Source organism: Arthrobacter sp. StoSoilB19 (assembly GCF_019977275.1).
Lineage (GTDB): Bacteria > Actinomycetota > Actinomycetes > Actinomycetales > Micrococcaceae > Arthrobacter.
In genome coordinates, this window is the sequence record NZ_AP024650.1 from 3,765,524 (window position 1) to 3,879,822 (window position 114,299).

A 114,299-nucleotide genomic window follows, 5' to 3' on the forward strand; every position below is an offset into this window, starting at 1 on the left:
GCTGTGGCAGCTTCGATCCGGGCCACCACCGCCAGGCCGTCCAGGCAGGACTCGGAAAGTTCCCGCAGAGGATCATGGCCAGCCAGGCCGTCACCACGAGCCGACGCTTCCGAGGAACGGGCAAGGACTCCGGCCATCTCGTTCACCAGTCCGGCCAGGGAGGTGACGGCAGCCGGCAACCCGGCCCTGCGTCCCGCGTCCACAACCGCTCCGGTTTCCATACCCAAATGCTGTCACTGGGGTCTGACAATTCGAGTTCCGATTCAACCTGTCCACCGTGCTGAGGCAAGCGATTGTGTTCATCAGGACATCGGCGCCCACATCTCCAGCCATGGTTCTTCGGGGCCCATGCGCTGAACGGGGCGGCCAGGACTGTGCATCCGCGCCACCTGGCCTTGCCATCATCGGGAGGCAGACATGGGAGGTATCCGTCAGTTGCCCGGGAGCAAACACTTGGGAAACTGCAGGCGAACTCCCGGACGGAAAGCCCAATCCGCTACTGGCGAGTAGGAATACTCGAATTATGAACACTTACACTCGTCGTCAAATGCTAAGGTCCGCAGCGGTGGTTGCGGCAGCGGGTGGCAGTGGCTCGCTTTGGGCCGGGACCGCCGCGGCCAGCGCGGCCGCAGCTGGTACGGGAATTTTCGCCTACGGTGTTGCCTCGGGCGACCCGTTTCCTGACAGCGTGCTGCTCTGGACACGGGTCACGCCGTCACCTGAGGCCCTGCCCGGGAGCGGGCTGGGCCCGGAGGTCACGGTGGGGTGGGAAGTCGCGGCTGATGCAGACTTTAGAAAAATAGTTGCCCGCGGCATCGCCAACGCCAGCCCGGCCAGGGACCACACGGTCAAGGTTGTTGCGCCCCGGCTCTCCCCAGGCACCAGTTACTGGTTCAGGTTTACCTTGGGGCAATCAGTTTCCCCCGTGGGCAGGACCCGAACAGCACCCGCCGCCGGTACCCCCGTGGACCGGCTGAAGTTTGGCGTGGTGTCATGCGCCAACCTGCAGGCCGGCTATTTTTCCTCTTACCGCCACCTCGCCGCCCGCGGAGACCTCGACGCCGTGCTTCACCTCGGCGATTACCTCTACGAATACGGGCCTGGCGAATACCAGGCACGTGACGTGGTGGTCCGTCCCCACGAGCCTGCCCACGAAATGACGCAGTTGGCCCACTACCGCCGCCGGCACGCACAATATAAGACCGACCCGGACCTGCAGTCGCTGCACGCCGCCGCGCCGTTCATCGTGACCTGGGACGACCACGAATCGGCCAACGACGCCTGGAAGGGCGGCGCGGAAAACCACACTGAGGGAGCCGAGGGAGCGTGGGATGAGCGTTTTGCCGCGGCACATCAGGCCTACGCCGAATGGATGCCAGTGCGGTACGAACCTGGCGGCCAACTTTACCGGCGGTTGGACTTCGGTTCCCTGGCCAGCTTGTCCATGCTGGATTTGCGCTCCTACCGCGATCATCAGGCCGCCAACGCAGCCGACCCCACAGTCGACAGCCCTGACCGCAGCATCACTGGCGCCGCACAGATGGACTGGCTCCTTGGCAACCTGAAGTCCACTGGCCCGCAATGGAAGCTGGTCGGCAACCCGGTCATGATCACGCCAGTGCGCGTCCCGTCATCGCTGAGCACGGCCGAACTGGGCGGGGTGCAGAAACTTATGGGCGGCACCACCATCGACGGGGCGCAGATCAACGTCGACCAGTGGGACGGCTACGAGGCGGACCAGCACCGCGTCATCAGCCACCTGCGGGACAACGCGGTCAAGGACACTGTGTTCCTGACCGGCGACATCCACTCCGGCTGGGCATGCGACATCCCGGCCGATCCCGCCACCTACCCCGTCACGGGCGATTCCGTGGCGGCCGAACTTGTCTGTACTTCGGTGACGAGTGACAACCTGGACGACATCCTCAACGTGCCACCCCGTACGGTCTCCGTCGGCGTCGAGAGCGCCATCAAGGGGGCAAACCCGCACGTGAAGTACCTCGATTTCGACTCGCACGGCTATTCCGTCCTGGACGTCACGCCCGGCGGAGTGCGGATGGATTGGTATGTCCTCGCCGAGCGAACTTCCGCCGGCTCAGGATCCACCCTGTCCACCTCGTTTAATATCGCAGCCAACACCGGCAAAGTAACGCCGGCACAAGGAGGCCTCTCTTGAGCTCATCAACCCATCAGAACCCAGGACGCCGGCAGTTCCTGAAACTCGCCGCCGCAGGAGGTTCCGCCGTCGTGCTTTCCGCCGCCCATGGGGCGGCATGGGCAGCACCCGCCGCCGAACGTGTGCGAAGCTACGTGCTGGTGGTGGACGGCTGCCGCCCAGACGAAATCTCCACCACGCTGACCCCACGGCTGGCCGCGCTCCGGGCCGCTGGCACCAACTTCCCGGCAGCCCGGTCGCTCCCCGTCATGGAGACCATTCCAAACCACGTGATGATGATGACGGGTGTCCGTCCGGACCGCTCCGGGGTCCCTGCCAACTCCATCTTCGACAGCACGGAAAGTGTGGTCCGCGACCTCGACCGGCCCACCGACCTGCACTTTCCAACTATTTTGGAGCGTTTGCAGGAGCGCGGACTTACCACGGGGTCTGTACTCAGCAAGAAGTACCTTTACGGCATTTTCGGAACCCGAGCCAGCTACCGCTGGGAACCCCAGCCGCTTCTCCCGGTAACCGGCCACGCACCCGATCTGGCCACGATGGACGCCTTGCTGGCCATGGTCAGCGGGCCGGACCCCGACTTCGTGTTCACCAACCTGGGCGACATCGACCGGGTGGGGCACTCCGACCTCACCGGCACCACGCTGCGGGCGGCACGCGAGGCCGCGCTGATGAACACTGACCAGCAGGTGGGACGTTTCGTCGATCACCTCAAGGGCACGGGCAAATGGGAGTCGAGCGTGATCATGGTGCTTGCTGACCACTCCATGGACTGGTCCATTCCCACCAATGTGGTTTCCGTCGACCTGATCCTGCAGGCACGCCCTGACCTCCAGGCCAACATCAGGATCGCCCAAAATGGCGGGGCGGACCTGCTGTACTGGACCGGTTCCGAAGCGGACCGCCTTGCGGGATTGGCCGCCGTCGAACAGCTTGTGGACGCGCATGAGGGAGTGCTGTCAGTACATAAGCCCGGCGAACTCCGGCTCGGGGCCGAGGCGGGAGACCTGGTGGCCTATTGCCGGGCGGGCTGGCGCTTCTCCGACCCGTACGTGATCTCAAATCCGATTCCCGGTAATCACGGACATCCCGCCACGGAACCTATCCCCTTCTTCATTACCGGCGGCAGCCCCAAGGTAGTCGCGGGGGTTTCTTCGGATCCGGCCAGGACGGCCGACGTGGCGCCGACCATTGGCGCGATCTACGGACTCAACCCACCGGCCGGCGGCTATGACGGGGCTTCCCGGGCAGGAGCACTTGGGCTTTAAGCGGCCGGCATGGCACGCGGCCGCACAGCCGCGTGCCATGCCGTCACTCCTGCCGGAACGCCGGGATGCCCGTGATCCGCTGACCCAGGATTAGGGTATGGACCTCGTCCGTACCTTCATACGTTCGCACTGATTCAAGGTTGTTAGCGTGCCGCAGCGGCGAGTAGTCCAGGGTAATTCCGTTTCCCCCAAGGATGGTGCGGGCTTCGCGGCAGATGGCAATGGCCTCCCTGACGTTGTTCAGCTTTCCCACGGAGATCTGAACTGGCTCCAGCGTCCCGGAGTCCTTCAGGCGTCCGGTATGAAGCGCCAGCAGGGTCCCCTTTTGGATTTCCAGCAGCATATTGACCAGTTTTTCCTGCGTAAGCTGGTAGCCGGCGAGGGGCTTGCCAAACTGGAGGCGGTCGCTGGAATACGCCAAGGCCGTTTCGTAGGAGTCCCGCGCGGCACCCATAGCCCCCCAAATGATTCCGTAACGGGCCTCATTAAGGCAGGAAAACGGGCCGCTGAGCCCGCGGGCACCGGGCAGGAGCGCAGTGGACGGCAGCCGTACTTCATCGAGGCTGATGTCACATTGAATGGAGGCCCGCATGGACAGCTTCGAGTTGATGGGCGTCGCAGTGAAGCCGGGGGTGTCCGTCGGGACGATGAACCCGCGGATACCTTCGGTAGTGTTAGCCCAGATGACCGCAATCTGGGCGACTGAGGCGAGCCCGATCCAGCGCTTTGCGCCGTTGATGACCCAACCGCCGTCTCCGTCGGGTGCCGCGAAAGTTGCCATGCTGGAAGGATCGGAGCCGGCCGTGGGCTCGGTGAGTCCGAAGCAGCCGATCTTCTCGCCCCGCGCCATCGCCGGCAGGTGCTCGTTCCGCTGCTCCTCGGACCCCCACTTGTGGATGGCACTCATGGCCAGGGAACCCTGGACGCTGACGAAGGTCCGAAGCCCGGAGTCGCCGGCTTCCAACTCCATGGCGGCGAGGCCATACTCGACGGCGCTGCGGCCCGGGCATCCGTAGCCCTTGAGGTGCATCCCGAGGACCCCCAACTCCCCAAGCTCGGGAACAAGCTCGAGCGGGAAGTGGGCGTCCTCATACCACTCGGCGATGTTGGGCCGGATCCGTTCATCCACAAAGGCACGGACAGTGCTGCGCAGCTCCAGTTCCCTGGAGGTCAGGAGGGTGTCAAGGTTTAGCACGTCGTCGAAGACCAGGGCAGGTGCGGTTACGGTCACGGTGATTCTCCTGGCAGGTCAAGGGAAGGGTTGGCGTCACCACGGGCGTACTTGCACCCGGTGACCCGAACCACTGTGCCAGCCTGATTGCCGTCAGATCCAATACCTAATAGTGATTCCGGTTATGCCCCATGCGCATCAATGGACGGTTCAGTCCGGCGATGGAAGGACCTCTTCCGACACCCGAAGGACCTCGCGCAGCGCCGGGCTGGTGTTGTCCTTCCGCCAGACCAGCCGCAGTTGGATGGGGTCAACCGGATCATCAAGGGGAATGAACACGACACCCGGGTGGCTGAAGTTTTCCGGCACGGAGGACACTGTCAGGGCGACACCGATCTCGGCTGCCACCAGCGCCATAAGAGTCTGGGAATCCGGCGCCACCTGGGCAATCTCCACGACGTAACCTGCGGCACTGGAGAGCCTTCGAAGGTGGTCATGGAGGATGGCGCCCGGGTGCTCCGGCAACGTGACGAAAGGCTGCCCCGCGAGGTCTGCCATACGCAGCGAAGCCTGTCCGCCCAGGGGGTGGCTTTCATACAGGGCAACGACGAGCCGCTCGTTGGCCACGATCCGCGAGTCAAGGACAGCAGGAATGAAATTCCAGCGGCCCAGGCCGACTTCCATGGACCCGCTCATAACCTTGTCCATGGCCGGAAGGGCGAAATTGGAGCTGGACAGCTCAAAGTCGATTCCCGGGTGCACCTCCCGGACACGCTTGGCGAGCTTGCCAACCATGACATGCGAGGAAACCCCGGCAAAGGCGACCCGCACGCGCCCGGTTTCGCCGCGGCCCACCGAGGCGACCGCGAGGCGGCCCCGCCGGCACCCCTCGAGTATCTCGCGTGCCGGGCCGAGAAAGGCCTCACCCGCGGCGGTCAGCTGCACCGTGCGCGTGCTGCGGATAAACAGCGGCGCCTTCAGTTCGTGCTCAAGCCGCTGGATGGACCGGCTCAGCGGCGGCTGGGCCATATGGAGCCGACGCGCGGCCCGGCCGAAGTGCAGTTCCTCTGCCACGGCGAGAAAGGCCCGGATCTGGTGTATCTCCACTTCCGCTCAGCTCCTGACCAGGTAAACGTCGTTGTTCATACGCCCAACATACCGAAGGCAGACCCAGCTGACATTGATGGCGCTGAGGTATCAGTCCGGCACCCAATGTGTATTGGACGCGAATCAGTCCGCTTGGGAAGGTAGGTGATGCACACCACAAAGCGGAGGAAGCAGATGACACAACCGATCAAAAAACCGGTTTCCAGCGGACATAGTCGTCCCCCTGGCAGTGACGACAATCCTGAAGGTGACGTCCTGGGCCGGGCCAGCGCGGGTCCCCTCGCCGGCGTTGTGGTGGCAGATTTCAGCAGGGTGCTGGCAGGCCCGTACGCCACCATGCTCCTGGCTGACATGGGCGCCACGGTGATCAAGGTGGAGGGACCTGAGGGTGACGACACCCGCACGTATATGCCCCCCGTACGGGACGGCGAGGCCACGTTCTTCCTCGCGGTTAACCGCAACAAACATTCCATTGCCCTGGACCTGAAAGACCCGGAGGACCTCAACGTTGCGCGTTCCCTGATCGCCAGCGCTGATGTCATGATCGAGAATTTCAAGCCCGGCAACATGGCGCGGCTGGGCTTGGATTACGCGTCCGCGGCCGAACTGAACCCGAACATTATCTATGCTTCCATCACTGGGTTCGGTACTGGAGCGGGCGCACATATTCCGGGGTATGACCTGTTGGTACAGGCCGCATCGGGGATGATGAGCCTTACCGGGGACCAGGACTCCCAACCGTACCGGGCAGGCATCGCGCTGTTCGATGTCATCACGGGCCTGCACGCTGCCATCGGCATCCTGGGGGCACTACACCACAAGGACCGGACCGGCGAGGGTCAGCTGGTGGAACTGAACCTGCTGACCTCGGCCCTGTCCGGAATGGTGAACCAGTCTGCGGCCTATGTAACGGGCGGTGTGGTACCGACCAGGATGGGGAACGAACACCCCAGCATGTATCCATACGCTCCGATGCAGACCGGGGACGGCACTATCATCATCGCGACGGGAAATGATGCCCAGTTCGTCCGGCTGTGCGAGGCGCTGGGGATTCCCGGAGTCGCCCGTGATCCAAAGTTCGTCACAACTCTGCAGCGCAACGCCAACCGTAACGAGCTGCGCGGCATCCTCCACGCCCAACTGGCCAGCCAGTCAGCCGACGAATGGTTCCGTGAGCTCTCCTCGGCAGGGCTGCCCTGCGCTCCGATCCAGGATGTCCGCGGCGGTGTGGAGCTCGCTGAACAGCTGGGGCTGAACCCGGTAGTGATGGCTGGCGACGGGCCCCGGAAGATACCCACGGTCCGCCATCCTGTCGAGTATTCCCTTACGCCGGTGGACTATTCGCTCGCACCCCCGGGATTGAACGAAAGCTCCCGCTTGGTGCGGGAATGGCTACTCCATCGGAAAGCCCTGGTCGATGCCTGAAACCTACCGGACCCGAGTCTGCCCACGATGGTCCGACCAGGACCTCAACGGGCACGTCAACCACGCCGCCGTCGTCACGCTCCTGGAGGAGTCAAGAATCAAATGGCGGTCTTCGATGCCGGGCATACGCCGAGCCGAAGCGACCCCCACGGTGGTAGCCAGCCTCGAAGTGAACTATCGGCGGCCAGTCCACCACGGCGAAGACCTGGAGGTTGAACTCGCGGTGACCAGGATCGGCACGAGTTCGTTCAGCCTGGAATTCAGGGGCAGCCAATTCGGGGCGGTCGCCGTAGACGGCCGTACCGTGCTGGTTTCAGTCCAGCCGGACACTGGCAAGTCCCGGCCCCTGGCGGAACACGAGCGCCACTGGCTCACCCTTTTCCAGCCTTCACATCGAACTGCAGACCCGCAGGGCAAATGGGTCCCCGATCACACACCACTGGAGCTCACTCAATGAAACGCGAAACGGCCGCGAACGGCACCGATTTTTACCTCATGGACGATTTCCTCAGCGCTGAGGACCGGGCGCTCCGGCTGAAAGTCCGCGCCTTCGTCGACAAAGACCTGCTGCCGGTCATCAACGGCTATTGGGAACGTGCCGAGTTCCCCTTCGAACTTGTACCCAAACTTGCCGGGCTCGGCATCGTCGGAACAACCATTCAGGGCTACGGATGCCCTGGGCTAAGCCGGCTTGCCGCGGGGATTGTCGCCGCCGAGGTCTCCCGCGGCGACGGTTCCGTCAACACCTTCCTCGGCGTCCAGTCCGGACTGGCGATGGGAACCATCAACATGCTCGGCAGCGAGGAGCAAAAGCAGCGCTGGCTCCCTGCCATGGCCGCCCTCGGCAAGATCGGCGCCTTCGCCCTGACCGAACCCGAGCACGGGTCTGACTCCGTGGCGCTCGAAACCAGCGCACGGCGCGAGGGGGACAGCTACATCATCAACGGGCGCAAACGCTGGATCGGCAACGCCAGCATGGCCGACGTCGTCATCATCTTTGCCCGCGACGAAGCGGATGCCAAGGTCAAGGCGTTCGTGATGGAGCGTAACGAGGACGGCAGCTTTCCAGAGGGGTATACCACCGAAGTCATCACCGGCAAGATTGGCAAGCGGGCGATCCTCCAACCGGACATCACCCTTGAGAACCTCCGGGTCCCGGCGGCCAACCGGCTCACGGAATGCCATTCGTTCAAGGACGTCACCAAGGTACTCACTTCCACACGCAGCGGCGCCTCCTGGGAGTCCTACGGCCACGCAATGGCCGCTTACGAGATCGCAGTGGACTATGCCAAGACCCGCCAGCAGTTCGGCAAACCAATCGGCAGTTTCCAGCTGGTGCAAAACAAGCTGGCCAACATGCTTGCAGAACTGACAGCCATGCAGCTGATCTGCTTTCGCCTTGCCGTGCTGGCCGAGGACGGCCGGATGACCGGGCCCATGGCCTCCATGGCCAAGATGCACACGGCCCGGAAAGCCCGCTGGATCTGTTCAGAGGCACGGGACATGCTCGGCGGCAACGGAATGCTGCTGGAGAACCACGTGGCGAGGCACATGACCGACATGGAGGTCGTCTCCACCTATGAGGGCACGGACTCGATCCAATCCCTTCTCGTTGGCCGCGAGATCACCGGCCTCTCCGCCTTCAGCTAGCTCCCGGGCGGGCCCGACCCGGGCTTGCCAAAGCACGCTCCAAACACCAGCAAAGGAAATGTCATGAGCAATTTCACCAACCGGGTGGCAGTAGTCACTGGAGGGGCGCAGGGAATCGGCGCAGCCACCGCGCTGAAACTGGCCAATGGCGGCGCCACTGTCGCCGTCCTGGACCTCAACGAGGACCGCGCCAAGGACACCGCGCAGCGTATCTCGGACCACCCGGACGTCGTGGCGGCGGGCGGAAAGGCCCTTGCCGCCTGCTGCGACGTCACGGATGAGGCAGCAGTAGACCGGGTATTCGATGACATCCACCGGGAGTTCGGCCGGCTGGACATCCTGGTAAACAACGCCGGGATCACCCGCGACAACATGTTCTTCAAGATGGAGCGGCAGGATTGGGATTCGGTCCTGGCCACGAACCTCACCAGCGCCTACCTCTGCACGCGCGCTGCCCAGCGCTACATGGTTCCGGCCAAGTACGGCAAGATCGTCTCGCTCAGCAGCCGCAGCGCGCTGGGCAACCGCGGCCAGGCAAACTACGCGGCTGCAAAGGCCGGTATCCAGGGCCTGACCGCGACGCTCGCCATCGAACTTGGTCCGTTCAACATCACGGTCAATGCGGTGGCGCCGGGTTACATCGCCACCTCAATGACTGCCGCAACGGCAGAGCGGGTGGGGGCCAGCCCGGCCGAGCACCAGCAGGCGGTGGCGGAGCGAACCCCACTGGGACGTGTAGGCCAGCCGGAGGAAGTGGCAGCGGCCGTGGCTTTCTTCGCCGGTGACGACTCCTCTTACATCTCCGGCCAGACCCTTTACATCAACGGCGGGGCCCGCTGATGCCCGAGGCATTCCTCGTCGGGGGCGTCCGTACCCCGGTGGGCCGTCACGGCGGCGTGCTCGCCACTGTCCGTCCCGACGACATGGCCGCGCTTGTGCTCCAGGCCGCAGTAGACAGGGCCGGCGTCGATCCTGCCACCGTTGACGAGGTCATCTTTGGCTGTGTTAATCAGGCCGGTGAGGACAACCGTAACGTTGCCCGGATGGCCGCACTGCTGGCCGGGTTCCCGCACGCCGTACCGGCCGTGACCGTCAACCGGCTCTGTGCCTCCGGGCTAACAGCCATCAGCATGGCGGCGCAGTCGGTGCGCAACGGTGACGCCGACCTTGTGGTGGCCGGCGGCGTAGAGTCCATGACCCGCGCGCCGTGGGTGATGGCAAAGCCGGAGAAGCCCTACTCCAAACCGGGTGAACTCGCGGACACCTCAATCGGTGCGCGGTTTGTTAACCCGCGGATGGAGTCGGGGGCACTGTTTTCCATGCCCGAAACGGCAGAAGAGGTAGCGAAGCGGGAGGGGATTTCCCGTGCCGACGCGGACAGCTTTGCACTGCGCTCCCACAACCTGGCAGTGGCGGCGATCGACGCCGGCCGCTTCAGCGACGAGATAGTCCCTGTTCCGGTCACGGGCAGGCGGGGGGAAGTCTCGCTGGTAGTCACCGATGAGGGACCCAGACGCGGGTCAACCGCTGATGCCCTGGCCGCCCTCCGGCCGATCGTGGCGCCCCGCGGAGTGGTCACCGCTGGCAACTCCAGTTCCCTCAACGACGGCGCATCAGCTGTATTGGTCGCCAGCGGCGAGGCCGTGGAGCGCTACGGGCTCACGCCCCGGGCCCGCATCGTGACCAGCCAAGCGGCCGGTGTGGCGCCGGATGTAATGGGCATCGGCCCGGTGCCTGCGACACAAAAGGCCCTGGCCAAGGCGCGCTGGGACCTGGCCGAGGTGGGGGCCGTCGAACTCAACGAGGCGTTCGCAGCGCAGGCTCTGGCCTGCATTCGGCTGCTCGGAATGGATAAGGGAACCGTCAACAACGACGGCGGTGCGATCGCCCTGGGCCATCCCCTGGGATCCTCCGGATCACGGATCGTCGTCACGCTACTGGGCCGGATGGAACGCGAAGACGCAAACCGCGGCCTGGCCACCATGTGCGTGGGCCTGGGCCAGGGCGTCGCCATGCTGCTGGAGAGGGTCTAAATGAAACTGTTCAAGGACGCCGCCGAGCTCGCCACCATGGCTGGCCAGGAAATCGGGGTGAGTGGATGGCATACCCTGGACCAATCCCAGATCCAGGCTTTCGCCGATGCCACCCTGGACCAACAGTGGATACACACGGACCCGGAGCGGGCAGCAGGCGGGCCCTTCGGGGCCACTGTCGCCCACGGCTACCTCAGCTTGTCGCTGCTGCCATACCTGGCCGGCCAGGTATACCGGGTCGACGGGGCCGCGATGATCATCAACTACGGCCTGAATAAGGTAAGGTTCCCGGCGCCGGCCAGGGTCAACTCACGCATCAGGGACCGGCTGACGCTGGCATCGGTGAGCGAGACGGCCAATGGGCGGCAGCTGCAGTTCAATCACCTGATCGAACTGGAAGGCTCACAAAAGCCTGCCTGCATAGCGGAGACTGTCTCCCTGCTCCCGAACTGAACTGCCCTTGAAGACCTTGCACCACCATCCGAACAATGACGTTTGCCTCCGGGCCTGCCGACAGGCTCTACACAAGGGAGAAACCCCATGGTCACAGAAAACCCAAACCTGAAATATGCCGCCGCTGAGCCGCAGGGCCTGGTATCGGAGCTGGAGGTGGCGCCGGCTGAACTGCGCCGCACCTCCATTTCGTCGTTCCTTGGTTCCGCCTTGGAATACATGGACTTTACGCTCTACACCCTGGCGGCAGCGCTGGTCTTCGGGCCGCTCTTCTTCCCCAACACGGACCCGGCGATGGCATTGATGGCGAGCTTTGCCGCCTTCGGTTCAGGGTTTCTCGTCCGGCCCCTGGGCGGGATCTACTTTGGCTACCTTGGCGACAAGTATGGGCGGAAATCCGTCCTGGTCATCACCGTGGGGATGATGGGTATCGCCACCTTGGGAATGGGTCTGTTGCCCACATTTGCCCAGATCGGGGTCGCGGCCCCAATCCTCCTTGTGCTCCTGCGGCTTATCCAGGGCTTCGGCGCGGGCGCGGAGCTATCCGGGGCCTCGCTGCTGCTGGTGGAATCCGCTCCTTCCGGTAAGCGCGGCTTTTACGGCGCCGTGGTGGCACTTGGAACTGCGACCGGTGTGCTGTTGGCCAGCGGACTGTGGCTGCTGCTCTCGCAGATGCCCAAGGACGATTTCCTTGCCTGGGGATGGCGTATTCCCTTCCTGCTCAGCGTCGGTACCACCCTAGTGGCGCTCTACCTTCGTCGCAGCGTGAGCGAATCACCGGTCTTCGAGGCGGTCAAGGCGCGGCGTGCCGCAGCACGTCTGGAAGCCAGGCAGCAAAGCATCTGGCGTGACGCCGCGGATGCCAAAAAGGCCTTCCTCGTCTCACTGGGTATCAAACTCGGCGAAAACGGTTCGGTCTACCTCGTCAAGGGCTTCCTTATCGGCTGGACGGTATCGGTGTTGAAAATGGACGCAAACCTCGTCACCACCGGTGTAACACTCGGCTCCGTCCTGGGCGTGGCCACAGTCTTGCTGACCGGGAAGCTCACTGACCGATTCGGCCGCCGCAGGGTCTGGCTCTGGCTCTCCGGATTCCAGTTTGCCTTTACGATTCCCGCGATGCTGATGATCGAAACGCGTAACCCTGTGCTGGTGGCCCTGGTCTTCGTCATCTTCGTTGGCGGTCCACTGCCGAATCTGTACGGCGTGGAGTCAACCTGGCTGGTGGAAATGTTCGGGTCCAAACGCCGCTTTTCCTTCATGACCACGGTCAAGGAAATCGGCGCCGTCCTGTCCGGCGGTCTCGGCCCCATCATTGCAGCCAGCGTCGTTGCTGCGACCGGGCCGGGGTGGATCCCGGTAGCCGGAATCCTCATGGCCTACGCTGCGATCGGTATTGTGGCAGGGTTTTTTGCGCCGGAAACCAAGGGCCGGGACCTCAATGCGGAGGCCGACGCTTTCTAATCCCACGGAGCGTACGACGGCGGGTGGACACCCGGCGTCGTACGCTTTCGTTTGCAGGGGGACGGGGGTTCGATTCCGCCGTCTTGTCGTTCGGTCTTCGTTGCGAATGAATGCAACATGACGTCAGCTACTACCTGGTTGCGTGAGAATGTCGCTCCCCGGATGTAAGTTTTGCAGCAGCAGCTTTGAAATTTGCTGACGGGCACGTGGTGGCGTCCGGCTACAGGAAACTTACTGGGGGTAGGACATGGAATTCGCGGAGAAGCTTTCAGCTTTGGCGGCAAAGGTGCGTCAGCAGCGGGATGTGATCCAGACAGAAGAGGCAACTAAGAATGCCTTCGTGATGCCGTTCATTTCGACAATTCTCGGCTACGACGTGTTCAATCCTCTGGAGGTTGTCCCGGAATTCATCGCCGACGTGGGGCTCAAGAAGGGTGAGAAGATCGACTACGCCATCGTCAAGGACGGCGAAGTGCAGATCCTGATTGAGTGCAAGAAATCCACGGAGCCCGTGAAGATCGAGCATGCATCACAGCTCTTCCGCTACTTTGCCGTCACCAACGCGCGGATCGCCATCCTTACCAATGGCGAGGTGTACCAGTTCTTTACGGACCTCGACGCACCAAATCGTATGGATGCCAAGCCTTTCCTAGTGCTGGATTTGAACGACATCGACCAGTCACTTATCCCAGAACTGCAGAAGCTTTCCAAGGACGTTTTCGACCTCGACTCGATCATCAGCGCCGCGGGTGAACTGAAATACATCGGCGAACTGAAGCGGACCCTGGCTGCACAGTTCAAGGAGCCTGAAGATGAATGGGTCAAGTTCCTCACAGCCAGGGTCTATTCGGGACCGTACACGCAAAAAGTGCGGGAGCAGTTCACAACGCTGGTGGGGAAGGCCACCAAGCAATTCCTTAATGACCAGGTGAACGAGCGGCTGAAGAAGGCCCTCGGCAACCCTGGATTCCCGCAAACTGAGGACACAGCCGCCCCCTTGGCGGTCACCAGCGCCCCAGTAGCCGAAGCCGATCTCGCTGAAGCCGATGGGCTGGAGACGACGCTTGAGGAAATTGAGGGCTACCAGATCGTGCGTGCAATTGTCTGCAGCGAGGTCAAACCGGCACGCGTGGCTCAGCGTGATGCAAAGTCCTATTTCGCGGTGCTCCTCGACGACAACAACCGTAAGCCCATTGCGCGGCTGCACTTTAACCGAACCCAGAAATACATCGGCATCTTCGACGACAGCAAGGAAGAGACTCGGGTTCCCATCAACTCCCTTGAGGAGATCTACGAGCACACGGAAGCACTGCGGGCGACCGTAAAAAGCTACCTCTGATCTTTTGGGGGCCACCAGGCGCCGTACCCACCAGCGCCAAAGCCTTCATCGCCTCAGGACATAAGTGGCCATTGGGCTCATTCGCCGTGCCATTCAGTACTGAAATTGGCAGTTTGGAACTCGATTCCAGCTGGCAGCCAGGTCCTAAACCTCCGCAACCGGCGCAGCGAACTGGGCCTCGTACAGCCGTGCGTAAGCCCCGCCGGCGGCCAGCAGTGATGAGTGGGTCCCCTGCTCCACGATCCGGCCGGCCTCCATCACCAGGATGAGGTCGGCGTCGCGGATCGTGGACAGGCGGTGCGCGATCACAAAGGACGTCCGGTCTGACCGCAGGGCGCTCATGGCCTTCTGCACCAGCACCTCGGTCCGGGTGTCCACCGAAGACGTCGCCTCGTCCAGGATCAAAACAGAGGGCCGCGCCAGGAAGGCCCGCGCGATGGTCAGCAGCTGCTTCTCACCCGCTGACACGTTGGAGCCTTCGTCGTCCAGCACGGTGTCGTACCCTTCGGGCAGCGACTTCACGAACCGGTCCACATACGTCGCCCGCGCCGCCTCCAGAATTTCGTCCGAAGACGCAGCGGGCCGGCCGTAGGCAATGTTGTCCCGGATGGTCCCGCCGAACAGCCACGTGTCCTGCAGCACCATCCCCATCCGCGAGCGCAGGTCGTTCCGGGTCATGGTGGTGATGTCCACGCCGTCCAACGTGATCCGGCCGGCATCCAGCTCGTAGAACCGCATCATCAGGTTCACCAGCGTGGTCTTGCCCGCCCCCGTCGGCCCCACAATGGCCACCGTCTGCCCCGGCTCCGCCACCAAAGACAACCCGGAAATCAGAGGCTTGTCCGGCGAATACGAGAAGGACACGTCCTCGAACACCAGCCGCCCGCGCCCGGCACCATCAGGACTCTGCAAAGAAGCACCCACAGGATCGGCAGACTGTTCCTCCGTATCCAACAACTCGAACACCCGCTCAGCCGACGCAACGCCGGACTGCAGCAGGTTGGCCATCGAGCCGAGCTGCGCCAGAGGCTGGGTGAACTGCCGCGAGTACTGGATGAACGCCTGCACGTCACCCAACTGCATGGCCCCGGACGCAACCTGCAGGCCGCCCACCACGGCGATCCCCACGTACACCAGGTTCCCGATGAACGTCATGGCCGGCATGATCAGCCCGGAAATGAACTGCGCCCCGAAACTCGCCTCATACAGCTCCACGTTTTTCTGCCGGAACCGCTCCCCCACCTCGCGCTGCCGGCCGAACACCTTTACCAGTGCATGCCCGGTGTAGGTCTCCTCAATCTGCCCATTCAGCTCACCGGTGTTCTTCCACTGCTGCACAAACAGCTTCTGCGAGCGCTTGGCAATCAGCGCCGTGATCCCCAGCGTCAGCGGAATGGTCACCAGCGCGATCAGCGCCAGCGTCGGGGACAGGATGAACATCATCACCAACACGCCCACCACCGTCAGCAACGACGTCACCGCCTGGCTGATGGACTGCTGCAGGCTCTGCGAAATGTTGTCCACGTCGTTGGTCACCCGGCTGAGCAGCTCACCGCGCTGGATCGAGTCGAAATACCGCAGCGGCAGCCGGTTGATCTTCGCCTCGATCTTCTCGCGCAGCCCAAACACCGTCCGCTGCACCACGCCGTTCAGAACATACGCCTGCCCCCACATGAACGCCGACCCCAGCACGTACAGCACCAGCGCCCACGTCAGCACGCTGGCCAGCGCCGCAAAGTCGATCCCCGCACCCGGCGTCAGCGTCATGGCGCCCAGCATGTCCGCCTTCTGGTTCTCCCCCGCCGCCCGCAGCTGCGCAATCAGTTGCGCCTGCGTCATCCCCGGCGGCAGCTGCTTGGACACCACACCGGCGAAAATCAGGTTGGTGCCCTCGCCGAGCAGCCGCGGCCCAATCACCTGCAGCACTACGCCCGCCACGGCCATTACCAGCACCAGCACCAGCCAGAGCCGTTCCGGCCGCAGGGTGCCCAGCAGCCGTTTGGCCGAACCGCCGAAGTTCATCGCCTTCTCTGTCGGGACGTTCATCCCGGCAAACGGTCCGCCGTGCCCTGGGCCGCCGCGCGGCCGGGGAATGCGTACGACGTCGGCCTGGCCGGCTCCGGAGCCGGGCCCGGTTTTGGTGCCGCGAGCGGGACGGGTCCCCGGGTGTTGGGTGCTCATACCGTTTCCTCCGCTGCCAGCTGGGACGAAACAATCTCACGGTACGTCTCGGATGTCTCCAGCAACTCATGGTGCGTGCCGTGCGCAACGATCCTGCCGTCGTCGAGCACCATAATCTGGTCCGCGTCAACGATGCTGGACACGCGCTGGGCGATGATGACCATGGTGGCACCGGCAGTGCTGCGCTTGAGCGCCTGGCGCAGCCGGGCGTCGGTGCCGGTGTCCAGGGACGAGAACGAGTCGTCAAAGATGTAGAGCTCGGGCCGCTTCACCAGGGCCCGGGCGATGGCCAGCCGCTGCCGCTGCCCGCCGGAGACGTTGGTGCCGCCCTGCGAGATCGCCGCGTCCAGCCCATCCTCCATCTGCTCCACGAAGTCCCGGGCCTGGGCGATCTCCAGCGCGGTCCACAGCTCGTCCTCGGTGGCGTCCGGGTTGCCGTACAGGAGGTTGCTGCGCACGGTGCCGGAAAACAGGTAGGGCCGCTGTGGCACCAGGCCGATGTGCCCCCAGAGCAGGTCCGGGTCCAGGTCCCTGACGTCCACTCCGTCCATCAGCACCGCGCCGGAGGTGACGTCGAAGAGCCGTGGCATCAGGTTCACCAGCGTGGTCTTGCCGGAGCCGGTGCTGCCGATGATCGCGGTCGTCTGCCCAGCGCGGGCAGTGAAGCTGATGCCTGACAGAACCGGCTGGTCGGCACCCGGGTAGGCGAATCCGACGTCGCGCATCTCCAGCTCGCCGCGCCGCTGCCTGCCGGCGAACGCCGCGCTGGTGACCGGGTTCTCCGGCGGCAGGACGCTGGAGCTGGTGCCCAGCACCTCGCCGATACGGTCCGCGGACACCGACGCGCGCGGGATCATCACCGCCATGAAGGTAGCCATCATGACGGACATGAGGATCTGCATCAGGTAGCTCAAGAACGCGATCAGGGTGCCCACCTGCATGGACTGGTCCTCGATCCGGAAGGCGCCGAACCAGATAACCGCCACGCTGGATACGTTCAGGATCAGCATGACGGTGGGGAACATCAGCGCCATCAGGCGTCCGGCGCGGAGGGCAACGTCCGTGACGTCCGTGTTGGCCTGGGCGAACCGCGCCGTTTCCATGTCCTCCCGCACGAATGCCCGCACCACGCGGATGCCCGCGAGCTGTTCGCGCAGCACGCGGTTCACGGTGTCGATCCGGGCCTGCATCTTGCGGAACAGCGGCACCATCCGCGTGACAATGAGCCCGACGGCGATCAGCAGCACCGGGACACACACGGCAATGAGCCAGGACAGCTGGGCGTCCTGCCGGATGGCCATGATCACGCCGCCGATGCTGAGCATGGGCGCGGCCACCATAAGCGTGGCGGACATCAGCACCAGCTGCTGGACCTGCTGGACGTCATTGGTGGACCTGGTGATCAGGCTCGGGGCGCCGAAGCGGGTGACCTCCTGCTCGGAAAACTCGCTCACGCGGTCAAAGATGGCGCCGCGCAGGTCCCGGCCCAGGCCCATCGCGGCCTTGGCACCGAAGTACACGGCCACCACGGCGCAGGCGATCTGCGCGAGGGTGATGAGCAGCATGACGCTGCCCGTGGACATGATGTAGGCGGTGTCGCCGCGGGCCACACCCTGGTCAATGATGTCCGCGTTCAGCGTTGGCAGGTACAGCGACGCGATGGACTGCGCCAGCTGGAAAACCACGACGGCGACCAGCAGCGGCCGGTGCGGCCGCAGGTATTCGACAAGCAACTTCCAGAGCATACGTACAAGCCCTCACCTGACGGAGTGTCCACAAACGTGGTGCGAAGGTCAGTGTACGTCCGGAGGCTGGGACTTAACCGGGGGTTTGAGCCAGAACTTTCAGGGTTCACTGACGGCGTACGCGGGCCCTCCGATCAGCTCTTTTGGCCTCCTTGATCAGGGAATCAGGCTATCGGCGCGGTAGCGGTCGAACAGGGCCGTGAAGGAATCCAGCGTCCGCCGGTATCCCATGAAGCCGGCGTCCCGGCTCTTGCCCATGTCCGTCACCACCTCGATGCCGCGTCCCAGGTCGCCGTCCGTGTGCCACCAGGATGCCACCCGGTCCAGCTCCGGCTCGCTGAGGTTGTGGTGGGCGGCGAGCTGCCGCCACTGGTCCCCGCGCCCCGCCATGGACTGCTCCAGGGGACGGGGCTCTCCCTGATACCCCTCCCACTCCACGCCGAAGTAGGCGGCGAGTTTCGGCCACATCCACCGCCAGCGGAACACGTCACCGTTGACGATATTGAAAGCCTGGTTCGCGGCTTCCGGGGTGGTGGAGGCCCAGAGCATGTGCTCGGCCAGCAGGCCAGCATCCGTCATGTCAGTGAGGCCGTTCCATTGCGTCTCGGATCCCGGGAACACGAACGGCTCCCCGCTGTCCCGGCACAGGGTGGCCTGCGCAGCAAGCGTAAGGCCCATGTTCATCGCGTTGCCCACCGCGTGGCCAATCACGGTGTGTGCGCGGTGCACGGACCAGGTAAAGCCCTGCCCAGCCGCTGCCGCCCAGAGTTCATCCTCCCTGGGCGTAGTAGAAGTTGGGTACTGGAAGGCGCGGCTCCTCCTCATGGAAGGGCGTGTCCGGCATCTCCCCGGCCGCGTACGCCTCGAACGGTCCCAGGTAGTGCTTAAGGCCTGTCATCAGGGCGACGTGGGACACGTCCTTGCCCTGCAGTGCTCCGAGGAGATCACGCACCATGCCGGCATTGACGGCGATGTTCTCTTCCTCGGTGGCCCGGCGCGACCACGCGGTGAAGTAGACATGGGAGGGGTTCTCCGGACCAAGCACAGCCGCCAGGGAGGAAGCTGAGGTCAGGTCCGCCGAGAGCCACCGGACGCCAGGGCGCTCAGCTCCGGGCCTGCGGGACAAGGCAAGGACCGCCCAGCCTTCGCCAACCAAAGTATCCACCAGCGCGGACCCCGCGATGCCGGTGGCACCCACCACCAGGGCAGTCCGCCCGTTGCCCGCTGCTGATCCTGAACCCGCTGCTGTTCCTGAACCGATGGTCATAGTGCTCCTTCTGCTGCAGGGTTGTCCGACGACGCCCCCTTGCGACAAGCCCCAGCGTCAGGCAGATATTCCGCCGCTATGTCGAGGTGGAGGCGGAGGGGGCTAGAAGGTGCCCTCCGTGTCAGGCTCAATCGCCCACGCAAGGCGGTGCAGCACACTTGCCGTCCGGCCCCGCAGGATTGACCAGGGTGACAGGCCGGGCTTCTTTACCCGAACCCTCTTCGGCGCACGCGGCAGCGCGCTGGTGGCAGTGTCGTCGCTCCTCGCAAGGAAGAGGGCTACAAGGCTTGAACCGTCCATGAAGTTGTTTCCTGAAATTTCGAAAGTCCCACGCAAAAGGGTGGGAAGAAATGGAGAGTGCGGACTGACTGAGAGAGGACCCGCACTTTGATTATGGCTGGGGGCAGCGGCAGCCTCCCAACCGGTTGACCAACTGTTACGTTCCCTCACTTGGAGAACGGATCCCTCCTGGAAAAGAGGGGTTTCCCTCCCCCGCGTCTATGTTCCAATAGGAGGGTTGCACCGGCTGCCCGAGTCCAACCGCGGCCTCGGCCCAACGGAAGGAAGAAGCACATGACCGAACCCCAAGACCATCCCCCGGTCCCCACGCCCGGGAGCGCACAGGGCCTGGACCAGAAGGTTGAGGGTGGGTGCCCCGTAGCCCATGGCAGCGCCACGGCCCAGGGCAGCGAAAGTGAAAACCCGGCGATTGACACGCCGCAGCCCAAGGGGCACCGGCCACGGACCAACCAGGACTGGTGGCCCAACCAGCTGGACCTTTCCGTGCTTCATGCGCACAGCCAGGCGAGCAACCCGCTGGGCCCGTCATTCAGCTACCGCGAGGAATTCCAGAAGCTGGACGTGGAGGCACTCAGGCGTGACATCACCGAGGTCCTGACCACCTCGCAGGATTGGTGGCCGGCGGACTTCGGCCACTACGGCGGCCTCATGATTCGGCTGAGCTGGCACGCCGCAGGCACCTACCGCGTCCAGGACGGCCGCGGCGGAGCAGGTGACGGCAGCCAGCGGTTTGCCCCGCTGAACAGCTGGCCGGACAACGCCAACCTGGACAAGGCCCGGCGCCTGCTGTGGCCGGTCAAGCAGAAGTACGGCCAGAAGCTCTCCTGGGCCGACCTGCTGGTCCTGGCCGGAAACGTTGCCCTGGAATCGATGGGCTTCAAGACCTTCGGCTTTGCCTTTGGCCGGGAGGACGTGTGGGAGCCCGAGCAGATCTTCTGGGGCCCGGAGGATGCCTGGCTCGGCGACGAGCGCTACGTCGGCGAAGGGCAGATGTCCGAAGAGGTCGGCTCCACCGAAATGGGCCTGATTTACGTCAACCCCGAAGGCCCCAAGGGCAACCCGGACCCGGTGGCCGCTGCCGCGTTCATCCGCGAGACCTTCAAGCGGATGGCAATGAACGACGAAGAAACCTTCGCGCTGATCGCCGGCGGCCACACCTTCGGCAAGACCCATGGCGCCGGCCCCGCCGATGCTCATGTGGGTCCCGAACCGGAAGCCGCCAACCTTGAGGCACAGGGCCTGGGCTGGCTCAGCACCTACGGCAGCGGCAAGGGTGGCGACACCATCACCTCGGGCCTTGAGGTCACCTGGACGGACAGGCCTACGCAATGGAGCAACCGCTTCCTGGAGATCCTGTTCGAGTACGAGTGGGAACTGGTCAAGAGCCCGGGTGGCGCCCACCAGTGGGTGGCCAAGGACGCCCCCGAGATCATCCCGGACGCCCACGATCCCGCTAAGAAGCACCGGCCCACCATGCTGACAACGGACCTGTCGCTGCGCTTCGACCCCGTCTATGAGGCGATCGGACGGCGCTTCCTCAAGAACCCGGACGAGTTCGCCCTGGCGTTCGCCAAGGCCTGGTACAAGCTGCTGCACCGCGACATGGGCCCGGTGGGGCCCCACATGCTGGGCCCGTGGGTCCCGGAGCCGCAACTGTGGCAGGACCCTGTTCCCGCCGTCGACCATGAACTGATTGACGACCAGGACGTCGCCTCCCTGAAGGCCAAGCTGCTGGATTCCGGCCTGACCATCCCGCAACTGGCCGGCACGGCCTGGGCCTCGGCTGCCACCTACCGCAAGACGGACCGCCGTGGCGGCGCCAACGGTGCCCGGATCCGGCTGGAGCCGCAGCGCAGCTGGGACGTCTCCGAACCGGAGCAGCTGTCCACCGTGCTCCAGGCCCTTGAGCGTGTCCAGGATGAGTTCAATTCAGCCCAGGCAGGCGGCAAGAAGGTGTCCCTCGCCGACCTGATCGTCCTGGGCGGCGCGGCTGCGGTGGAAAAGGCCGCTGCCGACGCAGGGTTCCCCGTGACTGTGCCGTTCCGGCCCGGCCGCACGGACGCCACCCAGGAGCAGACCGACGTCGAATCATTCCAGTACCTGCAGCCGCGGGCTGACGGGTTCCGCAACTACCTGCGGGCCGGCCTGAAGCTCCAGCCAGAGACCCTCCTGCTGGACAAGGCCTACATGCTGGACCTCTCCGCGCCGGAAATGACGGCGCTGGTGGGCGGCATGCGTGCCCTGGGCACCAACGTGGGCGGCGCCGGCCACGGCGTGCTTACGGACAGGCCGCAGGTCCTGACGAACGATTTCTTCGTCAACCTTCTCTCACCAGGCACCAAATGGAAGGCGTCCGAGTCGGAGGAAAATGTCTACGAAATTACCGATGCCGCCACCGGTGAGCTGAAGTGGACGGCCACCCCCGTGGACCTGGTCTTCGGCTCCAACTCGCAACTGCGCGCCCTCACCGAGGTCTACGCCAGCGACGACGCCCGGGAGAAGTTCGTCAACGACTTCGTGGCCGCCTGGACCAAGGTCATGGAGCTGGACCGCTTCGACCTGAACTAGACCCCTAAGTCAGGGCCGGCTGCATACCGCAGCCGGCCCTGACTCCTTTGAAGCGATTGTCAGGGTCCGGCGGGAAAGCTGATCACCGCGGTGGTGCCGCCGCCCGGCGTCTCTTTCAGGCTCAGCTCTCCACCGTGGGCTTCCACAACGCGCCGGGCGATTGCCAGGCCCAGACCCGAGCCGTGTCCGTCACCGTCCCTGTGGAGCCGGACGAGGGGTTCCAGGACGCGCTGCCGGTCCTCCGGGGCGATCCCCTTGCCGTTGTCCGCCACAAACACCGTGGTTCCGTGGTAGTTGGAAATACCGCTGATGCGGACCTTGAGGTCCCGGTCCGGGCTCCGGTAATTCACTGCGTTGGCCACCAGGTTCTGCAGGAGCGTGCGCAGCTGGCCGGGATCCACATGGAGCTTCATAGCCTCGGCGTCCAGGACGGCGCCACTGCCGAAGGACAGGCCCAGATCCTTGGCGACCTCTGCTGCCACCGTCTGGAGGGAGACCCGTTGCCGCTGGAGGGCACCGCCCATCCGGGAGTAGGTCAGGACGTCTTCAAGCATGGCGAGCATCCGGTGCCCGCTGGCATCGATGATCTGCAGGTACTCGGCCGCAGGGTGGTCGCCGTCCACCTCGTCCCCGGCCATCTCCACGTAGCCCAGCATGGTGGTGAGGGGTCCGCGCAGGTCGTGGCTGACACGTCCCGCGAACTCCGCCAGTTTGGCATTGCTTTCGCGCACCTCGCTGAGGGCGCTGTTCAGCTGGAGGGTTCGCCGCTGGAGTTCCAGGAGCTGGACGGCCTGGCGGGCCAGGATCTCCAGCATGCCCAGGTGGTCCTTCCCAGGGGTGCCCGGGGTATTGGCGAAGACGCAGAGGGAGCCCAGCACGAACCCGGACGCGGTCTCCAGGGGCACCGACGCGTAGTACCGCACGGAGGCGATCTCCCCTGTCACAAACGGATTCGATGCGAGGCGGGGGTCCAGGGATGCGTCGGGGACAACGGTCGGCTTCCCCGAAAGGAAGACTTGTGAACACATGGAATCTTCGCGGGCGCAGACGGCGGCCTCAAAGCCGACGGCCGCCACCTGCTGTTGCTGATCGGAGGTGACAACATTGATCACGCCGAAGGGGACGCCGCAAAGTTTGGCGGCCAACTGAACCAGGTTCTTCAGGGGTTCCGTAGACAGCTCGTCAGGGGCGTGCGTGGATCCTTCGTCAGCGGCAAAGGCGAACCCGTATTCCTGCAGCAGTTCGTCCCGCCCGGCCGGATCCGCGGGAGCTGCAGTTACCGTCTGAGTGCGCGCCATGAATTGTCCCCTTTCAGACCGCAAATTTGGGTCCGGGGCCGATAGTACAGGCCAGCAGCGATTTCCCGGGAACGCGCTCACCGTGCACGGCCGGAACGCAGGCACATCCGCAGCATAGGATCTTCTCATGGCCCAGCTCATCGCACCAGACATCAGCCTCCACTCATCCTGGCTTGAGGCAGCGGCAGAGTTTGCCGGTGCCCGGCAGGACGGTGCGGGCGCAGACAGCTGGTCCCCGGACGATCTCATCGGTGCACAGGCGTTCAGCCGGTTCGTTGACGTCCTCATCAAAGACGCCAGGCCGGAAACGGTGCGGAAGCCCGGCTACGTGCCCTGCACCTACCTGTGGATTGTCGACGGCGGCACGTTCCTCGGCTCGCTGGCCATCAGGCACAGCTTGAACGACTACCTCCTCAACGAAGGCGGGCACATCGGCTACAGCGTCAGGCCCTCCGCGAGGCGGCGCGGCCATGCAGCGAAAGCGTTGGCAGACGCGCTTCCCGTGGCGCGGGCGCTGGGGATCGAACGGGTGCTCCTGACCTGCGACGAGGCCAATGCCGGCTCGAGGGCCACCATTGAAAAGAATGGCGGGCAGTACGAAGACACGCGCAACGGCAAGCGCCGCTATTGGATAGAGAACGCCTAGCCCATGGGGGGAAGCCCCCGCGCGAGTCTAGCTCCAGCGCAGGGGCCTCCAATGCTTCCTGCCGGGGAACTGACGTGGAAGCAGTTAAGAAATTACCGGTCGGTAGCCTGCCTACATGTCCAAAACCGGCACCTTCGGCCAATCTTGAGCCAACCTTGAGCGGAGCTCACTGCGCGATCTCATCGGAACTCAGTCCGTTGGCCCCGCCGCGGCATCCGGATCCTCTTCCGGTTCAAAGGTGTTGGGCTCGGCGCCGTCGGAAATCCCGACGCCGTCCTTACCACCGGGGATCCCGCCGTCGGCATTGCCTTTGCCGGCCGCCGAGCCTTCCTGCGGCTCATCCCCGGGCAGTGAATCAGGTGAATTGATGGACATCGATCCTCCTTCTGTGGCTGGGCCTCCACGCTAACAGCCCCCGACCCAAAAGGCGCCGGAAGGCGGCCATCTCCTGAAGTCAGCTGCCCAGTTCCGCGGCCCGCTGCTGCCTCAGGATGTAGCGCTGCAGCTTGCCCGACGGCGTCTTTGGCAGGTCCTCAACGAAGTGGATGCGGCGCGGGTAGGCGTGTGCGGCGAACTGCGTCTTGACCATGGTCTGCAGTTCGGCCACCAGGGCATCACTGCCGGTGGTCCCTTCCGCCAGGACTATATAAGCCTCCAGGACTTCTCCGCGCAGTTCGTCGGGAGCGCCCACCACGGCAGTTTCCAGGACCGCCGGATGGGTGGCCAGGACGCTCTCCACATCGAAAGGGCCAATCCGGTAGCCGGCCATGATGATCACGTCGTCATCACGGGAGGAGAAGAAATAGTAGCCGTCCGCGTCCACCGTGCCCGCGTCGCCGGTCAGGTACCACTTGGCGTCCGCGCTGAATCTTTCCGCCGTCTTTTCCGGTGCGTCCTGGTACCCCTTGAACCACATCATGGGGCTGTCTGCCACATTGACGGCAACCCGGCCCAGTTCACCCGGCGCGGCCGGCTCGTCGGCGTTGTCCTTGAGGACCGCACAGCTCCACCCCGGCAGGGGCCGGCCCATGGAACCCGGCCTGAGTTCCGTCCGCACGTCGTCATGCCAGGCATTGATGATCATCATCCCGTGTTCGGTCTGTCCGTAATGGTCCCGTACCGGAACCCCCAGCACCTCCCGGGCCCAGCTGATCACCTCCGGGGTCAGCGGTTCGCCGGCGGACGAGGCGCGCCGAAGGTGGAAAGGACTGATTCCGGCGCCGGCTTTCGCGCGCATGGTGCGGTACACGGTGGGGGCAGCCGCGAAGTTGGTGACGGAAAACGCCTCCAGCACTTTGAAGCTGAGTTCCGGCGAGAAACCCGGGCGCAGCAGGAGGTTCCGCCGCCCTGCCGCCATGGGACCGAGGATCCCGTAGTACAGGCCGTAGGCCCAGCCGGGATCTGCGGCATTCCAAAAAACATCCTCGTCACTGACGTCCAGGCCCAGCTCGACGTACTGGCGGAACGCGGCCAACGCCCGGACGGGCACCGGTACGCCCTTGGGTGCACCGGTGGTTCCGGACGTGAAGATCAGCACCAAATCACCGTCACCTCCCACAGCTTCGGCCGCGATCCCCGGTTGCGTCCTGGCAAGGAGCGGCGTGAGCGCCAGGTCCGGCAGGGATGCTTCTGCGCCGGCAACCACGACGGCGGCATCGGTTTCGTGGATCTTCGCCCGCTGGTCGGCGTCGGTTATCACAGCCTTTGCGCCGGAGGCTGTGAGGCGAAGCTCGATGGCCGGCCACGCGAAGGCGGTGAACAGCGGCACGTGGACGGCGCCGCGGCGCCAAATAGCCAGGAGCATGACCACCAGGTCCGCCGACTTTCCCATCAGGGTGGCCACCGCATCTCCCGGACCTATTCCCAACTCCGCCAAGGCGGCGGCTCCCCGTTCCGAGCGTTCCCGGAGCTCGCCGTAGGTGATGTCCTCGGCGGAGAGGTCGGCAGCAACCACCGTAAAGGCAACGGCGTTGGGATCGTGGCTGTCACACAGGAGTTCGGCCGCGCAGGCGTCGGCCGCACCGTAGGTGGAAAGAAGGGCATCAACGGCTGGGACCGGACGGGACATTCATTCTCCTTTGAACAATGTGACCTGGAACAGCGGCACCTGGAAACAGCGGCCTCTGTAACGCAGTGGAATAAACGTACTGCAGGTCAGCCCCTGGCGCCCGGCGGCCTGATGATGCGCCGCTGGGCAGCGGCCGCGATGGCGGCAGTGCGGTTGTCCACGCCGAGCTTGCCGTAGATGTGCACCAGGTGGGTCTTCACCGTCGCCTCGGAAATGAAGACCTGCCTGGCGATGGCGCGGTTGGACAGGCCCGTGGCCAGCAGCTCCAACAGCTGCACCTCCCGGGGGGTCAGCGAAGTGCCGGGGTTGCTGATCCGGTCCATCAGCAGCGCAGCCGCCCGCGGCGCCAGGGCCGTCCCGCCAGCAGCCGCCTGCAAAACCGCCTGCCGGAGCTGGTCCGGCGGCGCGTCCTTCAGCATGTACCCGCTGGCTCCCGCCTCGACGGCCGCCAGGATGTCCGCGTCGGTGTCGTACGTGGTGAGGATGAGTACCGGCGGAGCGGCGTGAAGTTTGCGGATCTCGGCAGTGGCCGTGACACCGTCCATCCCCTCGCCCATTTGCAGGTCCATGAGGACCACATCCGGCGCCTCGCCCAGCGCCGTCAGCCGGGCCAGTTCCTTCAGCGCAGCGGCCCCGTCAGCGGCCTCGGCGGCGATGGAGATGCCCTCGATTCCGGTGAGCATGGCACGCAGCCCGGCACGGACCACGGGGTGGTCGTCCACCAGCAGGACGTGCACCTCACCCACGGGGACCGCCGTCCAGCGGCAGCCGGATGGCCACCACGGTGCCCTCGCCGGGCGCGGCCTCCAGTGCCAGCGTCCCGTTCAATCCGGCGACCCGCTCCCGCAGCGAGCGCAGCCCGAACCCGCTGCCGTCCGCTGGGTCCGCGGCACCGGCCGCAGCGGCGGGATCAAAGCCCGTGCCGTCGTCGTAAATGTCCATGGTCACCTCGGTGCCCAGGAAGGCAAGGGTGACGACGGCGTTCGCTGCCCGGGAGTGTTCGCGGACATTCGCTAGGCTCGCCTGAGCCGCCCGCAGCAGGGTCACGCGGACCGGCTGGGGCAGATCCTGCGGCTCACCGTCCACCTCCAGCCGGCACCGCAACGCCACCCCAGCGGCCGCGGCGCCTGCCTCCGTCTTGCCGCACAACCGGCGCAGGGCCTCCACCAAAGTGGTCCCCTCCAGCTGTGGCGAGGACAGGCCGCGGACGAAGCTGCGCGCCTCCGCCAGGTTGTCGGCGGCGGTCTGCTGCACCAGCGCCAGCCGTGAGGATGCGGTCGCGGCATCACCGTCGGCGAGGGACTGCTCCGCCGCCCGTCCCAGGAGCACGATGCTGGACAGGCCCTGGGCCAGGGTGTCGTGGATTTCCCGGGCCAGCCGCTCCCGCTCCGCCAGCATCCCGGCGTCGTGCTGGGACCTGGCCAGCTCCTGCCGCGTCCGGCGCAGTTCGTCGGCCGCACGCCGCTGGTTTTCGGCCTCGCGGTACAGGGCCGCGTACGCCAGCCCGGTGATTACCGAGAAGACCGCACCCAGCACAGGTCCCACCACGGCCGCGGCATGCGGCACCGGGGCGCCGCTGGCAGCCCACTGGGAGGCAACTACCGCCACCGTCATCAGCGCGATGGTCGGCAGCGCAGCCCGCCGGGGCAGCAGGTGCAGGTGCAGGAAGAAGATGGGGAACGCCAGCCACGCAAAGTCCGCACTCCCGGCAAGCAGCAACGCCCACAAGCCCGTGACCAGGGCCAGCCAGAGCAGGCCGTAACGGCGGGGGTTGAAGCCGATCCGGGCTTCCGCGTGGCGCTTTTCGAGGACCGTTCCGGCCAGGTACACAGCAGCGAGGACCACGGCGGCGCCCGCCCACAGCCAGCGCAGGGAACCACCGGACATCAGTATCCGGACCAGGGCCACGGCCAGCAGCACCGCGAACCCCGTGTGCAGGGTGACCCGCAGGACCCGAAGGATTGCCGCCGACGATGCATTTTCCAGCGCATTCAACGGCCCCGTCGCGGGGATGCCGCCGGCCTTTTCCGGTGGTTGCGGCGGGGGCATGGCGGGCATTTCCCCAGCTTATGCCGGGACCGCCTGCAGGGGATCAACCGAACGGTTGACTCCCGGCTCAACCCTTCCATCCCGGAGGATCAACCGTCCCCGCGATGCCGCCGGGGGCAGCCCCCGGGAGAGTGGAAGGACACAAGAATCCACCCCTGCTGAGAGAAGAAACAACGTGTTCCTGGCAATCCGCGATATCCGCTTCGCCAAAGGCCGGTTCGCCATGATGGGCGGCGTCGTAGCCCTGATCACCCTCCTGCTGGTCATGCTGTCAGGCCTGACAGCGGGCCTGGCCGAGCAGTCGACGTCGGCCATCGACAAGCTGGGCGCGGCCGGCACCAGGCCGGTGGATACCATCGTCTTCGGCGCTCCCGGTTCCGCCACCCCCAAGGCGTCCTACACGGAAAGCTCCGTGACGGCCGCCCAGGTGGAGCGCTGGAAGAACCAGCCCGGCGTCAGGTCCGCAGAGCCGCTGGGCATTACCCAGACCCGGGCCCAGACCGTCAAGGGGTCGGGCACGGCCAACGTGGCGGTTTTCGGCGTTTCCCCGGGAAGCCCGCTGGCACCCGTTGAGGTGTCCGCCGGCACCGCGGTGCTGGGTACCTCGGTTGCGGAGGCTCTGTCGGCCGGCCAAGGCGACAAAGTCTCCCTGGGCGGCGTGGAGCTTTCCGTCGCCGCGGTGGTGCCGGATCAGTGGTACGCACATACCAGCGTGGTGTGGACGGCCCTGCCGGCGTGGGCCAGGGCAGCGCACGTGTCCGACGGCGGACAGCTGGCGACCGTCGTCGCCGTCACCTACGCCCCGGGGGCCACGGTGGACGGCGCCGCCGTCGACGCAGCCGTGCATACAGTCAGCGCCTCACGCGCCGGGTCCTTCCAGGCGCTGGGCTCCTTCAAGAGCGAGAACGGGTCCCTGACCCTGATGCAGGCGTTCCTGTACGGGATCTCGTCACTGGTGATCGTGGCATTCCTGACCGTATGGACCATCCAGCGGACCCGGGACATTGCCGTGCTGAAAGCCATGGGTGCGCCCGGTGCCTACATCCTCCGGGACGCCCTGACCCAGGCCGCGATCGTCCTCACCGCCGGTGCCGCCGTCGGTGGAGCCGTGGGCGTCGCGGCCGGTTCCCTTGCCGCCCAGGCTGCCCCGTTCCTGCTGAACGCGGGCACCACGGTGCTTCCCGTCGTCGGGATTGTTGCCCTGGGCCTGGCCGGCGCCGCACTGGCGGTCCGCCGCGTGACCAAGGTCGACGCGCTCCTGGCGCTCGGCGGCAACTAATCCACCCTTACGAAAGGAACGCCATCATGCCCTCCCCCACCCCCGCTCCCCTGAGCCTGGTCAACGTCACCCTCGAATATCCGGACGGCGGCGGAACCACCACCGCCCTGGACCGGGTCAGCCTCACGGCCCCGGCCGGCCAGCTGGTTGCGCTCGTGGGCCCTTCGGGCTCCGGCAAATCAAGCCTCCTGGCCGTCGCCGCCACCCTGGTCCGCCCCTCCCACGGGCAGGTCATGATTGACGGCACCGATACCGGTGGCCTCAGGGACAAGGAGCTCACCGCGCTGCGCCGGCACAAGGTGGGCATCATCTTCCAGCAGCCCAACCTGCTGCCCTCGCTCACCGCCGTCGAACAGCTCATCATCAGCGACCACCTGCGCGGAAAGCCTGCCAAGGCGGCTCGGACGAAGGCCGCGGAACTGCTGGACGTCGTTGGCCTCTCCGCGAGCGCCAGGAAACTGCCGCACCAGCTCTCCGGCGGCCAGCGCCAGCGGGTGAACATCGCCCGGGCACTCATGGGCAGCCCCAAGGTGCTGCTGGTGGACGAGCCAACCGCCGCTCTGGACCATGAACGCAGCGCCTCGATCATCGGGCTCCTCCGCCAGGTGACCACCGGGTTCGGGGTGGCCACCGTGATGGTCACCCATGACACCGAGTTCGTGCCGCTGACGGACGTGGTGGCCACCATGCGGGACGGCAGGCTGACGGCGCCGGTGCTGACGGGGGCGTAGGGGCCCCTGTCCTCACCCCAGGTAGTGCACCGTAAACGCCGTCAGGAACCCCACGGCCGCGGTGAGTCCGGTCAGGTTGTGGTGCTCCTCGAAGGCCTCGGGAATCATCGTGTCCGCCAGCATGGCCAGGATGCCGCCAGCGGCAACGGAGGTGATGAATGCGACCAGCTCATCCGGGGCGTCCTCCAGCGCCACATATCCCAGCAGCGCTGCCACTCCGCTCAGGAGCGCAATGCCGCCCCAGAGCCCGAACACGTACCCCCTGCTCCGGCCCGCCTTCTTCATGCCGGCGGTGCCGGACAGGCCCTCCGGCACGTTGGAGATGAAGACGGCTGCCAGCATGGCAGGACTCACCGCTCCGCCGGCCAGCAGGCCGACGCCCAGGACCACCGATTCCGGGACGCCGTCCAGCAGTGCACCGACGGCGATGGCGGTGCCGCTGCCCGGATTGTCCTTTTCGGAGGGCTGCTGGTCCCCGGACCGCTTGCGGTGCTTGGCGCCGGCCCTGGCCAGGAGCACGTTGGCGCCCACGTACACCACTGCCCCCGCCAGGAAGCCCGCCACCGTGGGCCAAAGGCCACCGCCCTTGACCGCCTCGTCCACCAGTTCAAAGGCAAGGGCCGAGATCAGCACACCTGCGCCGAAAGCCATGACCGTCGAGACGATTTTGGAGGGGATGGACCACCGCCAGGACACGGCAGCTCCCAGGACCAGGGCAGCACCGGCACCGGTGCCCCATACAAGTGACATCAACCAGGTAGGCATACCTCTTCCGTCCCCAGCGCGGCGGCAATGAAACAAGGGGCAGCAGTGCACCCGGTCACCCTCCACGGGCAGAATTGATGGGATCTTGAGGCAAACCTTGCCATCCCTAGACATTGCAGGTCCACGCTTTAGCCATAGGACCAAACCAGCTTGTGGGGAGCAGGAAGTCATGGGAAGCAGAACAGCGTTGGACAACGAGGTCACAACCGTGGGAGGCGTGCTGACGGACAAGCAGCCGCTGGATTTCCACACGTTGGGACTGGCCGGGTGCATTGACCGGCTTACCGCCCCCCTGAGGCAGCGCGGGACCTCGGTCCACTGGGATACTCCACACTGGGGCGTCGAGATCCCGGCGGACTGCGCGTCCCTCCTGTACCAGTCGGCCCGGGAGGCGCTCAGCAACGCGTTCAAATTCTCGTCCGCGTCCACGCTCAGCATCCAGCTGGCGGCTGTTGACCACGGCATCCGCTTGGTAGTGGCCGACGACGGCACGGGCTTCGACAGCATCCTCGCCAAGAGCGGGCGGCACCACGGCTACGGCCTGCGGCTCATGGCGGTCGCCGTGCAGGAAGCGGGCGGCGCAGTGGAGATCAGTTCCAGCCCCGGCCAGGGCACCAGCGTGACGGTGACGCTGCCGCTGGACTGACCCGCCGGCTCGCGATGCCGGCATAAAGACTCGGATGCCCGCCGTTGCTGGGACGGCGGGCATCCGTATGCCTTATGAAGACCCGCCAGGGAATCAGCGGGAAAGCTTGGCGGCGTCCGGTTCCAGGTCACCGATGTGACCGGGCGCGTTGGCGGCCAGGACCCGTGCCACGAAGGCCGCATACTCTTCCATGTAGTGGCTGAGGAACTTGGCGGTGGACCCGTCCTTGACCTCGCCGTCGTCGCCGAAAACCTTGGGATCGTACTTGACGTAGGCCTCCGGCGCATTCAGCTGCGGTGCGTCAAGGAAGCTCAGGACGGCCCGCATGGAGGACTGCATCACGGCCGTCCCGATGCTGCCAGGTGAGGCGCCGATGATGCCGGTGGGCTTGCGGGCAAAGGAGTTGGTGCCCCAGGGCCGGGATCCCCAGTCGATGGCGTTCTTGAGGGCTCCCGGGATGGAGCGATTGTATTCCGGGGACACGAAGAGGATCCCGTCCGCGGCCTCGATGGCTTCCTTGAGGGCCCGGCCCTCCGGCGGGAAGTCGGCGTCATAGTCGTAGCTGTACAGCGGGAGGTCCTTGATGGGGATCTCCGTGAATTCCAGTTCCCCGGGCGCGAGTTTGATCAGGGCCTTGGCCAGAACCCGGTTGATGGAACCGCTGGCCAGGCTGCCCACGAAATATCCGATCTTGTACGTTGCCATGAGTGGTCCTTTCCAACAGCCGGGCCGCGCCGGCTGGGTCGGTTTGGGTTGGAAATGGCGCCGTCCCAGCAGCCCGGAGGGGCGAAGAAACGGCGGTTGGTGCTCACTGCTTCACCAGTCCAGCACACAAGCCCTGCTGCGGCCAGAGTGCGTGGGAGGTCCTTGACACGTCATGGAGCGGAGCGCTGAATGAGGGGTACCGCGAATCAGCGCCACGAGGAGCAGCCATGACTGAAGATCGCTCACGGAACGACGACGACGACCGGGTCCACGCTGAATCGCCCGCCGAAGGCGATCCGGACGCAGACCCTGCCGACATCCGCGTCCACTCCCAGGACCCCGCCGAGGGAGCAGACGACGACGGGGACCCCGCCAGGAAATAGCCGCCCGGACGCCAGCCCCCGGCCCAGCAGCCAACCGTCCCGCCTGGCAAAATCCCCTTGCACGCACGCCACCTGTCTACTACGTTGTAGGTCATCGAGAAAGCGCTTTCCCACTATCGGGACTTCCGCGCGCAGCAATCACCAGTGGAATTGGATGACATGACGGACAACACCCTCATCAGGTGGATCGACGGGCAGGCACCCGCAGAAATCAGCGGCGGAACCACGTGGGGGATGCCGTTCCCGCGCGGCACCGCGCAAGGTGTGGAGGCGTTGTCAGTTGCGGACGGCAGCGGCACGCCGGTCCCCAACCAGGCCTGGCCCCTGGCCACCTGGCCGGACGGGTCCCTGAAGTGGGCGGGCATTGCGCTGCCGGCAACGGACACGCCCTCGGACACCTATCAGGTGAGGGCCGACGGCGGCACGGCCGCCGAACCCAGCCAGCCGTCGTCGGCCGGCGCGTCCGTCACGGTCACCGAAAGTGCGGACACCCTCACCGTGGACACCGGCGTCCTGCAGATGGTGATCAACCGCGGCGGTTCCACCCTGTTCAGCACCCTTTCCCGGAACGGGCGGGAAGTTGCCCGGGACGCCCGGCTGGTCAGCCTGCTGCAGGACAGCGTCCCCGAGGGCGCGGGAACGGTTGGCCGGGACGCCTTCACCGGCGGGGTCACCGCCGTCGTCCTGGAACAAAGCGGCCCCGTGCGGGCGGTGGTGCGGCTGGAAGGCAACCACCGTCCGGACACTCCACAAAGCGGAAAGCGGGACTGGCTGCCGTTTGTGGTCCGCTTCTACTTCCATGCCAACGCCCGCAGCGTGCGGATGGTGCACTCTTTCATTTGGGACGGAGACGCGGACCAGGACTTCCTGGCAGGACTGGGCGTGCGGTTCACGGTGCCACTGGCGGCGGAGCTGCACAACCGGCACATCCGCATCGCCGGAGCCGACGGCGGGTTCCTCGCCGAGGCAGTCCGCGGCCTCACCGGACTCCGCCGCGACCCGGGCGGGGACGTACGGGAGGCGCAGATTAACGGCCGCCCCACTCCCCCGCCGGATACCTGGAATCCTGACGTCTCGACCCGCCTCCACCTGGTTCCCACGTGGGGCGACTACACCCTCAGCCAGCTCAGCGCCGACGGATTCGAGCTGCGCAAGCGCACCGCCGCCGGCCACGGCTGGGTGGGAATCACCGGCGGCACCCGCGCCGGCGGCTTCTGCTCCCTGAGCGATACCCACGGCGGACTCGGGGTGGGCATCAAGGACTTCTGGCAGTCCCACCCGGGCCAGCTGGACATCCGCGGCGCCGCCACCGGCGAGGCCTCGCTCACGGCGTGGCTGTTCTCCCCCGAGGCCCAGCCCATGGACCTGCGTTTCTACCACGACGGCCTGGGCCAGGAAACGTTCGAGGAACAGCTCGACGGCCTGGAAATCACGTATGAGGACTATGAGCCGGGCTTCGGCAACCCCACGGGAATTGCCCGCACCCACGAGTTGACCCTGTTCGCCTACGATGCCACCCCGCCCACCGAAACCCTCGCGGCCGACGCCGCCTCCGCCGCCACCCCGGCCCTGCTGCAGGCCACACCGGAGTATCTGCACTCGGCGGGCGTCTTTGGCGACTGGGATCCGGTGGACCGGAGCACTCCCGCGCGGGCCGTGCTTGAAGACCGGTTGGACTTCCTGTTCGATTTCTACGCCGGCCAGGTGGAACAGCGGCGCTGGTACGGCTTCTGGAACTACGGCGACGTGATGCACACCTACGACTTTGACCGGCACGTGTGGCGGTACGACGTGGGCGGCTACGCCTGGGACAATTCGGAACTGTCCCCCGACCTGTGGCTCTGGTACTCCTACCTGCGCTCCGGCCGGGCGGAAGTCTTCCGCTTTGCCGAGGCCATGACCCGGCACACGGGAGAAGTGGACGTTTACCACCTGGGTCCCTGGAAGGGGCTCGGCTCACGGCACAACGTCCAGCACTGGGGCTGCAGCGCCAAGCAGCTGCGGATCAGCACGCCGGCCTACCGGCGTTTCTACTACTACCTGACGGCGGACGAGCGCACCGGGGACCTGCTGACCGAACTGGTGGACAGCGACCAGAACTTCCTGGGTCTTGACCCCGTGCGCAAGGTCCGCCCGGATGCCGACACCTACCGCCCCAACCGCGGCGCACTTGGCGTGGGGCTGGGGACGGACTGGGGTTCCCTCGCCGCAACCTGGCTGACGGACTGGGAACGCACCGGCAACCCGCGTTCCCGCGACCGGCTGCTGGGCACCATGGCGGACATCGGGGCGCTCAAGTACGGCTTCCTCACCGGTGAAGCGCTGTATGACCTGGACAAGGGCCGGTTCGACTCCGGCCGCGAGCAGATCCAGGTGTCACACCTCAGCGCGGTGTTCGGCTTGGTGGAAATCTGCAGCGAGCTGGTGGACCTGGTGCCGGACCCGGAGTTCGAGCGGTCCTGGCTGCAGTACTGCCGGCTCTTTCTGGCATCGAAGGAGGAACAGGTGGAAGCCGTGGGCCAGCCGCTCGACGGCATCCATCTCACCCAGGCCCACAGCAGGCTGACGGCCTACGCGGCGGCAAGGTTGCAGGACCCAGAACTGGCAGCCCGGGCATGGGAAAGCTTTGCCGAAGGCGGGGAGCACCTGAACCACGAATCGGCCTTCACCCTGCGGAAAATCGAGCCGCCCCACGTGCTGGCGCCCGTGGACGAGGCGCCGACGGTGTCCACCAATGACACCGCCCAGTTCGGGCTGGCAGTCATCCAGAACCTGGCGCTCGTGGGCCGGTACCTGGACTGACACTCCTGCGTGGCACAAAACCGCGACGGCGGCACCTGGCCGGGTGCCGCCGTCGTACGTTTTCCCCCATGACCAAGTTGGACTCTGGAAACATCCAAGATCAAAAGGTATGTTAGTAAGCATGCTGATGATTCTTCCCGAGTCATTGGTTTCCGGTAGCAAAGCGAAGGAGACGTTATGAGCACGAAGGTGGAAAAACGCATTCTGGTGAACGTACCGGTGAGCACCGCTTATAACCAGTGGACCCAGTTCGAGGAATTCCCGCACTTCATGGGCGGCGTCAAGAGCGTGACCCAGCTCAGTGACGACCGGCTGGAATGGGTGGCCGAGATCGGCGGCGTCCGCAGGCAATGGGAAGCCAAGATTTTGGAGCAGGTCCCGGACCGCAAAGTTGCGTGGGCCGCGACCGAAGGTGCCACGAACGCCGGCGCTGTGGAGTTCGAGGACGTGGGAGGCGGCCAGACCTCCATCCGGCTGAGCCTCGAATACGAGCCCGAAGGCCTGATCGAGAAGGTGGGCGACAAGCTCAACGTCGTGGACCGGCAGGCGGAATCGGACCTGCAGAAGTTCAAGGAATTTATTGAGGACGAAGGCTACGCCAGCGGCGCCTGGCGCGGATCCGTCAATGCCGGCTCAGCTGTGGGCACGCCCGGTGTTGAACATGCAGGGGGCTCCCGCGGCGATTCCGGCAAGGCCGGCGTCTCCGGCAAGGTTGCGGCCGGCGTCGGCATCGCAGCGGCTGCGGGCGCAGCAGCGGCCATGGCTGCCAGCGGCAACAAGGAAGACACCGAAACGCGTGACGTGACGGTTACGCAGACCACTCCCGCGGTCCCGGCAGAACCGGTTGTGCCCGCGGAGCCCCTCACCACCGGCGCCACCACCGGCAGCGCCTACCCGGGCACGGGGACAACTGATACCACAACCCCAGGCACGACGTCGGGGGCCGGCTCCACCGGCTCGGTCGCCGACCTGGGCGATGACAGGATCGGCCACGCTTTTGACCAGACCAACGGCCTCGTGGACACCACCGGCGAGTCCGATGACACGGTTGCCGGCGAAAACCTGAGCGCCGGCGAACGGCGCGAGGACGACAGCAACGCCGACGGCGGCCTTCCGCCTGTGGGTGGCAACCTCGGCGGCCACTGACCCGTCCCAACCCAAGAACCAGCGCCGCCCGCCTTTCCCCCAAAGGCGGGCGGCGCTTTGCCGTCACTGCTTAGTTTGCGGCCCCCGGGATGACGGCGCCGTCCTGGATGACGAACTCAAGATGGTCAGCCATGTCGGCAAGCACAGCAATGTCCTGTACCGGATCAGCCGTCAGGACGAGCATGTCGGCGTCCGCTCCGGGCGCGATAATTCCAATTTCACCGGGCCTTCCCAGTAACTCGGCGGCCGTGGTGGTCGCGGCACGGATAGCGTCGATGGCCGGCTGGACCTTTCCCAGCAGCCTGAACTGTTCGTTCTGGTGACGATGCATGCCGCCCAGCAGGTCTGAACCGTAGACCAGCTTCACGCCTGCTTCGTGGGCCTGGGCAATGGCTTCAAGTCCACTGTTTAGGACAGAATCCACTTTGGCCCACATCTCCTCCGTCAGCCCGGACTCCCGGCCTTCTTCCTTCAGGGCCCAATATGTCACCAGGGTGGGCACCAGGAAGGCGTCCTTTTCCAGGAAGAGACGAAGGCTCTCGTCATCAAGAAGGTTGCCGTGTTCGATCGACCTGACTCCTGCCTCCAGGGCCCGGTTGATGGCGCGGGCAGTGTAGGCGTGCGCGGCGACGTACCGGTTGGCCGCCTCCGCTTCCTCCACGGCGGCCCGCATTTCATCGCGCGAGTACTGGGTGGAGTCGATGCGATCGGTGGGGGACGATACCCCTCCTGAGGCCATGATTTTGATGTGGTGGGCTCCCTTGCGGAGCTCGTCACGGGCCGCGGCGCGCACGGCGTCCACACCATCGGCAACCCGGCCGATCCCGCAGCAGCCTTTGCGGTTGGGCTCATGGTCCTCGCCGGGAAGGCGCATATCGCCGTGGCCACCCGTCTGGCTGAGGGCCCGCCCGCAGAAGTGAAGCTTGGGACCCTCAAGAAGCCCTTCGGCCTGCGCCTTCGCCAGGCCGAAATCTGCACCTGAAAGGTCACGGACGGTGGTGAAGCCCCGCCGCAGCATACCCTGCATGATTCGGGCGGTCTGCGCATACACATAGGAGGGCGGAGTCCAGGTCAGCGAACGGAAGTCCGCGCTCGAGGCCACGACGTGCACGTGGGCGTCAATGAGGCCCGGGATGACATATTTGCCCGTTCCGTCAATGATCTGCGCTTCTTCCGGAGCATCCGCACCCTTCTCTACGCTCCTGATTTTTCCGCCTGCTGTGACTACGTCGGCGACCGAGAAGGTGCCGCCGTGAACGTCCAGGACACTGGCGTTCCTAATGACAAGTGGTTGGGTGGATTGAGTCACGGGCGGACTGCTTCCTTTCCGGTAAAGACGGTTTGGTCTGAATTGATAAAGGCCGATGCGATCTCTTCGGTCGCAGCGGACACAACTGCTGATGCGGTGCTGAGGCTCCGATCGGTGTACTTTCCTTCGGCATCAAGCAGTGCCAACACACCCACCACCGCACCGCCGGAGACCACGGGAATATTGATGACCGCACCGCATCCGAGGGACTGAATCAGGGCAACATCAGTAAACACTTCGGCCAGCGACTCCAGATCGGGTGCCAGGAATGGCTGCTGCTTAGCTATGACGGTTTCCAGCCAGCCTGCAGAGATTTCCACGGACTTTTCAGCACCCAGCGGGTACTCCTCTGGATGGCTGGTGAACACACGCCGCAATACGGAGTCTGCCTGCAGCCAACGGAGTGCGGTGAACAGGATGACTCCAGGATCCTGGCGCAATTCTCCGTAGACGGCCTGGAGTGCTGCGTCGACTTTCGATCCGTTCATTTGCCGCCTCCCACTGCGGCCGGGCGCTCCGGTTCAGTGCGGGCGTTGATATCTTCCAAGGACTTGCCCGCTGTCGACGTTCCAAAGATGACCACACCCAGAACGCCGACTGCCAGGACCACCGTGGTCATGGTGAAGACACCGCCGAAGCCCAGGGTTGCGGCGAACACACCGATGATGGACGGGGCCAGGATGCTTCCCACCCTGCCAACGGCACTTGCCAGCCCTACGCCGGTAGCCCGCATCCACGTGGGGAAAAGTTCCGGCGTGTATGCGTAAACGCCGGCGTAGGTGCCGTTGAGGAAGAAGGAAAGCGTTGCTGCCGCCACCAGGATCATCCCGGCATCGCTGGATTGGCTGAGCCAGAACGCGCTGAGGGCCGAGCCCGCCAGGTACAGGGCGATGGTGTTCTTGCGGTCGATGCGGTCGCAGAGCCAGGCGGCGGAGAAGTAGCCGGGGATTTGGGCCAGGTAAATGATGATGGAGTATTCGAAGCTCTTGGTGACCGTGATTCCGCGCCCCACAAGAAGGGTGGGGATCCAGGAGAAGAATCCGTAGTAGGAGAAGGTGATGACGAACCAAATCAGCCAGATCACGGCGGTCCTGCGACGGAGGGCAGGCGACCACATGACCTTCAGGGCGTTCCAAATGCTGATTTTTTGCCCATGCTTGGCAATATCCTCGACGCCTTCCTCCGCTGCCGGCAACTCCTTGCCTGTTGCGCGGAGGACCTTCTGCTCGAAGCCTTCAACCACGCGTTGGGCTTCCGCCGCACGGCCTTGACTCATGAGGAAGCGGGGTGATTCAGGCAGGCTGCGGCGCCACCAGAGGAGCAGCAGGATGGGAACTGCCGTGATGACCTGCGCCCACCGCCATCCGTCGTCGCCCACGGGGACGACGAACCGTCCGATGAATGCGGCGGCAACGAAGCCGAAGGAGAAGAACCCGGCCAGCGTCCCGATGAACCAGCCACGCCGCTTGGGCGGGATGAACTCTGAGAGGAACGGGGCGATGATGACGCTTTCCGCTCCAGCGCCGAGCCCTGCAAGGACACGTGCAACAAGGAAGACTTCAAAATTGGGCGCCATGGCAGCAACCACGGACATGGCGCAGTAGAAGGCAAGGGCCCACAGCATGACCTTCTTGCGCCCGAACCGGTCCCCCATCCAGCCGGAAAGAATAGCGCCAAAGAAGAAGCCCAGCGGCGCAGCGGAGCCAACCAGGCCCAGGGACGCCGTGCTGAGGCCCCAGAGTTCCTGGATGCGGGGCAGCAGGAAAGCCACGACCGCGCCGTCCATGCCGTCAAAGGAGTATCCAAGCCCTCCGATAAGGAGAAGCTTGTAGTGTGGACGACTGAGTGGGAGCCGGTCCAGGCGAGCTGTTAGAGACATGGGAATCCTGCCGAAGTGGGCCAAGTTGTACAGTTTTTAGAATTTGCACAGATCCGTGCATGTAGATTGAAGTTACGTGGATCACTTGCGGAGGTCAATAGGTGAAACAAGAAGTTAACAGCGCCACCTTGACCGAATGGCTCGACGGCCAGGCCCAGGGACGCAAGCTTGCAGCCCGGCAGCTGCAGGTACTGGGTGTCCTTCGATCCCAGCCCCGGCTGGCCTCCTACGGTTCAGTCAGCGACATAGCGGCCGCGGCATCGTCGAACGCGTCGACCGTGACCCGCACCGCCCAAACGCTTGGTTTCAAGGGGTGGGCTGAGTTTCAATTCGAGCTCCGCTCCCGGTTCCTCGCATCGCTGAGCGCAGTCGAAATCGCCGCCGAACACAACGGCCACGTCAGCAGCCCGGCGCAGGCCTCGCTGACCACCGATCGGTCCAACCTGGCGCACCTGGAGCGGACCGTGGATCCGGGCGTGGTCCATGCGGTTGCCGAGGCCATCGCAGGTGCGCGGCAAACCCTCATTATTGCTGCCGGCAGTTATGCCATTCCGGGTAAGGCGCTGGAACACAACGCCATCATTGCCGGGTACGACGTCAGGCTGTTCGACGCCGACGTGGCGGCACTGACCAATGCTGTGGCTCGCCTGACGCCGGACGATCTGGTCATTGCCATCAGCCTTTGGCGCGTCTATGACAGCACCGTCCGGGCCGTGGACATCGCACACAGTCTCGGCACCAGGATCGTTACCATCACGGACACCGCCAGCTCACCGGTTGCGGAACATGCAACGGACCGGATTGTGGTGCCTGCCGAAAGTGCGGGCTTCTTCCCCTCCCTGACGGGCGCAGTGGCGGCGGTGCAGGCTGTGGCTGTTGAGCTCGCTTCCTTGGATCGCGATCGGTCGACGCGGAGTATCGCGGCTTCGGAACGCACCTGGGACCAGATGCGGATCATGCACCCGCGGCCCAGTTCATAAGCTGCCCAATGATAGGACCGGCAGAGGTAGTCGTTCAGGTGGGTGGCCGGTGTATCGGTACTGATGTGCGCGCGGCTTCATCGGAACAACTCACGGTGATGTTCAGCGGTTCACGTCTTCTCTTTTCAGCGGGTCCTTAGCCTCTTTCGACCCGCCCTTCACACCCATAGCATCAGCGCATTAGAACAGCCGGATGCTTGGCAGCTTTTTGGAGGTGGAGGGGGAAGCAATGAGCGCTGACCGGAAACTTTCCCCGTGGAAAGGTCTTGCGCTTGTCGCGGCACAGGCCCTTCTCCTCGGAGGGTGCGCGCAAGGCGGTGCGCCTCCGTCACCAACAGCGTCGCCCTCATCCGAACCAATGCAGTCCCCCTTGTCCGGACCAACGCGGTCAGCTTCAGCCAAGTCGGGCAGTCCGGCCTGTGACCTGATCACACCCGAGATCGCCGTAAAGATCGATCCTGGTTTGGCCCAAATGGGCCCAGGGGGCAAACCGGCGGGGAGCCAGGGGTATGTGTGCAGTTACATGAGCAAGGCGGAGAAGGTCCTTGCGCTCACCGTTTCACTGACCTCACCCGCGTCGGCGGCGGAGATCGCCGAAACGAAAAAGACACCGGACTGCTCGGTCATTGAGGGCATCGGTGATTTCGCATGCATGCAGTGGTCGGGCTGGTTCCGCGGCGAGTCCGGCGGGGCGTCGGCAAACACGGTGCTCAAGGCTGTCCGCGGCAACGAGTCGCTCGACCTGCGGATCGTGGCCATGCCGCCAATGTCACCGGACACCCCGGGACCGGACGGCGACGCCGCGGCGCGCGCACTTGCCCAGGCCCTTGTCGAGGGCGGGTGGGGCAACGGGGCTGAACTCCGTGTACCGCCCGCCCCGCCCGTCGGTCCCCAGACTGAGACGAACAATCCCGTATGTGCCTTGGTAAGCGTAGACGCGCTCAAGCAGGCCTTTGGCACCACAACGCAGGCGCAGGTTCTCCCGGGTGAGGGTAACTGTCGGTACCAATTTGGTGCTCTGGGTACGCCCGGGGCGGACTCGCTCAAATTCGCCATCGAGCTCCATCAAGGCGGTGCGTCCGCGCTCTCGGGGCCTATGCCGCCTGATGGCCAAAGCATCGAAGGCGTTGGAGACAAAGCAATCCTGCTAATCCGATCAGACCCGGGCGGACCCAAGGCTCTCCGGCCGCCAAGTGATGTACCGGTTACCTACATGTCACTGATGGTGGCCCGCGGCCAGAACATGGCCATATTCGTCGCAGAGATCCTGATCTCACCAGCTGGACCCACCGAAGAGCAGGTTAAGGAACAGTTCGTCACCTTGGTCAAGGGGATCGACTTCTGAGACAGCCCCTGCCCGCCCCAACAAGCTCTGGGACGGAAACCAACAGGAGGAGGACCCCGATGCATCCAGAAGCCAGCAGCAAAGTGCTGGAGCCTTACGGCGGAAGGGCCGAAGACACAGCCATGGTCCGCAAGTCCTATGCCTTGATCACCCAACCACCGGCGTCTGGATCGACTCCGCCGATCCTCGGTCCGACCGAGCCAGGTGAATGCAACGTCTTCCACAGGTCGTGGCAGCACGAGGCGCAATTGGATCCCTCCATGGGCTTCGCGCTGGCCGAGATCTTCAACGCCGGCAATCGAGGCATGGGCATGGTTCTCTTTGATGTGCGGAGCGCGCCTCGGGAGACGCTCGCCAAAGCGGACTTTGACTACAGCCCGGAGCTGATGGCTCGCTGCGCCATGTTTGACCAGACACTTTCCTCAGCCAATGGACCCCAGAGGTTCACCATTCAACTTCCTCCCTGGTCCGGACATTGGTGAGAAGGCGTACCTGACCAAGGAATCCTTCGACGGCAACGCTGTTGGGGTCGGGCTCCGCGTCCTTGCCGGAACGGTGTCTCTGGACATGGGTGCCAACACAGGTGCGGCGATAACTGAGGAAGAGGCGCTGACCCTGATGTCGAAGATAGCGCAGGAGTTTGTCGACGAGATGAAGAATCCTCACTAGCGTGAAGCATTCCGGCGGCTTTTGGTGCCCCGCCGTGGCCGCCTTGCCGCGAGCCGGGAACAACTGCGCCCACCGCCGCCAGACGGGCAGACGCTTAAGCACGCGCCGCGTTCCAGCGCACTGCGTCGGAACGGGGGCCCGTCGTGGTCCCACAGCACCCCTCCGCACCTGTGGCAGCGCCAAATCTTTGGGCTCTGGCCTCCCGATCGACGACATGAAAAAGGCGCGCCCCGAGTAGCTGAGCGCGCCCTTCCCGATCCTCCATATAGCCCTTAATCAGGCTGCATCTGCATGATGACTTCGCCGGAGTCCGGCGGCTTACCTGGCCTTGCCTGCGTAGAAGACAGCCGGTGAGGCCGGCGTCTGCATGCCCTCACCGATGAAGAAGCTGGGGTGCGGAGGCTGGTTGTAGCCGACCGTCTCGCGGGCCACGCCGGTCCGGTACATGGGGTCGTGCATCAGGGTGCGGAGCCGGACCTCGGTGGGCGAGGTGGTGGTGTAGATCCGCAGCTCGGTGCTGTCGGCGGAGGGGAACACCAGTTCCTCGCGCCAGTCACCCAGCAAGTCGGCCTGCAGTGACGGGTTGCCCTTGGTGCCGTTGTTGGTCCTAGCGCCGGTGGCTGTCAGGAGCCGGTCGCTGGTTTCGGTTTCCCAGTTCCACTTGGAGATGGTGGGTACGCCCACGCCTGCCTCGGCATTGAAGTCGTGGTCAACGATTTCCCGCAGCAGGTCGCCGTCCCACCAGGCCATGAAGTTGGCCGCCGGGATCTTGTCCGAAATCCGCTCGCCCTTGGCCGACATCAGGAACCCCGCCGGTGAGTTCCAGGCAGCGTCACCGCCCACGGCCCAGCTTTCCGAGCCTGGGAACCGGGGGTCGATGTCGCCGGTGGCGCCTCGGCCGGTGTCCTTGACAGCGGGAATGCTCCAGAGCACTTCACCGGTGGCGGAGTCGCGGAAGGTGGCACCGCGATTGCCGCTCGCGGACATGCTCTCGTGTACGGCGAACGTCTCAAAGCCCGGCCGCGAGGGGTCAAGGTCGCCGGTGTGGATGGCGTCGCCGTGGCCCAGCTTGGTGTTGTACAGCGGCGTGCCGTCGTCGTCGACCGTCATGGAGCCGAAGACGAACTCATCCTTGCCATCCTGGTCCACGTCCGCCACAGACAGGTTGTGATTGCCCTGGCCCTTGTATTCGGCCCCGGCCACGTCGGAATCGAACTTCCACCGCTTGACCAGTTTGCCGTTGACCAGGTCGTAGGTGACCAGGACCGTGCGGGTGTAGTAGCCGCGGCTGAACATCATGGACGGGTGCTCACCATCGAGGTACGCCACTCCGGCAAGGAAACGGTCCACGCGGTTGCCGTAACCATCACCCCAGGCGGCTACGCTCCCGCGCGGCGGATCATAGGGAACCGTATCCATAATGGTGCCGCTGGCACCGTTGAACACAGTGAGGAATTCCGGCCCTGACAGGACGTAGCCGGCGCTGTTGCGGTAGTCAGCCGCAGCATCGCCAATGACGGTCCCTGCCGCATCGGTGGTGCCGTCCGCAGTTTTGAAGGCCACTTCGCCTGTGCCGTCGCCGTCGAAGTCGTAGGCCAGCATCTGGGTGTAATGGGCGCCGGCACGGATGTTGCGGCCAAGGTCGATTCGCCAAAGCTTGGTGCCGTCCATCTTGTAGGCGTCCACGTACACATTGCCGGTGTAGCCGGACTTGGAGTTGTCCTGGGCGTTGGACGGGTTCCAGAGCTGGATGATTTCGTAGCCGCCATCGCCGTCCAGATCCGCCACACTCGAATCGTTGGCCGTATAGGTGTACGGCTTGCCGTCCTTGCTGACGCCGTCGGCGGGCTTGTCCAGTTTGATGGGCAGGTAGTTCTGCGCCAGCGGACTGAATTCGGCACTGAGCTTGCCCTGCCCGTTGCCGTTCCCAACCGTCTTGATGACGTACTTCGAGGCCGCCGTTCCCGCAGGATCCACATAGGTGGTGGTGCTGCGGATGGGCTCGTCGGTGATCTGGACGCCGTCACGGATGACGTGGAAGCCCACGCTGTCCTTGTCCAGGCCGAGCATCCGCCAACCCAGGGTGACGCCCCGGTCCGTGAGCACAGCCACGGGGGCACGGTCCAGGGTTTCCACCTGGCGTGTGGGCCCGGACGGTGCCGGGGCGGCGGGGCTGGCCTGGGCGGCCGGCCCGGCCTGGCCGGGATCAGCAGCAGCAAGCGGGACGCCAGTGAAAGCCAGTGCTGCGGCGAGCGTTGCCGCCGCTGCGGCCGGCGCGGCCTTCCAGGCCCTGCCCGCTGGGGATTGCGGGGAACACATTGAGGGTTGTGCCAAAAGAACATCTCCTTTGATGCGGCGGCAGCTGAGTCTGCCGCACGTCAGTTTGGAACGTTTCATTCGCGGCAAGGATCTCACTCCCGAGTGATGTGGAGGAGGGATGGAAGCTGCGGGGAAACGCTTTCTGCCCTTTAGGTTTATCAGCGCATGACAAATATGGTCAATAGTGTGACGGAAGTAATTGGGAGATTTTGTTCCATTGCGTTTGTTTCCCACCTCGTTGGATTCACTGCTTCCCCGTCGCCGCCTGCAGCAGCGGCAGGGTGCGGGTGGGCATGACTTCCACCAGGGACATGGCCGTGCTGGTGCGGACGACGCCGTCAATCGCCAGCATCGCGTTGGTGATCCTGTGCAGGTCGGCGGGGTCCCTTGCGGCCACCTTGGCGAGCAGGTCCGCGTCCCCGGTGGTGGCATGCATCTCGATGATTTCCGGAATGGTCTGCAGCGCTGCCACGGCAATGTCGCTGGCGGACTGGCTGATGGAGATCGAGATGAAGGCAATCAGCGGCAGGCCCAGCGCTTCCGTTCGCACCCGCTGGCTGAAGGGCGCCAGGCTGCCGTCGTTGACCAGCCGGCGGAGCCGGGCGTGCACCGTATTGCGGGCAACGCCCAGCGTCCTGGAGAGGGACAGGACCGTGGCCTGCGGATCCCGGTCAAGTGTGAGGAGGATCTCAGCGTCAAGGGCATCAATGCGGTGCATACTGAGCATTTTGCCACCCCTGCAGTCCCTGCGCACCGGATCTGTCCTCCTGCACACAGTTGTGTTGCGCAAACGTCCTGCGCTCCGGGAGCATGCTCTCCATGACCAGCACCCTTCCCGAAACCCAGGCACCCGAGGTCCGTACCGCCGTCGCCCAACTTCCCGCCTACGTGGCCGGCAAGAGCGCGCAGTCTGACCTGACCGCCGCCCTCGCCTCGAATGAAAGCCACTTTGCTCCCCTGCCGTCCGTCATTGAGGCAATGTCGGCCGAGGCGGGCAGGATCCACCGTTACCCAAGCATGGGTGCGGTGGAGGCGCGGGACGCCATTGCCCGGCAGTTCGGCGTCAGCGCCGGGGAAGTCGCCGCCGGACCGGGGAGCTCCGGCGTCCTGCAGCAGATCATTTCCGCAGTCTGCGGCCACGGCGACGAGGTGGTGTACGCGTGGCGCTCCTTCGAGGCCTACCCCATCCTGGTGGCAGTGGCGGGCGCCGTTTCGGTCCCCGTGCCGCTGCTGGCCACCGAGCAGCACGATCTCCACTCCATGGCCGCGGCGATCACGGACCGCACTCGCCTGGTCATCCTGTGCTCGCCCAACAACCCCACGGGTGTGTCCATCAGCCCCGCGGACCTTGAGGAGTTCCTCCGCTCTGTTCCGCCGCGGGTGCTGGTGGTACTGGACGAGGCCTACGTCGAATTCCAGCGCGGACCAGGCGTCGACTCGCTCGATTTCTACCGCCGCCACCCCAACCTGTGCATTCTGCGCACCTTCTCCAAGGCATACGGGCTGGCGGGCCTGCGGATCGGATACGCCATTGCCCGGCCGGAAATTGCTGATGGCCTCCGCCGGACGGCCGTCCCCTTCGGCGTGAACAGGATGGCGCAGGCGGCCGCGGTTGCTTCGCTGGCCGCCGGGGACGAAATTCTTGAGCGGACCGAGGCGGTGGCCCAGGAACGCACCCGGGTCATCGGTGCGCTACGGGACTATGGCTGGGATGTGCCGGACAGTCAGGCCAACTTCTACTGGCTGCGTGCCGACGATGATTTGCGTGTGCAGCTCCTGGACGCGTTGGCCGACGCCGACATCCTGGTGCGCGGCTACGCCGTGGACGGGGTCCGCATCACGCTGGCGGACCGGGCCACCAACGACAGGGTCCTTGCTGTCCTGGCCAACCGCGGGCGGTTCCTGCGTGAGGCGGCCGCGGCCCAGTGAGCACCACAACAGAAACACCGGCTGCCGCAACCCCTGCCCCAGCCCGGCACATGGAAGGGCCGACGGCGGCACCTTCAGCGCCGCCGTCGGCCGTCCGTCATTCCGTGGTTGAGGACGTCCTGGGCATCCTGACCGGCACCTTCGCGGCGTCGCTGGGGCTGTTCCTGCTCAAGTCGAGCGGGGCCGTGACGGGCGGCACCGCCGGCCTCGCACTGCTGCTCAGCTATTCGGTCGCACTGCCGTTTGGCGTCATCTTCTTCGCAGTGAACCTGCCGTTCTTCGCCCTGGCGGTGTGGAAGAAGGGCTGGAACTTCGCCCTCCGCACCGGCGCCGCGATCTCCCTGGTGTCCGTGATGGCCAGCCTGCACCCGGCGGCCCTGGGGTCCCTGCACATTGACCCCGTGTATGGCGTGCTGGGCGGAAACCTGCTCGCCGGCGTCGGCCTCCTGATCCTGTTCCGGCACCAGTCAAGCCTGGGCGGCTTCAACATCCTGGCCCTGCTGCTGCAGGAAAAGCTGAAATGGCGCGCAGGGTACGTGCAGATGGTGCTGGACGTGGCCATCGTCCTGGCGGCCCTGGCACTCGTTCCGCCCCTGATGGTGCTGCTGTCCGCGGCCGGCGCCACCCTCCTGAACCTGGTCCTCGCCCTGAACCACCGGCCGGGCCGGTACCTGGGAAAGTAGGCGGCTCACCGGCTTTTTATTCCCTGCAGGCCGCTGAAATATCTGCGCGGGGACCTGCGTTGCCGCCCATATGACAACAATCGGAATCATCGGTGCAGGACATATTGGCAGCCAGGTTGCACGGAAGGCCGTGGAGCTGGGCTACGACGTAGTCATCAGCAACTCCCGTGGGCCCGAAACCCTCCAGGAGCTGGTTTCGGAACTTGGCCCCAGGGCGCGGGCCGCCACGCCGGCTGAAGCAGCAGCGGCCGGCGACTTCGCCGTGGTCACGGTGCCGCTGAAGAACTACAAGGACATCCCGGTGGAGCCGCTGGCCGGCAAGATTGTGATCGATACCAACAACTACTACTGGGAGCGGGACGGCAGGATCCCCGCCCTGGACAACGGCGAAGCCACCACCTCCGGTCTGCTGCAGGAGCACCTCCCGCAGTCAAAGGTGGCCAAGGGCTTCAACCACATCATGGCAAAGGACATCACCACGGACGGAACTCCGGACGGCACGGAAAACCGGCGCGCCCTGGCCACCGCCAGCGACTACCAGGAAGCCGCGGACCTGGTGACCCGGCTGTACGACGAATTCGGTTTCGACACGGTTAACGTGGGGCCGCTGTCCGAGAGCTGGCGCGTGGAGCGGGACCGTCCTGCCTACGTGAAGAGGCAGAACGCCGTTGAGCTGAAGGACAACCTGGAAAAGGCTGCGCGGACTGTCTGATTCGTCCCGTTCGACAACTGGCTGGCAGTGCCTACTGCCAGCCAGTTCTGTGTTTAACGTTTAACGGTTCCAGGCCGGTACCAGCACCACTTCGAACGGGCTGGGCGGCTGGTTGAACTGGGCGTTGACCGCGGCGAGCGTATTCCCGAACAAGGCGACCGTTGTAGGCACATTGAAGTCGCTGCTCTTGATCGTGTCCCGTACCTCACCGGAAGCCAGGTCGCCGGAGAGGTCGATGCGCGCTATCTGGTTCAGCTGGTTCTGGACGGCCCAAAGGTTGTCGCCGCGTACCAGGATGCCGTCAACATAAGGAACCTTGACGCCCTTGATCGCAGCGCTCTCCCCGGTCCTGGGGTCCACCGTGTAGAGGGCTCCGTTGAGGGAGTGGGCCACGATGAGCATTTTGCCGTCCCGCACGGCCGCAATGCCGTTGAGGTTGAACCCCTGTTTGACGTCCGCCGCCGGGCCACTGAGCTTGAGGGTCTTCACTTTGCCCAGTTCCCCGTCCCCGCCGACCGGCAGGAAGTAGAGCTCCGCGGCGGCTGAGTTGGTGAACCAGGCCCCGTCACTGGTGAGGGTGACGTCGTTGATGAACCCCTGGGCCAGGCGGATATCGGCAACCGGCTTGCCCGTGTCGGTGTTGTAGACGAATGCCTTGCCGGTGTTGGCGCCCGCCACAAACAGCAGGTGGTGGCAGGTATCGGCCTTCATCCCGGCGGCGGCGCGGCCTGCCGGTGCATCGATGAAGCGGGTTGCCGTGCCCTTGCGGATGTCGCCGCGGAAAATATCGCCCGTGGTGAGTTCCCCTGCATAGAAAGTCCTGCCCTCCCCTGCCGCGATGCCTTCGGCGGAGGTGGCGCCGTCGAGCACTATCTCCCCGGACGGTGGAGCAGCCGACGCCGGAAGGGCAGTGGGAAGAAGCAATGAAAAAGAGGCCACGAGCCCTGCGGCGGCACCGTGGCGTACTGGATGGCGCATGCTTGTTCCTTAGTCTGGGTCGATGCGCGCGGGGCCCATCTGCGGAAGCTCCGCACGATTGGTGCTGCCAGTTTAAGCGCATGTATTGGGCTTGCGAAGGCATCGGCCTACCCAATCTGCTTACAATCGAAACCTCTGACCACTACTGAGGGACCCATGAAGAAATTCGCCACAGCCCTGTTTGCCGCCGGCCTCGTTGCCTCCGCCACGGCCTGCTCCGCCACGCACCAACTGTCCACCGCTGAAACCTGCGAGCGGATCCAGGCCGTTGTGTCGAACCCCGCCAACAACGCCGGCAAGACGGGGATGAACAACCTCGCCAACCAGATCCGACCCATCCACGCCGTTGCCTCGGACGATCTCAAGCCCGCCCTGGCCTCGATCCTGGCGTACACGGACGAGCAGGCCAAGGAAAACCCGGACAAGGACAAGCTGGCCGATCTACAGTCGGGCTACCAGGAAGCCGGCAGCACCTACAGCAAGTTCTGCGGCCAGGCCGGCGGCTAGACAATCTTCTGAAGGGACCGGCCGCCTGCGGGACAGGCGGCCGGTCCTTTCTCTTTCTCCGGCCTATCTCTGTCTCCGGCCTAGAGCGTGGCCGGATCCGTGTTGGCGCCGCAAAGGATGACGGCAACGCGTTCGTCCTTTCCGGGCACGTAGGCGCCGGAGGCGAGCGCGGCGTAGGCGGCTGCGGCACCGTGCTCCACCACGATCCGGTAGTCGTTCCACAGCGCGGAGCGGGCGGCGATGATCTGTTCATCGGAGACCAGGACGCTCCCGACGCCGCAGCGGACCGCGACGGAGAAGCCGATGTCGCCTATGCGGCGGGCACCCAGGGAGTCCGCGGCGACGCCCGATACCGGGACGTCCACCGGTTCCCCTGCCGCCAGGGCGGCGTGGAGGGTGGGCGCAGTTTCCGGTTCCACAGCCACCACTTTGGCCAAGCCTTCGACGGCGGCGGCTACTCCCGCCATCAGGCCGCCACCGCCCACGGCCACCAGGACGGTGTCCACGTCCGGCACCTGTTCCAGCAATTCGGAGCCCACCGTCCCGGCGCCGGCGGCAATTTCCGGCTGGTCGTAGGCATGGCAGTAGATGGCGCCGGTCTTCTCTGCGTGCGCAATGGCGGCCTGGTAGGCGGCCGCGTACTCTGAACCGCCCTGGACCACGGTGGCACCGATGGCCCTGAGCTTGCCGACTTTGACGGCCGGTGCCGCTTCAGGAACGAAGACCGTTGCAGGCACCCCGAGCTGGGCCGCCGCATAGGCGTTGGCCAGGCCCGCGTTCCCGCCGGATGCAACAACCACCCCCACGTCCGCCTGCAGTTCACCCCGTTCCTTGCTGGCCAGGATCCGGTTCAGCGCGCCCCGGGCCTTGAACGTGCCCGTGTGCTGCATGAATTCGCATTTGAACCAAACCGGGCCGGCGGCGGTGCCCGCATCCGCCTGCAGGACGGGCGTCCTGCGGACAAGGCCCGCTGTCCGCTGCGCGGCCTGGTCGATGTCAGCGCGGGTGATCATTGTCAGACTTCGTCATCCCAGGCGCCCGGCTCCGCCAGCGCCTCTTCGGGCTTCTGTTCCGGGTCGGCCTCTTCGCCGCCCACATACGATGCCGGGACCGTTCCGGCAGCATGGCCCTGCTGTTCCTCGCGGATGTTGGATGCTCCCGGCTGTTCCAGGTGCTGGCCGGACTGCGGGGCCTTGGTGACGTCGTCCTTGGTTTCGTCCTTGGCCCCGTCCGGGTCGCCCGGCCCGCGGAGGTCTGCGGTGTTCTGGGGATCGTCGCTGGAAACGGTCATGGTCCTGCCTTTCACCTGGGAACTGCTGTACCGGCCGGGGAACCCCCGACCGGCTTCCAGCCTACGGTCTGGAGGTAGTCGCCGGCCCGTTCCCGCGCGATTTCCAGCAGTGTTGAGTGGAAGGCAACCTCCGCCGTCGTATCCTGCTGTGGGTGGTGGCCGGCCTGGCCATCCTGGGTGTGATTGCCCTCGTTGCCGGCGGCATGTTCAACCAGGCGGCCGCCACGGACCCGGAGCCGACCATGACCGCTGTCCAGATCATCCCGCTGGTGATCCTCGTGGTGATGTTCGTCGTCGCCACCAAATGGCCGCTGAACATCGGGGTGATGGGACTCGTCGCGTCATTCGGCGTCGGCTATTTCATGCTCGGGATGTCTGACAAGCAGATCCTCGAGGAGTTCCCGGCCACCATCGTCCTCACCATCATCGGCGTCACCTACTTCTTCAGCATGGCCCAGCGCAACGGCACCATCGAGATCATCGTCAAGGGATGTGTGCGGATTGTCCGCGGCAAGACGATGCTGCTGCCGTGGGTGTTCTTCCTGGTCGCCGCCGCGCTGACCTCGCTCGGAACGTTCTCCCCGGCCGCCATCGCGCTGCTGGCACCGGCCGCGATCGGGTTCGCTTACGAATCGCGCATCCACCCCGTGGTCATGGGCGCCTTCATCATCAACGGCGCACACGCCGGCGGATTCTCCCCGCTGTCAGTGGCCGGCGTGCTGGTCCACAACATCGCACTGAAGAACGACTTCCCGATTTCCCAGGGCGGCCTGTTCATTGCCAGCTTCGCCCTGAACCTCATCCTCTCGGTGCTGACCATCGTCCTGTTCGCCCTGATCGGCAAACTGCGCGACGGTGCCAGCGGGCTGCACGTGGACATCGACACTTCCTCCGCCGGACGCCCGCACGGCCAGCAGATTCTGACGCTGGCGCTGATCGCGGCAATGCTGGTGTGCACCCTCGGCTTCCACATGCCCATCGGCTTCGTGGCCCTCTCCGCCGGCCTCCTGCTCGCGTTCATCAACATCAAGGAACACAAGACCTTCATCGGCGGCATCTCCTGGTCCACCGTCCTGCTGGTGGCAGGCATGATCACGTACGTATCCCTGCTGGAGCACGTGGGCGTCATCGACACGCTTGCCGAGCACGCCCTGGCCCTGGGGGCTCCGCTGCTGATCGCCCTGGTCCTCTGCTACGTGATCGGTGTCGGCTCGGCCTTCGCGTCCTCCACCGCCCTGCTGACCGCTTTCATCCCGCTGGCCGGCCCACTCCTGGCCACCAGCTCGCTCAGCGCCTCCGGAACCGTGGCCGCGCTGGCCATCGCAGCCACCGTCGTCGACGTATCCCCCTTCTCCACGGACGGAGCACTCGTAGTGGCCAACGCCCGCGACGACGACCGGCAGCGCGTCTACAAGCAGCTGATGTTCTACGCAGGCGGCGTGGTGCTGGTGGCACCGGCACTGGCGTGGGCCCTGCTGGTACCCACCGGCATCATGTAGGTCCTTTTCCACCATCAGGCGGCCCGTCAGCATCTAGCGGCCCGCTTTGCTGTTCACTTCCTTGACCTGCCGCCCCGGACTCTGTCCCCCAGCTGTGAATTGCAGCTCACCCGGGACGTTGCGCCCTCCCCCGGCGTTGAACAAGGCGGCGGGAGGAGGCCGGATGATCATTGTGCTGACGGGTATCGACGGATCAGGGAAGTCGACGGCGGCCCGCGCCTTGGCGTCGTCGGTGCGGGCGGAGGGCGGCCGTGCGCTGCTCCTGAGCAACCACGCGGGCCGGCGGGTCATGTCCGTGCTGTCCGCCAGGCTGGGAGTGCGCCTGCCCGCCAAACTGGCCGACGCCGTCGAAACCGCCCTCCGGGTGGGCAACGTACTGGTATCGCACCTGCGCGCCAGCCGGTTCGACGGCCTGGTAATCATGGACCGGCACCTCCACTGCCAGCTGGCACTGCGGACTGCCAACGGATTGCCACGCGGCCGGTTCCTTCCGTGGCTGCTGGCCCGCCTGCCGGAACCGGACGCCATCTTCCATCTGGACATCGACCCCGTCGAGGCGCACCACCGCATCATTGTCCGGGGCACTGACTCAGAGAGCCTTGATGACCTCGCCGCATTCCAGTCGGGATACCGGGACCTGCCGGAGTACGCGCGCTTCGTGAAGCTGGACGCCTCCGTCCCAGCACAGCAGTTGATAGCCGAGTTGCGCTCACGACTGGACGGGGTCGCAGTCACAAACACTATTTAACATTCCACATAGCGGAATTTGGTTTTCCTCTTGCGGAATTAGTGTGACGAGGATTACGTTGGAAACGGCCCCGAAAACGGGCTGTTCCCGATTGATAGGCAAAGGTCAATGAAGATCCCAAACCCTGAGGCACTGAAGGCGAGTTCGGTGCCCGCGAAGAGGAAGCCGCTGTACAAGTCGCTCTTCTTCCAGATTCTGATCGCCGTCGTGGCAGGTGTCCTCATCGGGCATTTCTGGCCGGACCTTGGATCACAACTGAGGCCGCTCGGAGATGGCTTCATCAAACTCATCAAAATGATCATCGCGCCGCTGATCTTCCTGGTGATCGTTACCGGAATTTCAGCCGTAGGCGACGTCAAGGCGGTCGGAAGGGTTGGGGTAAAGGCCCTGCTCTACTTCACGGGAGCAACCCTGTTCGCCCTGGTCTTCGGACTCATTGTGGGAAACATCGTCCAGCCCGGAGCCGGCCTGAACATCGACCCGTCGACGCTCTCCCAGGCAGACCTGGACGCAAAGACCGGGTCCGCGGCACCCAAGGATGCAGCGTCCTTCATTCTGGACATCATCCCGGCCAGCGTCATCGGCGCATTTGCCAGCAACAGCCTCCTGCAAGTGCTCTTCTTCTCAGTGTTTTTTGGTGCTGCCATCGTAGTGATCGGGCGTGAAAAGTGCCTGCCGGTCATCAACGTCATGGAAACCATCCTGGAACTGATCTTCAAGATCATGGCATGGATCATGAAGGTCGCCCCACTGGGCGCCTTCGGCGCCATGGCATTCATCATCGGCCAGTACGGGCTGGATACCCTGAGCACCTACGCGGTCCTGATCGCAGCCTGCTACGGCGCCGCTTTGGTCTTCATCGGCCTGCTGTTCGTCGTGGCCTGGGGGTTTGCCCGGGTGCCGCTCTGGCAGTTCCTGAAGTACACGCGGGAGGAGTTCCTCCTGGCCCTGGGCACCGCATCAACCGAAGCGGTGATGCCCAGGATCATGACCAAACTGACCAACGCGGGCTGTTCCCGTGCCACCACCGGCCTTGTGGTGCCCACCGGTTACTCCTTCAACCTCGATGGCGCCGCGATCTACCTTTCGATCTCCCTGCTGTTCCTGGCCCAGGCCTTCGGCCACCACCTTGACCTTGGCCAACAGCTGGCCGCCCTTGGCGTACTGCTGCTGACATCCAAGGGCATGGCGGGGGTTCCCGGCTCCTCATTCCTCGCGCTTTCCGCCACTGCTGCAGCACTGGGTATCTTCCCGGTGGCCGGCGTGGCACTGCTCCTTGGCGCAGACCGGCTCATGGACTCAATGCGCGTCGTAGTCAACCTGCTGGGCAACTGTGTTGCCACCTTCGTTGTCTCGAAGTGGGAAGGCCAGTTTGACCGCAGCGTCATGCTGCGCGCCTTCAAGGGTGAGATCACCAACCACGACTCCGCGATCCTGCTGGGCAAGGAAGAGGATTTTGAGGGGCAGGAGCTGCAGCGGCTTACAGCGGGACAGGACCCATCACCGAAGTTCCGGGGCGCACCAACACGGGAGGTCGTCTCCGAGTTGCCGGAAAACACAAGCGCCAGCGTCGGCTTGAGCGGCAAAGCCAAGTAGGGCGCCGGGCAACGAGAGAACGGGGCGGGCCAGGACAATCATTGTCCTGGCCCGCCCCGTTTCAATATTGCGGAGTTGGTGCCGCTACCGCGACGCCGTTGGGGAGGCCGACGACGAGGAACCGCTGCCCGAGGTCATCGTCGCCGACGAGGTGGACGAGGCAGTGGACGACGCCGAGCTGCCCGGCGATGACGTGCCGGAAGAACCGGACGAGCTGGTGGAGGTGGGGCTGGACATTGCGCCGCCTTCGGCCTTCTTCAACACGTCGTTAATGAGCTCCTCAAGCTCCTTCTGGTCCTTGTCGCCCAGATCGGTGCCGCCCTTGGTGGCAACCACCAACAGGCGCCCCTGGGCAGCGGAAACCTGCATCAGCTTCTGCTGGTTGTCGCCGCTGCGGGTGCTGACGGTTGCGAAGGTCTCATCAGCGTCAGTGTCCGCCTTCAGCTCCTGGCTGGAAACGTCGTACTTCTGGCCAAGGGCGGAGACCGAGAATTTGGCGCACTGGTTCATCTTGCCGCTGATGTCACTCAGTGTCTTGACGGCGTCGGGGCCCTGGCTGCCGGACTGTGCTGACAGCGTGCGCGGCTGGTTGCCCTCGGAAAGCGCCACGGCTACGTCGCCGCTTTCCACCTTGTCCAGCAAGCCGGCGGTGGCGATGTCCTTGCAGTCCTTGGGGTCAATGGTTGCCGTGCTCATGAGCAGGTTGGCAATGTTTCCGCCCTGGTCAACCTGCTCCTTGGAGTACAGCTTGAGTTCGTTGCCGTCAGCGTCCTTCATGCCCGAAATGAGGTCGCGGAGCTCGTCCTCCGAGTACACCTTGGCGTTGGCGGTTTGGCTGGCAGAGGCGAATGCCGACGTTGTTGCCGTGCCTGACGGGCTGGCAGTTCCGCCGCCTCCTCCCGAACAGCCGGCCAAGGCCAGCATCGCCGCAGTTACCACTCCAAGCGCAGAAACTTTTCGCATCAGGGTTAACCTCCGAAATAGACAGCATGCTTAGTAGTTTCAAGCGTAAAGGGTGAAAGGCGGGACGCAAATAACGGAACGGTCTCAAAACCGGCGGGATTGACGAGCGCCGGGAGGACGCCAAGTGTCAGGCCGGTGGGTGGCCCGGCTCCTGGAGCTGCGGGTGCCGCCATGCTCCGCTGGCCTTCGCCTGGTGGCCGAGGCTTCGCGAGATGGCCCGCGCGGCGGCCCTGACCAGCGGCACCAGATCATGCGCCGGCGTCTGGGCATCCGGGACCACAATGGACAATGCAGCCACTACATCGCCGGCAGCCCCATGAATGGGTGCGGCGACGGAGACAGTGCGGGAGGGATGGTCCCGCCGAACCACTGCGACGCCGGATTGCCTTACGTTTGCCAGGACACCGCGAAGCCGGGCCGCCGGGAGACTCCCGGCATCCGAAACACTGCCCGGCACCCCTGGGGGCGCCGGCTGCGAAAGCAGTTCCTGCAGCAGCTCCGGAGCGGCGTGGGCCAGCAGGACCTGCCCGACGGCGGTGGTCCCCAGCGGCATGCGTCCGCCAACCCGGTAGGCCACCTCCGTCGCGGTCCGGGAAGAGAGCCGATCGATCAGGACCGCGTCCGTGCCTTCGCGGACGGCAAGCAGCACGTGATGCCGGGTGACCTCGTACAGATCCTCAAGGTAAGGCAGGGCGATTTGCCGCACCCCGTGGCCCCGCGGCGAGAGCGAGGCAATTTCCCAGAGGCGCACACCCACCACGTAGCGGCCGTCCTCGAGGCGTTCCAGCGCGCCCCACTCCGTCAGGTGCCGCACCAGCCGCAGGGCCGTGGCAGGGGCAAGTCCGGCCTGGCGGGACAGTTCGGACAGATTCAGGGCACGGCGCTGTTCCGTAAACTGGGCAAGCAGGCTCAGAGCCCGCACCAGTACGGGCGTGCCCGGAAGACCGGTGGCGGCCTCTGTGGGCGCGGCGGCTGCCGTCCTGCCCGCTCCCGCCATCTCCGCCTCCATCCGTTGCATCCTTCAAGCCTGGGCGGTGTGGGCCCCGCCACAAAGAGGCTTTTCACCCAGTGAAAAGACCGTTCGCAGGGCTGCTGCAGCAGGCCAAGCTGATGGACGTCCCGCAGGCATACAGCCAGCGTCCCTTGACCCGATTGGAATCAATGATGAACTCCAATGCCCCCAGCAAATCCCTGGCCAGTATCTTCGTGCTGTGCTGGCTTGGCCTGCTCGCCGACGGCTACGACCTCTACGTCTACGGCGCCACCCTCCCCGCCCTGATCGGGCAGCCGCCCTTCAATGTCACGCCCGCCGCGGCAGGCGCGGTGGGCTCGTTGGCGCTGGTGGGGATGCTGCTCGGTTCACTCATCGTGGGTACGCTCACGGACCGGCTTGGCCGCCGCCGGATCTTTGTGTCCGCCCTGGCGTTGTTCTCGCTGGCCATGCTCGCCTGCGCCATGGCACCCAGCTGGGAGCTCTTCGCAGCGTTCCGCTTCATCGCCTGCTTCGGCGTGGGCGGCCTGCTGCCGACTGCGGTAGCCCTCACCAATGAATTCGCGCCGCGGGGGAAAAAGTCACTGGTCCTCGGTGCGGTGCTGACCGGGCCGGCAACGGGTACTGTTGCCGCTTCGCTGACGTCCCTCGCTGTCCTGGAGTCCAGTGGTTTCCGCCCGGTGTACGCGATCGGTGCCGCAGGGCTGCTGATCGTTCCCTTCGCCTGGTTCCTGCTGCCGGAGTCACCGTCGTTCCTGCGGACCCGGTCCCGCACCGCAGAGGCCGACAGCATCGAGGCCGCCTACGGGCTGCCCCGCACCACGGAAGTCCCGGCCACAGCCGTGCGGGTCTCTCCCACGCGCGCCCTCTTCGCCAACGGCACCGGCAAGACCACAGTCCTGCTGTGGGGCATCACTCTCCTGAGCCTGCTGACCATCTTTGGCGTCAGCACGTGGCTGCCGCAGATCATGCGCACTGCCGGGTTCGGCGTCGGATCCTCTGTGTCATTCCTGCTGGCCTACTCGGTGGGTGCCGTGGTCGGCACCGTCCTGGCATCTGTGGCCAGCCAGAAGTTCGGGCCCGGGCCGCTGGTGGTGGTGGGGTTCGCCAGTGCAGCGGCAGCCCTGCTCCTGATGTCCGCCAACCCGCCGGCCGCGCTCATGACGGTGCTCGCCGCCGTCGCAGGTTTCGGCGGCCTGGGCACGCAGAACATGATCAACGACTACATCGCCCAGTTCTACCCTGCCGCCACCCGCGCCACCGGCCTTGGCTGGGCACTTGCTGTGGGACGCATCGGAGCCATCGCAGGCCCAACCTACGGCGCACTGCTGGTGGGCTTAGGCGGCGGCGTCCCCGTAGCCGCCATTGCCTTCGCGGCGCCCGCCCTGCTGGGTGCGGTGCTCATGCTCGCACTGCGCACCAGGGCAGTGCGGCAGCCTGCCGCGCCCCGCGATGCGGAACTGGTGCGCTAACGCCCGGCCCGGCCCGGCAACAAAGGTGGCCGGGCGGCCCCCCGCGGCCCGCGCCTGTGGAATAATCCAAGCAGGTGGTCCGGACCGGACTTATCCAGCAGCAGGAGGGGCCTCAATTGTCCGCCACATCAAGGAGCACCGCCGGAGCGGCGGCCACGGCCATCAATAACACCCAGGTCCCCAAGCACGAGCAGCTGCGGTTGATCATACTCAAGCTCGCCAAAGAGGAACTGGAGCCCGGCGCCCGGCTTCCCAGCGAGCGGACGCTCATGGACTCCTACGGTGTCAGCCGCATTACAGTCCGCGCCGCCATCGGCCGCCTGGTCAACGAGGGGCACCTGGTCCGGGTTCCGGCGAAGGGTACTTTCGTGGCGGATTCCCCAGTGCAGTCAACACTCCACCTGGCCTCGTTCACGCAGGAAATGGAGGCGATGGGACACGTGCCCAGTACGGTGGTGCTGGTGGCCGAAGCGGGCGCTGCCCCCGCGGATACGGCAGAGGCGCTCAGCCTGCCGCCGGGCTCCGAGGCCATCCACTTGAAGCGCCTCCGCCTGGCAGACGGCCGGCCGGTCAGCGTGGATGACGCCTGGTACAACCCCGAACATGCCCGCGGCCTTCTGGACATCGACCTGACCGGCTCGGTTTACAAAGCCCTCGCCGCGCAGTTCGGGCACCAGATCGACAGGGCACGGCAGAGCGTGCGGTCCGAGGGCGCCCCCGCGGATGTGGGGGCGCTCCTCGGAACCGGCACGGGGGCGCCGGTGCTGGCCTTCGACCGGGTGTCCTATTCAGGCCCCCTTGCCATCGAACATTCACGTTCGTGGTACCGCTCCGACCGCTACTCGCTGAACATGGAAGTCCGGCTCTAGAAGCCAACCCCTAGTCCAGCGAGAACAGCTCCTGGCCGGCGGTGACCGTGCCGGCTCCAGTAAGCGTTGCCACGTCCGGCTTGGTATCGAGGACGACGACGGGACTCACCATCGAGTAACCTGCCGCAAGGGCGGCGGTGGGATCGACACGCATGACGGCAGCGCCGGCGTCGACAGTGTCGCCTTGGGCAATCAGAAGCTTAAAGCCTTCGCCTTTGAGCTTGACCGTATCGATGCCCACATGGGTGAGGACGCCGCGCCCCGAGGACTCAACCACAACAAAGGCGTGCGGCAGCAGCTTGACCACCTTTCCCGCTACGGGGGACACGACGTCGAACATCTCGCCCGCCGGCGGTTCCACTGCGGCCCCGGAACCCACCATCTGGCCGGCGAACACAGGGTCCGGGACTTCGGCAAGGCGAATTACGGTACCCGCGATGGGTGCCAGCACCACCAGGGACTGACCCACTAGAGGAGGTCCTCGATGTCTTCGGCCAGGTTGTCGGCCTCCGGGCCAACAATGACCTGGACAGCCGTGCCGGAGGTCAGCACGCCGTGGGCTCCGGCGGCCTTCAAGGAGGCCTCGTTCACGAGGGAACCATCTTTAACCTCCGTGCGAAGGCGGGTAATGCAGGCTTCAATCTCCACGATGTTGCCGGCGCCGCCCAGTCCTTCAATGATCTTTTCTGCTTTGGACATGGTTGCCCTTTCTGATGGTGCCCGCTGGGAGCACTGCTTCCTCACCGGGGCCGGCGGCCCAAGTGCGACCAATTATGGCTTCCACCACCGGCCTTTTGAATGGCCCGGCGGGATTTCCCATTGCCTTGACAGGTACTCGTGGGATGAATCACACTGAACTGGTCATAACCAGACAGTACCGGCTGGAACCCCTCCTTTACAAGCCCCACCCGAACCCGCAGAGGTGCAACCATGTCAACATCCGAGACCGCCGCCTTGGCTCCCGAAAAGAAGCCAAACAAGGCGTTTGCCACACTGCAGCGCCTGGGCCGCACCCTGATGCTGCCCATCGCCGTTCTTCCCGCCGCAGGCATCCTGCTGCGCATTGGCCAGGCCGACCTGCTTGGCGCCATTCCTGGATTCGAAGGCGGCGCCGCCGTCATCTCCGCAGCCGGCAATGCGGTCTTCACCTGGCTGCCGCTCATTTTTGCGGTGGGCATTGCCATCGGCTGGGCCAAGAAGGCTGATGGTTCCACTGCTTTGGCCGCCGTCGTTGGCTACATGGTGATCGACTGCGTCTTCAAGGCCATGTCCCCGCTGGTCCTGGCAGGACAGGTTGACCCGGCCGGCAAGCAGGCGATGATCAATTACGGCGTCTTGGCCGGCATTGTGGTGGGCCTGCTTTCCGCATCACTGTGGCAGCGCTTCTACCGCACAAAACTGCCGGACTTCCTTGGATTCTTCAGCGGCCGCCGCCTGGTGCCCATCCTGACCTCCGTTTCCAGCCTGGTAGCCGGCGTCGTCCTTGCCTTGGCCTACCCGCTCTTCAACGCCGGCCTTTCCGCGGTGGGCCAGGCCGTGGCCAGCAATGCTGTTGCCGGCGGCGGGATCTACGGCTTCGCCAACCGCATGTTGATCCCCGCGGGACTGCACCACATCCTGAACTCCGGCGTCTGGTTCCTCATCGGCGACTACACCGACGCCTCGGGCCACCTGGTCCGCGGTGACCTCAACCGCTTCTTCGCCGGAGACCCCAGCGCGGGCATCTTCATGACCGGCTTCTTCCCCATCATGATGTTCGGCCTGCCTGCAGCAGCGCTTGCCATCTGGCGCCACGCCAAGCCCTCGCAGAAGAAGATCGTCGGCGGCATCATGCTCTCCACCGCACTGACCGCCTTCTTCACCGGCATCACCGAACCGCTTGAGTACTCCTTCATGTTCGTGGCCTTCCCGCTCTACATCGTCCACGCCGTCCTGACCGGAACGTCCATGGCCCTGGTCAACGCGCTGGGAATCCATCACGGGTTCACATTCTCTGCAGGCCTGATCGACTTTGTCCTCAACTTCGGCAAATCACAGAACGGCTGGCTGCTCATCCCCATAGGACTTGGCTACGCGGCGATCTACTACTTCCTCTTCTCCTTCGTCATCAAGCGCTGGAATCTGCGCACCCCCGGCCGCGAGGACGACGAAGTCACCGTGGAGACCGACGCCGCCAAGTAGCGCCACCCCGTTTTCATCCCCATCTCCCGCAACTGCAACCGGAAGCACCCAGAGCGCATGGAAATCATCATCCTTCCCACCCCTGACGACGTGGCCCGCACGGCCGCTGATGCCATCGAGGACCAGGTCCGCCGCGGCCCGTCCGTCCTGGGACTGGCCACCGGGTCCACCCCGCTGGGCACCTACCAGGAACTTATCGAACGGCACCGCAGCGGCGGCCTGAGCTTCGCGCAGGCCCAGGCGTTCCTGCTGGACGAGTACGTGGGACTGCCTGCCGGGCATCCGCAGTCATACCACTCGGTCATCCGGGAGGAATTCACGACCAGCGTGGACTTCGGCGACGGCGCGGTCCGCGGACTGGACGGCATGGCCCGGGATCCGCAGGCGGAGGCCGCCGCTTACGAGGCCCGGATCGCCGCCGCGGGCGGCGTGGATATCCAGATTCTGGGCATCGGGACGGATGGCCATGTGGGCTTCAATGAACCCATGTCCTCGCTGGCCTCCCGTACGCGGATCAAGACGCTCACCCGGCAGACGCGCCTGGACAACGCCCGCTTCTTTGATGCACCGGAGGAGGTGCCGGACCATGTGCTGACCCAGGGCCTGGGAACCATCCGTGAGGCCCGGCACCTGCTGCTGCTGGCCACGGGGGAGGCCAAGGCAGAGGCTGTGGCTGCCGCCGTCGAAGGTCCCGTAGCGGCCATCTGCCCGGCGTCGGCCCTCCAGCTGCACCCGCACGTCTCGGTACTGGTGGACGAGGCCGCAGCCTCCCGGCTCGCCCACCGCGAGTATTACCACGACACCTTCGGCCGGAAGCCGGCATGGCAGGGACTCTGAGCGGCAGGCTTGTGTCCGTGGAAGGCACCGCGCCGCAGTTTGAGCTGGCCGTGGAGAATGCCGACGGCGTCCGGCTGGCCGCCGCCGTGGGCGCGGCCCGGGTTGAACTGTGCGCCGCCCTGGCGGAGACAGAGGGCGTCACGCCAAGCATCGGCACCATCGGGCAGGCGTGCGGCCTGGGCCTTCCCGTCCATGTCCTGGTGCGTCCGCGGCCGGGCAACTTCACCTATTCGCCCGGCGAGCTCGATGTCATTGAGCGCGATGCCGCTGCGGCTTTGGGTGCCGGAGCCGCGGGCGTGGTGGTTGGTGTCCTGGCATCCGACGGCGGCCCGGATGTCCAGGCAATCCGGCACATTGTGGCAGCAGCGCGGGCCGTGAGGCCGGATGCCGAAGTCACGTTCCACCGCGCGTTCGACGCAGCCCTGGCCGCCGGCCTGGACCCTGCCGGGGCGCTCTCCCGGCTGGAGCACGCAGGGGTGGACCGGGTCCTCACCAGTGGTGGGGCCCCCGACTGCGCCGCGGGGCTGGAGATGCTGCGCAGGATTGTGCGGCAGGGACGCCGGAGTGCTCCCTCGGTCCAGATCATGGCCGGTGGGGGTGTCACCCTGGCGCTGGTACCGTCGCTCCTTGAAGCGGGAGTCCATGCCGTGCACACGTCGGCGCGGCCCCGGCAAGGGGGCGGGGCGGGCGGGGACCGCGCCGGCGCCGCGGACCACGGACTGGCCGCCCGCATGGCTGCCGCCGTGGCGGCCGTGCCGCTGCCCCAACCGACGAACGAAGGACGGTAAACGATGGGCAAGGAACTGTTTCTTCGCGGCCGCATCGTCACCGCCTCGCTGGATATTGCGGACGGGGTGGTGGCGGCCGACGGCGGCCTGGTCACTTTCGCGGGCCCGGCGCAGGACTTCCCCGGGGTACTTCCGCCGGACGCACCCGGCGGACGCATCCTGGTGCCCGGACTGGTGGACGTGCACTGCCATGGCGCCTACGGTTCGGATTTCTCGGAGGGCGATCCCGACGGCGCCGAGCGGGCGGCACGCTACCTGCACAGCCGCGGGACCACCACGCTGCTGGCCAGCCTGGTTACCGGAGAGCCCGGGGACCTGGTCCGGAACCTGGAGATACTGCGGGAGCTGGCAGGCCTGGGGCTGATTGCCGGATCGCACCTGGAAGGTCCGTTCCTCTCAGGCCAGCAGTGTGGCGCGCACGATCCCGTCCTGCTCCTGGAACCGGATCCTGAGGTGGTGGCCCGCATGCTGGCCGCGGCAGGGCCAACCCTGGCCTCCATGACCTTGGCGGCCGAGCTGCCCGGCGCCTCCGAACTCGCCGCCCAGCTTGCGGCCCGCGGCATCATCCCATCCCTGGGCCACACCGCCGCGGACCATGCGACGGCGGCAGCCTTCCTGGCGCGCGCGGCCGCGGCTTTGGACTCGGCCGGCAATTCCACCGGCAGGAACCGCCCAACGGTAACCCACCTGTTCAATGCCATGCCTCCGCTTCACCACCGCTCCCCCGGGCCAGTATCGGCGAGCCTCAGCGCAGCCAAGGCCGGGCAGGCTGTGGTGGAGCTGATTGCCGATGGCGTGCATCTGGCACCGGAAACCGTGAAGTTGGTGTTTGACCTTGTGGGGCCGCACAACATCACGCTGGTGACCGATTCGATGGCCGCCACCGGGCTGGAGGACGGACAGTACAGGCTGGGGTCCCTCTCCGTCACAGTTGCCGGCGGCGTAGCCCGGGTTGACGCCACTGGCGCCATTGCCGGCGGCACCAGCACGTTGCTGGACGTCATCCGCTCCTGCGTTGCTGCCGGAGTTCCGTTGCGGGATGCCGTCACCTCCGCGTCGGCAGTCCCGGCATCGTTGCTGGGTCTCTCGGCGTATGCGGGCGACCTGCGCGCCGGAATGCAGGCCGACGTCGTCGTTCTTGACCAGGACCTGAACCTGAAGGCAGTGCTGCGAAGCGGCGAATGGGTCACCGCACCCGGCTGAGCTGCATTGCGGCGATGGGCGTCTGCTGCCGTGGCCTACCCACGACCTATTATTGTCAGTGCCTCGTAGGACGATGTTTTTATGGAAATCAGTACTGACCTGGCGGCGGTGATGGAGGGCGTTCGTGCCTCCGTTGCTGCGTTGGATGTACTGGTTCTGGAAGACGCTTCCCTCGATTCAGCTGGTTTGGGGGCCGTCGCAGGTGCCGCTGTTGATGTGTTGCAGCGGCGGTACGAGTTGTGTCTGGAGCGGTTGGCGGCCGTGTGGCGGTTGGAGGCTCAGCTCGCGGCGGTCAAAGCTCGTGATGCCGTGGAGTGCGTCGGTTTCCAGCAGGCACTCCTTGCCCCCGACGCCCCCGCCCAGGACCGCACCTACGCCGAGATGTCCGCGGTGGAGGAGATCGCCGGTGTCCTGACCGTCAGTTCCGCGGCCGCAGGCGGGTTGGTGGAACAATCCCGCCGGGTGTGTTCCCTGCCGCCGCTCCTGGGCGCCCTGTCAGCCGGTGACCTGTCGTGGCAGCATGCCAGGATTGTCGCCGACGAAACCGAAGGGCTCACCCCTGACGGGGCTGCTGCCTTGGTGGCGCACTTCTTCGACCCCGACGCCCCCAACCCCGCCCGCGGCGCCGCGCCCGGTGAACTCGTCCCCGCCCGGTTCCGCGCCAAGGTCCGCGCCTGGCGGGAACGCCACCACCCCGAAACCCTCGAAAAACGCCACGCCAAAGGCGTCGCGGACCGGCGGATGGAATACACCCCGGACCGCGACGGCATGGCCTGGCTCTCGCTCTACCTCCCCGGTGACACCGCCTGCGCCATCTGGAACCGCACCACCGCCACCGCCCGCGGCCTGCAGGGCCCTGACGAGCCCCGCACCCTCACCCAACTCCGCCCCGACATCGCAGCAGCACTCCTCCTCGGCACCGGAAACGCCACGGCCACCGGTGAGGCTGCTGTGGGTGGGGCTGCACGGGCTACTGGTGATGCTGCGGGAACGGGCGCAGGCAGCGTTTCCGGCATAGGGAGCACTGGTGGTGTTGGCAAGGTCCCCACCCCGCGGGCCGATGTCCTGGTCACCGTCCCGGTCTTCGCCCTGCTCGGACTCACCGATGAGCCGGCGGTGCTGGACGGCCTTGGCCCGATCCCGGCGTCGATGGCGCGGAGGCTTGTCGCGGACGGGGCGGAGTCGTTCTACCGCGTCCTGGTCGACCCCCGCGACGGGGCACCCCTGGAGATCGGACGCACCCGCTACCGGCTCCCCGAAACCATCAAACAATGGATCCGCATGCGGGACGGAAAATGCACCTTCCCCGGCTGCAGCAACCACACCCCCGACAACCACACCGACCATGGCACAGCCTGGGACCACGGCGGCAGAACAGACGTCCGGAACCTGGCGCAGCTTTGCCCCAAACATCACCGTTTGAAGCACGCCCGCGCCTGGAACCCGGATCCCGCGACGGAACACGGACCACCCGGCTGGACCTCACCCACAGGCCGCCACTACAACCCCGAACACCAAGACCCCCAACCAACCCACTGGCCGCCAGGCACCCTCCCGGGGCAACGAAGCCTCCTAGAGGAAGCGCTCCTGGAGCGCCTCGCCGTCTAAGACTGGCCACGTAGGTTGAGACTGACCGTCAGGCTGCGGCGGAGCAGCGGTTACGCATGCCTGGTTTACTGCCGACGCCCATGTGGCTATGCAGCCTCGGGCGCTCCCCCAAGGCGGCGACGAAGTGGAATCCGCAAGGCACGCTCCCTGGCGGCCAGGGCCCGGAGCCGGGGCACCACCCCCATGGCCAGGGGCGGTCCGTGCCCGGGTGCCAGCAACCGTGGGCCCAGCTCCGCCAGGCGCCTGGCTGATTCCATGGCCAGCTTCCAGTTCCACGTGGTGTACCAGGGAGGCCCGGACAGATCCTGTCTTCCCGGCAGGAGCCCGCGAATCGAGTTCAAGTTGACCGTCACAACAGCATCACCAGTGATCAGGACACCGTCGCGGGATCGCCAGTAGGCCACGTGTCCGGCGGTGTGGCCGGGCGTTGGGACGGCGACCCACTCGGGTAGACCTGGCATTTTTCCGTCCCGGGGCAGGCTCTGCACCACGTCGGTGATGTCGCCTGCGGCTTCAACCCGCCGGCGTGCACGGGCCGGCAGGGACCACAGGAACGGGGCGATGAGCCACCGGTCCAACGGCATGGAGAACTCAGGGATGTACCGCCCGGCAGCCATGGGCAATTCAGCCTGGTGGACGAACACCGGGATGTCCCACCGCCGTGCCAGGGCCCCGGCAGCGCCCGAGTGGTCGGGATGGATGTGCGTCAGGAAGATGGCTGCGGGCGCAGTCCCGGATCCGAGCATGTCTTCCACAGCCTTGCGGACCGGCTCCGCACTGGCCGCCCATCCGCAGTCAACCATCACCCACGCGGAACCTGACCTCACAAGGTAGAGATTTGAGGCCATGGGCCCTGAACCGGTGGTCATGAGGACCACTCCGGAGGCAATCTCCCGTGGTTCTGAAATCCGCACCATCATGAATCACACCACTGGGTGGCGAAGCAAAGTGCGCAGCTTTTCCGGTGCGCTGCGTCGCGGATCGCCGAGGTAGATCTCATGGTGCCGCCCCCGGACCTTCAATCCGGCGGCCGTGATGGCCGCGTCCAGAAGGGCGATGGTCTGGCCTTCATCCGCGTAGGGACCGATATGGAGCGCCTGCGCGCAGCGGCCCTCTTCCCAACGCTCGAAGCGGACCAACTCCAAACCGGGAAGCCCTTTGGGACGGGATTCTTCCACGGCCCGCTCAAGAAGGGCTTCATCGATCGGTTCAGGCTGCACCATCATGGCCTGCCAGCGCCATGACTCCCGGGCAAAGCCCCCGAGTCCCGTGAAGCCTGCGCTCACGGCTTCCGTCGGCTCCGTGTGGTCCGGGTCCTCGAACCACCACAAGGCTTCGAGGGGCATCACTTTTGTCACCTCACCGGACTGCTTCTTAAGACCAAAGTGTGCCGCGTAGCTAACGGTAAACAACGCCTGCACCGCCCCGGCGAATGCTGGCCCATCAGGGTCCCCTTGACCCTGGACGACAGCAAAGAGCAGCGGAGGAACGTCCACGAAGTCGACAGTTCCTTTGCGGGTTTTGTAGAGAGACGCAATGTCCTGCCGGAGGTCACTCACCGTACACGCAGCCAACCCATGGAGCCAGTTTTCCCCGGCGTGACAGCAGCCAGTAGGGCCGAATGTCCTTACTACCCGTCCGCCCGCACTACCCGTCGGCCCCGGGCAGGCACACTTCTACGGTGTCCCCGGTGACGCGCGTTTCGAAGACCGGCTGCCTGGACGTGGCGGGACCGGCCTTCACTTCACCCGTGCGCAGTGCGAACGTGCTCCGGTGCCAGGGGCAGACCACGCATGCGTCCCCGCCGACGTCCTTGATCTTGCCTTCGTGAAGCGGTCCGGAAAGGTGGCTGCAGACATCGGACAGCACATTGATGGTGGTGCCCTCGCGGTGGACCAGCAGCGGAATACCGGCCGCGACGCGCTTATGGAGGCCGCCCTCCGGCAGTTCAGCCAGCGGGGACAGCGGATGCCAGCCGGACGGAAAACGGTGCGGAATCTCCTCGCTGTGGTTGACCCCTGCGGCTTGGCGGTAGGTCAGGTGCCCGCCAAGGAACCCGCCGGCGCCCACGGTGGCGAGCCCCAGGTACGCAAGCACCTTGCCGCCGCCCTGGCCGCCCCTGGCCCGCTGGACGAGTGATGCAATGTAGAGGCCGGTTGCCGTGACGTTGGCCGCCGCGTGCACCAGGCCCACCCGCTGCTGCTGCGGGTGCAGCTGCGACCAGTCCATGAGCCCGGCCAGCGCGGACGGAAGCACGCTTGCGGTGCCCACACCGATCAACAACCTGGCAGCTTTTTCGCCACCGGGAACGGCATCGAGCACGCCCGCCGAGACCCAGGCGCCAATCGGCACCTGGACAGCGAGGGGGTGGACCGGGTGGCCGATGGGGACGCCGTGCAGGATGTCCCGGGCCCACTGGGGCTTGATGACTTTCTTGACGGCTTTCCGGACAGTCCTGGCCAACGGGTCAAGCCATTCGGCATCTTCGAAACGGGTGACAAGCTCAAGTGCGGGCAACGGTTTCATGTGTCCTCCCTTACCCCAATCGCCGCAATCCACTCATCACAGAACACCCTGTCCAGGAGACCCGTTTATTGGGCAGGCTGCCTCCGGCGCCGTCAGCGCAGGGGTGACCCCACAACGGCAAACCGGTGGCCTCCCATCTCCCCTGAGAGCAGCGGCATCGCCTCGGCGATTGCGGCGCGCGTGCTGGCCAGTTCCAGCGACGCCTGGTGCGCTTCCGCGGATTCCCAGAGTTCGGAAACAAAGACGGTGTCCGGCAGGTCATCGTTGATGCCCACCTCATAGAGAAGGCAGCCGGCTTCCTTCATCCCGGGCTTAGGCCGGAGCAGGATGGCCACGAGGGCGTCGCGCTGGCCTGGCTTGGTTCCAAGAAGTCCCACATTGGCAAACGTCATGGGGACATTGTGCAGCATGGGGCTGAAGGAGGTGGTGAACCTACGGGACCACCGCCGGCGCGGCGGGCTCCGCAGGGACGCCGCCTGACACGGCGCTTTGGTGGGCAGGCCCGACGGCGGAGCGCGGCGCTTCCTCTTGCGGCACCTTGGTGGGGGCTGGCTGCCCGGCCGCTTCCGCCGTCGTACCTTCACCGGCAAATGCACGCAACATGGCGGCGCGGTCGAACTGCCCTTCCCACTTGGCCACGACAAAGGTGGCCACGCAGTTTCCCAGCAGGTTCACCACGACGCGCATGGAGTCCATCAGCCGGTCGGCGCCCAGCAGCAGCGCGACGCCGGCCACCGGGAAGATGCCCAGCGCCCCGGCAGTGGCGGACAGGGCCAGGAAGGCGGAACCGGGAACGCCCGCCATGCCCTTGGATGTCAGCATCAGGACTCCCAGGGCCGCCAACTGCTGGCCCAGGTCCAGGTTGTAGCCAAATGCCTGCGCCAGGAAAAGCAGCGAGATGGAGAGGTACAGGGCGGCCCCGTCAAGGTTGAAGGAGTAGCCGGTGGGAACCACCAGCCCGGTGGTGGCACGCGAGCAGCCGGCGTTGGTCAGCTTGGTCATGATCCGGGGCAGTACGGACTCCGTGGACGCCGTCCCCAGCGCCAGGAGGAACTCCTCGCGCGTATATTTCATGAACTGCCACAGCGGCACCCGCGGGTAGGCCCACGCCACCATGAACAGCAGCCCGATGAATGCCACCGCGGCGCCGTAGCAGGCCGCAATCAGCACAGCGTACGTCCCCAGGGAATCGAGGCCGTACTGGCCGATGATGAAGGCCATGGCACCGAAGGCACCCACCGGCGCTGCCCGCATCACCCAGGCCATGATCTTGAAGAACAGTTCCAGCACCGTTTCCATCAGGGTGATCACCGGCAGGCAGCGTTCACGTCCGACGACGACGATCGCCGCCCCGAAGAACACGGAGAAGCACAGGACCTGCAGGAGGTTGTTGCCGGCGAAGGCGCCAATGACGCTGGTGGGGATGATGCCCAGCAGGAAGGCTCCGGCATCCTTGGGCGGGGCGGTGGCGGTTTTGGCATTGAGGGCATCCTGGGACAGGGTTGCGGGGTCGATGTTGAGCCCGGCTCCCGGCTGCACCAGGTTCCCCACCACCAGCCCGAAGACCAGCGCGAACAGGGTGGCACCCGTGAAGTAGGCCAGGGCCTTGATACCCACCCGGCCCACGGCCTTCACGTCGCTGACCGCGGCGATGCCGGTGACGATGACCAGGAAAATCAGCGGCGCGATGATCATCTTGATCAGCTGGATGAAGCCGTCGCCCAGCGGACGGAGCCCTGCGCCGAGGTCCGGCCAGAAGTGGCCCACCAGGATACCCGCCACCACCGCCGCGAGGATCTGGACGAAGAGGGACCTGTACAGCGGTTTCGTGCGTGGCGCGGATGCCGGAACTTGCGGCTGCGGTGCGGGCGCGGTGGTCTTCATGCGGGGTGCCTGTTCGTTAGGGAGGACGCCATCCAGGAGGACGCCTGCTTCGGACGGCGGCGCCATCGGACGCCGCAGGATCACCCCAACGGTAGGAAACGGATGTTTCCGGAAAGATAAATCCGTAATGCGGAACAATTAAAGATGAAGCGTGCTATCCAGGGGACGTGTGCGCTGTTGCGGCGCAATGCCCGCTCACTCCGCGGCACCCAGGCTTCCGGCATGCACGACGGCGCCACTCGCCGTCGTGTCTTCCTTCAGCATCCAGCCCACCCGCTTGACGGTGCGCAGCATCACCGCACTTTCCACGATCTCGATGCCCGGCACCTTCTGCTGCAGCGCCAGTTCGGCGGACATGACATCCGCCAGCGTGTGGAGCCACATGATGATGACAAAGTTGGTGGGCCCGGTGGTGGAGGCACTCAACCGGACATTGCTGATGGTGCGGATCCCGGCGGCAGCCGCCTCATGCTGGCCTGCTGGTACGTTGACAAACCACTGGCAGGTCACCGGAAACGACGAATACCGCTGGGCGATCTCGCAGCGGAACGACAGGATGCCGCTTGCCAGCACGCGGTTCAACTGACGCTGCACGGTTGCCGGGTGCCGTCCGAGGGAGCGGGCCATCCCAGCCGCCGTCGCGCGGCCGTCCCTGGCAAGGAACGGCAGCAGGTCGAGGTGGCTCTGCGGAAGGTGGCCGGGCCGAGCGGAATCCGGAACAGCCGGGGAGCCAAGCGTGCGCAGCGTGGCCAACTGTGAACGGCTCAGGACATTCAACCGCCAGTCGTCGCCACTGCTGTGCAGCCGGGTGCACAGGGCCACCTGGTATTTTGTGAGCCCCTCAACCGCTTTGAGGCGGGTAATGATCTTGTCGCTGAACTCCTCCAGTGAACGTGTGATGACGGTCAGCATCAGGTCGCGGTTGCTGGCCGCCTCCTCCACCGTCACGATCTCGGGAACAGCAGCCAGTTCCGCCGTGACACTGTCCCGGCGGTTCATCTCGCAGTCCACCGCCACGTAGGCCAGGAGCATCTGCTTCGGGTCACCCGCCAGGTGCGCCGTCACCCACGCCGCCCCGCTTTCCGTAAGGCGCTCCCAGCGGGCCGCCAGCGTGGTGGCATGCTCGTCCAGTACCTTGGCAGCGTCCGTCCACCCCAGGCGCGGCGCGGCCTGCAGGACCTGGATCAGGGCAAGGTCATCCTCACTGAGCTCCATCGGACCACCTTTCTTTGATGCGCGAATTCCGCCCGCAAACGGCATTCCACGAATAATTCCAGCGCTTTCGTCTGATGTGAACCACGCCACTTCAGAATAGTCCACAAGCCCTGATGCCTATTTCCAAGGAGTGACACGTGCCCATAACCGACGACGCCAAGGACCTGCAGGAAGACCTCATCCGGCTCCGCCACGACCTGCACCGGCAGCCGGAAATTGGCCTGCACCTCCCCCGCACCCAGGAGCGGGTCCTTCAGGCGCTGGACGGACTTCCCTACGAGATCACGCTGGGCAAGGACACGACGTCGGTCACCGCGGTCCTGCGCGGCGGGCACCCGGGCGGGGAGCAGGGGAACGGCGGCAGCAGTGCCGGGGACAGCCATGCCGGGGACAGCGCGGTCCGCCCCGCCGTCCTGCTTCGCGCCGACATGGACGGGTTGCCTGTCCAGGAGAAGACCGGCGTGGACTTCACCTCCCAGGCTGACGGTGCCATGCACGCGTGTGGCCACGACCTGCACACCTCCATGCTCGCCGGTGCCGCCACCCTTTTGGCCGAGAAGAGGCACCAACTCCGTGGCGACGTCGTCCTCATGTTCCAGCCGGGTGAGGAAGGGTTCGACGGCGCCAGCTACATGCTCCGGGAAGGTGTCCTGGACGCCGCGGGCACGCGCGTCCAGGCGGCCTACGGCATGCACGTGTTCTCCTCACTGGAACCGCATGGCACTTTCTGCACCAAGCCCGGCGTCATGCTCAGCGCCTCCGACGGGCTTGAAGTCACGGTGCTGGGCGCCGGCGGCCACGGCTCGGCCCCGCACTCGGCGAAGGATCCGGTGACCGTGGCGGCAGAGATGGTGACTGCCCTGCAGGTCATGGTCACCCGGCAGTTCAACATGTTCGATCCCGTGGTCCTGTCCGTGGGCGTGCTCCATGCCGGCACCAAACGGAACGTCATCCCCGAATCGGCCCGCATCGAGGCCACCATCCGGACGTTCTCCGAAGCATCGCGCCTGAAGATGATGGACGCCGTGCCGCGCCTGCTCAAGGGAATCGCCGCCGCGCACGGGGTGGAGGTCGCCGTCGACTACCTGCAGGAGTATCCCCTCACCATCACCAGCGAGGACGAAACCCACACCGCCGAAAAGGTGATCACCGAGCTCTTCGGCGAGCGCCGCCTCTCGCGCTGGGCCACCCCCCTCAGCGGCTCGGAGGACTTCTCCCGGGTCCTCGAAGAGGTACCGGGCACCTTTGTGGGGCTCAGCGCCGTGGCCCCGGGCGGCGATCCGGCAACCTCGCCGTTCAACCATTCACCCTACGCAACGTTCCACGACGGCGTGCTGGCTGACGGGGCCGCCCTCTATGCGGAACTCGCCATCTCCCGGCTGGCCGCCCTTTCGCAGGCCTCCTAGCCCGGCAGCACCGCCACCATGCCCCAACCCACCAGGAAGAAGACCATGTCCGTTGCAGCAACCAAGCCACAGACTGGACGCATGTCCACCGCCAAGACCGTCGTCGGCACCGGCATCGGCAACGCCGTTGAGTGGTACGACTGGGCCATCTACGCCACGTTTACCCCGTTCATTGCCAGCCAACTGTTCAGCAAAGCGGACCCGGCATCGGCCGTCCTGTCCACGCTGGCGATCTTCGCCGTGGGCTTCGTGGCCCGGCCCTTCGGCGGCTTCCTCTTCGGCTGGATCGGCGACCGGGTGGGCCGCAAGACGTCGATGACGCTCGCCGTCGGCCTCGCGTCGCTGGGCAGCCTGATGATCGGCGTCGCCCCCACCTTTGCCAGCGTCGGGGCGTTCGCTTCCCTGATGCTGCTGGTGGCCCGGCTGGTGCAGGGCCTGGCGCACGGCGGTGAGCTGCCGTCGTCGCAAACGTATCTGTCCGAGATGGCTCCCAAGGAGCACCGCGGCTTCTGGGCCACCCTGATCTACACGTCGGGGACGGTGGGCATCCTCTTCGGCACGCTGCTGGGAGCCGTGCTGAACATGGCCCTGAGCACCGAGGCGATGAACGCGTGGGGCTGGCGAGTGCCGTTCCTCATCGGTGCCGCCATGGGCCTGTACGCGCTGATCATGCGGTCGCGGCTGCACGAAACCGAGGCCTTCCAGGGCGAAGCCGTCACCGAAAAGCGCGCGCGGATCTGGCCGCAGATTGTCCGCTACCGCAAGCAGGCGCTGCAGGTCATCGGCCTGACCGTGGGCCTCACGGTGATTTACTACATCTGGGGCGTCGTGGCACCGAGCTACGCCACCACCGCCCTGAAGATCGACCGCGGCGAGGCATTGTGGGCCGGCGTCATCGCGAATATCGTCTTCATCGCCGCGCTGCCGGTATGGGGCAAGCTGTCCGACCGCATCGGCCGCAAGAAAGTCCTCTGGGCCGGCGCCATCGGCTCGGCAGTGCTGCACTTCCCCATGACCTGGCTCCTGAAGGATTCGGCCTGGCAGCTGGCGGTGTCCATGTCCGTGATGCTGGTGTTCATCGCCGCGAGCGCAGCCATCGTCCCCGCCGTGTACGCCGAGCTGTTCCCAACGTCCATCCGCACCGTAGGCGTGGGCGTCCCCTACTCCATCTGCGTGGCCCTGTTCGGTGGCACCGCCCCTTACCTGCAGCAGTGGCTGGGTTCCTCGCTTGGCGCGCCGCAGGTGTTCAATGCGTACGCAGTGCTGCTGCTGGTGGTCAGCGCGGCATTTGTGTTCACCATCCCTGAGACCAAGGGCAAGGACCTGACGCACTGACCGTCCCGCTGCCAAGAGGTCCCCGGCGAGCATTCCGGCGCCGGGGACCTCTTGTCGTTGTCAGCCGGCTTGTCGTTGTCAGCCGGCCGTTGGGGTGGCCCTGACGGCATTCGCGGCCCTGTCAGCGCTGATTTGGGCGTCAGTTCCGGAATCAAGGATGGTGTTCCGCGTTGACGCGGAATCGACCACGACGGCCGTCACGGCGAGGCCGTCGGCAGCGCCAGTGGCCAGCAGGGCGCCCACCTGGGCCTCGAAGCAGGAGTCACTCGACGAGGCATTAACGTCAAGGGCCACCACATGGTTGTTGGAAACGAAGTTGCCCGCCCCCTCCATCAGCCGGATGATGACCGGCGTGGCGCCGGCCGGCCGGACGCTGTGCGCGTCGATGACCTCGGAAAAGTGGTTCCCGATCACCGAGTTGCTGTTGCCGCTGACGCAGAGAAGCCCTGTGAGGTCGTCCAGTCCGTTCCCGACTCCCTGGAACGGGGTCCATGGCTCATGGTCGCGCAGGAAGTGGTTCGTGGCCACGAGGTTTTCCGAACTGTTCGCTTCGAGCACCACCATGCCGGGGTAGAACGAATGCAGGCGGTTGTTGGTGACGCTTGAGCGCGTGACGCCGTTGAAACGGATGCTGCTGGCACCCCGGGGGAAGACGTTGTTTGCGGTGACCAGGAGGCCGCCATGCTTCTCCGCGTAGATCGAGTGGCCCTTGAAGCCTGCCCCGATCAGGTTGTCAGTGATGTTTGACGCCTGCCCCCACCCGCGCAGTTCAATGCAGCTTCCGCATTCGGCGATGAAATTGTCGTGGATGGAAAGCGCATCAGCGTTGTAGATGGTCAGGGCGTTCTCGAGGTACACGAATCCCATGCCGTTGACGCGGAACGAGTCATTCGCGTTCGCCACATGGATGCCGGTCTTGCCGTTGACGTACGTGTTCTCCGGATGCATCCCCGAGCCGTCCGGGCTGAAGTGCAACCCGTCAATGCAGAAATTGGAGAACTCCACCGAGCTGATCCGCGGGCTCCCGGTTCGCTCCACGTAGAAGGCGGCGCCTTGGGATTCCCCGCTGCCGCCGCTGAGGGGAATGTCCACCAGGATGCGGCTGCCGCCGGGCCACAGCTCGTGCAGGTTGGGCCATTCGTCTTCGGGAACGTTGAACCGGATGCTGGAGGACGTAAACCCGTGCCCCGATCCCTGGATCTTGAGGAAGCTGATGTCGATCAGCACCTGGGTACGCAGCCGGTAGTCCCCCGGCGGTATGTAGATCACCGCGCCGGGTTTTCCTCCGCTGTTCGCATCGGTGGCGGCCTGCCGGTGCTTGATGTCATCGATGATGCTGTTGATGACTTCACCGACGTCCTCGAACGGGTCTCCGGCAGGCCACGTCGTCACGTCGTAGTAGTTGTTGCTGGACATGGCTTCTTCCCTTTGTGTTGTGGTGTTCATGGGGCCACCGGCTGATGCTCGGGAAGGTCCTCCCGCAGTTCCTCCAGTGTTGGAGGGTGGGCCCCTGGGCGGCGCACCGTGATGGCCGCTGCCTTGGATGCCATGCGGCCCAGGGACTCCAGCACCGACGGTGCCAGCCCGTCTGCTCCGCGCATAAGCAGTCCGTAGATGAGGGCAGCCATGTACGAGTCGCCGGCCCCGATGGTGTCCACCACCGCCGACCTGACGGACGGTACTTCCACCCGTGCGCCACCTGTTGAGAGCAGGGATCCTTCCGCGCCCATGGTGACGGCGACGAGACCGGCCCCAAGCCCAACGATTCGCTGTGCGATGTCATCCACGGCCAGCCGCGGATAGAGCCAGCGGGCGTCCTCATCGCTGAGTTTCACCACCTCCGTGAACGGAACAAGTTCCTCGAAGACGGTCTTTGCCTCAAAGTGGCTGCCGAGCAGGGCAGGGCGGATGTTGGGATCGTAGGTGACCACGCAGCGCTCGTGGGACTGCTCAAGGAGCTCCCTGACTCCTTGCGCTCCCGGTGCCAGGAAGGAGGCGATCGAACCGGTGTGCAGGATTTTGGGAAGGACCGCCGGGGCGGTCCGTGGGAGGTCCCACCGTATGTTGAAGTCGTACTGGGCGGAACCGTCGGACGCCAGAACCGCGGTGGCCGTAGAGGTTGCGCCGCGGACCCGGGAACCCGGCAGGAGTTGGACTCCCGCGCTTTGGAGGTGCTGTTCGATGGCGGAGCCGTGGTGGTCGTCGCCGATCGAGGTGAACAATGCCGTGCTTGCCCCCAGCCGCCCGAGCCCATAGGCCACGTTGGCCGGCGACCCGCCGGGGTGCTCCACGGTGCCCCGCGGCGTGACCACGATGTCCATGAGGGCTTCACCGACAACAACCACGTCGATGCCCTGCCTTGGGTCGGCAGTCTGCTGGACTGTTGGCATCTTTTTGGACCTTTCGTTGGGCGAGGGCGAACCGTTAAGCAAGTTCACTGACGGCGAGCTTGAGTATTGTTGCCGGGCCTCCGTCGATCGTCAGCCGGTTCTCCGTGTTGCCGGGGCCTGGGAAGATGAGATCGGTCAGGACCGTCCTGCCGCCCTGGGCGAAGACTTCGACCGAGCAGTGGTCCACGACAATCAGCAGCTTCAGGACACCGTTTTCAAGGTGGACCGGCGCGGACTCAACCGAAGCGAATTTCCCGTGAAAGCCAGTGTTTCCCGACTGCCCGCGGTCAAGGATGAGTTGGGCAGTTGCTGGGTCGTAACTGAGGATGGCGCCGGCGGTGCCGTCGCTGTTTCCGAAGAATTGGAACCCGATCCGGTCCGCCGTGCCGGGCAGTATGTCAGCCTCGATGACCTGGGCACTGCCGGGTACGGGGTCCGGCAGGCGGAGGGCTTCGTTCCGCAGCTCAACCGTTTCCACGGTCAGGTGCTCCCCTGCGGCGGGCAGTGCTCCCCCTGTGCCGGGTTCCGGCAGGACCGGCTGTTGGACCAGGCGGGCGCAGCCATCGACTGCGGTGAGACGCAGTTCGCGGGCCAGGGTCATGGAAGAGCGCCATGGGGCTGTGGGCAGTTCGTTGGCGTAGTCCCAGTTGTTCATCCAGCCGATGATGATGCGCCGGTTATCCGGGGCGTTGCTGAACGAAACGGAGGCGTAGCAGTCGCGTCCCCAGTCAAGCCACAGGCACTGCCGCAGCGCGGCCGAAGCCTCCGAGGGGTCCGGGACGGTACGCAGCCCGGCCGGAGCCACGAGGGAACCTGCGTCCGGAACGAACCGGGCGCCGTCGAACTGGCCCACGAAGTACTGGCCGCCGGATCCCCCAGCCACTGCGCCGGGGTTGACGTTGACGATCAGGACCCATTTGGTGTTGGCCGGGTCCCCGTCCACTGCGAGGGGAAAAAGATCGGGGCACTCCCAGTCACCGGCGTCGGCGTTGGCCGGGCCGAAATCACTCAGGAAATCCCACGACTTGAGGTCATCCGAACGGTAGAAGACCACCTGCTGGTGATGCGCTTCGACCGCGACCATGACCCAGTACGCGCCCAGCTCCCCTTGGTAGCGGAACACCTTGGGATCCCTGAAGTTCGCCGAATTCCTGGTGAGGACAGGGTTTCCGTCGTATTTCTGCCACGTCATGCCGCCGTCGGTGCTGTACGCGAGGGACTGGGCCTGCGTGCCGTTCAGTTCTGACGCGGCTTTGAAGGCACTGGTGTAGATGGCTACGAGGGCGGGTTGCTCCGCAGAGCCAAAGCCGGCCGTGTTGCCGCGGTCCACCACCACGCTGCCGGAGAAGATGTCCTCTGTCTCGTCGCACGCAATCGCCACCGGGTGTTCCGTCCAGTGCAGCAGGTCACGGGAGGTGGCGTGGCCCCAGGACATGTTGCCCCAGACGCTGCCATAGGGGTTGTTTTGGTAGAAGAGGTGGTACAGGCCGTCGTGGAACACCAGGCCGTTGGGATCGTTCAGCCAGGTATCCCTTGCCGTGAAGTGGATGGCAGGCCGGAACCTGGAGATTTCTGCCGGAGCTGTTTCCGGGCGGGCGGCATCAAGGCAACTGGACATGTCTGGTGTTCCCCTTGGGAAGTGGAAGGAGCTGGCTGCCTACTGGCGGGGCGCCGCGATGGAGTCGCGGCGCACCAGGGGGCAACTCAGGATGGTCGGGTGAAGGGCCATGAGGGAAAGGTCCGTCTTCCCCTCGACGGCGTCGATCAGGTGCTCGGTGGCCCAGGCACCCATCTCGTAGTGCGGCAGGGCCACGGTGGTGAGGCCCGGATAAAGGTTGGCGGCGATCAGTTCCTGGTCATCGAAGCCGACAATCGAAAGGTCGGCCGGGATGGACAGGCCCAGTTCGGCAGCGGCGCGATAGGCGCCCATGGCCATCCGGTCGTTGTAGCAGAACAGGCCCGTCGGCCGGTGGGCGCCTGCCAGGATGCGCCGGGCCGCTTCATAGCCGCCATGCACCTCGGAAACCTCGGACTCGACAGGTGCCGCGTCGCCGTCGAGCCCTGCTTCCGTCAGCGTGGCCCGGAAGGCCCGGAGCCGCTGACGGGTCGCGGGGACGTCGTCAGTGTTGTTGATGAATCCCACCCGGGTGTGGCCCGCTTCGAGGAGCGCGGTCACGGCCGCGCGGGCACCACCTTCCTCATCCGGGATCACTGCGGTGATGTTTCCGCCGGTGGCCACGGAGTCCACCAGCACGGAGGGCACGCTGCCGAGGTTGGGTGGCAGTTCCACGTTGCGGTGGTACATGGTGGCGTAGAGGATGCCGTCCACCCGGCGGTCCAGGAGGGCCTCGACGTCGGCCTCCCGGGACTCCAGGCTGGCCGAGCCGGAGGTGTTGATGATCATCAGGTTGTACCCGCGTGCTTTGGCGGCCTCGTCGGCGCCGAGGATGATCCGCCCGGCGTGCGGCGTGGTGGCGATATCCTCGCTGACCAGGCCCAGCATGCCGGTCCTCTGCGTGCGCAGCGCCTGGGCCAGGCGGTTTGGTCCGTACCCCAACTGCTCGGCGGCGGACCGCACCTTGTTCCGGGTTTCCGGACTCACCCTGGCGTATGAGACGTCATTGAGGACATGGGAGACGGTGGTGACGGACACGCCGGCGGCCACGGCCACGTCCTTGATGCCGATGTTCTTGTTGCTCATCTGTCTCCCACGTCCTTATGGTCAGTGATGCCCCTGGGGCTACCAGTAGGCTACTCGTTGCTGGTGATCTAGCCCTTGACGGCGCCGAGGGTCATGCCCGCCACGATCCTGCGCTGCAGGAGCAGCGTGAGGAGGATGACGGGGATGGAATACACGGCGGCGAGGGCCGTCATGGATCCCCAGTCCAGGCCAAACTGCGTCTGGAAGTTCGCGATCACCACGGGCGTTGTCTGGGAGCGGATGGCCGTCATCAGTAGCGCGAACAGGAACTCGTTCCAGGAGGCCAGGAAGGCGAAGATGGCTGTGACCGCGATGCCGCCGGACACCACCGGGATCACCACGCGCCACAGGGCTCCCAGCCGGCTGCACCCGTCCACGGTGGCCGCTTCCTCCAGGTCCTTCGGCACCGCTTCGAAGAAGCTGGACATGAGCCAGATCGAGAGCGGCAAGGAAATGGTGGTGTGGGCGATGGACAGTGCAATGGGAGTGTCGGCCAACCCCATTGAGGCCATCATGGACGCCAGCGGGATTCCGATGGCCACCGGCGGCACCATCCGGGTCACCAGCGCGGCCATGATGAAGATCCGGCCGCTGAGGGTCTTGTACCGGGTGATGCCGTATGCCGCCGGCACCGCCAGCACCAGCGAAAGCACGGTACTGATGATGGCCGTCTGGATGCTGTTGATGAACGACGCCGGCACGCCGCTGCGGCCCAGCGCATTGGCGTAGTTCTCCAGCGTCCACTCCCGGGGAAGGATGGTGGGCGGCACCGCGATGGTGTCGATCGGCGTCTTAAAGGACGTGAACAGCAGGTACAGGAACGGGAACCCGTACAGCACCATCGCTGCCGCCAGGAGGACCCACAGCAGGGTTCGGGTGCCGCGCCGGCCTGCTTCCAGCCCTTCCCGGTTCACACCGCGGCGCTTGCGTTCCTTGCCTGTGGCGACCGGCGCCGAAGGTGCCCCGGGCGCCATGGCCGTGGCCCCGCCGTCGTGCCTGACTCTTTCTGCGGTTCTCATCAGTTGTCCTTCCCTGGCCGCCAAATGGTCGATACCGCCACGAAGGCGACGGCAAGCATGGCCAGCAGGTAGAGGGTGCCCATGGCGCTTGCCAGCCCGGGGTCTCCGAACCGGATCATGGTCCGGTAAATCAGCAGGCTCATGGTTTCCGAGGCGGACTGCGGTCCGCCATTGGTTTGGATGAGGATGGTGTCAAAGGCGCGGGCTGCGTCGATGCCGCGGACCACCAGGGCGACGGCGATGACCGGCCGCAGCAGGGGCAGGATGATCCGGAACAGCAGTGCCGGTGCGCGTGCACCGTCCAGCCGTGCTGCCTCGATCAGGTCACCGGGGATGTTTTGCAGGCCTGCGAAGAGCACCAGGCACATGAACGATGTGGTCAGCCAGATGTCAGGGACGGCCACCGAGTAGAGCACGATGCCCGGGTCCGACAGCCAGCCGATCTGGTTGGGGTCGGACAGGATCCCCGCCTGGTGCAGGAGGGTTCCGATCAGGCCGAAGTTGTCGATCATCAGGAATTTCCACAGCAGGCCGGCCACGATGGGGGCGATCATCAGCGGATACATGAAGACGGTCCGCCAGATCTGGGAGCTCTTGCCCAGCATGGTGAACAGCAGCGCCATGCCCAGGCCCAGCGCGAATTCCAGCGTGACCACCACCAGGGTGTAGGCAAGTGTCCGCCACCCTGCGCCGGTGAAGGCCTCCGAGGCGAAGGCCCTGACGTAGTTGTCCAGGCCTACGAACTCGCGGGAGCCGCCGGCAATCGGGGAAATCTTGAAGAAGCTGTCCGCCACCAGGCGGAACAGCGGAAAGGCCACAAAAACTGCCAGGAACAGCGCCGCTGGTGTCATCAGGAACAATGCGAAGCGGCGATCGGAGATACGCACGGTTTTCTCTTCCGCTGGTTGGGGCCGCGGCCGGCGCCGGTGAGTCAGGCGCCGGCCGCGGGGGTCTTACTTAAGGAGGTCCTCGATCTGCTTTTTGGCATCGGCGAGGAGAGTTGCGGAGTCACCGCCGGCGACAGCCTTCTGGAGCATGGGCACCAGCACGGTGTCCACGATCTGCTGCCACTTTTCGGTAGCGGGGCGCGTGGCCGTGGCCTTGCCGTTGAGGGTCTGGATCAGGGGCTTGAAGCTCTCATAGCCTGGCTTGTCCTGGTATTTCTCGAAGGCGGAGATGCGTGCGGCCAGGCCAAGATTCGACTCGATGCCCTTGTCGTTGTAGTCGTAGGCGCACTTGACGAACTTCTTGGCGGCGTCCGCGTTCTTGGTGGCTTTCGGTACGGACAGGTACCAGGGGCCTGGCACGCCGCCGACGCCGGCTGAACCGGCGATCATGGGTGCAGCACCAACCTTGCCGGCCACTGCCGAGTCCTTGGGGATCTGGCGGTAAGCGTGGGCCCAGAAACGGGTCATGGCCGTCTTGCCCTGGTTGAACAGGTTCTGCGCGGCAGCCCAGTCAACCTGTGCGGCACCCGAGGGCGCGTCCTTGACGAGGCTGGTGTAGAAGTCCAGGGCTTCCTTGTGGGCGGCGTTGTCGATGACCACCTTGTTGTTCGCATCCAGGACCATGGGCGAGCCGGCCTGCAGGACGTGGGCAAGCCATTCGGTTTCCACACCGCCCTTGACGTCGGTTCCGTACATGCCGTCCTTGGTGAAGAACGCGGAAATGTCCTGGTACTGCTTCCATGTTGTAGGGGCGGCGAGCCCGTAGCCGTACTTGGCCTGGAAGTCAGCCTTGTTCTTGGCGTCCTCGAACAGATCCTTGCGGTACAGGATGATTTCCGCGTTGGTCCAGGCGGGCATCCCGATGAAATGGCCGTCCACGTTGGCTTCCTTGACCAACGCCGGGAAGATGTCCTTCTTTGCCTCATCGGTAAAGAGTTCGTCAATGGGCTGGACGGCGTCCTTGAAGCTGGGCAGCCAGACGGAGTCCAGGGCGGCGACGTCGAAGGAGACGGTGCCGGAGGAAAATTCGCTGGAGAGACGGTTGAACATGCCGTCGTAGGGCAGTTCGACGAAGTTGACGTCGACGCCGGTTTCCTTCTTGCATTGTTCCGCGACGCCCGTCAGCTCGGCGTGGCCGCCGGCTTCCACCAGGACGTTTACGGTGCTGGTGCCGGCGCTCCCGGACGATGATGCCGGGCCCCCTGCGCCGCACCCGGAGGCAGCCAGGGCGACGACGGTGCAGATACCGCCGATGGTGGCGAGCCTGTTGATGTTTTTACGAGTGGACATCGCTGTCGACTCACTTTCTCTTGAACGGAAACGGAGAGACTATCGGGGTGAAAAATCGTTTTGCCAAAACGACTTGGCATTTACTTTAGGTTTCACCGGGGAAAGGTGTCAAGTGTCACAGCGGAAGAACCGTCCAGGGAAAGAAGTCCCAAGAAAGAAGTCCCGGGAAGCCGCCTGCAGGTTCAGGCAGTGACCGGCAGCACCAGGAGATAGCCGGCGGGGAGCCCGCTGCTCCAGCGGCGCGGCTCCCGCACCACGAACTGGGTGGCCAGCTCCTCGGGGGTCAGCAGGCTGTTGGGAACAGGCGACGGGCCCCACTGTCCACTGCCGTACGGGTACAGCGGATCCAGGACGCGGATGCCGGTCACGGCGAAGTCGGAGAATTGCCGGGGGTCGCCGAGGGATTCGAACCCGCTCATCACCCAGGCGTGCCTGCCGCTCCACATGACCAGTCCCACCGGCCGGCCCGTGTCGGTAATGGCCCGGGCCGCCGTCCTCAGCGCTTCCGGATAGTCGGGAATGCTAACCACCCGGTACGGTCCCATTCCCGATTCGGTGAGCACCTGGGCCCAGCCAAAGGGGTTGGCACCGTTGAACGAATCAGAGGAACGGGCGCGCGCCATCTCCCACAGTTCATTCTGCTGCGCACGGTCAGCCCAGGTGCCCCCGCCCGTATCGTCAATAAGGTTGTGCGCCATCTGGATGCTCGCGGCAACGCACCAGTCAAAGGTGTACTGCGGAACGAAGTCACCCTCCCGGTAGAGGTTCAGGGCGAACGGCTGCGGCACCGGGGCAGGGACGGGTGCCGGTGCCGGCGAAGGCTCCGAGGTGGGGAGGGAAGCCTGGACCGGAGCCGCCGGATCACTGGAAACAGGCGGGGCAGTATGGGCCGCACCACCTGCAACGCCCCCCGGCAGGCCAGTCTCCGCGGAGGCCGAAGCCGGAGCGGGAGCCGTGGCAGTCTCCTGCAGGCCCGCCACGGGAACACAGGCCGCAAGGAATCCGGCCAGGGCAACGAGCCAGGCCAGGAGACGCAGGCGGGCACCGGTGGTCATCGCTCGAGTCCATTCCTGTTGAGCGGGCTTACCTCATACCAGTCTCCTGCCCCCGGCTCCCCTTGACTACCCCACCCCACCTTCCCTACACTTTTCATAAAGCAGAATCTAAATTCCACAAAGCGGAAACCGCAAGGGAGCCGGAAGCAAGGGAAGATAGATCAAAGCCCCTCCTCGGAAGGACCTACGATGACGTACACAGTGAACTGCTCCATCCTCCTCACGGAGCTTCCCCTGCTCGAGCGCCCTGCCGCGGCAAAGGCAGCCGGCTTTGACGCCGTCGAGTTCTGGTGGCCTTTCGAGACCTCCGTTCCGGCGGACAGCGAGATCACCAAGTTCGAGAACGCCATCACGGACGCCGGCGTCCAGCTCACCGGGCTGAACTTCAACGCCGGCAACATGCCCGGCGGCGACCGGGGCCTGGTCTCCTGGAAGGGACGCTGCTCGGAGTTCAAGGACAACGTGGACGTTGTTGCCGGCATCGGCGGGCGCCTGGGCTGCAAGGCCTTCAACGCCCTCTACGGCAACAGGCAGGACGAATTCACCCCTGAAGAACAGGACGAACTGGCTGTCAGGAACCTGGCGGCAGCGGCAGAAGGGGTTGCCCGCATCGGCGGCACCGTCCTCCTGGAGCCGGTCAGCGGCGCACCCAGGTACCCGCTCCTCACCGCCGACGACGCACTCAGGGTCATTGCCCGCGTCAAGGCCGAGGCCGGCGCCGGCAACATCAAGCTCCTCGCCGACTTCTACCACCTGGCCGTCAACGGCGACGACGTCCCGGCCGTGATCGAAAACCACGCCAAGGACTTCGGCCACATCCAGATCGCCGACAACCCCGGCCGCGGCGCCCCCGGCACCGGCACCCTCCCGCTCGGCGAATGGATCGCCCGCAGCCGCGAACTCGGCTACGAGGGCTACATCGGCCTCGAGTACAAGGAACCGCAGGAGACGGCCTTCAGCTGGGCCATCCGCGAACGCATCGACAAGTAGTCCCCACCCGCCCAACTAACTCGCAGTAGTTGTCGTTATGAGCGTTCAAAACGACAACAAATGCGAGTCAGTTGGGAAACCACGAACAGACTTTTCAGGAAAGAGAACCATCATGAGCAACGTTGCAGTCATCGGACTCGGAATCATGGGCCTGCCAATGGCCATCAACCTGGTCAAGGCCGGCCACACCGTCACCGGCTTCAACCGCAGCCAGGACAAGATCGACAAGCTGGTCTCCGAAGGCGGCAAGGGCGCCACCAGCATCGCGGACGCCGTCAAGGATGCCGACGTCGTCATCACCATGGTGCCGGACTCCCCCGACGTCGAGGGCGTGGTCAGCGGCAAGGATGGTGTCTTCGCCAACGCCAAGCAGGGCGCCCTCTGGATCGACGCCTCCAGCATTCGCCCCGACGTCGCCGTCCGCCTCGCGGCGGAGGCCAGGGAAGCAGGCATCCGCCCCCTCGACGCCCCGGTTTCCGGCGGCGAACAGGGCGCCATCGACGCCGTCCTTTCCATCATGGTGGGCGGGGACAAGGCTGACTTTGACGACGCCCAGGACGTCCTGAATGCCGTCGGCAAAACCATTGTCCACGTGGGCCCCTCCGGATCCGGCCAGACCGTCAAGGCAGCCAACCAGCTGATCGTTGCGGTCAACATCGAAGTCCTCGGCGAAGCCATCGCCTTCCTCGAGGCCTACGGCGTGGACACCGACGCCGCCCTCAAGGTCCTCGGCGGCGGCCTGGCCGGTTCCAAGGTCCTGGAGCAGAAGGGCCAGAAGATGCTGGACCGCAACTTCGATCCCGGCTTCCGCCTGGCCCTGCACCACAAGGACCTGGGCATCGTCACCTCCGCCGCCCGCGAAGCCAACGTGGCCATCCCGCTCGGCGCCGTCGTCGCCCAACTCGTCGCCGCCACCGTCAGCCAGGGTGACGGCGCATTGGACCACTCCGGACTCTTCAAGCAGGTCCTCCAGCTCAGCGGCCGCAAGTAACCCTCACGCAGCCCAGCCGGCCGCCCCGAAAACGGGGCACATTGACACGGACACGCCGGCCGCCGTCGTAATTTACGACGCCGACACTCCCAAAGTGCCCCGCGACCGCCGGGGCTTCCTTCAGCACACCTAAAAACAGACTTCCCAAGCTTTCAAGGAGCACCCCATGAGCAAGATGCGTACCGTTGATGCAGCGGTGGCCATCCTGGAAAAGGAAGGCGCCATCGAGGCGTTCGGCCTGCCAGGCGCCGCGATCAACCCCTTCTATTCCGCAATGCGCGCCCACGGCGGCATCCGCCACACCCTGGCCCGCCACGTTGAAGGCGCCAGCCACATGGCCGACGGCTTCAGCCGCGCCAAGGACGGCAACATCGGCATCTGCATCGGCACCTCCGGCCCTGCCGGCACCGACATGATCACCGGCCTCTACGCCGCCTGGGCAGACTCCATCCCCATGCTCTGCATCACCGGCCAGGCCCCGGTTGCCAAGCTGCACAAGGAAGACTTCCAGGCCGTGGACATCGAGTCCATCGCCAAGCCCGTGACCAAGATGGCCATGACCATCCTGGAGCCGGGCCAGGTTCCGGGCGCCTTCCAGAAGGCCTTCCAGCTGATGCGCTCCGGCCGCCCCGGCCCGGTTCTCCTGGACCTGCCCATCGACGTTCAAATGGCCGAGATCGAGTTCGACATCGATACCTACGAGCCCCTTCCCGTCGAAAAGCCCAAGGCCTCCCGCAAGCAGCTGGAAAAGGCCCTGGACATGCTGACCGCGGCCAAGCACCCGCTGATCGTGGCCGGCGGCGGCATCATCAACGCCGGCGCCTCCGCGCAGCTGGTGGAACTGGCCGAAACCCTCAACATTCCGGTCATTCCCACCCTGATGGGCTGGGGCACCATCCCGGATGACCACCGCCTGATGGCCGGCATGGTGGGCCTGCAGACCAGCCACCGCTACGGCAACGAGAACTATTTGCAGAGCGACTTCGTGATCGGCATCGGCAACCGCTGGGCCAACCGCCACACGGGCGGCCTGGACACCTACACCGCCGGCCGCAAGTTCGTGCACATCGACATCGAGCCCACCCAGATCGGCCGCGTGTTCTCCCCGGACCTGGGCATCGCGTCCGACGCCGGCGCGGCGCTGGCAGGGCTGGTTGAGCTCGCCAAAGAGCGCAAGGCGGCAGGGTCCCTGCCGGACTACACCGCCTGGGTTGCCGAGTGCCAGGACCGCAAGGCCTCCCTGCACCGCAAGACGCACTTCGAGAACATCCCCATCAAGCCGCAGCGCGTGTACGAGGAGATGAACAAGTCCTTCGGCCGCGACACCATCTACGTGTCCACCATCGGCCTGTCCCAGATCGCCGGGGCCCAGATGCTCCACGTGTTCGGTCCCCGCAAATGGATCAACGCCGGCCAGGCAGGCCCGCTGGGCTGGACCGCCCCGGCAGCGCTTGGCGTGGTCCGTGGCAAGCCGGATGAGACCGTGGTGGCCCTATCCGGCGACTACGACTTCCAGTTCATGATCGAGGAACTGGCCGTGGGCGCCCAGTTCAACCTCCCCTACATCCACGTGGTGGTGAACAACTCCTACCTGGGCCTGATCCGCCAGTCCCAGCGCGGGTTCAACATGGAGCAGAACGTGTCCCTGGCGTTCGAGAACATCAACAGCGCACACCTGTCCGAGGACACCCGCGGCTACGGCGTTGACCACCTCAAGGTGGCCGAGGGCCTGGGCTGCAAGGCCGTCCGCGTGGAGGACCCCAACGACCTCGCCGCCGCGTTCGACAAGGCCAAGGCGCTCATGGGCGAGTTCCAGGTTCCCGTGGTGGTGGAAGTGATCCTGGAAAAGGTCACCAACATCTCCATGGGCGTGGAAATCAACGCCGTCAACGAGTTCGAGGCCCTGGCCGAGACCGCCGCAGACGCACCCACCGCCATCCTGGCCCTGCAGGCATAACCATGCGCGTGGTTATCGCCCCGGACAAGTTCAAGGGTTCGCTGTCCGCGCCGGAGGTCTGCAGCCACCTGGAGCGGGGCCTGCAGCGCGGGGCCGGCGGGAACCTTGACGTGGTCCGGATTCCGGTGGCCGACGGCGGCGAGGGCACCCTCGACGCCGCCGTCGGCTCCGGCTTCACCCGCCGGAGCGCAACGGTCACCGGTCCCAGCGGGCAGCCCGTGGATGCGGACTTCGCCGTCCGCGGGCACGAAGCCGTCATCGAGATGGCCACGGCATCCGGGCTCGCGCTGATGCCGGGCGTCCGGAACGGCGGCAGGCCGGGCTCGGCTGACGCCACCACAGCCACCAGCCTGGGCACGGGCCAGCTCATCAGGGCCGCCCTGGACGCCGGCTGCCGGCGGATCATCCTGGGCGTGGGCGGCAGCGCCAACACCGACGGCGGCGCGGGGCTCCTGCAGGGGCTTGGTGCCAGGTTCCTGGACAGCAGGAACAACGAACTTCCACCGGGCGGGGCTGCGCTGGCAAACCTGCACAGCATCGACTTCACCGATTTCGAGCCCCGGCTGGTGGACACCCGCTTTGTGCTGGCATCCGACGTCGACAACCCGCTGCTGGGCGCCCAGGGCGCCCCGGCGGTTTTCGGCCCGCAAAAGGGAGCCACACAACAGGACGTCGGCATGCTCGACGCCGCCCTGGCCAGGTTTGTCGAAGTCCTGGCCAGGGAAATCGGATTCCGCGCCGTCAAGGCTGCCGAGGCTCCCGGAGCCGGGGCAGCCGGCGGCGTGGGCTACGCCGCCATCGCCGTCCTGGCCGCCACGCGGCGGCCGGGGATCGACGTCGTCCTTGAATTCACGGAACTGGAGCAGCGGCTGGCCGGCGCCGATCTGGTGATCACCGGCGAAGGCAGCCTGGATGAGCAAAGCCTGCTGGGCAAGACCCCCATGGGTGTTGCCCGGGCTGCTGCGGCGCAGGGCGTTCCGGTCATCGCCGTCTGCGGCCGGACCACCCTGGACCAGGGCCAGGCAGCGGCCGCAGGATTCGAGGATGTTTACGCTTTGACGGCGCTCGAAACCGATGTAAACAGGTGCATAGCAGAGGCAGGGCCGCTGCTGGAACAGCTGGGCACCCAAATCAGTGCGGGGCTGGCAGCCAACAGGCCTGCCGCCGCAAGTACCAAGGAGGACCTCCGTGTCTGAAGAACGTTTCGACCTCGTCATCCGGGGCCGGCGCATCCTGACCACCGCCGGCATCGCGCCACGCGAGGTGGGCGTCCGCAACGGCAAGATCGTGGCCCTCGAACCGCTCGGCAACGGCCTGGCCGGCGCCGAGATCATCGACCTCGCCGATGACGAGACGCTGCTCCCGGGCCTGGTGGACACCCACGTCCACGTCAACGAGCCCGGCCGCACCGAGTGGGAGGGCTTCGCCTCTGCCACCCGGGCCGCGGCAGCGGGCGGCGTGACCACCATCATCGACATGCCCCTGAACTCCGTTCCGCCCACCACCACGGTGGAAAACCTCAAGCTCAAGCGCGAGGTGGCCGAAGACCAGGCGTTCATCGACGTCGGGTTCTGGGGCGGTGCCATCCCCGGCAACAAGGCCGACCTCCGCCCCCTGCATGATGAGGGCGTCTTCGGCTTCAAGTGCTTCCTCCTGCACTCCGGCGTGGACGAGTTCCCGCACCTGGACGCGGACGAGATGGAGGAGGACATGGCCGAGCTCAAGTCCTTCGACTCCCTCATGATCGTCCACGCCGAGGACTCGCACGCGATTGACCGCGCCCCGCACCCCGGCGGCGACCACTACTCCACGTTCCTTGCCTCCCGCCCCCGTGGCGCCGAGAACAAGGCCATCGCCGAGGTCATCGAACGGGCCCGCTGGACCGGTGCGCGTGCGCACATCCTGCACCTGTCGTCGTCGGACGCGCTGCCCATGATCGCCAGCGCAAAGCGCGACGGCGTCAAGCTCACCGTGGAGACGTGCCCGCACTACCTGACCCTGATGGCGGAGGAGATCCCGGACGGTGCCACCGCCTACAAGTGCTGCCCACCCATCCGGGAGGCCTCCAACCGGGAGCTGCTGTGGCAGGGCCTCCTGGACGGCACCATCGACTGCATCGTCTCTGACCACTCCCCCTCCACGCTGGACCTGAAGGATCTGGAAAACGGCGACTTCGCCGTGGCCTGGGGCGGCGTCTCCTCGCTGCAGCTGGGCCTGTCCCTGATCTGGACCGAGGCTCGGCACCGCGGCATCCGGCTGGAACAGGTGGTGTCCTGGATGGCGGAGAAGCCCGCCGGACTGGCCCGCCTCACCAACAAGGGCCAGCTGGCGCTGGGCTACGACGCCGACTTCGCCGTCTTTGCGCCCGACGAGGCCTTCGTGGTGGACGTGTCCAAGCTCAAGCACAAGAACCCCATCACCCCGTACGACGGCAAAGCCCTGTCCGGCGTGGTGCGCAAGACCTTCCTCCGCGGCGCCGTAGTGGACGGCCAGACCCCCACGGGCAGGCTGATCCGCCGCGGCGGCGTCTAGGGAGACGCCATGGCAGTGGAAGCGCACTATCCGGGGGCGGGGGCGCGGCCGGGATTTCCTTCACGCAAGGCCGCCGCCCGCGGTCTCGCGGTGTGGGTGGTTCCGGCCGAAGGAACCAGCCCGGAACTCCTGCGCCACGCCGCCCAAATGGTCCTGGCAAGGGCCCTCGAAACTGCTCCGGAGGCGGAAGTCCATTGGCCTGCCGCCGGAGCCCCCACGTCCGCCGCGGAAGGAGCCGCAGCCGACTCCTCTCCGGCTCCCTCCGCGGCGGAGAACCCCGGCGCAACTGATGACGACGGCGGCACCCGCCTGCCGCCGTCGGCCGGCCCCGTCAGCCGGGTCGCCGTGGACCTCGCCGCCGACACCGTCCTGCTGGACGGCAGGCCCGTGGCCCTGACCGGCGTCGAATACAAAGTGCTGCGCTACCTGGTGACCCACCTGTCACGGACGGTGGGCCGCGAGGAACTGCAGGAGTTCCTGGAGTCCCTCGATTTCCCCGGCGCCACGGCACGCTCCATCGACGTTTACGTGGGCAGGATCCGCAAGAAACTGGGCAACGCCCGCCATGCCGTGGCAACTGTCCGCGGCGGCGGGTACCAGTTTGTGCCGGGTCCGCACGCTGCAGTTCGTGGACCGGCGGAATACTGCATATGACGCGCTGGTTTGTATCAGTAAGCGGCAACCCGCTTCACTTGATGTTTGGCCATCACTGACCGAGTCTTACAAAGGAACGCCATGAGCCCCACCCTGACCACCAAGCTTCAGCCCGGCACCCCGGCTCCTGAATTCACCCTCCGGGACGCCCAGGGCCGGGAGACCTCCTTGGCCGATTACCGTGGCAAGAACGTCATTGTCTACTTCTACCCGAAGGCCGCCACCCCCGGCTGCACCACCGAGGCCTGCGACTTCCGCGACAGCCTTGCCTCCCTCCAGGGCAAGGGCTACGAAGTCATCGGGGTTTCCCCGGATGCCCAGGAAGCCCTGGCCGGCTTCAGCGGCGACTTCTCCCTGACCTTCCCCCTGCTCTCGGACCCCGACCATGCCGTTGCCCTGGCCTATGGCGCCTGGGGCGAGAAGCTGGTCAAGGGCGAAATCCACGAAGGCATTGTCCGCTCCACCGTTGTGGTGGACCCCGAAGGCAAAGTCACCCTGGCCCAGTACCAGGTGCAGGCCGACGGCCACGTCGCCCGCCTCAAGGAGGCCCTGGGCGTCTAGGACGATCCATCACCTGCTGCGGGTTTTCCCGGACGCTTCCGCACGTGTTGCGGGAGCGTCCGGGCGTTTAACCACCTGCCTTCGCCTCCGCCGCCACGTGGGCATACGAAGCCGAAACCCGGCGGTAAACGGGAGTCAGGAAGGCCAGCAGGGCGGCCGCGATCATGATGATGCCGGCCACCAGGAAAACCAGGGCGATTCCGCGGGAGGTGCCCCCGCCAAGCAGCGGGTCCAGTCGGGCTGCACCTTCCGCTGACCGTGCGTACGGGATGATCCAGAACTGGGCAATGGGCGCGATGACGAACGCGGTGACCGGTGCGGCAGCGGACTCGAATGCCATGGCGAAGCCAAAAACGCGCCCCTGCCGCTCCAACGGCACCACCCGTTGGATGACGGTCTGCTCGGCCGCCTCCACGAACGGGACCAGCACCAGGTACAGCCAGATCCCCAGGATGTAGAGCCACGCCCACTCCCGCAGCGTGAAGACCGCACCCAGCACTCCCATGGCCGCCACCGCAACCAGCAGGGTGCGCAGGGGGTTGGCGCCGAGCCCGAACTTGCCGATCAAGGCGCCGCCGATGATGAACCCGGTGGATCCGACCGCAAAGACAGCACCCCACATCTGCACTGAGAACATTTCCAGCCCGTACGGATCCATCAGCGCCATGTACACGCCGCCGATGAAGTTGTTGAACGTGGAGAACAGGATCAGCGCGAACAGCCCCGAAATGGCCAGCACTGCCGCGAGCGAGCCCCTCAGGTCGAACCCGCCGCGGGCGTCTGTTGCCGCGGGCCGCACCTCCTCGGGCATCCGCAGGGTCAGCAGGTGGGCGAAGGCCAGCGCCGTGAGCACCAGCGCGACGGCGATGGTCCAGCCCATGCCCAGCAGACCGACGGACAATCCGGACAGCAGGGAGGTGACAATGAACATCAGCCCCTGCACCATCCCCACCAGCCCGTTGGCATTGGCACGGCGCTCCGGTTCGATCAGGATGGTGACGGTGGTGGACAGGGCAATGTTCCGCAGGTTCTCCACCACGGCGCCGACCAGGATGACCAGAGTGAAGATCCAGAACCATGCCTGCCCCAGGTCCAGCAGTGACGCGGCAGGCACCAGCAGGAACATCACCCCGGACAGCACGAACATGACCAGCGTGAAGCAGGCAGCGAAGCGCATCACGGCCAGCTTGCGGCAGCGGTCCACGAAGGTGCCGAAGCTGATGCTGGAGAGGGCAATCAGCAGCATGTACGCGCCGCCCACCACCCCGGTGGCAATCACGTTCCGCGTCTCCAGGTACAACCAAAAAGTCAGCGCGAACCACAAATAGCTGGTGGTGATGTTGGCCAGGGCTGTGTTCACCAGGATGCCGGTGAAGGTGCGGGAGCGCTCTGCCGGGCTCCGCAGGAAGGTGCCGGTGGAGTCGGAATCCGCAGCCGCCCTGCCCGGTTCCTGCTCGGTCATGCGTCCCAGTGTAGTGACGGCGCCCGCCTTTTGGTCCCCCCTGTTTCGCACGTGGGTGTGAGGATAGTTCCATGGCGATCGAGGTTCGTCCGGCAACAATTTTCGAGGACGTGAAGACACTGGTGGGGCCCAAACGGCCGGATGCCACCGTCTGCTGGTGCCTGAGCTACCGCATCCCGTCCCGCCAGAACGTCTCCCTCCGTGGCGGGGAACGCGGGGAGCTGGTCCGCCAGTTGGTGGCCCAGGATCCCCCGCCCGGCATTGTGGCGTACGACGGCGGCGAACCCGTTGGGTGGGCAGCGGTCCATCCGCGGGCGGACACGGCCTTTGCCCGCAACAGGAAGATCCCGCATGTGGACAACCAGGACGTGTGGTCGGTGTGGTGCCTGCGCGTCCGTCCCGGCCACCGCGGCAAAGGCATCTCGCACGTTCTGCTGGCAGGCGCCGTGGAGATGGCCCGCTCCTATGGGGCCCCGGCCATCGAGGGTTATCCGGTGGACAACAACGGCCGCAAGGTGGACCTCACCATGGCCTACGTGGGCACCCGGAAGCTGTTCGAGGATACTGGCTTCACCAAGGCTGCGGACACCACCTCGGTGCTCAACGGCTTTCCCCGGGTGCTGATGCGGCTGCAACTGGAATAACTGCGCTACTTCCGGTGCCAGTACTTTCGCCAATCGACTTCCATGGCCCACAGCGCCAGCAGCATCGCGTCCATGGTCATGAGTCCAGCCATCAGGTACGACCAACCGACAAACAAACTCACAGCAATCTCCTGACTATCCCCAGCCAATCGATTGCTGCTAAGTGTGGCACCTAGAGCGCCGCTACGGAATGCCCTCCACCCGCAGTCTTGAAAAGGATTCCCAGCCTGTGGTGCGCCTCGGTCTCGAGCTTGAGCCGGCGGGTCAGTTTCTCCACGTGCCGGGACATCTCCTCCCCCACGGGGAGCCGGTCTCCGGGCCAGCTGGAAACTTGCCGCGATTCGGCCAGCGCGTTCTCCAGTTCCCTGGCCGCTGCCCGCACTTTTCGTGAGTGGAAATAGAGGCGAAGCAATGCCTTGGCCTTGTCCGCTCCCCTCTTTTTGACTTGTTCCATGCTGCTTCCCCGCTCTCCGCAAACCATGCAGCCCGCCGCGTGGCCCGTCGTCGGGCTTTTCCGCCTGCACGCTGCTGCGTTCCTTCGAGTGTGACGTCCGTTCCTCAACGTCCCGGCAAGCAGATGCCAAGATTTCCGCAAGATCTGCTGAGGGGGCCGCACACAACGTTTCTGTCAGCGAAGTCACCGGAAACTGTGGAGCCTAAGACATGCCCCGTGCGCCTTAATACTGTAGAAGTAGAGCTATGGTCTCTCCCCCCGAAACCCGCCGTGCCGTGGTCATCGAAGACGACCCCGACATCCGCGGGCTCCTGGTCCGCGTCCTGGTGAAGCAGGGTTTCGACGTCACCCAGGCCGGGGCAGGGCTCCCGGGGGTGGAGGAAGTCCGCCGCACCAGGCCGGACCTGGTAACCCTGGACCTGAACCTGCCGGACCTTGACGGGCTGGAGGTCTGCAAGCTCCTTCGCGAGTTCTCGGACGCGTTCATCGTGATGCTCACCGCCCGTGCGGACGAACTCGACAAGCTGACCGGCCTGGACAACGGCGCCGACGAATACATCAGCAAGCCGTTCAGCCCCCGGGAACTGCAGTCCCGGATCAATGCACTGTTCCGGCGCCGGCCCTCAGCCGCGGCGGAGTCCGCCGCCCGGGGCGAGCTGGAACGCGCCACCGAAGTGCAGCAAAGCCTCCTGCCCAAGGAATACATCCGGGTTGACGGTTACGACGTGGCGGGCCTCTTCCGCCCGTCCCAAAGCGTGGGCGGCGACTTCTACGATTGGTACCAGACGCCGGACGGGCTCCACCTCACTTTCGCCGATGCCATGGGCAAAGGCATGGGGGCGGCGCTGATCGCGGCAACAGTCCGCGCAGTAATGCGTTCCACGGGCCTGCGGCAGGACCTCGACGCCGGGTTCGGCGCCGCCAGCAAGGCGATCGCCGCCGACCTGGACTCCTCCAACTCATTTGTCACCCTGTTCCATGCCCGCCTGGACGCGGCATCAGGCAAGGTCAGCTATGTAGACGCCGGGCACGGCCTTGCGCTGCATGTCCAGCCGGCCGGACCGGCGGACCGCCTCCCCTCCGGCGGACCACCGGTTGGCGCCTGGCCCGGGACTCAGTGGCCGCAGGCGGGCCTGGAGCTGGCCCCGGGCGACTCGCTGGTTGTGGTCAGCGACGGAGTGTTGGATGTGTTCGGGTCAGTGGAGGACTTCACCGAGGCAGTGCAGCACGCAACGCAGTCCGCAGGTACGGCGCAGGAAGCCAGTAACTCCATCCTGGCCCTGGCCCCCGCAGAAACCGCCGAAGACGACGTCACGGTGGTTGTGGTCCGCCGCCTGCCCGTGGAGGTGCCGGCTTGATCCGCTTCTGGACCCGCGTGGTGGTTGTCCTGACCGTCCTGACCGGCCTGAACTACATCGCGTGGCGCTGGATGGCGTCCCTCAACTGGGACGCCTGGTGGATCGCCCTGCCGTTGGTGGTGGCCGAAACCTACAGCCTCATCGACGTCATGCTCTTCGGCATGACCGTATGGAAACTGAGAATCCGCAAGGGCGCTCCCGCGCCGCCGCACGATGCAACCGTGGACGTCTTCATCACCACCTACAACGAAGACCTGGACATGGTCCTCACCACCGCACTGGCGGCCCAGAAGATCCGGCACCCGCACAGCACCTGGATCCTGGACGACGGCGCCCGGCCCGAGCTCAAGGCCCTGGCCGAACAGCATGGCCTGGGCTACGTCACCCGCAGCGAGGACTGGACCAAGGACCTCCCCCGCCACGCCAAGGCCGGGAACCTGAATAACGCCCTCATGGTGACCCACGGCGAGTTCCTGCTGATCCTGGACGCGGACCAGATCCCGGAGCCGGACATCCTGGAAAAGACCCTGGGCTACTTCAACAACCGCCGGGTGGCCCTGGTCCAAACCCCCCAATACTTCAGCAATGTGCCGGCCGATGATCCGCTAGGCAGCCAGGCGCCCCTGTTTTACGGTCCCATCCAGCAGGGCAAGGACGGCTGGAATGCCGCCTTCTTCTGCGGCTCCAACGCCATCCTTCGCCGCGAGGCCCTGATGCAGCTGGGCCTGGTGGGCTACGTCAAGGAGACCGAGAAGAGTATCCGCCGTGCCCTGGCCGCATCCCGGGCAGCCATCAAGCAGGCCCGCAAGTCGGCGGACGTGGACTCTCCCCTGGTGGCCGAGGTCCTCGACGAAGTGGAGGCAGCCACCCGCGAGGCCCAGGAGGAAGTGGACGCCGGCAGGCCACTCAGCGAGGTCACGTACCGCGTCCGCCGCCGCGTGGATGCCGCCGTCCAGACCCTGGTCCAGGCCGACGTCGCCGCCCTGCAGGCCGACCTCGAAGAGATCGCCGCCATGGAACTGGCCCACGTGGGCGAGTCCGGCGTCCCGGTGGTGGCGGACGACGCCGTCCAGCGCATGTCCGCCCGTGACTGGTCGCCGCTGGGCGCCCTGGAATCCGTCCAGGCCGTCCTGGACGCGCTGACCGTGGAGCGCAGCGACGAGGCCCAGCCGGTAATGCCGCTGGCCACCATCTCCGTCACCGAGGACATGGCCACCGCCATGCGCATGCACGCCATGGGCTGGGAGAGCGTCTACCACCACGAGATCCTGGCCTACGGCCTGGCGCCGGAGGACCTGAAGACCATGCTCACCCAGCGCCTCCGCTGGGCGCAGGGCACCATCCAGGTGCTGCTCCGCGAAAACCCGCTGGTCCAGAAGGGCCTCAAGCTCGGCCAGCGCCTGATGTACTTCGCCACCATGTGGACCTACCTCAGCGGGTTCGCCGCGGTCATCTACTTCGCGGCCCCCATCATCTACCTGCTGCTGGGCATCCTGCCGGTCAGCAGCCTGAGCTGGGACTTCTTCATCCGCTTCATCCCGTTCATGGTGGTCAACCAGCTGCTGTTCGCCGTGGCCGGCCGCGGAATCCCCACCTGGCGCGGGCAGCAGTACAGCCTGGCGCTGTTCCCCACCTGGATCAAGGCATGCACGACGGCGGCCCGTAACGTGTGGTTCGGCCGTCCCCTTGGGTTCGCGGTCACCCCCAAGGCGCGCCAAAGCGGCGGACCCAGCTGGAGCCTCATCCGGCCCCAGATCGTGGTGTCCATCCTGCTTGCCGTCGCCGCCGTCGTCGGAATCATCCGCCTTGCCGCCGGGCTGGCGGAACCGCTGGGCACCCTGGTCAATGTTGTCTGGGTGGTTTTCGACCTGGTGGTCATGAGCATCCTGGTCCGCGCCGTGCTCTACAAGGGGTACGAACCGGCCGCAGAACCTGCAAACAGAGAGGAACCCTGATGGAGTTCAGTTACGAGGTCAAAGATTCGTACGCGGAAGTCAAGGCGGACGGGCGGCTCAACATGGTCTCCGCGCCCAAGCTGCGCGAGTTCGTCACGGATGTCATTGCCGGCGGGTCCAACCGGATCGTGGTGAACCTGGAAAACACCGCCTTCATGGATTCCTCCGGGCTGGGCGCGCTGATCGGCTGCCTCAAGGCGGCCCGCCAGGCCGGCGGCGACCTGCGGATCGCGGCGGTGCAGCCCCAGGTGAACATGGTCCTGAAGCTCACCAGCATGGACAAGGTCCTTACGGCGTATGCCACAGCCGAAGAGGCGTTCGGCAATGACTGAGGTCCTGGCCTCGCGCAGCTTCCGGGGACCTGCTGCCGAGGACGCCATCGAAGCGGTCCACAACGACCTGGACAGCCTCTGGCTGGACGTTCCGTTCGTCAACGACATGGACCAGATGACGTTTACCACCGCAGTCATCGAGTCCGCCTCCAACATCGTCCAGCACGCAAGGCCGGCCGGGGACCGGGAGGTGGAACTGGGGGTGGAGACCACCGTGCAGCCCACGCTGCTGCAGGCCCGGGTGAGTGCCTACAACGCCAAGCCACCGTACGGCCCCATGGAGCCGGCCACGCCCGGCGACGACGCCGAGTCGGGCCGCGGCCTGGCGCTGATCGAGGCGCTGGTCACCACGGTGACCTTCGAGCGCCAGGGTGCCACCAACACCTGGGTCCTTTCCAGGACGTCCTCCCAGGATTAGGACTGCCCCTGCTGGAGCTGCGCGCCGCCGCTTGACACGGCCACGCGGCTGTTCTTGAATATTACGTATGCTGAAATAACAGTTCCATGATGCGGAAGCCTTGTTTGGGGAAATCCCCGAACAGGCGCCGGGTTCTCCGGCATCCGCATAGCCGTCACCATGGATGCCAGCATGACCATCGAGGAATACGCCAGCATGAAGCTTGCCGAATTCAACGCCGCCAGCTCCGCCGCGGCCCAGGCCACCCTCCGGCCCTGCATCGACGTCAGCCGCTGGGTGGAGGCGGTGGCAGCAGCCCGGCCGTTCGCCAGCCGGGAACAGCTGCTGGAGTTCGCCGCCCAGGCAGCCAACCCCTTCACTCCTGCGGAGGTTGACGCCGCCATGGCCCACCACCCCAGGATCGGGGAACGTCCGACGGCGGCCAGCACCGAGGCGTCCATGTCCCGTTCCGAGCAGGCCGGGGTGGATCCGGCCGATGCTGCGGCAGCAGAAGCCCTGGCCCGGGGGAACCGCGAGTACGAGGAGAAGTTCGGCCGCGTCTTCCTGATCCGGGCCGCCGGACGCACCGCTCCGGAAATCCTGCAGGCCCTGAACCAGCGGCTCGGCAATTCCCCGCAGGAGGAAGACACCATCGTGGCCCAGCAGCTGCGCGAAATCGCCGTACTGCGGCTTGAAGGACTGATCAGCGAATGAGCGTTTCCCACGTGACCACCCACATCCTCGACACCGGCGCCGGGCGCCCGGCGGCGGGGGTCGCCGTCGTCCTTTTGAAGAACGACGGCGGTACCTGGCGCGAGCTGGCCACCTCCAGCACGGACGCCGACGGCCGGGCGAAGGACCTGGGGCCTGAACAGCTGGAGCCCGGGCACTACAAGTTGAACTTCGCCACGGGCACGTACTACGCCGGCCTGCAGACCGCGACGTTCTTCCCTGAAGTGGACCTGGTCTTCGAAGTCACCGGCCCGGAGCATTACCACGTTCCTTTGCTCCTGAGCCCGTTCGCGTACTCCACCTACCGCGGCAGCTAGGCCGGCCTGGGGGCGCCCGGGTGTCAAGCGCGTTAACCCAATGTCACCGCCGTCACAGTTTCCGGCATAGGATCAGGAAGTATGGCTTCGAATAGAGACCCTGAATCCGATACCGATGCCGAAGGCGGCCAGTCCGGCGGCGTGCAGTCCGTGGAGCGCGCCCTGACCGTCCTGGAGATCCTCGCCCGGGAAGGGCACGCGGGCGTGAGCGAAATAGCCGAGGAGATGGGGATCCACAAGTCCACCGTCTCCCGGCTGATGGGATCGCTGGTGACCCGCGAGATGGTGCACCAGAACAGCGAGCGGGGCAAGTACCAGCTCGGTTTTGGAATCCTGCGCCTGGCCAGTTCCATCCCCGGGCGGCTCAGCCTGGTCCGCGAGGCACGGCCCGTCCTGGAAAGCCTGGCCGACGAATTCAAGGAAACCGTCAACCTCGCGGTCCTGCGCTCGAACTACGCGGTGAATGTGGACCAGGCCATGGGCCCGTCCACCCTGGCCACCTACGACTGGGTGGGGAGCCTCACCCCGCTGCACGCCACGTCCAGCGGCAAAGTCCTCCTGGCTGCCCTGGAGGCGGACGACCGGGACCGTATCCTCAAGGAGACGGGCCTTGCTGCCCGGACTGCCCGGACCATCACCAGCCGCAAGGAACTGGACGCACAGCTGCTCGAGGTAGCCGCCAAGGGGTACGCCGTGGTACGCGAGGAGTTCGAGATCGGCCTGAATGCCGTGGCGGTGCCGGTCTACAACCACCAGGGCACCGTGATTGGCGCCCTCAGCATCTCCGGCCCGGCCTTCCGGTTCGACCCCGAGAAGATTCCCGGCCTGCTCGAATCGCTCAAGGAAGCCGGGCTCCAGGTCAGCGCCAATATGGGGTACACGCGGAAATGACACAACAATGGCCCCGGGCAGTGCCCGGGGCCATTGTTGTGTCCCCAAACAGTTGGCCTGCCCTTTCGCTTATGCGGGAGCCACTGCCGGTGCACTAACCCCCGGGCGCTAGAGCGCAACAGCAAGCGCACTATGCAACAGCTCGGTCCGGCGACACAATGCGCCCCAAGAGGTTCACGCTGCCTGGCATCCTTGACTTTCAAAGTGACGTACAGCACTCTTGTTGCTTAGCGCGAACTCTGTTGATCTTTGCGGAACACCTCCCCCATGGGGCTCAAGGCCCTGCCACCGCTGGCGAACGGCCACGCGGCAATTCACCCCCGGATTGCTCTGCCCGATTCCCAGCACTAAACGCAAGCCCATGGACTAGCCAAAGGACCCGCTTTCATGGCCATTAATAGTGATCTAACCTCCGCCAAGCCAAAAGTGCCGCCTTCAGATGGCGCTCCCCCCGAGCCTCTGGACACCGACCAAGAGGAATCGACAGCCGCCCTTCCCGCCGTCAACGAACACAAGCAGATTCTGGCCGAACTGCGGCTGAGTAACAGGGAGCAGGCCGTCTCCCAGCGCCGCGACCGGAAGCTGACGCTGGACAAGGCCACGTTCGGCATCACCGGCGCCATTGCCCTTGCCTTCGTGGTGTGGGGATTTGCCGACAAGGACAGCCTGGCCACCACTTCCAAGGACGCCCTGGACTGGGTCATGGAATACACCGGCTGGCTCTTCATGGTCCTGGCGTCCCTGTTCGTCGTGTTTGTCCTGTGGCTGGCCATGGGCAAGTTCGGCAACATTCCGCTGGGCAAGGACGGTGAAAAACCCGAATTCCGCACGGTGTCATGGATCGCCATGATGTTCGCCGCCGGAATGGGCATCGGCCTGATGTTCTATGGGGTGGCCGAGCCGCTGTACCACTTCGTTTCTCCCCCGCCCGGAACGGTTGACGGGCGCACCCCGGCAGCCATCCAGACTGCCATGGCCACCTCGATTTTCCACTGGACCCTGCACCCCTGGGCCATGTATGCGGTGGTGGGCATTGCCATGGCCTATGGCACCTACCGGCTGGGACGCAGGCAACTGATCTCCGCCGCCTTCACCTCGTTGTTCGGCATCAGGACCGTTGAGGGGCCGGTGGGCAAGGTCATCAACATCCTGGCCATCTTCGCCACCCTCTTCGGTACCGCCGCGTCACTGGGTCTTGGCGCCCTGCAGATCGGCAGCGGCTTCACCTCGAACGGCTGGACAGGCGAGATCGGAACACCCGTGCTCGTGGCCATCGTGGCCATCCTGACAGCGTGCTTCATCGCCTCCGCCGTGTCCGGCATCAGCCGTGGAATCCAGTGGCTGTCCAACGTCAACATGGTCCTTGCAGTGGTCCTCGCCGCCATCGTCTTCGTGGCGGGCCCCACTCTTTTCATCCTCAACCTCATCCCCTCGGCGGTGGGCGACTATCTGCGCGACCTGGCCGAAATGTCCTCCCGCACCGAGGCCGTTGGCGACGAGGCGCTGCGGACCTGGATGTCCGGCTGGACCATCTTCTATTGGGCCTGGTGGATTTCCTGGACGCCCTTCGTGGGCATGTTCATCGCCAGGATCAGCCGCGGCCGGACCATCCGGCAGTTCGTCACCGGCGTACTGCTGGTCCCCAGCATTGTCAGCGTCATCTGGTTTGGCATCTTCGGCGGTACGGCCTTCCACATCCAGCAGGAAGCTGACAAAGCCGGCACGCCGGGCCTGATGACCGTCACCGACGGCAAGGCAACCATCGATTTTGACGGCGCCCTGTTCAACCTGGTGAAGAACCTCCCCCTGCCGGAGTGGATGATTGCGGCCGTAATTGTCCTGGCCATGGTCCTGGTGGCAATCTTCTTCATTACCGGTGCTGATTCCGCCTCCCTGATCATGGCGTCGCTGAGCTCCAACGGCAGCTCCGACCCCAAGCGTGCCCTGGTCATCTTCTGGGGCGCCCTCACCGGCGCCGTGGCCGCCGTCATGCTTTTGGCCGGCGGTGACCAGCCCTCCGAAGCGTTGTCGGGCCTGCAGCGGATCACCATCGTCGCTGCCCTGCCCTTCGTGATCGTCATGCTGTTGCTTTGTTTCGCCATCACCAAGGACCTGCGCAGGGACCCCCTTTCCCTGCGCCGCCGGCTGGCGGACTCTGTGGTGGAACGGGCTATCCGGGCGGGCGTGGAGCAACACCGGGGCGCGCAGTTCGACCTTGTGACAAAGCACGAGTGCGCAGAAGAGTGCGCCGATGGCCAGAGGTGCCCGGGCAACGGGCAGGATCTGGAGAAGGCAGCCACACGTTAGGTAAACACCCGAATTTGGCCCCGGCGCATCATGCGCCGGGGCCAAATCCTTTAACGGCCCTGCGGCTAGGCCACCACCATGCAACCCTGCAGCTGGTAACCGGCCTCAGGCACCGGCTGCACTTGCCTGTCCGCGCACAAACGCCCCACGGTGGCCAGCACCTCACCGAAAACAGGGTCCGGCTGGAGGCGGCGGAGTTCTTCGGCGAGGCATTCGCTGAGGCTGCGGCGTGGGAGCGGGATCCGCTGGACGGGTTGGCCGGGTTGGGTGAGTTCGGCGACGAAGCCTCCGGGGCGGAGAAGCTGAATCCGACCGTCGGCCAGCGTGAGGCTCACTCGGCCAAGGCCTGATCCTGCCGGTCCTGCAACCTTGTTCACAGGTACGTCCAGCGCGTCGTTGAGCCAGGCAGCCATCAGCAGCGGGCTGGGGGAATCCGGGGCGCCCTCCACCTCGGCGGCAAGCACCAAGGATGGGTCGACCTGGTCCAGGGCTGCTGCGAGCTGGATCCGCCAGTTGGTCAGTCGGGTCCAGGCGAGGTCGGTGTCGCCGGCCTTGTAGGTGCGGTGGATCCGTTCCAGTGCGGCCTGGGGGTCGGGTTCGTTCGCGGAGTCGGTGATCCGGCGGTGCGCGATCGCGCCGATGGAGGTCTCGCACGCGTTCGCGGGGGCGCCGTGCGGCCACCAGGCCACGATCGGGGCGTCCGGAAGCAGCAGCGCGGCCATCAGGGACCCGGACTCGTGGGCCAGTTGGCCATAGCCGCGCAGCACGATCACTTCCGAGGCGCCGGCGTCCCCGCCCACCCGGATCTGCGCGTCGAGCCGGTCCCCGGCGTCCTTCCCGGCGTCGGCGAGGACGATGATCCGGCAGGGGTGTTCCCGGCTGGCGTCGTTCGCGGCCTCGATCGCTTCTTCCTCGATCCCGGACTTGGTCACGACCACCAGGGTCAGGACCCGGCCCAGCGCGATCACGCCGCCCTGCTCGCGCAGGGCCATGAGTTTCTTGGACACCTTCGAGGTGGTGGTGTCGGGCAGGTTAACGATCATGGCCTTCTCCAGGTTCGTCCGCCACGGAATGGGCTCGATGAGGGCATGGCACAGCGGCGGCCCCACCCCGGTCCAGGTGGAGCCGCCGCCGTATGCCAGGGCCTAGTTGATGGCAGCCTGGAGTTCCTTGGCGGCCAGAGCCGGATCTGCGGCGCCGTAGATGGCGCCGCCGGCCACCGCCACGTCGGCTCCTGCGGCCTGGACGGCTGCGATGGTGCTGACGTTCACGCCGCCTGCCACGGAGAAGGGCACCTGCGATTCTTCGCCCGCGCGGAGCAGTCCAGTCAGGTCGAAGCCGGGCTTTGCCTGCTCGTCCAGGCCCGCGTGCATCTCGACGAACTTCGCACCCAGGGCGCGCACTTCCCTGGCCCGGGTGGCCTTGTCCGCGATGCCGATCAGGTCAACGACGACGCCCTTGCTGTGTGCCTTTGCGGCCTTGACGGCGCCCGCGATCGTGGAGTCATCGGCGGAGCCGAGCACGGTGACCAGGTCGGCGCCCGCCTTGAAGGCGATGTCGGCTTCGAGTTCGCCGGCGTCCATGGTCTTCATGTCGGCGAAAACCAGCTTGTCCGGGTGGGCTTCCTTGATGGCCGTAACGGCGGAGAGGCCCGCAGCCTTGATGAGGGGCGTGCCCAGTTCGATGATGTCCACGTATTCAGCGACCTTGCCGGCCAGCTCGAGGGCGTCCTCGACGGTGAGGAGGTCAATGGCTACCTGAAGTTTCATTGCTTCTTCTTTCTGTTGGGGTTTTGTCCAAAGGACTGGAAAGTCGGGAAAGGTCTATTCGAGGTTGGCGTGGCGCAGCCACAACTGCTCGGCGGGGACGTCGGCGTTGTCCCAGAGTGTTTGGAACACCGCCTCCGTTGCCACGAAGAGCACCTGTTCGAAGAGGCTCCCGGAGTACTGGCGGGAGACGCCCGAGCCGTGGTCGGTCTTTTGCTGGGCCGGGAGCAGCACGACGGCGTCAGCCAGTCCTGCGAGTGCCGAACCGGGGTTGGCAGTGAAGGCGACGATCCGGGCCCCCGCCTTGGCGGCGGTCTCGGCGGCCTTCACGATCCCCGACGTGCTGCCGGAGCCCGATGCGACGAGCAGAAGGTCACCCTTCCGGATGGCGGGGGTGGTGGTGTCCCCGGCCACGTGGACCACGAGGCCGAGGTGCATCAGCCGCATCGCTGCCATCCTCAGCACCAGGCCGCTGCGGCCTGCCCCGGCCACAAAGACGCGGTCGGCGTTCTCCAGCATCGAGACCGCCTGGCGCAGCCTGTCCGGGCTGATGCGGGCCGCGGTGTCTGCGATCTCCCTTAACACCAGGGAGATATTGCCCGTGATGGCCGCGCCGGTTGCTTCCACCGCGGGAGCGGTCAGAACGGTTGAGTCCATATCTCCTCCTTCATCGTGTATCTGGCATCCATCGTGCCGAGACGGGCGGGTAGGTGATACGCCAATTCGGGATGGTTTTAACCACCCGTTCGGGTAGTTCAGGACGGGATTCTTCGCGTAATCTGTCGAGATGATTGAGAGCACCCCGCCCGTTCGGCTGGTTACGGACTTCCCCGGAACCGCCCTGCCCTGGCCCCTGCTCCGCGCGGTGGCCCGGATCGCGGAGGCGCCCCTCTCCGCCATTGCCGAACGGCTGCACGAAGCTGTCCGCCCCTACACTGGCGGCGACGCCCTGGTGATCTTCACCGAGGAATGCACAGGACGCCCGCAGAAGAAGTCAGGCGACGGGGAGGTGGTGGCCCGGGTATCGATCAGCGAACTCCAGCAGCTGCGCGAGCAGGTGGCCGTTGAGGGGCCTTGGGCGGGAACGGCACAAATCGCAGGCAGGCAACGGCAGGCCTTCGCCCTGAGGTACGCTCCCAGCAACGCTTTGCTGGTCATTACCTATCCCGGGACGGCCGGGGGCCGGCAGCAGGCCGGGGACATGGAGAACCTGGACCTCGTGTCCTATCTCTGGGAAATGGCAGCACGCCGGATCCAGGAGAAGGTGAAGGATGCGCCGCCGTCCTACCTGCTGGAGTCACGGGCAGCATCCGCGGAACGGATCAGGGTCACGGGCGAGCTGGTGGACCTTCATTCCACAACCCTGGAAACCATCCTGGCGGCCGCACGGTCAGGCTCCCTGGATGACGCAACGGCACGGGCCACCGTCAGTGACGCCGCGGCCAAGGCGCTGGTGGAACTGCGCACGCACAATGACCAGACGGCAGAACTGGTGAAGGAACCGGTGACCACCGCCTTCGAACGGCTTCGCGAGGATCTGCGTCCGCTGACCCGGTTCAGTGGGATCGACGTGCAATTCATCGAACCCCCCTTGAATGGCCGGGCGCTGCCCGGCGAGGTAGCCATCGCGGCGCGGGCCATAGTGCGCGGGCTGCTGTTGGCCATGATGGAGCAACCGGAAGTCCGCAGGGTGCGGACCCAGTGGGACTGCGACGGCGAAAACCTGCTGATCAATGTCCGGGACGACGGACGGGGCGGACTCTCGGCTGACGCCCCGAACATGGAACGGCTGCAGCGCAGGGTCCAGGCACTGGACGGCCGCATGGAAGTCGATCTCATGCCGGGGTGGGGCGCGGACATTTCCGTCACGCTGCCCCTGGACCCGCCTGCTTCTCCGGCAGACGTCTCGGGCTGGAACCTGGCGGCCCGGGAACTCGAGGTCCTCCAACTGCTGGCTGCGGGCCAACGCAACCGAAGCATAGCCGCCGCGCTCAACATCAGCGAGAACACGGTCAAGTTCCACGTGCGGAACCTGTTCAGGAAGCTGGGCGTGGCTTCGCGGACCGAAGCCATTGCGCTGGCCCACAGCCACGGACTGCGTTAGGACCTGCAGCGTCGAGGGCTAAGAACAGTCACACCCAGATCTGGTAGCCCGATTGCTTGTCGAAGATGCGCCGCGTGCTGATGCCCTCGGCGGCTATCCAGAGCACCGATCCATCCTCCGCAGCCTGGTCCACCACCCCGCTGGCCACGCGCTCCCCCAGTAGCCACACCTCGACATTGCGGCCAGGCAGGCGCGCCCAGTCAGTCCGGAGGCCAAGGGCCTTTTTCGACGTGCCGCCGCCCTGGCCACGTTGTTGAAGGTCAAGGCCGGTGGCTCTCCGCGGGGCTTCAAGGGTTGCCTGGGAATTCACTGGTCGCTCCGTTCGCCGGCGCCATCGCCGCTCATGGGAATCCAACTCTGATATTTGATTGATATATCAATCTGGATTCAGAGTATGGTGCAGGTCACACCCGATGTCAACAGACGCGCAGACCGGCCGGGACTAAGCCTTAAAGAGGGCCTCCCGGACCGCATGCTCGAATCCACTCACGTGGGCCTTGGCAAGCTCGGAGGCCCGCTCCTCATCCCCGTCAATGACGGCGCGGAGCAGATCGAGGTGTTCGCGCACGTGGTGGGACAGGTCCGGCAGGCGGTCGATGACCATGCACCAGATCCGCGTTGCCAGGTTGTCATAGCGGATCAGGATGTCCTCCAGGTGAGGGTTGGCAGCGGCGGCGTAAATGCCCTGGTGCACCCGGGCATCCAGCTGCAGCGTCTCGGTTACGGTTGCTGCGGCAACATCGAATGCCTCGACCTTCTCGAGCGTGGCACGCAGCCCGTCCCGAACCGCCGGGGATGCCACCCGGGCAGCACGTGCGGCAGCAAGGGGCTCGAGCTGGGCCCGGATTTCCGAGATGAAGGAAAGGTCGGTCACGTCCACCCTGGTGGCGAAGGTACCCCGCCGGGGGTAGGTCTTCACCAGCCGGTCCAGCTCCAGCCGCTTCAGCGCTTCGCGCACCGGAGTCCGCCCCACGCCCAGGTTCTTGGCAAGGAGCTCGTCATTCAGCAGCTCGCCGGGCTTGATTTCAAGGGTCAGCAACCAGTCGCGGATGCTCTCGTACGCGACGTCTGCCAGCGACTTCCTGCCGGCGTCGTCCGCCACCGCCAAAGCTTCGAATGCCATGCTGAGCCCCTTCTTCCCAACAAGAAAAAAACTATTGACCTCGCCTCGAGACCAGTATACGCTGACAGCCAATCTAATATATCAGTCCGCATCTTTTGAATATATCTAGAAGGAGGAGGGACATGACCCTCATTGAAACAGCTTCAGCAACCGCTACCCTGCCGGCGCTCAAGGAAGAGCAGGCGCAGAAGTTCGTGCTGACCTTGTCCTGCCGCGAGCAGGCAGGGATTGTGCAGGCCGTGACCACGTTCCTCTTCGAGCGTGGCTTCAACATCGAGGAACACCAGCAGTTCGATGACAGCCTGCGTGAGACCCTGCACCTGCGCACAGCGTTCTCCGGCTCCCCCAACTACACGCCGGCGATGCTCGAGGAAGAATTTGCGTCCATTGCAGGCCGGTTCGACATGAGTTTCAGCTTCCACGACAAGACCCAGCCGCGCGTTCTGGTGATGGTGTCCAAGTTCGGGCACTGCCTGAATGACCTGATCTTCCGCTGGCGCGGCGGCAGCCTTGGCGGCGAACTGGTAGCGGTCGTTTCCAACCACGAGACCCACCGTGCAATGGCGGAAGCCGCAGGGCTCCCCTTCATCTACGTCCCCGTCACACCGGACACGAAGGCCGACGCCGAACGCAGGCTGCTGGAGCTGGTGGAGGAGTACGAGGCCGACCTCGTGGTCCTGGCCCGTTACATGCAGGTGCTCTCCGACGATCTCTGCCGGGCGCTGGAGGGCCGGGCCATCAACATCCACCACTCCTTCCTCCCTGGCTTCAAGGGCGCACGCCCCTACCACCAGGCCTACGACCGCGGAGTCAAGCTGGTGGGCGCCACCGCCCACTACGTCACGGCGGACCTGGATGAGGGTCCCATCATCGAGCAGGAAGTCATCCGCGTGGACCACAGCTACGGCCCGGCGCAGCTGTCCACCGTGGGCCAGGACGCCGAGGCACTGGCCCTCTCCCGCGCCGTCCGCTGGCACTGCCAGCACCGCGTGCTGCTGGACCAGACCAGCACCGTGGTGTTCCGGTAAGCAGCCCTCGTCCGCAGACCCAACCCGTAAAGCAGCAGGAGAGACTTCCTTGGAATCGTCACCACGCATTGTCATTATCGGAGCCGGCATCGTCGGCACCAACCTCGCGGATGAACTCGTCGCGCGCGGCTGGAACAACATCACCGTCCTGGACCAGGGACCCCTCAACATGCCCGGCGGCTCCACCTCGCACGCCCCGGGACTGGTCTTCCAGACCAACCCCTCCAAGTCCATGGCGCTGTTCGCCAAGTACACCGTGGAGAAACTGCTGTCCCTCACCGAAGACGGCGTCAGCTGCTTCAACCAGGTGGGCGGCCTGGAGGTTGCCACCACCGAGACCCGCCTCGCGGACCTGAAGCGCAAGCTCGGCTATGCGCAGGCATGGGGCATCGAAGGCTCCATTCTTTCCCCGGCAGAATGCAAGGAGCTTTACCCGCTCATCAACGATGAGGACATCCTGGGCGGCCTGCACGTCCCGAGCGACGGCCTGGCCAGCGCGGCGCGGGCGGTGCAGCTGCTGATCAAGCGCACCGAAGCGGCCGGCGTCAAGTACTTGGGCAACACCACTGTGACCGGCATCGAACAGTCCGGCAGGCAGGTCACCGGCGTCCAGACGCCCGACGGCGTGATCCCGGCAGACATCGTGGTCTCCTGCGCCGGCTTCTGGGGTGCAAAGGTGGGCGAGCTGATCGGCATGTCCGTGCCGCTGCTGCCCCTGGCCCACCAGTACGTCAAGACCACCCCGGTTCCGGCACAGCAGGGCAAGAACGAACTGCCCAACGGCGCCCGGCTGCCCATCCTCCGGCACCAGGACCAGGACCTCTACTACCGCGAACACGGCGACCGCTACGGCATCGGCTCCTACGCCCACAAGCCCATGCCCGTGGACCTGGACGAACTCGGCAGCTTCAAGCCGCATGAGATCAGCGAGCACAACATGCCGTCCCGGCTGGACTTCACCCTCGAGGACTTCCTCCCCGCGTGGGAAGCCACCAAGCAGATCCTGCCTGCCCTGCGCGAAAGCGAGATCGAGGACGGCTTCAACGGCATCTTCTCCTTCACCCCCGACGGCGGATCCCTCGTTGGCGAGTCCAGGGAACTCGACGGCTTCTTCGTGGCCGAAGCCGTCTGGGTCACCCACTCCGCCGGCATCGCGCGCGCTGTGGCCGAACTCCTGGTGGACGGCAAGTCCTCCATCGACCTGGGCGACTGCGACATCCACCGCTTCGAGGACGTGCAGCTGACCCCCGAATACGTCAGCGAAACCTCGCAGCAGAACTTCGTGGAGATCTACGACGTCCTGCACCCGCTGCAGCCCAAGCTCTCCCCGCGCAACCTGCGCGTCAGCCCCTTCCATGCCAGGCACAAGCAGCTGGGCGGCTACTTCCTGGAAGGCGGCGGCTGGGAACGTCCCTACTGGTTCGAGGCCAACGCCGAGCTCCTCAAGGAGATGCCCGCAGACTGGCAGCCGCCGGCCCGTGATTCCTGGTCCGGCATGTTCAGCTCGCCTATTGCCGCGGCCGAGGCATGGAAGACGCGCACCGCCGTCGCCATGTACGACATGACCCCGCTCAAGCGCCTCGAAATCTCCGGACCGGGCGCCCTGAAGCTGCTGCAGGAACTGACCACCGCGGAAATGAACAAGAAGCCCGGAGCCGTCACCTACACGTTGCTGCTGGACGAGCAGGGCGGGGTCCGCAGTGACATCACCGTGGCCCGCCTCAGCGAGGACACCTTCCAGCTCGGCGCCAACGGCAACATCGACACCGCCTACTTTGAACGCGCAGCCCGGCACCAGACAGCAAGCGGCAGCGCCGACGACTGGGTCCAGGTCCGCGACACCACCGGCGGCACCTGCTGCATCGGCCTGTGGGGCCCGCTCGCCCGCGACCTCGTCAGCACCGTCAGCAGCGATGACTTCTCCAACGATGGCCTGAAATACTTCCGGTCCAAGCAAGTGGTCATCGGTGGCGTCCCCGTTACCGCCATGCGCCTGTCCTACGTCGGTGAGCTGGGCTGGGAACTGTACACCAGCGCCGACAACGGACAGCGGCTCTGGGATGCACTGTGGAAGGCCGGCCAGCCGTTTGGCGTCATCGCTGCCGGGCGGGCCGCGTTCAGCTCGCTCCGCCTGGAAAAGGGCTACCGCTCCTGGGGCACGGACATGACCACCGAGCACGACCCCTTCGAGGCCGGCCTGGGCTTCGCGGTGAAGATGGCCAAGGACAACTTCGTCGGCAAGGCGGCCCTGGAAGGCCGCACGGAGGAGAACTCCGCGCGGCGTCTGCGCTGCCTCACTGTCGACGACGGCCGCAGCCTGGTGCTCGGCAAGGAACCGGTGTTCTACAAGGACCAGGCAGTTGGCTACGTGACCAGCGGCGCCTACGGCTACACGGTCAGGAAACCGATCGCCTATTCCTACCTGCCCGCCGAAGTTTCGATCGGCGACTCCGTGGAGATCGAGTACTTCGGACGCCGGATCGTTGCCACGGTGACCCAGGACCCGCTGTACGACCCCACCATGACCCGGCTCCGCGGGTAGTGCCATGATCAGCTCAGAGACAGTCAGCAGCTACCTCACGCGCCTGGCCGCAAAACAGCCCACGCCGGGCGGCGGTGCAGCCGCTGCCCTGCATGCGGCCCAGGGTGCAGCCCTGGTGGCCATGGTGGCGCGTTACACCACAGGCGCCAGGTACGAACAGCACGCACCCCAGGTGCAGCGCATTACCCAGGCAGCAGACAATCTCATTACCGAGGCACTGCGCCTGGCCGACGCGGACGAACAGGCCTTCCAGGCAGTCATCGACTCCTACAGGCTGCCGTCCGACACGGATGAGTCCAAGGCCGCGCGCGCGGCCGGGATCCAGTCGGCACTCATCCAGGCTGCACAGACACCCGCCAAGCTCATCAAGGTCTCAGGCGACATCGTGGACCTCGCCACGGAGCTGTTCGACGTGGCCAACGCGAACGTCATCAGCGACGTGGCAGCGGCTGCCGATGCCGCCCGCGCAGCTGCCGCCACCGCGCGCGTCAACATCGACATCAACGTCGTGGCGGTCAAGGACCCGGAGGCACGCGCGCTGCTTGCTCGGCAGACGGACGGTATTGAGGAAAAGGTAGTCCTGGCGGCTGAGGCCCTCTCGGCCCGCGTGCGGGAAAGGATCCTTGGTTGAGCACCGCAGTACTTTCCGGAAAGCCTTTGGCCGGTTTGTTCCACAAGGAAGTGCAGGAGCAGGTCCGGTCGCTTGAACTGGACGGCGTCCGCCCGGTCGTGGCGGTGGTCATGGCGACCGCCGATGAGTCAACGCACTGGTACGTCCGCTCCATCGAGCGGGCAGCGGAGCGGGCAGGAGTGGGTTGCCGGATCATCGACCTGGGCCATGACGCAACGGAACCGGTGCTGGCCAGCGTCCTGCGGGACCTGAGCGCCGAACCGTCCGTGAACGGCATCATCCTGCAAACTCCACTGCCGCCCGGTGTCCGGACGGACAACCTGGTGGGCCTTATCGCCCCGGAAAAGGACATTGACGGCGCAAATCCGTTGAGCCTGGGTCGCCTTGCCGTGGGGCAGCCGGCCTTTGCGCCCGCCACCGCGCGCTCCGTCGTCGAAATCCTGGATCATTACCAGGTTCCCCTGGCGGGCAAGGGCGTGGTGGTCGTGGGCCGGTCCGCCGTGGTGGGCAAGCCACTGTCCCTCCTGCTGCTGGCACGCGATGCCGCCGTGACGGTCTGCCATTCCAGGTCGGGCCCTCTTGAGCGCTACACGAAGGATGCCGACGTCGTGGTGGTCGCCGCCGGACGCGCCGGCCTGCTGACCGGTAGCCATGTCTCCTCCCGGACGGTAGTGGTCGACGTCGGCACGAACGTCCTTCCCGACGGCTCGCTGGTGGGTGACGTGGACGAAGCCGGCGTCACCGGGACGGCAGCGGCGCTCACCCCGGTTCCCGGCGGCGTGGGCTCAGTGACCACGGCATTGCTGCTGCTTCACACCGTGGAGGCTGCACGCAGGCAAGTGTCTTCCCTGCCGCTGGCGGCCGGGCCCCTGGAGTCCCAGGTCCTGGAAGCCGCGGGCTAGGAAAGGCACAGCGTTAGCAACGGGCGTCCCGTTTTCCGTGAAAGGTGCTTCGATGGGCCTAAGACCTGGGGAGGTATTCCTCATCGAAGCACCGTTTTCGGAAAACGGGACCCCGCAACCGGCATGGTGCCGGTGACTTAAAAAGGAGGGGCCCCGGATGCCTGCCAATGGATTGACAGCCACCGTTTCCAGGAGCACGGCTGCGCCGGGTCCCGTCCCGGAACGCGGGTGCATACCGTGGTCCGAAGCGCGCCATGTGGCCTTCGGTTCCGCCGGTCCGCTCCCGCCCGTGGCAGTCCCGCTCGCTGAAGCCAATGGACGCACGCTGAGCCGGGATGTCACCGCCCTCCAGGACCTCCCGCATTATGCCTCGTCCGCCATGGACGGTTGGGCCGTGAACGGGCCTGGTCCATGGCTGCTGGCCGGAGCCGGCCAGCATGGATCCCCGGTGCCTGCAGGCAACAGATTCCTGCCTGCAAACAGTGCCGCCGTGATTGCCACCGGCGGTCTGGTACCGCACGGCGCCGACGCCGTCCTACGCAAGGAAAGCGGCCTGGCCGTGCGGGACCCCAACGGCAACCACATCCTGGCGCTGCGTGCCGATGCGAAGCCCGGTGAGCCGTGCAGCGGCCAACACATCCGCCCTGCCGGGCAGGAAGCCCGGTCAGGGGACGTACTCATCCCTGCCGGCACCGTCCTTAATCCCGCGCACGTGGCCCTGGCTGCGGCGGCAGGGCACGACACCGTCCAGGTCCGCGCCCGGCCCGCTGCCGCCGTCGTACTCACCGGCGCCGAAGTGGTGACGCAGGGAATTCCGGGCCCGGGACAGGTCCGGGACACCTTTGGCCCGCAGCTCGGACACGTGGTTTCCCTGCTCGGCGGTGTTGCGGACAGCCCGCAAAGAATCGGTGACTCGTTCAGCGATTGGCTGGCTGCCCTGGAGAACCCGGTGATGCCCCATGGCGGGCACGCAGACGTGCTCATCACCACCGGCGGCACCGGAAAATCCGGCACCGACCATTTCCGTGCCGCCGTCGACGCCATGGGCGGGCAGTTGCTGGTGGACGGCGTCGCGATGCGTCCCGGGCACCCGGCAGTGCTCGCCGCGCTTCCCGGAGGCCGGTTCGTCATTGGCCTGCCCGGCAATCCCCTGGCGGCCATGATGGCCCTCCTCACCCTGGGCGCACCGCTGATGGCCTCGCTTGGGGGCGCGCAGCTGCCTCCGTTGCAGCTCGTGATGTCCGGCTGCGACCTCGAGGGCGATCCGGGAAGGACACGCTTGGTCCCCTGCCGGTTCCTGTCCGGCCTTGCGTTCCCAGTCCAGCACACCGGGCCCGGCATGATGCGCGGGCTTGCCTGGGCGGACGCGGTCATGGCCGTTCCACCCCAGGGTGTTGATTCCGGGGGACCCGTTCCCGTGCTCCCGCTTCCGTGGGCAGCACCAGAAACCACAAGGACACCCGGAGCGGAGGCCACCATCCCACCCTGACGCACAGGTTTGCCCTGTTTACCCCCTCACCAGGCACTCGATATGGCAGAGGTCTCCCTGTCCCAGCGGTCAGGGCCTTTGGCGTGACCCGGAGTCCCCAGCAGGAGCGCCTACACACTTTGCCTTTAGGGGGTCACACTCTTGACATTGAATGTGAGCTAGCGCACGATTTTGTTGCATACAGCGAAGGTTGTTGATCATCACGGAACGAGGCACGCCCGGATACGCTCCTCCCGTCCCCCGGCTCCACCCGTGATGACTTTGGGGAACAGACGAACGAATTCATGATGGCCGATCCGAAAGGGGCCCTGGCCCGTGCATCGGCCGCACAACGCTGCCAGTATCCATGCGGCAGCGCCAGATCACCAAAGGAAGTCTATGACTATCAGGG

The 114,299-nt window shown here is 65.6% G+C and carries 104 protein-coding genes and 1 pseudogene (1 of these 105 cut by a window edge); 59 read left to right on the forward strand and 46 right to left on the reverse strand.

The features are described from left to right. Positions 1-221, reverse strand: the start of a protein-coding gene (locus tag LDO86_RS17425) for an HNH endonuclease signature motif containing protein (RefSeq protein WP_018770665.1). It extends 1,228 nt beyond the left edge of the window; the window shows 221 of its 1,449 coding nt (coding positions 1-221); its start codon is at positions 219-221; its stop codon lies off the left edge, out of view. A gap of 302 nt (positions 222-523) precedes the next feature. Here LDO86_RS17425 and LDO86_RS17430 point away from each other — a divergent pair, with 302 nt between their 5' ends. Together LDO86_RS17430 and LDO86_RS17435 are read left to right on the forward strand one after the other, a co-directional pair. Beyond that, the gene (locus LDO86_RS17430) at positions 524-2,176 is read left to right on the forward strand and encodes an alkaline phosphatase D family protein (protein ID WP_026265984.1); all 1,653 of its coding nucleotides are present in this window, start codon (positions 524-526) and stop codon (positions 2,174-2,176) included. Then, positions 2,173-3,444 (forward strand): alkaline phosphatase family protein, encoded by a 1,272-nt coding sequence (locus tag LDO86_RS17435; RefSeq protein WP_018770667.1) that lies wholly within the window; start codon positions 2,173-2,175, stop codon positions 3,442-3,444. The genes LDO86_RS17430 and LDO86_RS17435 overlap by 4 nt, the downstream gene beginning before the upstream one ends. Before the next feature lie 43 nt (positions 3,445-3,487). On the opposite strand, the gene LDO86_RS17440 is transcribed toward LDO86_RS17435, so the two are convergent. Next, on the reverse strand, positions 3,488-4,675 hold the full coding sequence (locus tag LDO86_RS17440) for an acyl-CoA dehydrogenase family protein (RefSeq protein ID WP_018770668.1): 1,188 nt from the start codon (positions 4,673-4,675) through the stop codon (positions 3,488-3,490). A gap of 150 nt (positions 4,676-4,825) precedes the next feature. Then, a complete protein-coding gene (locus LDO86_RS17445) occupies positions 4,826-5,722 on the reverse strand; it encodes a LysR substrate-binding domain-containing protein (RefSeq protein WP_018770669.1) in 897 nt (298 codons plus the stop codon). Positions 5,723-5,896: 174 nt separating this feature from the next. Between LDO86_RS17445 and LDO86_RS17450 the strand changes: the two genes are divergently transcribed. The 8 genes from LDO86_RS17450 (at position 5,897) to LDO86_RS17485 (ending at position 14,086) form a co-directional block, all read left to right on the forward strand. Then, entirely contained in the window at positions 5,897-7,147 is a 1,251-nt protein-coding gene (locus tag LDO86_RS17450) for a CoA transferase (protein ID WP_018770670.1), read from the forward strand. Then, positions 7,140-7,604 carry a thioesterase family protein gene (locus tag LDO86_RS17455; protein ID WP_018770671.1) on the forward strand — a complete coding sequence of 155 codons (465 nt, stop codon included), beginning with the start codon at positions 7,140-7,142 and terminating at the stop codon, positions 7,602-7,604. The genes LDO86_RS17450 and LDO86_RS17455 overlap by 8 nt, the downstream gene beginning before the upstream one ends. After that, on the forward strand, positions 7,601-8,797 hold the full coding sequence (locus LDO86_RS17460; protein ID WP_018770672.1) for an acyl-CoA dehydrogenase family protein: 1,197 nt from the start codon (positions 7,601-7,603) through the stop codon (positions 8,795-8,797). The genes LDO86_RS17455 and LDO86_RS17460 overlap by 4 nt, the downstream gene beginning before the upstream one ends. A 63-nt stretch (positions 8,798-8,860) precedes the next feature. Continuing rightward, a complete protein-coding gene (fabG, locus tag LDO86_RS17465) occupies positions 8,861-9,637 on the forward strand; it encodes a 3-oxoacyl-ACP reductase FabG (RefSeq protein WP_018770673.1) in 777 nt (258 codons plus the stop codon). Beyond that, positions 9,637-10,830, forward strand: a complete 1,194-nt coding sequence (locus LDO86_RS17470) for an acetyl-CoA C-acyltransferase (protein ID WP_018770674.1) — start codon at positions 9,637-9,639, stop codon at positions 10,828-10,830. Before fabG ends, LDO86_RS17470 begins: the two co-directional genes overlap by 1 nt. Further along, complete coding sequence (locus LDO86_RS17475; RefSeq protein ID WP_018770675.1) at positions 10,831-11,283, forward strand: MaoC family dehydratase; 453 nt, start codon at positions 10,831-10,833, stop codon at positions 11,281-11,283. Positions 11,284-11,370: 87 nt separating this feature from the next. Then, entirely contained in the window at positions 11,371-12,747 is a 1,377-nt protein-coding gene (locus tag LDO86_RS17480) for an MFS transporter (protein ID WP_018770676.1), read from the forward strand. A gap of 247 nt (positions 12,748-12,994) precedes the next feature. Continuing rightward, positions 12,995-14,086: a type I restriction endonuclease gene (locus LDO86_RS17485; RefSeq protein ID WP_018770677.1), complete on the forward strand. Its 1,092-nt coding sequence runs from the start codon at positions 12,995-12,997 to the stop codon at positions 14,084-14,086. A gap of 144 nt (positions 14,087-14,230) precedes the next feature. Here LDO86_RS17485 and LDO86_RS17490 read toward each other — a convergent pair whose 3' ends face one another. The 3 genes and pseudogenes from LDO86_RS17490 to LDO86_RS17500 all read right to left on the reverse strand — a co-directional run bounded on the left by LDO86_RS17490 (position 14,231) and on the right by LDO86_RS17500 (position 19,279). Then, complete coding sequence (locus tag LDO86_RS17490) at positions 14,231-16,267, reverse strand: ABC transporter ATP-binding protein (protein ID WP_018770678.1); 2,037 nt, start codon at positions 16,265-16,267, stop codon at positions 14,231-14,233. Continuing rightward, positions 16,264-18,012 carry an ABC transporter ATP-binding protein gene (locus LDO86_RS17495; protein WP_018770679.1) on the reverse strand — a complete coding sequence of 583 codons (1,749 nt, stop codon included), beginning with the start codon at positions 18,010-18,012 and terminating at the stop codon, positions 16,264-16,266. The genes LDO86_RS17490 and LDO86_RS17495 overlap by 4 nt, the downstream gene beginning before the upstream one ends. Positions 18,013-18,168: 156 nt before the next feature. Beyond that, positions 18,169-19,279: pseudogene (locus LDO86_RS17500) on the reverse strand (SDR family oxidoreductase). Positions 19,280-19,852: 573 nt separating this feature from the next. Between LDO86_RS17500 and katG the strand changes: the two are divergent. After that, positions 19,853-22,147 (forward strand): catalase/peroxidase HPI, encoded by a 2,295-nt coding sequence (gene katG, locus LDO86_RS17505; RefSeq protein ID WP_018770683.1) that lies wholly within the window; start codon positions 19,853-19,855, stop codon positions 22,145-22,147. Positions 22,148-22,206: 59 nt separating this feature from the next. Here the strand turns inward: katG and LDO86_RS17510 are convergent, their stop codons facing one another. Continuing rightward, positions 22,207-23,445: a GAF domain-containing sensor histidine kinase gene (locus LDO86_RS17510; protein ID WP_018770684.1), complete on the reverse strand. Its 1,239-nt coding sequence runs from the start codon at positions 23,443-23,445 to the stop codon at positions 22,207-22,209. Positions 23,446-23,572: 127 nt separating this feature from the next. Between LDO86_RS17510 and LDO86_RS17515 the strand changes: the two genes are divergently transcribed. Continuing rightward, positions 23,573-24,091, forward strand: a complete 519-nt coding sequence (locus LDO86_RS17515; RefSeq protein ID WP_018770685.1) for a GNAT family N-acetyltransferase — start codon at positions 23,573-23,575, stop codon at positions 24,089-24,091. Between the two features lie 189 nt (positions 24,092-24,280). Here the strand turns inward: LDO86_RS17515 and LDO86_RS17520 are convergent, their stop codons facing one another. From LDO86_RS17520 to LDO86_RS17535, 4 genes are all read right to left on the reverse strand, one after another. Then, positions 24,281-24,466: a hypothetical protein gene (locus tag LDO86_RS17520; protein ID WP_018770686.1), complete on the reverse strand. Its 186-nt coding sequence runs from the start codon at positions 24,464-24,466 to the stop codon at positions 24,281-24,283. 79 nt (positions 24,467-24,545) lie between these two features. After that, positions 24,546-26,159: an AMP-binding protein gene (locus tag LDO86_RS17525; protein ID WP_018770687.1), complete on the reverse strand. Its 1,614-nt coding sequence runs from the start codon at positions 26,157-26,159 to the stop codon at positions 24,546-24,548. 86 nt (positions 26,160-26,245) lie between these two features. Next, positions 26,246-26,905, reverse strand: a complete 660-nt coding sequence (locus tag LDO86_RS17530; protein ID WP_018770688.1) for a response regulator transcription factor — start codon at positions 26,903-26,905, stop codon at positions 26,246-26,248. Next, positions 26,898-28,217 (reverse strand): sensor histidine kinase, encoded by a 1,320-nt coding sequence (locus tag LDO86_RS17535; protein WP_018770689.1) that lies wholly within the window; start codon positions 28,215-28,217, stop codon positions 26,898-26,900. Before LDO86_RS17535 ends, LDO86_RS17530 begins: the two co-directional genes overlap by 8 nt. 166 nt (positions 28,218-28,383) lie before the next feature. On the opposite strand from LDO86_RS17535, the gene LDO86_RS17540 reads away from it, so the two are divergent. Beyond that, on the forward strand, positions 28,384-29,487 hold the full coding sequence (locus LDO86_RS17540) for an ABC transporter permease (RefSeq protein WP_018770690.1): 1,104 nt from the start codon (positions 28,384-28,386) through the stop codon (positions 29,485-29,487). 26 nt (positions 29,488-29,513) lie between these two features. Next, positions 29,514-30,218, forward strand: coding sequence for an ABC transporter ATP-binding protein (locus LDO86_RS17545; RefSeq protein ID WP_018770691.1), 705 nt, complete (start codon positions 29,514-29,516; stop codon positions 30,216-30,218). 12 nt (positions 30,219-30,230) lie between these two features. On the opposite strand, the gene LDO86_RS17550 is transcribed toward LDO86_RS17545, so the two are convergent. Continuing rightward, a complete protein-coding gene (locus tag LDO86_RS17550) occupies positions 30,231-30,983 on the reverse strand; it encodes a ZIP family zinc transporter (protein WP_026265987.1) in 753 nt (250 codons plus the stop codon). Positions 30,984-31,152: 169 nt separating this feature from the next. Here LDO86_RS17550 and LDO86_RS17555 point away from each other — a divergent pair, with 169 nt between their 5' ends. Further along, the gene (locus LDO86_RS17555) at positions 31,153-31,629 is read left to right on the forward strand and encodes an ATP-binding protein (RefSeq protein ID WP_018770693.1); all 477 of its coding nucleotides are present in this window, start codon (positions 31,153-31,155) and stop codon (positions 31,627-31,629) included. A gap of 93 nt (positions 31,630-31,722) precedes the next feature. Here the strand turns inward: LDO86_RS17555 and LDO86_RS17560 are convergent, their stop codons facing one another. Further along, positions 31,723-32,334, reverse strand: coding sequence for an NADPH-dependent FMN reductase (locus LDO86_RS17560; protein ID WP_018770694.1), 612 nt, complete (start codon positions 32,332-32,334; stop codon positions 31,723-31,725). Between the two features lie 227 nt (positions 32,335-32,561). On the opposite strand from LDO86_RS17560, the gene LDO86_RS17565 reads away from it, so the two are divergent. The 3 genes from LDO86_RS17565 to LDO86_RS17575 all read left to right on the forward strand — a co-directional run bounded on the left by LDO86_RS17565 (position 32,562) and on the right by LDO86_RS17575 (position 36,665). Further along, the gene (locus tag LDO86_RS17565) at positions 32,562-32,717 is read left to right on the forward strand and encodes a hypothetical protein (protein ID WP_018770695.1); all 156 of its coding nucleotides are present in this window, start codon (positions 32,562-32,564) and stop codon (positions 32,715-32,717) included. A gap of 144 nt (positions 32,718-32,861) precedes the next feature. Continuing rightward, positions 32,862-35,519, forward strand: a complete 2,658-nt coding sequence (locus LDO86_RS17570; RefSeq protein WP_224084125.1) for a Tat pathway signal sequence domain protein — start codon at positions 32,862-32,864, stop codon at positions 35,517-35,519. 177 nt (positions 35,520-35,696) lie between these two features. After that, positions 35,697-36,665 (forward strand): SRPBCC family protein, encoded by a 969-nt coding sequence (locus tag LDO86_RS17575; protein WP_018770697.1) that lies wholly within the window; start codon positions 35,697-35,699, stop codon positions 36,663-36,665. 70 nt (positions 36,666-36,735) lie between these two features. Here the strand turns inward: LDO86_RS17575 and LDO86_RS17580 are convergent, their stop codons facing one another. Genes LDO86_RS17580 through LDO86_RS17590 form a run of 3 tightly spaced genes read right to left on the reverse strand, consistent with a single transcriptional unit; the run spans position 36,736 to position 39,853 of the window. Continuing rightward, on the reverse strand, positions 36,736-37,974 hold the full coding sequence (locus LDO86_RS17580; protein ID WP_018770698.1) for an amidohydrolase family protein: 1,239 nt from the start codon (positions 37,972-37,974) through the stop codon (positions 36,736-36,738). Beyond that, positions 37,971-38,462 (reverse strand): GAF domain-containing protein, encoded by a 492-nt coding sequence (locus tag LDO86_RS17585; RefSeq protein ID WP_018770699.1) that lies wholly within the window; start codon positions 38,460-38,462, stop codon positions 37,971-37,973. Before LDO86_RS17585 ends, LDO86_RS17580 begins: the two co-directional genes overlap by 4 nt. After that, complete coding sequence (locus LDO86_RS17590) at positions 38,459-39,853, reverse strand: MFS transporter (RefSeq protein ID WP_026265988.1); 1,395 nt, start codon at positions 39,851-39,853, stop codon at positions 38,459-38,461. The genes LDO86_RS17585 and LDO86_RS17590 overlap by 4 nt, the downstream gene beginning before the upstream one ends. 101 nt (positions 39,854-39,954) lie before the next feature. On the opposite strand from LDO86_RS17590, the gene LDO86_RS17595 reads away from it, so the two are divergent. The 3 genes from LDO86_RS17595 (at position 39,955) to LDO86_RS17605 (ending at position 42,660) form a co-directional block, all read left to right on the forward strand. Continuing rightward, positions 39,955-40,833, forward strand: a complete 879-nt coding sequence (locus tag LDO86_RS17595) for a MurR/RpiR family transcriptional regulator (RefSeq protein ID WP_026265989.1) — start codon at positions 39,955-39,957, stop codon at positions 40,831-40,833. Between the two features lie 523 nt (positions 40,834-41,356). Further along, the gene (locus tag LDO86_RS17600) at positions 41,357-42,178 is read left to right on the forward strand and encodes a hypothetical protein (RefSeq protein WP_224084126.1); all 822 of its coding nucleotides are present in this window, start codon (positions 41,357-41,359) and stop codon (positions 42,176-42,178) included. Positions 42,179-42,237: 59 nt separating this feature from the next. Beyond that, entirely contained in the window at positions 42,238-42,660 is a 423-nt protein-coding gene (locus LDO86_RS17605; RefSeq protein ID WP_018770703.1) for a hypothetical protein, read from the forward strand. 505 nt (positions 42,661-43,165) lie between these two features. Here the strand turns inward: LDO86_RS17605 and LDO86_RS17610 are convergent. Further along, positions 43,166-45,166, reverse strand: a complete 2,001-nt coding sequence (locus LDO86_RS17610) for a rhamnogalacturonan lyase (RefSeq protein WP_018770705.1) — start codon at positions 45,164-45,166, stop codon at positions 43,166-43,168. A gap of 244 nt (positions 45,167-45,410) precedes the next feature. Then, positions 45,411-45,893 (reverse strand): Lrp/AsnC family transcriptional regulator, encoded by a 483-nt coding sequence (locus tag LDO86_RS17615; protein ID WP_026265990.1) that lies wholly within the window; start codon positions 45,891-45,893, stop codon positions 45,411-45,413. Between the two features lie 92 nt (positions 45,894-45,985). Between LDO86_RS17615 and hisC the strand changes: the two genes are divergently transcribed. The 3 genes from hisC (at position 45,986) to LDO86_RS17630 (ending at position 48,490) form a co-directional block, all read left to right on the forward strand. After that, positions 45,986-47,095: a histidinol-phosphate transaminase gene (gene hisC, locus LDO86_RS17620; protein ID WP_043425201.1), complete on the forward strand. Its 1,110-nt coding sequence runs from the start codon at positions 45,986-45,988 to the stop codon at positions 47,093-47,095. 50 nt (positions 47,096-47,145) lie between these two features. After that, positions 47,146-47,778: a YitT family protein gene (locus tag LDO86_RS17625; protein WP_018770708.1), complete on the forward strand. Its 633-nt coding sequence runs from the start codon at positions 47,146-47,148 to the stop codon at positions 47,776-47,778. A gap of 70 nt (positions 47,779-47,848) precedes the next feature. Then, entirely contained in the window at positions 47,849-48,490 is a 642-nt protein-coding gene (locus LDO86_RS17630; protein WP_018770709.1) for an NAD(P)-binding domain-containing protein, read from the forward strand. A gap of 60 nt (positions 48,491-48,550) precedes the next feature. Here the strand turns inward: LDO86_RS17630 and LDO86_RS17635 are convergent, their stop codons facing one another. Continuing rightward, complete coding sequence (locus LDO86_RS17635) at positions 48,551-49,468, reverse strand: SMP-30/gluconolactonase/LRE family protein (protein ID WP_018770710.1); 918 nt, start codon at positions 49,466-49,468, stop codon at positions 48,551-48,553. Positions 49,469-49,624: 156 nt separating this feature from the next. Between LDO86_RS17635 and LDO86_RS17640 the strand changes: the two genes are divergently transcribed. After that, positions 49,625-49,975 carry a hypothetical protein gene (locus LDO86_RS17640; protein ID WP_018770711.1) on the forward strand — a complete coding sequence of 117 codons (351 nt, stop codon included), beginning with the start codon at positions 49,625-49,627 and terminating at the stop codon, positions 49,973-49,975. Between the two features lie 80 nt (positions 49,976-50,055). Here LDO86_RS17640 and LDO86_RS17645 read toward each other — a convergent pair whose 3' ends face one another. Both LDO86_RS17645 and LDO86_RS17650 read right to left on the reverse strand, forming a co-directional pair. After that, positions 50,056-50,988 carry a threonine/serine dehydratase gene (locus tag LDO86_RS17645; RefSeq protein WP_018770712.1) on the reverse strand — a complete coding sequence of 311 codons (933 nt, stop codon included), beginning with the start codon at positions 50,986-50,988 and terminating at the stop codon, positions 50,056-50,058. A gap of 2 nt (positions 50,989-50,990) precedes the next feature. After that, a complete protein-coding gene (locus tag LDO86_RS17650; protein WP_018770713.1) occupies positions 50,991-51,266 on the reverse strand; it encodes a hypothetical protein in 276 nt (91 codons plus the stop codon). A 116-nt stretch (positions 51,267-51,382) separates the two neighbouring features. Between LDO86_RS17650 and LDO86_RS17655 the strand changes: the two genes are divergently transcribed. The 3 genes from LDO86_RS17655 (at position 51,383) to LDO86_RS17665 (ending at position 55,109) form a co-directional block, all read left to right on the forward strand. Next, entirely contained in the window at positions 51,383-52,765 is a 1,383-nt protein-coding gene (locus LDO86_RS17655) for an SLC13 family permease (RefSeq protein ID WP_018770714.1), read from the forward strand. A 163-nt stretch (positions 52,766-52,928) separates the two neighbouring features. Further along, positions 52,929-53,513 (forward strand): AAA family ATPase, encoded by a 585-nt coding sequence (locus LDO86_RS17660; protein ID WP_018770715.1) that lies wholly within the window; start codon positions 52,929-52,931, stop codon positions 53,511-53,513. Positions 53,514-53,621: 108 nt separating this feature from the next. Further along, positions 53,622-55,109, forward strand: a complete 1,488-nt coding sequence (locus LDO86_RS17665) for a C4-dicarboxylate transporter DctA (RefSeq protein WP_018770716.1) — start codon at positions 53,622-53,624, stop codon at positions 55,107-55,109. A gap of 84 nt (positions 55,110-55,193) precedes the next feature. Here LDO86_RS17665 and LDO86_RS17670 read toward each other — a convergent pair whose 3' ends face one another. Further along, positions 55,194-56,072, reverse strand: coding sequence for a hypothetical protein (locus tag LDO86_RS17670; protein WP_224084127.1), 879 nt, complete (start codon positions 56,070-56,072; stop codon positions 55,194-55,196). A gap of 127 nt (positions 56,073-56,199) precedes the next feature. After that, the gene (locus tag LDO86_RS17675) at positions 56,200-57,069 is read right to left on the reverse strand and encodes an IclR family transcriptional regulator (RefSeq protein WP_155845610.1); all 870 of its coding nucleotides are present in this window, start codon (positions 57,067-57,069) and stop codon (positions 56,200-56,202) included. A 71-nt stretch (positions 57,070-57,140) separates the two neighbouring features. Between LDO86_RS17675 and LDO86_RS17680 the strand changes: the two genes are divergently transcribed. Together LDO86_RS17680 and LDO86_RS17685 are read left to right on the forward strand one after the other, a co-directional pair. After that, on the forward strand, positions 57,141-58,535 hold the full coding sequence (locus LDO86_RS17680) for an MFS transporter (RefSeq protein WP_224084128.1): 1,395 nt from the start codon (positions 57,141-57,143) through the stop codon (positions 58,533-58,535). A gap of 116 nt (positions 58,536-58,651) precedes the next feature. Continuing rightward, positions 58,652-59,404 carry a GntR family transcriptional regulator gene (locus LDO86_RS17685; RefSeq protein WP_018770720.1) on the forward strand — a complete coding sequence of 251 codons (753 nt, stop codon included), beginning with the start codon at positions 58,652-58,654 and terminating at the stop codon, positions 59,402-59,404. A 10-nt stretch (positions 59,405-59,414) separates the two neighbouring features. On the opposite strand, the gene LDO86_RS17690 is transcribed toward LDO86_RS17685, so the two are convergent. Next, entirely contained in the window at positions 59,415-59,873 is a 459-nt protein-coding gene (locus LDO86_RS17690; RefSeq protein WP_018770721.1) for a glucose PTS transporter subunit IIA, read from the reverse strand. Continuing rightward, the gene (locus LDO86_RS17695) at positions 59,873-60,103 is read right to left on the reverse strand and encodes a PTS glucose/sucrose transporter subunit IIB (RefSeq protein WP_018770722.1); all 231 of its coding nucleotides are present in this window, start codon (positions 60,101-60,103) and stop codon (positions 59,873-59,875) included. Before LDO86_RS17695 ends, LDO86_RS17690 begins: the two co-directional genes overlap by 1 nt. A 231-nt stretch (positions 60,104-60,334) precedes the next feature. On the opposite strand from LDO86_RS17695, the gene LDO86_RS17700 reads away from it, so the two are divergent. The 5 genes from LDO86_RS17700 (at position 60,335) to LDO86_RS17720 (ending at position 66,021) form a co-directional block, all read left to right on the forward strand. Next, a complete protein-coding gene (locus tag LDO86_RS17700; RefSeq protein WP_224084129.1) occupies positions 60,335-61,585 on the forward strand; it encodes a PTS transporter subunit EIIC in 1,251 nt (416 codons plus the stop codon). A gap of 57 nt (positions 61,586-61,642) precedes the next feature. Then, a complete protein-coding gene (gene nagB, locus LDO86_RS17705) occupies positions 61,643-62,422 on the forward strand; it encodes a glucosamine-6-phosphate deaminase (RefSeq protein ID WP_018770724.1) in 780 nt (259 codons plus the stop codon). Then, complete coding sequence (locus LDO86_RS17710) at positions 62,407-63,210, forward strand: copper homeostasis protein CutC (protein ID WP_018770725.1); 804 nt, start codon at positions 62,407-62,409, stop codon at positions 63,208-63,210. Before nagB ends, LDO86_RS17710 begins: the two co-directional genes overlap by 16 nt. 3 nt (positions 63,211-63,213) lie before the next feature. Then, positions 63,214-64,413, forward strand: coding sequence for an amidohydrolase family protein (locus tag LDO86_RS17715; protein ID WP_018770726.1), 1,200 nt, complete (start codon positions 63,214-63,216; stop codon positions 64,411-64,413). 81 nt (positions 64,414-64,494) lie between these two features. Then, positions 64,495-66,021 carry an HNH endonuclease signature motif containing protein gene (locus LDO86_RS17720; RefSeq protein ID WP_223992797.1) on the forward strand — a complete coding sequence of 509 codons (1,527 nt, stop codon included), beginning with the start codon at positions 64,495-64,497 and terminating at the stop codon, positions 66,019-66,021. Positions 66,022-66,107: 86 nt separating this feature from the next. On the opposite strand, the gene LDO86_RS17725 is transcribed toward LDO86_RS17720, so the two are convergent. The 6 genes from LDO86_RS17725 to LDO86_RS17750 all read right to left on the reverse strand — a co-directional run bounded on the left by LDO86_RS17725 (position 66,108) and on the right by LDO86_RS17750 (position 71,646). Continuing rightward, positions 66,108-66,941, reverse strand: a complete 834-nt coding sequence (locus LDO86_RS17725; RefSeq protein WP_018771738.1) for an MBL fold metallo-hydrolase — start codon at positions 66,939-66,941, stop codon at positions 66,108-66,110. Positions 66,942-66,944: 3 nt separating this feature from the next. Next, the gene (locus tag LDO86_RS17730) at positions 66,945-67,517 is read right to left on the reverse strand and encodes a GyrI-like domain-containing protein (RefSeq protein WP_018771739.1); all 573 of its coding nucleotides are present in this window, start codon (positions 67,515-67,517) and stop codon (positions 66,945-66,947) included. A gap of 151 nt (positions 67,518-67,668) precedes the next feature. Continuing rightward, positions 67,669-68,547, reverse strand: coding sequence for a Rieske 2Fe-2S domain-containing protein (locus LDO86_RS17735; protein WP_223992801.1), 879 nt, complete (start codon positions 68,545-68,547; stop codon positions 67,669-67,671). 92 nt (positions 68,548-68,639) lie between these two features. Then, on the reverse strand, positions 68,640-68,939 hold the full coding sequence (locus LDO86_RS17740; protein WP_026266145.1) for a putative quinol monooxygenase: 300 nt from the start codon (positions 68,937-68,939) through the stop codon (positions 68,640-68,642). Between the two features lie 40 nt (positions 68,940-68,979). Further along, complete coding sequence (locus LDO86_RS17745; RefSeq protein WP_043425556.1) at positions 68,980-70,431, reverse strand: cation:dicarboxylase symporter family transporter; 1,452 nt, start codon at positions 70,429-70,431, stop codon at positions 68,980-68,982. Between the two features lie 195 nt (positions 70,432-70,626). Beyond that, on the reverse strand, positions 70,627-71,646 hold the full coding sequence (locus LDO86_RS17750) for an Lrp/AsnC family transcriptional regulator (protein WP_018771743.1): 1,020 nt from the start codon (positions 71,644-71,646) through the stop codon (positions 70,627-70,629). 137 nt (positions 71,647-71,783) lie between these two features. On the opposite strand from LDO86_RS17750, the gene LDO86_RS17755 reads away from it, so the two are divergent. Together LDO86_RS17755 and LDO86_RS17760 are read left to right on the forward strand one after the other, a co-directional pair. Then, the gene (locus LDO86_RS17755) at positions 71,784-73,052 is read left to right on the forward strand and encodes a M20 family metallopeptidase (RefSeq protein WP_018771744.1); all 1,269 of its coding nucleotides are present in this window, start codon (positions 71,784-71,786) and stop codon (positions 73,050-73,052) included. Between the two features lie 45 nt (positions 73,053-73,097). Next, entirely contained in the window at positions 73,098-74,387 is a 1,290-nt protein-coding gene (locus tag LDO86_RS17760) for an MFS transporter (protein WP_026266147.1), read from the forward strand. Between the two features lie 78 nt (positions 74,388-74,465). Here the strand turns inward: LDO86_RS17760 and LDO86_RS17765 are convergent, their stop codons facing one another. The 8 genes from LDO86_RS17765 to LDO86_RS17800 form a co-directional block, all read right to left on the reverse strand. Further along, positions 74,466-75,803, reverse strand: a complete 1,338-nt coding sequence (locus tag LDO86_RS17765) for a NosD domain-containing protein (protein ID WP_026266148.1) — start codon at positions 75,801-75,803, stop codon at positions 74,466-74,468. Positions 75,804-75,829: 26 nt separating this feature from the next. Further along, positions 75,830-76,777: a carbohydrate kinase gene (locus LDO86_RS17770; RefSeq protein WP_018771747.1), complete on the reverse strand. Its 948-nt coding sequence runs from the start codon at positions 76,775-76,777 to the stop codon at positions 75,830-75,832. 34 nt (positions 76,778-76,811) lie between these two features. Next, entirely contained in the window at positions 76,812-78,395 is a 1,584-nt protein-coding gene (locus LDO86_RS17775; RefSeq protein WP_018771748.1) for a glycoside hydrolase family 32 protein, read from the reverse strand. Positions 78,396-78,434: 39 nt separating this feature from the next. Beyond that, positions 78,435-79,478: a LacI family DNA-binding transcriptional regulator gene (locus LDO86_RS17780; RefSeq protein ID WP_018771749.1), complete on the reverse strand. Its 1,044-nt coding sequence runs from the start codon at positions 79,476-79,478 to the stop codon at positions 78,435-78,437. A gap of 68 nt (positions 79,479-79,546) precedes the next feature. Beyond that, positions 79,547-80,497: a carbohydrate ABC transporter permease gene (locus tag LDO86_RS17785; RefSeq protein WP_018771750.1), complete on the reverse strand. Its 951-nt coding sequence runs from the start codon at positions 80,495-80,497 to the stop codon at positions 79,547-79,549. After that, the gene (locus LDO86_RS17790) at positions 80,497-81,384 is read right to left on the reverse strand and encodes a sugar ABC transporter permease (protein WP_026266149.1); all 888 of its coding nucleotides are present in this window, start codon (positions 81,382-81,384) and stop codon (positions 80,497-80,499) included. The genes LDO86_RS17785 and LDO86_RS17790 overlap by 1 nt, the downstream gene beginning before the upstream one ends. A gap of 66 nt (positions 81,385-81,450) precedes the next feature. Then, complete coding sequence (locus LDO86_RS17795) at positions 81,451-82,734, reverse strand: sugar ABC transporter substrate-binding protein (protein ID WP_018771752.1); 1,284 nt, start codon at positions 82,732-82,734, stop codon at positions 81,451-81,453. A gap of 182 nt (positions 82,735-82,916) precedes the next feature. Beyond that, a complete protein-coding gene (locus tag LDO86_RS17800; RefSeq protein WP_026266150.1) occupies positions 82,917-83,789 on the reverse strand; it encodes a hypothetical protein in 873 nt (290 codons plus the stop codon). 189 nt (positions 83,790-83,978) lie between these two features. On the opposite strand from LDO86_RS17800, the gene LDO86_RS17805 reads away from it, so the two are divergent. The 7 genes from LDO86_RS17805 to bcp all read left to right on the forward strand — a co-directional run bounded on the left by LDO86_RS17805 (position 83,979) and on the right by bcp (position 91,474). Further along, on the forward strand, positions 83,979-84,779 hold the full coding sequence (locus LDO86_RS17805) for a TIM barrel protein (RefSeq protein ID WP_018771753.1): 801 nt from the start codon (positions 83,979-83,981) through the stop codon (positions 84,777-84,779). A 112-nt stretch (positions 84,780-84,891) separates the two neighbouring features. Then, on the forward strand, positions 84,892-85,770 hold the full coding sequence (locus LDO86_RS17810) for a 2-hydroxy-3-oxopropionate reductase (RefSeq protein ID WP_018771754.1): 879 nt from the start codon (positions 84,892-84,894) through the stop codon (positions 85,768-85,770). A 166-nt stretch (positions 85,771-85,936) separates the two neighbouring features. Continuing rightward, positions 85,937-87,727: a glyoxylate carboligase gene (gene gcl / locus LDO86_RS17815; RefSeq protein WP_018771755.1), complete on the forward strand. Its 1,791-nt coding sequence runs from the start codon at positions 85,937-85,939 to the stop codon at positions 87,725-87,727. A gap of 2 nt (positions 87,728-87,729) precedes the next feature. Next, positions 87,730-88,923: a glycerate kinase gene (locus LDO86_RS17820; protein ID WP_018771756.1), complete on the forward strand. Its 1,194-nt coding sequence runs from the start codon at positions 87,730-87,732 to the stop codon at positions 88,921-88,923. After that, a complete protein-coding gene (allB, locus tag LDO86_RS17825; RefSeq protein WP_018771757.1) occupies positions 88,916-90,259 on the forward strand; it encodes an allantoinase AllB in 1,344 nt (447 codons plus the stop codon). The genes LDO86_RS17820 and allB overlap by 8 nt, the downstream gene beginning before the upstream one ends. A 9-nt stretch (positions 90,260-90,268) precedes the next feature. Then, positions 90,269-90,913: a winged helix-turn-helix domain-containing protein gene (locus tag LDO86_RS17830; protein ID WP_018771758.1), complete on the forward strand. Its 645-nt coding sequence runs from the start codon at positions 90,269-90,271 to the stop codon at positions 90,911-90,913. A gap of 81 nt (positions 90,914-90,994) precedes the next feature. After that, entirely contained in the window at positions 90,995-91,474 is a 480-nt protein-coding gene (gene bcp / locus LDO86_RS17835) for a thioredoxin-dependent thiol peroxidase (protein ID WP_018771759.1), read from the forward strand. Positions 91,475-91,541: 67 nt separating this feature from the next. Here the strand turns inward: bcp and LDO86_RS17840 are convergent, their stop codons facing one another. Continuing rightward, positions 91,542-92,936, reverse strand: a complete 1,395-nt coding sequence (locus LDO86_RS17840) for an MFS transporter (protein WP_018771760.1) — start codon at positions 92,934-92,936, stop codon at positions 91,542-91,544. Positions 92,937-93,007: 71 nt separating this feature from the next. On the opposite strand from LDO86_RS17840, the gene LDO86_RS17845 reads away from it, so the two are divergent. Continuing rightward, entirely contained in the window at positions 93,008-93,580 is a 573-nt protein-coding gene (locus LDO86_RS17845; protein WP_018771761.1) for a GNAT family N-acetyltransferase, read from the forward strand. 172 nt (positions 93,581-93,752) lie between these two features. On the opposite strand, the gene LDO86_RS17850 is transcribed toward LDO86_RS17845, so the two are convergent. Beyond that, positions 93,753-94,034, reverse strand: a complete 282-nt coding sequence (locus tag LDO86_RS17850) for a hypothetical protein (protein WP_026266151.1) — start codon at positions 94,032-94,034, stop codon at positions 93,753-93,755. Between the two features lie 245 nt (positions 94,035-94,279). On the opposite strand from LDO86_RS17850, the gene LDO86_RS17855 reads away from it, so the two are divergent. From LDO86_RS17855 to LDO86_RS17890, 8 genes are all read left to right on the forward strand, one after another. Further along, a complete protein-coding gene (locus LDO86_RS17855; RefSeq protein ID WP_224084131.1) occupies positions 94,280-95,392 on the forward strand; it encodes a SpoIIE family protein phosphatase in 1,113 nt (370 codons plus the stop codon). Beyond that, positions 95,389-97,347 (forward strand): glycosyltransferase, encoded by a 1,959-nt coding sequence (locus tag LDO86_RS17860; RefSeq protein WP_018771765.1) that lies wholly within the window; start codon positions 95,389-95,391, stop codon positions 97,345-97,347. Before LDO86_RS17855 ends, LDO86_RS17860 begins: the two co-directional genes overlap by 4 nt. Further along, complete coding sequence (locus LDO86_RS17865; RefSeq protein ID WP_018771766.1) at positions 97,347-97,679, forward strand: STAS domain-containing protein; 333 nt, start codon at positions 97,347-97,349, stop codon at positions 97,677-97,679. The genes LDO86_RS17860 and LDO86_RS17865 overlap by 1 nt, the downstream gene beginning before the upstream one ends. Then, entirely contained in the window at positions 97,672-98,097 is a 426-nt protein-coding gene (locus LDO86_RS17870) for an ATP-binding protein (protein WP_018771767.1), read from the forward strand. Before LDO86_RS17865 ends, LDO86_RS17870 begins: the two co-directional genes overlap by 8 nt. A 195-nt stretch (positions 98,098-98,292) precedes the next feature. After that, positions 98,293-98,790: a 2-oxo-4-hydroxy-4-carboxy-5-ureidoimidazoline decarboxylase gene (uraD, locus tag LDO86_RS17875; RefSeq protein WP_026266152.1), complete on the forward strand. Its 498-nt coding sequence runs from the start codon at positions 98,293-98,295 to the stop codon at positions 98,788-98,790. Continuing rightward, positions 98,787-99,125: a hydroxyisourate hydrolase gene (gene uraH / locus LDO86_RS17880; protein WP_018771769.1), complete on the forward strand. Its 339-nt coding sequence runs from the start codon at positions 98,787-98,789 to the stop codon at positions 99,123-99,125. Before uraD ends, uraH begins: the two co-directional genes overlap by 4 nt. 81 nt (positions 99,126-99,206) lie before the next feature. After that, positions 99,207-100,016, forward strand: coding sequence for an IclR family transcriptional regulator (locus LDO86_RS17885; protein ID WP_018771770.1), 810 nt, complete (start codon positions 99,207-99,209; stop codon positions 100,014-100,016). Between the two features lie 387 nt (positions 100,017-100,403). Further along, positions 100,404-102,323, forward strand: coding sequence for a BCCT family transporter (locus LDO86_RS17890; RefSeq protein ID WP_043425550.1), 1,920 nt, complete (start codon positions 100,404-100,406; stop codon positions 102,321-102,323). A gap of 65 nt (positions 102,324-102,388) precedes the next feature. Here LDO86_RS17890 and LDO86_RS17895 read toward each other — a convergent pair whose 3' ends face one another. From LDO86_RS17895 to hxlB, 3 genes are all read right to left on the reverse strand, one after another. Beyond that, entirely contained in the window at positions 102,389-103,366 is a 978-nt protein-coding gene (locus LDO86_RS17895) for a glucose-6-phosphate dehydrogenase assembly protein OpcA (RefSeq protein ID WP_051081453.1), read from the reverse strand. A gap of 102 nt (positions 103,367-103,468) precedes the next feature. Beyond that, a complete protein-coding gene (gene hxlA, locus LDO86_RS17900; RefSeq protein ID WP_018771773.1) occupies positions 103,469-104,092 on the reverse strand; it encodes a 3-hexulose-6-phosphate synthase in 624 nt (207 codons plus the stop codon). A gap of 54 nt (positions 104,093-104,146) precedes the next feature. Continuing rightward, positions 104,147-104,746 carry a 6-phospho-3-hexuloisomerase gene (gene hxlB / locus LDO86_RS17905; protein ID WP_018771774.1) on the reverse strand — a complete coding sequence of 200 codons (600 nt, stop codon included), beginning with the start codon at positions 104,744-104,746 and terminating at the stop codon, positions 104,147-104,149. A gap of 130 nt (positions 104,747-104,876) precedes the next feature. Between hxlB and LDO86_RS17910 the strand changes: the two genes are divergently transcribed. Then, the gene (locus LDO86_RS17910) at positions 104,877-106,193 is read left to right on the forward strand and encodes a response regulator transcription factor family protein (RefSeq protein ID WP_018771775.1); all 1,317 of its coding nucleotides are present in this window, start codon (positions 104,877-104,879) and stop codon (positions 106,191-106,193) included. Positions 106,194-106,221: 28 nt separating this feature from the next. Here LDO86_RS17910 and LDO86_RS17915 read toward each other — a convergent pair whose 3' ends face one another. Then, entirely contained in the window at positions 106,222-106,503 is a 282-nt protein-coding gene (locus LDO86_RS17915) for a hypothetical protein (protein WP_018771776.1), read from the reverse strand. Positions 106,504-106,635: 132 nt separating this feature from the next. Continuing rightward, positions 106,636-107,316, reverse strand: coding sequence for a GntR family transcriptional regulator (locus LDO86_RS17920; RefSeq protein ID WP_018771777.1), 681 nt, complete (start codon positions 107,314-107,316; stop codon positions 106,636-106,638). A gap of 122 nt (positions 107,317-107,438) precedes the next feature. Here LDO86_RS17920 and purU point away from each other — a divergent pair, with 122 nt between their 5' ends. The 5 genes from purU (at position 107,439) to LDO86_RS17945 (ending at position 113,908) form a co-directional block, all read left to right on the forward strand. Then, positions 107,439-108,344 (forward strand): formyltetrahydrofolate deformylase, encoded by a 906-nt coding sequence (gene purU, locus LDO86_RS17925; protein WP_018771778.1) that lies wholly within the window; start codon positions 107,439-107,441, stop codon positions 108,342-108,344. Between the two features lie 49 nt (positions 108,345-108,393). Then, the gene (locus LDO86_RS17930) at positions 108,394-110,886 is read left to right on the forward strand and encodes an FAD-dependent oxidoreductase (protein ID WP_018771779.1); all 2,493 of its coding nucleotides are present in this window, start codon (positions 108,394-108,396) and stop codon (positions 110,884-110,886) included. Between the two features lie 4 nt (positions 110,887-110,890). Next, on the forward strand, positions 110,891-111,517 hold the full coding sequence (locus tag LDO86_RS17935) for a cyclodeaminase/cyclohydrolase family protein (protein ID WP_018771780.1): 627 nt from the start codon (positions 110,891-110,893) through the stop codon (positions 111,515-111,517). Beyond that, the gene (locus LDO86_RS17940; protein WP_018771781.1) at positions 111,514-112,419 is read left to right on the forward strand and encodes a bifunctional 5,10-methylenetetrahydrofolate dehydrogenase/5,10-methenyltetrahydrofolate cyclohydrolase; all 906 of its coding nucleotides are present in this window, start codon (positions 111,514-111,516) and stop codon (positions 112,417-112,419) included. Before LDO86_RS17935 ends, LDO86_RS17940 begins: the two co-directional genes overlap by 4 nt. Positions 112,420-112,576: 157 nt before the next feature. Continuing rightward, a complete protein-coding gene (locus LDO86_RS17945; protein ID WP_018771782.1) occupies positions 112,577-113,908 on the forward strand; it encodes a molybdopterin molybdotransferase MoeA in 1,332 nt (443 codons plus the stop codon). Positions 113,909-114,299 lie beyond the last annotated feature (391 nt).

Coding starts and splice junctions, on each gene's coding strand:
- uraD (WP_026266152.1), top strand. CDS start 98,293: ATGAAGCTTGCCGAATTCAACGCCGCCAGCTCCGCCGCGGCCCAGGCC.
- LDO86_RS17545 (WP_018770691.1), top strand. CDS start 29,514: ATGCCCTCCCCCACCCCCGCTCCCCTGAGCCTGGTCAACGTCACCCTC.
- LDO86_RS17750 (WP_018771743.1), bottom strand. CDS start 71,646: ATGGAGCTCAGTGAGGATGACCTTGCCCTGATCCAGGTCCTGCAGGCC.
- LDO86_RS17555 (WP_018770693.1), top strand. CDS start 31,153: ATGGGAAGCAGAACAGCGTTGGACAACGAGGTCACAACCGTGGGAGGC.
- LDO86_RS17615 (WP_026265990.1), bottom strand. CDS start 45,893: ATGCTCAGTATGCACCGCATTGATGCCCTTGACGCTGAGATCCTCCTC.
- purU (WP_018771778.1), top strand. CDS start 107,439: ATGACCCTCATTGAAACAGCTTCAGCAACCGCTACCCTGCCGGCGCTC.
- LDO86_RS17720 (WP_223992797.1), top strand. CDS start 64,495: ATGGAAATCAGTACTGACCTGGCGGCGGTGATGGAGGGCGTTCGTGCC.
- LDO86_RS17780 (WP_018771749.1), bottom strand. CDS start 79,478: ATGAGCAACAAGAACATCGGCATCAAGGACGTGGCCGTGGCCGCCGGC.
- LDO86_RS17775 (WP_018771748.1), bottom strand. CDS start 78,395: ATGTCCAGTTGCCTTGATGCCGCCCGCCCGGAAACAGCTCCGGCAGAA.
- LDO86_RS17920 (WP_018771777.1), bottom strand. CDS start 107,316: ATGGCATTCGAAGCTTTGGCGGTGGCGGACGACGCCGGCAGGAAGTCG.
- LDO86_RS17590 (WP_026265988.1), bottom strand. CDS start 39,853: ATGTCTCTAACAGCTCGCCTGGACCGGCTCCCACTCAGTCGTCCACAC.
- LDO86_RS17645 (WP_018770712.1), bottom strand. CDS start 50,988: ATGATCACCCGCGCTGACATCGACCAGGCCGCGCAGCGGACAGCGGGC.
- LDO86_RS17710 (WP_018770725.1), top strand. CDS start 62,407: ATGGCAGGGACTCTGAGCGGCAGGCTTGTGTCCGTGGAAGGCACCGCG.
- LDO86_RS17600 (WP_224084126.1), top strand. CDS start 41,357: ATGAGCAAGGCGGAGAAGGTCCTTGCGCTCACCGTTTCACTGACCTCA.
- LDO86_RS17625 (WP_018770708.1), top strand. CDS start 47,146: ATGGAAGGGCCGACGGCGGCACCTTCAGCGCCGCCGTCGGCCGTCCGT.
- LDO86_RS17885 (WP_018771770.1), top strand. CDS start 99,207: ATGGCTTCGAATAGAGACCCTGAATCCGATACCGATGCCGAAGGCGGC.
- LDO86_RS17510 (WP_018770684.1), bottom strand. CDS start 23,445: ATGGCGCGCACTCAGACGGTAACTGCAGCTCCCGCGGATCCGGCCGGG.
- LDO86_RS17770 (WP_018771747.1), bottom strand. CDS start 76,777: ATGCCAACAGTCCAGCAGACTGCCGACCCAAGGCAGGGCATCGACGTG.
- LDO86_RS17485 (WP_018770677.1), top strand. CDS start 12,995: ATGGAATTCGCGGAGAAGCTTTCAGCTTTGGCGGCAAAGGTGCGTCAG.
- LDO86_RS17515 (WP_018770685.1), top strand. CDS start 23,573: ATGGCCCAGCTCATCGCACCAGACATCAGCCTCCACTCATCCTGGCTT.
- LDO86_RS17745 (WP_043425556.1), bottom strand. CDS start 70,431: ATGAAGACCACCGCGCCCGCACCGCAGCCGCAAGTTCCGGCATCCGCG.
- LDO86_RS17785 (WP_018771750.1), bottom strand. CDS start 80,497: ATGAGAACCGCAGAAAGAGTCAGGCACGACGGCGGGGCCACGGCCATG.
- LDO86_RS17935 (WP_018771780.1), top strand. CDS start 110,891: ATGATCAGCTCAGAGACAGTCAGCAGCTACCTCACGCGCCTGGCCGCA.
- LDO86_RS17635 (WP_018770710.1), bottom strand. CDS start 49,468: ATGCGCCATCCAGTACGCCACGGTGCCGCCGCAGGGCTCGTGGCCTCT.
- LDO86_RS17910 (WP_018771775.1), top strand. CDS start 104,877: ATGATTGAGAGCACCCCGCCCGTTCGGCTGGTTACGGACTTCCCCGGA.
- LDO86_RS17845 (WP_018771761.1), top strand. CDS start 93,008: ATGGCGATCGAGGTTCGTCCGGCAACAATTTTCGAGGACGTGAAGACA.
- bcp (WP_018771759.1), top strand. CDS start 90,995: ATGAGCCCCACCCTGACCACCAAGCTTCAGCCCGGCACCCCGGCTCCT.
- LDO86_RS17610 (WP_018770705.1), bottom strand. CDS start 45,166: ATGTGTTCCCCGCAATCCCCAGCGGGCAGGGCCTGGAAGGCCGCGCCG.
- hxlB (WP_018771774.1), bottom strand. CDS start 104,746: ATGGACTCAACCGTTCTGACCGCTCCCGCGGTGGAAGCAACCGGCGCG.
- LDO86_RS17820 (WP_018771756.1), top strand. CDS start 87,730: ATGCGCGTGGTTATCGCCCCGGACAAGTTCAAGGGTTCGCTGTCCGCG.
- LDO86_RS17765 (WP_026266148.1), bottom strand. CDS start 75,803: ATGTCCAGCAACAACTACTACGACGTGACGACGTGGCCTGCCGGAGAC.
- LDO86_RS17550 (WP_026265987.1), bottom strand. CDS start 30,983: ATGCCTACCTGGTTGATGTCACTTGTATGGGGCACCGGTGCCGGTGCT.
- LDO86_RS17475 (WP_018770675.1), top strand. CDS start 10,831: ATGAAACTGTTCAAGGACGCCGCCGAGCTCGCCACCATGGCTGGCCAG.
- LDO86_RS17660 (WP_018770715.1), top strand. CDS start 52,929: ATGATCATTGTGCTGACGGGTATCGACGGATCAGGGAAGTCGACGGCG.
- LDO86_RS17795 (WP_018771752.1), bottom strand. CDS start 82,734: ATGTCCACTCGTAAAAACATCAACAGGCTCGCCACCATCGGCGGTATC.
- LDO86_RS17585 (WP_018770699.1), bottom strand. CDS start 38,462: ATGAACGGATCGAAAGTCGACGCAGCACTCCAGGCCGTCTACGGAGAA.
- LDO86_RS17605 (WP_018770703.1), top strand. CDS start 42,238: ATGCATCCAGAAGCCAGCAGCAAAGTGCTGGAGCCTTACGGCGGAAGG.
- hxlA (WP_018771773.1), bottom strand. CDS start 104,092: ATGAAACTTCAGGTAGCCATTGACCTCCTCACCGTCGAGGACGCCCTC.
- LDO86_RS17725 (WP_018771738.1), bottom strand. CDS start 66,941: ATGATGGTGCGGATTTCAGAACCACGGGAGATTGCCTCCGGAGTGGTC.
- LDO86_RS17650 (WP_018770713.1), bottom strand. CDS start 51,266: ATGACCGTTTCCAGCGACGATCCCCAGAACACCGCAGACCTCCGCGGG.
- uraH (WP_018771769.1), top strand. CDS start 98,787: ATGAGCGTTTCCCACGTGACCACCCACATCCTCGACACCGGCGCCGGG.
- LDO86_RS17890 (WP_043425550.1), top strand. CDS start 100,404: ATGGCCATTAATAGTGATCTAACCTCCGCCAAGCCAAAAGTGCCGCCT.
- LDO86_RS17760 (WP_026266147.1), top strand. CDS start 73,098: ATGTCCGTTGCAGCAACCAAGCCACAGACTGGACGCATGTCCACCGCC.
- LDO86_RS17850 (WP_026266151.1), bottom strand. CDS start 94,034: ATGGAACAAGTCAAAAAGAGGGGAGCGGACAAGGCCAAGGCATTGCTT.
- LDO86_RS17735 (WP_223992801.1), bottom strand. CDS start 68,547: ATGAAACCGTTGCCCGCACTTGAGCTTGTCACCCGTTTCGAAGATGCC.
- LDO86_RS17565 (WP_018770695.1), top strand. CDS start 32,562: ATGACTGAAGATCGCTCACGGAACGACGACGACGACCGGGTCCACGCT.
- LDO86_RS17430 (WP_026265984.1), top strand. CDS start 524: ATGAACACTTACACTCGTCGTCAAATGCTAAGGTCCGCAGCGGTGGTT.
- LDO86_RS17895 (WP_051081453.1), bottom strand. CDS start 103,366: ATGATCGTTAACCTGCCCGACACCACCACCTCGAAGGTGTCCAAGAAA.
- LDO86_RS17945 (WP_018771782.1), top strand. CDS start 112,577: ATGCCTGCCAATGGATTGACAGCCACCGTTTCCAGGAGCACGGCTGCG.
- LDO86_RS17865 (WP_018771766.1), top strand. CDS start 97,347: ATGGAGTTCAGTTACGAGGTCAAAGATTCGTACGCGGAAGTCAAGGCG.
- LDO86_RS17665 (WP_018770716.1), top strand. CDS start 53,622: ATGAAGATCCCAAACCCTGAGGCACTGAAGGCGAGTTCGGTGCCCGCG.
- LDO86_RS17455 (WP_018770671.1), top strand. CDS start 7,140: ATGCCTGAAACCTACCGGACCCGAGTCTGCCCACGATGGTCCGACCAG.
- LDO86_RS17870 (WP_018771767.1), top strand. CDS start 97,672: ATGACTGAGGTCCTGGCCTCGCGCAGCTTCCGGGGACCTGCTGCCGAG.
- fabG (WP_018770673.1), top strand. CDS start 8,861: ATGAGCAATTTCACCAACCGGGTGGCAGTAGTCACTGGAGGGGCGCAG.
- LDO86_RS17740 (WP_026266145.1), bottom strand. CDS start 68,939: ATGACGTTTGCCAATGTGGGACTTCTTGGAACCAAGCCAGGCCAGCGC.
- LDO86_RS17715 (WP_018770726.1), top strand. CDS start 63,214: ATGGGCAAGGAACTGTTTCTTCGCGGCCGCATCGTCACCGCCTCGCTG.
- LDO86_RS17520 (WP_018770686.1), bottom strand. CDS start 24,466: ATGTCCATCAATTCACCTGATTCACTGCCCGGGGATGAGCCGCAGGAA.
- katG (WP_018770683.1), top strand. CDS start 19,853: ATGACCGAACCCCAAGACCATCCCCCGGTCCCCACGCCCGGGAGCGCA.
- LDO86_RS17800 (WP_026266150.1), bottom strand. CDS start 83,789: ATGACCACCGGTGCCCGCCTGCGTCTCCTGGCCTGGCTCGTTGCCCTG.
- LDO86_RS17480 (WP_018770676.1), top strand. CDS start 11,371: ATGGTCACAGAAAACCCAAACCTGAAATATGCCGCCGCTGAGCCGCAG.
- LDO86_RS17460 (WP_018770672.1), top strand. CDS start 7,601: ATGAAACGCGAAACGGCCGCGAACGGCACCGATTTTTACCTCATGGAC.
- gcl (WP_018771755.1), top strand. CDS start 85,937: ATGAGCAAGATGCGTACCGTTGATGCAGCGGTGGCCATCCTGGAAAAG.
- LDO86_RS17855 (WP_224084131.1), top strand. CDS start 94,280: ATGGTCTCTCCCCCCGAAACCCGCCGTGCCGTGGTCATCGAAGACGAC.
- LDO86_RS17525 (WP_018770687.1), bottom strand. CDS start 26,159: ATGTCCCGTCCGGTCCCAGCCGTTGATGCCCTTCTTTCCACCTACGGT.
- LDO86_RS17575 (WP_018770697.1), top strand. CDS start 35,697: ATGAGCACGAAGGTGGAAAAACGCATTCTGGTGAACGTACCGGTGAGC.
- LDO86_RS17810 (WP_018771754.1), top strand. CDS start 84,892: ATGAGCAACGTTGCAGTCATCGGACTCGGAATCATGGGCCTGCCAATG.
- LDO86_RS17470 (WP_018770674.1), top strand. CDS start 9,637: ATGCCCGAGGCATTCCTCGTCGGGGGCGTCCGTACCCCGGTGGGCCGT.
- LDO86_RS17805 (WP_018771753.1), top strand. CDS start 83,979: ATGACGTACACAGTGAACTGCTCCATCCTCCTCACGGAGCTTCCCCTG.
- LDO86_RS17535 (WP_018770689.1), bottom strand. CDS start 28,217: ATGCCCGCCATGCCCCCGCCGCAACCACCGGAAAAGGCCGGCGGCATC.
- LDO86_RS17830 (WP_018771758.1), top strand. CDS start 90,269: ATGGCAGTGGAAGCGCACTATCCGGGGGCGGGGGCGCGGCCGGGATTT.
- LDO86_RS17450 (WP_018770670.1), top strand. CDS start 5,897: ATGACACAACCGATCAAAAAACCGGTTTCCAGCGGACATAGTCGTCCC.
- LDO86_RS17840 (WP_018771760.1), bottom strand. CDS start 92,936: ATGACCGAGCAGGAACCGGGCAGGGCGGCTGCGGATTCCGACTCCACC.
- LDO86_RS17670 (WP_224084127.1), bottom strand. CDS start 56,072: ATGCGAAAAGTTTCTGCGCTTGGAGTGGTAACTGCGGCGATGCTGGCC.
- nagB (WP_018770724.1), top strand. CDS start 61,643: ATGGAAATCATCATCCTTCCCACCCCTGACGACGTGGCCCGCACGGCC.
- LDO86_RS17695 (WP_018770722.1), bottom strand. CDS start 60,103: ATGTCCAAAGCAGAAAAGATCATTGAAGGACTGGGCGGCGCCGGCAAC.
- LDO86_RS17675 (WP_155845610.1), bottom strand. CDS start 57,069: ATGGCGGGAGCGGGCAGGACGGCAGCCGCCGCGCCCACAGAGGCCGCC.
- hisC (WP_043425201.1), top strand. CDS start 45,986: ATGACCAGCACCCTTCCCGAAACCCAGGCACCCGAGGTCCGTACCGCC.
- LDO86_RS17490 (WP_018770678.1), bottom strand. CDS start 16,267: ATGAGCACCCAACACCCGGGGACCCGTCCCGCTCGCGGCACCAAAACC.
- LDO86_RS17700 (WP_224084129.1), top strand. CDS start 60,335: ATGTCAACATCCGAGACCGCCGCCTTGGCTCCCGAAAAGAAGCCAAAC.
- LDO86_RS17640 (WP_018770711.1), top strand. CDS start 49,625: ATGAAGAAATTCGCCACAGCCCTGTTTGCCGCCGGCCTCGTTGCCTCC.
- LDO86_RS17560 (WP_018770694.1), bottom strand. CDS start 32,334: ATGGCAACGTACAAGATCGGATATTTCGTGGGCAGCCTGGCCAGCGGT.
- LDO86_RS17630 (WP_018770709.1), top strand. CDS start 47,849: ATGACAACAATCGGAATCATCGGTGCAGGACATATTGGCAGCCAGGTT.
- LDO86_RS17495 (WP_018770679.1), bottom strand. CDS start 18,012: ATGCTCTGGAAGTTGCTTGTCGAATACCTGCGGCCGCACCGGCCGCTG.